The sequence below is a fragment of the Vibrio phycocola genome (assembly GCF_053850235.1).
This window is the reverse complement of record NZ_JBSQDJ010000019.1, coordinates 1-115,343: the sequence shown is the minus strand read 5'-3', so window position 1 is coordinate 115,343 and position 115,343 is coordinate 1. Positions and strand designations below refer to the sequence as shown.

The 115,343-nt window shown below is 41.5% G+C and carries 94 protein-coding genes, 3 tRNA genes and 8 pseudogenes (1 of these 105 running past the window's edge); 63 read left to right on the top strand and 42 right to left on the bottom strand.

Translation table 11 applies throughout. The features are described 5' to 3' along the window. From ACWU4D_RS18200 to ACWU4D_RS18175, 6 genes are all read right to left on the bottom strand, one after another. Positions 1-426, bottom strand: the 5' portion of a protein-coding gene (locus ACWU4D_RS18200) for an XTP/dITP diphosphatase (protein WP_456052877.1). It extends 171 nt beyond the left edge of the window; 426 of the gene's 597 nt are visible here — the first part of the coding sequence; its start codon is at positions 424-426; its stop codon lies off the left edge, out of view. A 26-nt stretch (positions 427-452) separates the two neighbouring features. Further along, the gene (locus tag ACWU4D_RS18195; protein ID WP_456052866.1) at positions 453-896 is read right to left on the bottom strand and encodes a DUF4426 domain-containing protein; all 444 of its coding nucleotides are present in this window, start codon (positions 894-896) and stop codon (positions 453-455) included. Between the two features lie 24 nt (positions 897-920). Next, the gene (gene yggU / locus ACWU4D_RS18190) at positions 921-1,208 is read right to left on the bottom strand and encodes a DUF167 family protein YggU (RefSeq protein ID WP_456052865.1); all 288 of its coding nucleotides are present in this window, start codon (positions 1,206-1,208) and stop codon (positions 921-923) included. Next, positions 1,208-1,765: a YggT family protein gene (locus ACWU4D_RS18185; RefSeq protein ID WP_456052864.1), complete on the bottom strand. Its 558-nt coding sequence runs from the start codon at positions 1,763-1,765 to the stop codon at positions 1,208-1,210. Before ACWU4D_RS18185 ends, yggU begins: the two co-directional genes overlap by 1 nt. Positions 1,766-1,822: 57 nt before the next feature. Then, positions 1,823-2,641, bottom strand: a complete 819-nt coding sequence (gene proC / locus ACWU4D_RS18180; protein WP_456052863.1) for a pyrroline-5-carboxylate reductase — start codon at positions 2,639-2,641, stop codon at positions 1,823-1,825. A gap of 89 nt (positions 2,642-2,730) precedes the next feature. After that, positions 2,731-3,441: a YggS family pyridoxal phosphate-dependent enzyme gene (locus tag ACWU4D_RS18175; RefSeq protein WP_456052862.1), complete on the bottom strand. Its 711-nt coding sequence runs from the start codon at positions 3,439-3,441 to the stop codon at positions 2,731-2,733. 26 nt (positions 3,442-3,467) lie between these two features. On the opposite strand from ACWU4D_RS18175, the gene ACWU4D_RS18170 reads away from it, so the two are divergent. Further along, positions 3,468-4,460: a type IV pilus twitching motility protein PilT gene (locus tag ACWU4D_RS18170; protein ID WP_456052861.1), complete on the top strand. Its 993-nt coding sequence runs from the start codon at positions 3,468-3,470 to the stop codon at positions 4,458-4,460. Between the two features lie 5 nt (positions 4,461-4,465). Here ACWU4D_RS18170 and ruvX read toward each other — a convergent pair whose 3' ends face one another. The 6 genes from ruvX to metK form a co-directional block, all read right to left on the bottom strand. Beyond that, positions 4,466-4,888, bottom strand: a complete 423-nt coding sequence (gene ruvX / locus ACWU4D_RS18165; RefSeq protein WP_456052860.1) for a Holliday junction resolvase RuvX — start codon at positions 4,886-4,888, stop codon at positions 4,466-4,468. Positions 4,889-4,904: 16 nt separating this feature from the next. Then, complete coding sequence (locus ACWU4D_RS18160; RefSeq protein WP_456052859.1) at positions 4,905-5,468, bottom strand: YqgE/AlgH family protein; 564 nt, start codon at positions 5,466-5,468, stop codon at positions 4,905-4,907. A gap of 27 nt (positions 5,469-5,495) precedes the next feature. Continuing rightward, positions 5,496-6,446 (bottom strand): glutathione synthase, encoded by a 951-nt coding sequence (gene gshB, locus ACWU4D_RS18155; protein ID WP_456052858.1) that lies wholly within the window; start codon positions 6,444-6,446, stop codon positions 5,496-5,498. A 14-nt stretch (positions 6,447-6,460) separates the two neighbouring features. Next, complete coding sequence (gene rsmE / locus ACWU4D_RS18150; RefSeq protein WP_456052857.1) at positions 6,461-7,192, bottom strand: 16S rRNA (uracil(1498)-N(3))-methyltransferase; 732 nt, start codon at positions 7,190-7,192, stop codon at positions 6,461-6,463. A 119-nt stretch (positions 7,193-7,311) separates the two neighbouring features. Beyond that, positions 7,312-7,812, bottom strand: coding sequence for a SprT family zinc-dependent metalloprotease (locus ACWU4D_RS18145; RefSeq protein ID WP_456052856.1), 501 nt, complete (start codon positions 7,810-7,812; stop codon positions 7,312-7,314). Positions 7,813-7,902: 90 nt separating this feature from the next. Then, a complete protein-coding gene (gene metK / locus ACWU4D_RS18140; protein ID WP_456052855.1) occupies positions 7,903-9,057 on the bottom strand; it encodes a methionine adenosyltransferase in 1,155 nt (384 codons plus the stop codon). A gap of 306 nt (positions 9,058-9,363) precedes the next feature. Here metK and tkt point away from each other — a divergent pair, with 306 nt between their 5' ends. From tkt to mscS, 5 genes are all read left to right on the top strand, one after another. Continuing rightward, positions 9,364-11,364: a transketolase gene (tkt, locus tag ACWU4D_RS18135; RefSeq protein ID WP_456052854.1), complete on the top strand. Its 2,001-nt coding sequence runs from the start codon at positions 9,364-9,366 to the stop codon at positions 11,362-11,364. A 144-nt stretch (positions 11,365-11,508) separates the two neighbouring features. Further along, the gene (gene epd / locus ACWU4D_RS18130) at positions 11,509-12,534 is read left to right on the top strand and encodes an erythrose-4-phosphate dehydrogenase (protein ID WP_456052853.1); all 1,026 of its coding nucleotides are present in this window, start codon (positions 11,509-11,511) and stop codon (positions 12,532-12,534) included. Between the two features lie 157 nt (positions 12,535-12,691). After that, positions 12,692-13,855: a phosphoglycerate kinase gene (locus ACWU4D_RS18125; RefSeq protein WP_456052852.1), complete on the top strand. Its 1,164-nt coding sequence runs from the start codon at positions 12,692-12,694 to the stop codon at positions 13,853-13,855. Between the two features lie 153 nt (positions 13,856-14,008). Further along, positions 14,009-15,085: a class II fructose-bisphosphate aldolase gene (fbaA, locus tag ACWU4D_RS18120; RefSeq protein WP_456052851.1), complete on the top strand. Its 1,077-nt coding sequence runs from the start codon at positions 14,009-14,011 to the stop codon at positions 15,083-15,085. Between the two features lie 222 nt (positions 15,086-15,307). Next, on the top strand, positions 15,308-16,177 hold the full coding sequence (gene mscS / locus ACWU4D_RS18115; RefSeq protein ID WP_456052850.1) for a small-conductance mechanosensitive channel MscS: 870 nt from the start codon (positions 15,308-15,310) through the stop codon (positions 16,175-16,177). Between the two features lie 104 nt (positions 16,178-16,281). Here the strand turns inward: mscS and ACWU4D_RS18110 are convergent, their stop codons facing one another. After that, a complete protein-coding gene (locus ACWU4D_RS18110; RefSeq protein ID WP_456052849.1) occupies positions 16,282-16,902 on the bottom strand; it encodes a LysE/ArgO family amino acid transporter in 621 nt (206 codons plus the stop codon). 101 nt (positions 16,903-17,003) lie between these two features. Here ACWU4D_RS18110 and ACWU4D_RS18105 point away from each other — a divergent pair, with 101 nt between their 5' ends. Continuing rightward, on the top strand, positions 17,004-17,900 hold the full coding sequence (locus tag ACWU4D_RS18105) for a LysR family transcriptional regulator ArgP (protein WP_456052876.1): 897 nt from the start codon (positions 17,004-17,006) through the stop codon (positions 17,898-17,900). A gap of 111 nt (positions 17,901-18,011) precedes the next feature. Continuing rightward, on the top strand, positions 18,012-18,704 hold the full coding sequence (locus ACWU4D_RS18100) for an SIMPL domain-containing protein (RefSeq protein ID WP_456052848.1): 693 nt from the start codon (positions 18,012-18,014) through the stop codon (positions 18,702-18,704). A gap of 389 nt (positions 18,705-19,093) precedes the next feature. On the opposite strand, the gene pykF is transcribed toward ACWU4D_RS18100, so the two are convergent. Continuing rightward, entirely contained in the window at positions 19,094-20,524 is a 1,431-nt protein-coding gene (gene pykF, locus ACWU4D_RS18095) for a pyruvate kinase PykF (RefSeq protein WP_456052847.1), read from the bottom strand. A 423-nt stretch (positions 20,525-20,947) separates the two neighbouring features. Here pykF and ACWU4D_RS18090 point away from each other — a divergent pair, with 423 nt between their 5' ends. Then, positions 20,948-21,712, top strand: coding sequence for a DeoR/GlpR family DNA-binding transcription regulator (locus tag ACWU4D_RS18090; protein ID WP_456052846.1), 765 nt, complete (start codon positions 20,948-20,950; stop codon positions 21,710-21,712). A 55-nt stretch (positions 21,713-21,767) separates the two neighbouring features. Continuing rightward, positions 21,768-23,600 (top strand): glutamine--fructose-6-phosphate transaminase (isomerizing), encoded by a 1,833-nt coding sequence (gene glmS, locus ACWU4D_RS18085; RefSeq protein WP_456052845.1) that lies wholly within the window; start codon positions 21,768-21,770, stop codon positions 23,598-23,600. Between the two features lie 418 nt (positions 23,601-24,018). Here the strand turns inward: glmS and ACWU4D_RS18080 are convergent. The 6 genes and pseudogenes from ACWU4D_RS18080 to ACWU4D_RS18055 all read right to left on the bottom strand — a co-directional run. Further along, positions 24,019-24,189 (bottom strand): annotated as a pseudogene (locus tag ACWU4D_RS18080) (IS3 family transposase); the annotation flags it as partial. A gap of 29 nt (positions 24,190-24,218) precedes the next feature. Next, positions 24,219-24,575: pseudogene (locus ACWU4D_RS18075) on the bottom strand (transposase); the annotation flags it as partial. Positions 24,576-24,797: 222 nt separating this feature from the next. Then, a pseudogene (locus ACWU4D_RS18070) lies at positions 24,798-25,247 on the bottom strand (IS110 family transposase); the annotation flags it as partial. A gap of 149 nt (positions 25,248-25,396) precedes the next feature. Beyond that, positions 25,397-25,719 (bottom strand): annotated as a pseudogene (locus ACWU4D_RS18065) (DDE-type integrase/transposase/recombinase); the annotation flags it as partial. 68 nt (positions 25,720-25,787) lie between these two features. Further along, positions 25,788-27,296, bottom strand: a complete 1,509-nt coding sequence (gene ltrA, locus ACWU4D_RS18060) for a group II intron reverse transcriptase/maturase (RefSeq protein ID WP_456052875.1) — start codon at positions 27,294-27,296, stop codon at positions 25,788-25,790. A gap of 730 nt (positions 27,297-28,026) precedes the next feature. Then, positions 28,027-28,413: pseudogene (locus ACWU4D_RS18055) on the bottom strand (transposase); the annotation flags it as partial. Between the two features lie 64 nt (positions 28,414-28,477). Between ACWU4D_RS18055 and ACWU4D_RS18050 the strand changes: the two are divergent. Further along, positions 28,478-29,638 (top strand): annotated as a pseudogene (locus ACWU4D_RS18050) (IS30 family transposase). Positions 29,639-29,650: 12 nt separating this feature from the next. Here ACWU4D_RS18050 and ACWU4D_RS18045 read toward each other — a convergent pair. Continuing rightward, positions 29,651-29,850, bottom strand: a pseudogene (locus ACWU4D_RS18045) (IS3 family transposase); the annotation flags it as partial. 130 nt (positions 29,851-29,980) lie between these two features. Here ACWU4D_RS18045 and ACWU4D_RS18040 point away from each other — a divergent pair. Continuing rightward, positions 29,981-30,238, top strand: a complete 258-nt coding sequence (locus ACWU4D_RS18040) for a hypothetical protein (protein ID WP_456052844.1) — start codon at positions 29,981-29,983, stop codon at positions 30,236-30,238. Positions 30,239-30,423: 185 nt separating this feature from the next. Here ACWU4D_RS18040 and aroA read toward each other — a convergent pair whose 3' ends face one another. After that, on the bottom strand, positions 30,424-31,743 hold the full coding sequence (gene aroA, locus ACWU4D_RS18035; protein WP_456052843.1) for a 3-phosphoshikimate 1-carboxyvinyltransferase: 1,320 nt from the start codon (positions 31,741-31,743) through the stop codon (positions 30,424-30,426). A gap of 313 nt (positions 31,744-32,056) precedes the next feature. Next, entirely contained in the window at positions 32,057-32,440 is a 384-nt protein-coding gene (locus ACWU4D_RS18030; protein WP_456052842.1) for a hypothetical protein, read from the bottom strand. 52 nt (positions 32,441-32,492) lie between these two features. On the opposite strand from ACWU4D_RS18030, the gene ACWU4D_RS18025 reads away from it, so the two are divergent. Both ACWU4D_RS18025 and ACWU4D_RS18020 read left to right on the top strand, forming a co-directional pair. Further along, a complete protein-coding gene (locus ACWU4D_RS18025; RefSeq protein ID WP_456052841.1) occupies positions 32,493-33,440 on the top strand; it encodes a hypothetical protein in 948 nt (315 codons plus the stop codon). Positions 33,441-33,574: 134 nt separating this feature from the next. Next, positions 33,575-33,709: pseudogene (locus ACWU4D_RS18020) on the top strand (transposase); the annotation flags it as partial. A gap of 332 nt (positions 33,710-34,041) precedes the next feature. Here ACWU4D_RS18020 and ACWU4D_RS18015 read toward each other — a convergent pair. Both ACWU4D_RS18015 and ACWU4D_RS18010 read right to left on the bottom strand, forming a co-directional pair. Next, positions 34,042-36,222, bottom strand: coding sequence for a S8 family peptidase (locus ACWU4D_RS18015; protein WP_456052840.1), 2,181 nt, complete (start codon positions 36,220-36,222; stop codon positions 34,042-34,044). Further along, a complete protein-coding gene (locus tag ACWU4D_RS18010) occupies positions 36,219-37,343 on the bottom strand; it encodes an AAA family ATPase (protein ID WP_456052839.1) in 1,125 nt (374 codons plus the stop codon). Before ACWU4D_RS18010 ends, ACWU4D_RS18015 begins: the two co-directional genes overlap by 4 nt. Before the next feature lie 216 nt (positions 37,344-37,559). Between ACWU4D_RS18010 and ACWU4D_RS18005 the strand changes: the two genes are divergently transcribed. The 7 genes from ACWU4D_RS18005 (at position 37,560) to ACWU4D_RS17975 (ending at position 47,005) form a co-directional block, all read left to right on the top strand. Continuing rightward, complete coding sequence (locus tag ACWU4D_RS18005; RefSeq protein WP_456052838.1) at positions 37,560-38,390, top strand: TnsA endonuclease N-terminal domain-containing protein; 831 nt, start codon at positions 37,560-37,562, stop codon at positions 38,388-38,390. After that, a complete protein-coding gene (locus tag ACWU4D_RS18000) occupies positions 38,374-40,464 on the top strand; it encodes a Mu transposase C-terminal domain-containing protein (protein ID WP_456052837.1) in 2,091 nt (696 codons plus the stop codon). Before ACWU4D_RS18005 ends, ACWU4D_RS18000 begins: the two co-directional genes overlap by 17 nt. Continuing rightward, a complete protein-coding gene (locus ACWU4D_RS17995; protein WP_456052836.1) occupies positions 40,461-42,098 on the top strand; it encodes an AAA family ATPase in 1,638 nt (545 codons plus the stop codon). Before ACWU4D_RS18000 ends, ACWU4D_RS17995 begins: the two co-directional genes overlap by 4 nt. Then, a complete protein-coding gene (locus ACWU4D_RS17990) occupies positions 42,099-43,643 on the top strand; it encodes a TnsD family Tn7-like transposition protein (protein WP_456052835.1) in 1,545 nt (514 codons plus the stop codon). Further along, complete coding sequence (locus ACWU4D_RS17985) at positions 43,601-45,202, top strand: Tn7-like element transposition protein TnsE (RefSeq protein WP_456052834.1); 1,602 nt, start codon at positions 43,601-43,603, stop codon at positions 45,200-45,202. Before ACWU4D_RS17990 ends, ACWU4D_RS17985 begins: the two co-directional genes overlap by 43 nt. Positions 45,203-45,344: 142 nt before the next feature. Continuing rightward, entirely contained in the window at positions 45,345-45,740 is a 396-nt protein-coding gene (locus ACWU4D_RS17980; protein ID WP_456052833.1) for a hypothetical protein, read from the top strand. Beyond that, complete coding sequence (locus ACWU4D_RS17975; protein WP_456052832.1) at positions 45,737-47,005, top strand: DUF6575 domain-containing protein; 1,269 nt, start codon at positions 45,737-45,739, stop codon at positions 47,003-47,005. The genes ACWU4D_RS17980 and ACWU4D_RS17975 overlap by 4 nt, the downstream gene beginning before the upstream one ends. Here ACWU4D_RS17975 and ACWU4D_RS17970 read toward each other — a convergent pair. Beyond that, the gene (locus ACWU4D_RS17970) at positions 46,989-47,699 is read right to left on the bottom strand and encodes a DNA-methyltransferase (protein ID WP_456052831.1); all 711 of its coding nucleotides are present in this window, start codon (positions 47,697-47,699) and stop codon (positions 46,989-46,991) included. The genes ACWU4D_RS17975 and ACWU4D_RS17970 overlap by 17 nt on opposite strands. A 361-nt stretch (positions 47,700-48,060) precedes the next feature. Between ACWU4D_RS17970 and ACWU4D_RS17965 the strand changes: the two genes are divergently transcribed. The 4 genes from ACWU4D_RS17965 to ACWU4D_RS17950 all read left to right on the top strand — a co-directional run bounded on the left by ACWU4D_RS17965 (position 48,061) and on the right by ACWU4D_RS17950 (position 52,174). Continuing rightward, on the top strand, positions 48,061-48,357 hold the full coding sequence (locus ACWU4D_RS17965) for a hypothetical protein (protein ID WP_456052830.1): 297 nt from the start codon (positions 48,061-48,063) through the stop codon (positions 48,355-48,357). A gap of 9 nt (positions 48,358-48,366) precedes the next feature. Beyond that, complete coding sequence (locus ACWU4D_RS17960; protein ID WP_456052829.1) at positions 48,367-48,576, top strand: hypothetical protein; 210 nt, start codon at positions 48,367-48,369, stop codon at positions 48,574-48,576. Positions 48,577-48,838: 262 nt separating this feature from the next. Further along, positions 48,839-48,982, top strand: coding sequence for a hypothetical protein (locus ACWU4D_RS17955; RefSeq protein WP_456052828.1), 144 nt, complete (start codon positions 48,839-48,841; stop codon positions 48,980-48,982). A 33-nt stretch (positions 48,983-49,015) separates the two neighbouring features. After that, the gene (locus ACWU4D_RS17950) at positions 49,016-52,174 is read left to right on the top strand and encodes an HD domain-containing phosphohydrolase (RefSeq protein WP_456052827.1); all 3,159 of its coding nucleotides are present in this window, start codon (positions 49,016-49,018) and stop codon (positions 52,172-52,174) included. 89 nt (positions 52,175-52,263) lie between these two features. Here the strand turns inward: ACWU4D_RS17950 and ACWU4D_RS17945 are convergent, their stop codons facing one another. After that, positions 52,264-53,187, bottom strand: coding sequence for a helix-turn-helix domain-containing protein (locus ACWU4D_RS17945; protein WP_456052826.1), 924 nt, complete (start codon positions 53,185-53,187; stop codon positions 52,264-52,266). Positions 53,188-53,579: 392 nt separating this feature from the next. Further along, positions 53,580-54,497, bottom strand: coding sequence for a Fe(3+) dicitrate ABC transporter substrate-binding protein (locus ACWU4D_RS17940; RefSeq protein WP_456052825.1), 918 nt, complete (start codon positions 54,495-54,497; stop codon positions 53,580-53,582). Positions 54,498-54,813: 316 nt separating this feature from the next. Here ACWU4D_RS17940 and ACWU4D_RS17935 point away from each other — a divergent pair, with 316 nt between their 5' ends. From ACWU4D_RS17935 to ACWU4D_RS17875, 13 genes are all read left to right on the top strand, one after another. Then, complete coding sequence (locus ACWU4D_RS17935; protein ID WP_456052824.1) at positions 54,814-55,812, top strand: FecCD family ABC transporter permease; 999 nt, start codon at positions 54,814-54,816, stop codon at positions 55,810-55,812. Continuing rightward, positions 55,813-56,784: an iron chelate uptake ABC transporter family permease subunit gene (locus ACWU4D_RS17930; RefSeq protein ID WP_456052823.1), complete on the top strand. Its 972-nt coding sequence runs from the start codon at positions 55,813-55,815 to the stop codon at positions 56,782-56,784. Further along, positions 56,781-57,545 (top strand): Fe(3+) dicitrate ABC transporter ATP-binding protein FecE, encoded by a 765-nt coding sequence (gene fecE, locus ACWU4D_RS17925; protein WP_456052822.1) that lies wholly within the window; start codon positions 56,781-56,783, stop codon positions 57,543-57,545. The genes ACWU4D_RS17930 and fecE overlap by 4 nt, the downstream gene beginning before the upstream one ends. 206 nt (positions 57,546-57,751) lie before the next feature. Further along, entirely contained in the window at positions 57,752-59,872 is a 2,121-nt protein-coding gene (locus ACWU4D_RS17920) for a TonB-dependent siderophore receptor (protein WP_456052821.1), read from the top strand. Positions 59,873-60,488: 616 nt separating this feature from the next. After that, complete coding sequence (locus ACWU4D_RS17915; RefSeq protein WP_456052874.1) at positions 60,489-60,965, top strand: hypothetical protein; 477 nt, start codon at positions 60,489-60,491, stop codon at positions 60,963-60,965. Between the two features lie 4 nt (positions 60,966-60,969). Beyond that, a complete protein-coding gene (locus ACWU4D_RS17910) occupies positions 60,970-62,457 on the top strand; it encodes a diguanylate cyclase domain-containing protein (protein ID WP_456052820.1) in 1,488 nt (495 codons plus the stop codon). Positions 62,458-62,805: 348 nt separating this feature from the next. Then, positions 62,806-63,807: a LacI family DNA-binding transcriptional regulator gene (locus tag ACWU4D_RS17905; RefSeq protein ID WP_456052819.1), complete on the top strand. Its 1,002-nt coding sequence runs from the start codon at positions 62,806-62,808 to the stop codon at positions 63,805-63,807. Between the two features lie 725 nt (positions 63,808-64,532). Further along, on the top strand, positions 64,533-67,853 hold the full coding sequence (locus tag ACWU4D_RS17900; RefSeq protein WP_456052818.1) for a glycoside hydrolase family 3 N-terminal domain-containing protein: 3,321 nt from the start codon (positions 64,533-64,535) through the stop codon (positions 67,851-67,853). A 453-nt stretch (positions 67,854-68,306) separates the two neighbouring features. After that, positions 68,307-69,758, top strand: a complete 1,452-nt coding sequence (locus tag ACWU4D_RS17895; RefSeq protein WP_456052817.1) for an ethanolamine ammonia-lyase reactivating factor EutA — start codon at positions 68,307-68,309, stop codon at positions 69,756-69,758. Between the two features lie 17 nt (positions 69,759-69,775). After that, positions 69,776-71,971 (top strand): ethanolamine ammonia-lyase subunit EutB, encoded by a 2,196-nt coding sequence (gene eutB, locus ACWU4D_RS17890; RefSeq protein WP_456052816.1) that lies wholly within the window; start codon positions 69,776-69,778, stop codon positions 71,969-71,971. 104 nt (positions 71,972-72,075) lie between these two features. Beyond that, positions 72,076-73,083 (top strand): TRAP transporter substrate-binding protein, encoded by a 1,008-nt coding sequence (locus tag ACWU4D_RS17885; RefSeq protein ID WP_456052815.1) that lies wholly within the window; start codon positions 72,076-72,078, stop codon positions 73,081-73,083. A gap of 87 nt (positions 73,084-73,170) precedes the next feature. Then, positions 73,171-73,689, top strand: coding sequence for a TRAP transporter small permease (locus ACWU4D_RS17880; protein WP_456052814.1), 519 nt, complete (start codon positions 73,171-73,173; stop codon positions 73,687-73,689). Beyond that, positions 73,686-74,966, top strand: a complete 1,281-nt coding sequence (locus ACWU4D_RS17875; RefSeq protein WP_456052813.1) for a TRAP transporter large permease — start codon at positions 73,686-73,688, stop codon at positions 74,964-74,966. Before ACWU4D_RS17880 ends, ACWU4D_RS17875 begins: the two co-directional genes overlap by 4 nt. 123 nt (positions 74,967-75,089) lie before the next feature. On the opposite strand, the gene ACWU4D_RS17870 is transcribed toward ACWU4D_RS17875, so the two are convergent. From ACWU4D_RS17870 to kduD, 3 genes are all read right to left on the bottom strand, one after another. After that, positions 75,090-75,938 (bottom strand): aldo/keto reductase, encoded by an 849-nt coding sequence (locus ACWU4D_RS17870; protein ID WP_456052812.1) that lies wholly within the window; start codon positions 75,936-75,938, stop codon positions 75,090-75,092. Between the two features lie 180 nt (positions 75,939-76,118). Further along, positions 76,119-76,757, bottom strand: a complete 639-nt coding sequence (locus ACWU4D_RS17865; RefSeq protein ID WP_456052811.1) for an RpiB/LacA/LacB family sugar-phosphate isomerase — start codon at positions 76,755-76,757, stop codon at positions 76,119-76,121. An 18-nt stretch (positions 76,758-76,775) separates the two neighbouring features. Beyond that, positions 76,776-77,534 carry a 2-dehydro-3-deoxy-D-gluconate 5-dehydrogenase KduD gene (kduD, locus tag ACWU4D_RS17860; protein ID WP_456052810.1) on the bottom strand — a complete coding sequence of 253 codons (759 nt, stop codon included), beginning with the start codon at positions 77,532-77,534 and terminating at the stop codon, positions 76,776-76,778. A gap of 614 nt (positions 77,535-78,148) precedes the next feature. On the opposite strand from kduD, the gene ACWU4D_RS17855 reads away from it, so the two are divergent. Beyond that, positions 78,149-79,081, top strand: coding sequence for an exopolyphosphatase (locus ACWU4D_RS17855; RefSeq protein WP_456052809.1), 933 nt, complete (start codon positions 78,149-78,151; stop codon positions 79,079-79,081). A 311-nt stretch (positions 79,082-79,392) separates the two neighbouring features. Here the strand turns inward: ACWU4D_RS17855 and ACWU4D_RS17850 are convergent, their stop codons facing one another. After that, a complete protein-coding gene (locus tag ACWU4D_RS17850) occupies positions 79,393-80,610 on the bottom strand; it encodes a hypothetical protein (protein WP_456052808.1) in 1,218 nt (405 codons plus the stop codon). Positions 80,611-80,825: 215 nt separating this feature from the next. Then, positions 80,826-82,286, bottom strand: a complete 1,461-nt coding sequence (betB, locus tag ACWU4D_RS17845) for a betaine-aldehyde dehydrogenase (protein WP_456052873.1) — start codon at positions 82,284-82,286, stop codon at positions 80,826-80,828. Between the two features lie 312 nt (positions 82,287-82,598). On the opposite strand from betB, the gene ACWU4D_RS17840 reads away from it, so the two are divergent. From ACWU4D_RS17840 to ACWU4D_RS17825, 4 genes are all read left to right on the top strand, one after another. Then, on the top strand, positions 82,599-83,333 hold the full coding sequence (locus ACWU4D_RS17840; RefSeq protein WP_456052807.1) for a FadR/GntR family transcriptional regulator: 735 nt from the start codon (positions 82,599-82,601) through the stop codon (positions 83,331-83,333). A 65-nt stretch (positions 83,334-83,398) separates the two neighbouring features. Next, positions 83,399-85,090, top strand: a complete 1,692-nt coding sequence (gene betA / locus ACWU4D_RS17835; RefSeq protein ID WP_456052806.1) for a choline dehydrogenase — start codon at positions 83,399-83,401, stop codon at positions 85,088-85,090. 391 nt (positions 85,091-85,481) lie between these two features. Further along, positions 85,482-86,603: an alanine dehydrogenase gene (gene ald, locus ACWU4D_RS17830; protein WP_456052805.1), complete on the top strand. Its 1,122-nt coding sequence runs from the start codon at positions 85,482-85,484 to the stop codon at positions 86,601-86,603. Positions 86,604-86,970: 367 nt separating this feature from the next. Continuing rightward, on the top strand, positions 86,971-88,473 hold the full coding sequence (locus ACWU4D_RS17825) for an alanine/glycine:cation symporter family protein (RefSeq protein ID WP_456052804.1): 1,503 nt from the start codon (positions 86,971-86,973) through the stop codon (positions 88,471-88,473). Between the two features lie 77 nt (positions 88,474-88,550). Here the strand turns inward: ACWU4D_RS17825 and ACWU4D_RS17820 are convergent, their stop codons facing one another. The 6 genes from ACWU4D_RS17820 to rpsU form a co-directional block, all read right to left on the bottom strand. Then, positions 88,551-90,086 carry a glucan biosynthesis protein gene (locus ACWU4D_RS17820; protein ID WP_456052803.1) on the bottom strand — a complete coding sequence of 512 codons (1,536 nt, stop codon included), beginning with the start codon at positions 90,084-90,086 and terminating at the stop codon, positions 88,551-88,553. Between the two features lie 393 nt (positions 90,087-90,479). Then, positions 90,480-90,556: transfer RNA gene (locus ACWU4D_RS17815), tRNA-Ile, on the bottom strand. A gap of 143 nt (positions 90,557-90,699) precedes the next feature. Then, the gene (rpoD, locus tag ACWU4D_RS17810; RefSeq protein ID WP_456052802.1) at positions 90,700-92,562 is read right to left on the bottom strand and encodes an RNA polymerase sigma factor RpoD; all 1,863 of its coding nucleotides are present in this window, start codon (positions 92,560-92,562) and stop codon (positions 90,700-90,702) included. Positions 92,563-92,660: 98 nt separating this feature from the next. Continuing rightward, the gene (dnaG, locus tag ACWU4D_RS17805; RefSeq protein ID WP_456052801.1) at positions 92,661-94,406 is read right to left on the bottom strand and encodes a DNA primase; all 1,746 of its coding nucleotides are present in this window, start codon (positions 94,404-94,406) and stop codon (positions 92,661-92,663) included. 96 nt (positions 94,407-94,502) lie between these two features. Continuing rightward, complete coding sequence (locus ACWU4D_RS17800) at positions 94,503-94,946, bottom strand: GatB/YqeY domain-containing protein (protein WP_456052800.1); 444 nt, start codon at positions 94,944-94,946, stop codon at positions 94,503-94,505. A 27-nt stretch (positions 94,947-94,973) separates the two neighbouring features. Beyond that, on the bottom strand, positions 94,974-95,189 hold the full coding sequence (gene rpsU / locus ACWU4D_RS17795; RefSeq protein ID WP_456052799.1) for a 30S ribosomal protein S21: 216 nt from the start codon (positions 95,187-95,189) through the stop codon (positions 94,974-94,976). A 253-nt stretch (positions 95,190-95,442) separates the two neighbouring features. Here rpsU and tsaD point away from each other — a divergent pair, with 253 nt between their 5' ends. Further along, positions 95,443-96,474 (top strand): tRNA (adenosine(37)-N6)-threonylcarbamoyltransferase complex transferase subunit TsaD, encoded by a 1,032-nt coding sequence (gene tsaD / locus ACWU4D_RS17790; RefSeq protein ID WP_456052798.1) that lies wholly within the window; start codon positions 95,443-95,445, stop codon positions 96,472-96,474. A 2-nt stretch (positions 96,475-96,476) separates the two neighbouring features. Further along, positions 96,477-97,292 (top strand): alpha/beta fold hydrolase, encoded by an 816-nt coding sequence (locus ACWU4D_RS17785; RefSeq protein WP_456052797.1) that lies wholly within the window; start codon positions 96,477-96,479, stop codon positions 97,290-97,292. 22 nt (positions 97,293-97,314) lie between these two features. Here ACWU4D_RS17785 and ACWU4D_RS17780 read toward each other — a convergent pair whose 3' ends face one another. Both ACWU4D_RS17780 and plsY read right to left on the bottom strand, forming a co-directional pair. Continuing rightward, on the bottom strand, positions 97,315-97,962 hold the full coding sequence (locus ACWU4D_RS17780) for a cell wall hydrolase (RefSeq protein WP_456052796.1): 648 nt from the start codon (positions 97,960-97,962) through the stop codon (positions 97,315-97,317). A gap of 55 nt (positions 97,963-98,017) precedes the next feature. Then, positions 98,018-98,614 (bottom strand): glycerol-3-phosphate 1-O-acyltransferase PlsY, encoded by a 597-nt coding sequence (plsY, locus tag ACWU4D_RS17775; protein WP_456052795.1) that lies wholly within the window; start codon positions 98,612-98,614, stop codon positions 98,018-98,020. A gap of 282 nt (positions 98,615-98,896) precedes the next feature. On the opposite strand from plsY, the gene folB reads away from it, so the two are divergent. From folB to rpoS, 11 genes are all read left to right on the top strand, one after another. Continuing rightward, positions 98,897-99,250 carry a bifunctional dihydroneopterin aldolase/7,8-dihydroneopterin epimerase gene (gene folB, locus ACWU4D_RS17770; protein ID WP_456052794.1) on the top strand — a complete coding sequence of 118 codons (354 nt, stop codon included), beginning with the start codon at positions 98,897-98,899 and terminating at the stop codon, positions 99,248-99,250. Further along, positions 99,247-99,735: a 2-amino-4-hydroxy-6-hydroxymethyldihydropteridine diphosphokinase gene (gene folK, locus ACWU4D_RS17765; protein ID WP_456052793.1), complete on the top strand. Its 489-nt coding sequence runs from the start codon at positions 99,247-99,249 to the stop codon at positions 99,733-99,735. Before folB ends, folK begins: the two co-directional genes overlap by 4 nt. Positions 99,736-99,753: 18 nt before the next feature. Then, positions 99,754-100,554, top strand: coding sequence for an undecaprenyl-diphosphate phosphatase (locus tag ACWU4D_RS17760; RefSeq protein WP_456052792.1), 801 nt, complete (start codon positions 99,754-99,756; stop codon positions 100,552-100,554). 141 nt (positions 100,555-100,695) lie between these two features. Beyond that, a complete protein-coding gene (ftsB, locus tag ACWU4D_RS17755; protein WP_456052790.1) occupies positions 100,696-100,986 on the top strand; it encodes a cell division protein FtsB in 291 nt (96 codons plus the stop codon). Then, on the top strand, positions 100,979-101,692 hold the full coding sequence (gene ispD, locus ACWU4D_RS17750; RefSeq protein WP_456052789.1) for a 2-C-methyl-D-erythritol 4-phosphate cytidylyltransferase: 714 nt from the start codon (positions 100,979-100,981) through the stop codon (positions 101,690-101,692). Before ftsB ends, ispD begins: the two co-directional genes overlap by 8 nt. 1 nt (position 101,693) lies before the next feature. Continuing rightward, positions 101,694-102,170, top strand: coding sequence for a 2-C-methyl-D-erythritol 2,4-cyclodiphosphate synthase (gene ispF / locus ACWU4D_RS17745; protein ID WP_456052788.1), 477 nt, complete (start codon positions 101,694-101,696; stop codon positions 102,168-102,170). A gap of 27 nt (positions 102,171-102,197) precedes the next feature. Then, the gene (gene truD, locus ACWU4D_RS17740) at positions 102,198-103,247 is read left to right on the top strand and encodes a tRNA pseudouridine(13) synthase TruD (RefSeq protein ID WP_456052787.1); all 1,050 of its coding nucleotides are present in this window, start codon (positions 102,198-102,200) and stop codon (positions 103,245-103,247) included. Further along, complete coding sequence (gene surE / locus ACWU4D_RS17735; RefSeq protein ID WP_456052786.1) at positions 103,244-103,984, top strand: 5'/3'-nucleotidase SurE; 741 nt, start codon at positions 103,244-103,246, stop codon at positions 103,982-103,984. Before truD ends, surE begins: the two co-directional genes overlap by 4 nt. Positions 103,985-103,990: 6 nt before the next feature. Then, positions 103,991-104,617, top strand: a complete 627-nt coding sequence (locus ACWU4D_RS17730; protein WP_456052785.1) for a protein-L-isoaspartate(D-aspartate) O-methyltransferase — start codon at positions 103,991-103,993, stop codon at positions 104,615-104,617. After that, positions 104,617-105,651, top strand: a complete 1,035-nt coding sequence (locus ACWU4D_RS17725; RefSeq protein WP_456052784.1) for a peptidoglycan DD-metalloendopeptidase family protein — start codon at positions 104,617-104,619, stop codon at positions 105,649-105,651. Before ACWU4D_RS17730 ends, ACWU4D_RS17725 begins: the two co-directional genes overlap by 1 nt. A gap of 74 nt (positions 105,652-105,725) precedes the next feature. Further along, positions 105,726-106,712, top strand: a complete 987-nt coding sequence (gene rpoS / locus ACWU4D_RS17720; protein WP_456052783.1) for an RNA polymerase sigma factor RpoS — start codon at positions 105,726-105,728, stop codon at positions 106,710-106,712. 69 nt (positions 106,713-106,781) lie between these two features. Here rpoS and mutS read toward each other — a convergent pair whose 3' ends face one another. Next, positions 106,782-109,328, bottom strand: coding sequence for a DNA mismatch repair protein MutS (gene mutS / locus ACWU4D_RS17715; protein ID WP_456052872.1), 2,547 nt, complete (start codon positions 109,326-109,328; stop codon positions 106,782-106,784). A 109-nt stretch (positions 109,329-109,437) separates the two neighbouring features. On the opposite strand from mutS, the gene ACWU4D_RS17710 reads away from it, so the two are divergent. From ACWU4D_RS17710 to ACWU4D_RS17680, 7 genes are all read left to right on the top strand, one after another. Beyond that, complete coding sequence (locus ACWU4D_RS17710; RefSeq protein ID WP_456052782.1) at positions 109,438-109,932, top strand: CinA family protein; 495 nt, start codon at positions 109,438-109,440, stop codon at positions 109,930-109,932. 113 nt (positions 109,933-110,045) lie between these two features. After that, positions 110,046-111,092 carry a recombinase RecA gene (gene recA / locus ACWU4D_RS17705; protein WP_456052781.1) on the top strand — a complete coding sequence of 349 codons (1,047 nt, stop codon included), beginning with the start codon at positions 110,046-110,048 and terminating at the stop codon, positions 111,090-111,092. A gap of 69 nt (positions 111,093-111,161) precedes the next feature. Continuing rightward, positions 111,162-111,617 (top strand): recombination regulator RecX, encoded by a 456-nt coding sequence (gene recX, locus ACWU4D_RS17700; RefSeq protein ID WP_456052780.1) that lies wholly within the window; start codon positions 111,162-111,164, stop codon positions 111,615-111,617. 138 nt (positions 111,618-111,755) lie between these two features. Further along, on the top strand, positions 111,756-114,338 hold the full coding sequence (gene alaS / locus ACWU4D_RS17695; protein WP_456052779.1) for an alanine--tRNA ligase: 2,583 nt from the start codon (positions 111,756-111,758) through the stop codon (positions 114,336-114,338). Between the two features lie 420 nt (positions 114,339-114,758). After that, the gene (csrA, locus tag ACWU4D_RS17690) at positions 114,759-114,956 is read left to right on the top strand and encodes a carbon storage regulator CsrA (protein ID WP_456052778.1); all 198 of its coding nucleotides are present in this window, start codon (positions 114,759-114,761) and stop codon (positions 114,954-114,956) included. A 181-nt stretch (positions 114,957-115,137) separates the two neighbouring features. After that, positions 115,138-115,230, top strand: a tRNA-Ser gene (locus tag ACWU4D_RS17685). A 37-nt stretch (positions 115,231-115,267) separates the two neighbouring features. Continuing rightward, positions 115,268-115,341: transfer RNA gene (locus tag ACWU4D_RS17680), tRNA-Arg, on the top strand. The last annotated feature ends 2 nt before the right edge of the window (positions 115,342-115,343 follow it).

Genomic DNA, 115,343 nt, shown 5'->3' with positions numbered 1-115,343 from the left:
ACCTTCCCATTGACCGTGACAGATTAATGGTGTTGGGTCGTTTTCGTGGCGCATAAGGACTAAAACACAGTGAAATCGAGCCGTTCTTTGAGTTTCTGGTGCCGATTTCATTTCGGCTAACAACTTATCGATATTGGTTTGATCGGTAGCGTTTTCCCCTGAATAACGCGCGGAATAAATACCGGGTGCACCGTTAAGGTAATCGACTTCAAGCCCCGAGTCATCGGCAATTGCCGGGAGGCCAGTTTCTTTTGCTGCATGACGAGCTTTAATAATCGCGTTCTCGACAAATGTGGTTCCTGTTTCTTCCACATCAGATACGTTAAATTCACTCTGTGCGACGACATCAAAGCCGAAATCGTTTAATAGATCGGCCATCTCGCGAACCTTACCTTGATTACCAGTGGCAAGAACGATTTTTTTTATTGGATAAGTGATACTCATGAGATTTATTATTCTTCGCTATAGAATTTTTGGTGGAATTTTAAGACGCCACGCCCTTTTAAGCCGGCATCAACGGAAATATTGAAGCGCAATGTGGTTTGGTCTTCGATTTTCAATGGGGCGATGTAATACATTGCGTCCGCTTCTTTAATAAATTGAAATTCAAGTTGCTGGATTTGACCGACCAGATTTGTTGCAGTTCCTGAAATTTTCGCTTCAATCGCAGGCGTACCCAGTTGAGAATTATCGAGTACGGTTAAGTTTAACAGTGCTTGGTAACTGTTGCGCTCTAGGTTATAGGTGCGAGCGACTTCTGGTGTTAGAAACGTCGAATTAAAGGCAGAGTAGTGCACATCAATACTTTTAATTTGCTGCATTTGCTCCGCATTTACGCTTTGGCTGAGTAATAACCCTGACGCGATTAAAGTGGCTAGGATGGTTCTATATAACATCGATATTCTCCAGCTAGAAGGCCTTTAGATAAGGATTTTTATTATATCGGGAAGTGTTGATGGAGTATGGATTCGAACTTGTTTATGTCGTCCGAGTTCGCCTTTTTCGATATTAATTTGGCTTTTGGCGACCTTAAACTGTTTAGATAGAAATTTCGCCAAATAGGCATTGGCTTTCCCATCGACAGGTGGCGCAGTGATCGCCACCTTGATTTCATCACCGTGTGGTCCAACGATTTGATCTCGGCTTGCTTTGGGCTGAATGTACAGCTTTAGCAAAAGATCGTCACCGTCGAACCATACGGGAGTCATTATAGCTGATACCAAAGTTGACCGACGAGATCACCCATTAAGAAGTTTGCGAATTGAAGCAATATAAATACCACTAAAACGCTTAAATCAAACCCACCAGTGTCAGGTAAGATGCGACGCACAGGCGCGAGCAGTGGTTCTGTTATTTGATGGAATAAGTATTCGATAGGGCTACGACCTTGACTCACCCAACTTAAGATAGCTCTGATCAGTAGGACCCAAAAAACTAATCCACCGGCCGCTTTTATTAGTGAAAGCAACCCAAGTAACAAGAAATAGGGCGTGAAAGTCATGGCTCCAGAAGAGGCGACCAACATTAACACAGTGAACTTAAGTACACATAGAACATAAGCAAACAGCAGTGTCGCTAAATCTATGCTGCCGATCGATGGAATAACACGACGCAGTGGCTTAAGTACGGGCTGAGTGGCTTTCACTATGAACTGTGAAAACGGATTATAGAAATCAGCACGTGTTGCTTGGAGCCATATTCTCAGTAGCACTACCATGATGTAGAGATCAAATACGGTAGAGACTAAAAAAGTGATTGAATTCATATCTTGCCCTTTATTGTTCTTTGATTCATTGAACCCGTTGATATCGAATAAAACGAGTTAAAATAAGGTTTCCATCTCTTCAGCTCGAGAGACCGCGGCTTGCATTGCTTTACTTACGATAGCTTCTAAATCGTGTTCTTTAAAGGTACGAATAGCTTCCGCGGTCGTCCCTCCTTTAGATGTTACTCGTTCTCGAAGTGTGGCAATGTCGAGATCTTGATTGGAAATGACCATTTCTGCTGCGCCAAGTGCGGTTTGCTGTACCATAACTCGAGCTGCTTCTTTATCAAATCCTTGAGCAATTGCCTCTGCTTGCATCGCTTCCATAAAGAGGAAAAAATACGCGGGGCCACTGCCAGATCCTGCTGTAACAGTATTGATTCCAGACTCTTGTTCTACCCAGCACACTTCACCCACCGATTGGAGAAATTGTTCAGCGAAGGCCCTATCTGAAGTGGACGCCAATGTGTTTGCGTATAAACCACTCATGCCCTTATTAACGAGAGCTGGTGTATTTGGCATGACGCGAACTAGGCTTAGCTTGCTACCGAGTAACTCCTCAATGCGTTGGCAAGAAACGCCAGCCGCAATTGAGATCACAAGTTTATTTGTCCAATCGATGTTTTGTAATGGTTCACATACCGTTGCCATAAGTTGGGGCTTAACCGAAAGCACAATTACGTCGGCATCTGCTGCCGCGGTATGATTATCATGACTTGTTTGTACGGAAAATTGTTGTGCTAGGTATTCTAGGCGTTCTGGTGTTGGGTCTGCGGCGATGACATTCTCAGCGGGATAACCACTACTGAGTAAACCGGAAATGATCGCTTCAGCCATATTACCTGAACCGATAAAAGCAATTTTGCGTTGTTCCATGTTAATTGGCTCCATATTACTTGGCTAAATATTGTTAGACGAAAGCTATCTCTGCGCTAAGTTTCTAAATCTCGACTACGATTGAGAAGTTAAGGTTGTGTCTTGTAGTCTCGCGCGCCAAATATGGCGGTCCCAATACGAACAATTGTGCTGCCTGCATCTATTGCAGCCTTCATGTCACCGCTCATCCCCATTGAGAGAGTATCGATGGTTGAATAGTGCTGTTTTAGCTTTGATTGTAAGTCTGCGAGCTGCTGAAACGCTCGATATTGAGAATCATAATCAGCCACACTTTCTGGAATTGACATCAACCCTCTTAACGTGAGGTTGGGCAGTGAGGAAATCAACTCTGCCAGAGCAAAAACTTCTTCGTTATTAATTCCTGATTTCGAGTCTTCACCACTGGTATTCACCTGAATAAGTACCTGGATCGGCGCTTTACCTTCTGGGCGTTGGTCGTTTAATCGTTGGGCAATTTTATCTCGACTTACTGTATGTACCCAATCAAAATTTTCAGCGACCGGACGCGTTTTATTCGATTGAATAGGTCCAATAAAGTGCCAAACTAAATTTAGCTCAGGATTATTCTTAGAAAAAAATGAAACCTTATCAACACCTTCCTGAACGTAGTTTTCACCAAATTCCATTTGTCCTGCTTGAATCGCATCTTGAATGGCGTTGACTGGCTTGGTCTTGCTGACGGCTAATAACATGACAGATTTACGAGCGCGACCGCAGTTTTCGGTCATCGAGTCTATTTGTGACGTGATATTTTGGATGTTGGTTTCAATTCTATTCATAGTGACTAATTGGGTTAGGAAATAATATGTCTGTTGAACTGGATGATATTTTGTCCCTCAGTGTAAAGCATAATGCGTCAGATCTACATATTTCTGCGCGACTAAGGCCAAGAATTCGAGTCGATGGGCAATTGGTCGTACTTACGCAAGTCGAATGCCTTTCAAACCAGCAAATTGATCAAATACTTCACGATATTTACCCAGACGCTAAATTGGGGGCATTTCTTCAGGTTGATTTTAGTTATGAGCACTCACATTGGGGACGTTTTCGTGTGAACTGTTTTTATCAAAATACCGGTTTATCGATTGTAATGAGAAGAATTGGAACGACCGTTCCTGAGCTTTCTCAATTGGGTGTGCCGAGCGGGGTTTTAACATTGCCCTCTCTTGAACAAGGCTTAGTACTCGTGACTGGCCCAACTGGTTCAGGTAAATCAACGACTCTAAGTGCTCTAATTGGTCAGATTAACCAACAATACGCAAAACACATTTTGACCATTGAAGACCCGATTGAGTTTATTTATCAGTCGCAACAATCGTTAATTTCTCAGCGAGAAGTCCACTCTCATGTTGAATCATTCACCGATGCGTTAAAAGCGGCTTTGCGCGAAGACCCTGATGTTATCTTGGTTGGTGAGCTTCGAGATTGCGAGACAATTCGTTTAGCACTAACGGCAGCGGAAACGGGCCATTTGGTTTTTGCCACCTTGCATACTCAAAGTGCGGCTCAAACGATATCTAGAGTGGTGGATGTTTTTCCGAGTGAAGAACAACAAAGAGTGCGAACTCAACTCGCAGGCTCTCTTCAAGCAGTTATTGCCCAAAGATTATTGGCAAAGAAAAAAGGCGGTCGAGTAGGCTGTTATGAATTACTTATTGCAACGCCTGCGGTGCGAAATGTGATTCGAGAGAATAAGCTTGCCCAATTAAACTCTTTGATTGAAATGGGCAGTGGGCATGGAATGATCAGTTATCAACAGAGTTTACAAAAGCTTAGCGCGAGTGTGGAGTTAGCATAGTGAGGTTACCCCCATTGCGCTTCAAACCAACTTTCTAAAATAATGACAGCAGATTGGCAATCAACATTTCCTTTGCTCAGAGCTTTATAGCCTCCGAGTTGAAATAATTCTTCTCGAGCTGAGGTGGTGGAAAGGCGTTCATCGTGCAGTTCTACTTTTACGCCAAAGCGGCCAAATAAACGATTAGCGAACTTTTTTGCTCGTGGTGCAATGGTTTCGAGATCTTTGCCATGCAGATCGGTCGGTAATCCAACCACGATTAAATTGGGTTGCCACTCTTTAATTTGTTTCTCAATATCATCCCAATTTGGAATGCCATCGTTAGCTTTGAAGGCTTTTAACGGTGAAGCGGTCCCCGTAATATCTTGACCAATGGCGCTGCCGATACTTTTGGTTCCGTAATCAAAAGCCATGATTGTTCGTGACATTATTATTCCTGTAGTTTTAAGCGTGTCCAGCAAGCACCGATAATTGAGCAGGTTCTATTCCCAACGTCTTAATCGCATGATTCCATTTTTCATGCATGGGGGTTGAGTAAATTAGCTCGGGATCGGCTTCAATGGTAAGCCATGAATTTTGAGAGAGTTCTTGCTCAAGTTGCCCCGCTTCCCAACCAGCGTAACCAAGTGCTACGACGTAGTCACTTGGTTCGGCTTTGGTGCCTAAGACGGCGAGTATATCTTGAGAGGTCGTTACCGCGATATCTTCGGTCATTTTTAGGCTTGAATTATAATGACTATTAGGACGATGGAGAACAAAACCTCGATCTTCGGCAACAGGGCCACCATTGAGAACTGGTTTCTCGAGATTTGACTCATATTCCATTGGATACAAAGGAGTGACCTCGACCTGCTTGAGCATGCCACCGATGGAGATGTCGATAGGGGCGTTGATCATTATCCCCATTGCACCTTCCTCATTATGCTCGCATACGTAAATCACACTGCGTTTGAAGAATGAGTCTTCTAAACTCGGCATGGCCACGAGAAAATGATTGGTTAGGTTCATGATGGTCTCTCTTTGTATTCGTTCTAATTAGTTGAGGTCTAATCGACGTTCAATGGCATCCATAAGCTTTCCAGTAATTGAAACATCAAAAGCAGCTTCAATTTCTACGATACATGTTGGACTGGTGACATTAATTTCCGTCAGCTTATCGCCAATCACATCAAGTCCAACAAAAATCAGTCCTTTTTCTTTCAATGTCGGCCCCACCGCTTTTGCGATGGCGATATCGGTCTCACTTAATGGCCGAGCTTCACCACGACCACCGGCAGCTAAGTTACCACGAGTTTCACCTTTTGCAGGAATACGAGCCAAGCAATATGGCATTGGCTCGCCATCAACAACCAAAATTCTTTTATCCCCATTAGAGATATCAGGTACAAATGTCTGCGCCATGCAGTAATTGTTACCATGGTTAGTTAGGGTTTCGATGATAACCGATACATTCGGATCGTCTTTTTTTACTCGGAAAATGGACGCACCACCCATACCATCTAGTGGTTTTAGAATAACGTCACCGTGTTTTTCTCTGAATGCTTTGAGGGTTTCTGCTTTACGAGTGACAACCGTTGTTGGCGTTAATTCAGGGAACCAGGCGGTGAAGAGCTTTTCATTGCAGTCACGCAAGCTTTGAGGTTTGTTGACAATTAATGTACCGGCGATTTCTGCGCGCTCTAAAATGTAAGTCGCGTATATATATTCAGTATCAAATGGAGGATCTTTACGCATTAAAACCGCATCAAGATCTGACAACTCAATTGTTTTTTGTTCCTCAGCCTCAAACCATGATTGAGGATCGTTTTTAACCGTGATGACTTGAGTATCCGCAAGGGCGATCCCCTGTTCTAAGTGAAGATCGTCCATTTTCATATAATGGATTTCGTAGCCACGGCGTTGTGCTTCAAGCATCATTGCAAATGAAGAGTCTTTTTTAATGTTAATGGATTCAATAGGATCCATTACGATACCAATTTTAATCATGATGTGTTCTCCAGTTATCCAAGATCGCCAAAACGAACTTGAAGTGCAGTGATGGCAGTAAGCGCCGCTGTTTCGGTACGTAATACTCGTGGGCCGAGCAGCGTCTCTTCAAAGTGATAATTTCGCGTCATTGCTATTTCTGTGTCTGACAAGCCTCCTTCCGGGCCAACCAATAATCTTACTTTGTTAACCGGTTGCGGAAGCGTATTAATTGAGTATTGTGCTCGTGGATGAAGATTGAGTTTTAATGCTTCTGTGGTTTCTGAGCACCAATCTTCAAGCGACATAATAGGGCGAATCTGTGGCACTGAATTACGCCCACATTGTTCGCACGCACCAATAATAATTTTTTCCCATTGCTGACGTTTCTTGTCAAAACGTTTTTGATCAAGCTTGACGCCACAACGTTCTGACAACAATGGGGTTATAGTGTTCACGCCGAGTTCGACCGCTTTTTGAATGGTAAAGTCCATTTTATCACCACGAGAAATGACCTGACCCAAGTGTAAGTCTAACGGTGATTCGACATTGCGTTCGTTGATCTGTTCAATTTGAGCAATGATCGACTTCTTGCTTACTTCAACAAGGCTAGCATTGAATTCGCGTCCACTTCCATCGAATAGAGTAATGGCTTGACCAACCCCCATTCGTAACACACGACCGATGTGACCGACCGCATCGTCGCTGAGCGAGACTTGCTGCTGAGAATCAATCAAGCTTGGATGATAAATTCGTGGGATTCGCATGAAACTTTCCTGACTTAGAGGTCTATGAATTAGAGCGTGTATATAGATTGATAAATGGGACTACTGTTGTTGAATTACAAGGGCAAAATAAACAATTAGCGCTATCTAATTGTCTCACCCTATTCTTGGGTTACTCCGGTAAACTGCAACTCTTGCTGGCATCGAACACACAGGTAGTTGGCTTGGCCTCGGACGATTTTATTATGGCGTCGAATTGTCAGGTCGTGTGATTGACAGCCGCAATGATAGGAGTAACGCTTTCCTTGCACAGACGATACATTAAAACGGTGAGTGGTTGTAGGCTCAAGTTGAAATACGTCCCACATGATGGCCTTCCACTCTTTTCCATGAGGGCGAACTCGTCCATAGCGTTTAAAAGCAATTAAATGAGCAATTTCGTGGGGAATCACTTGGTTTAAAAATTCGTTTTGGTTTTCATGGAATAAAATGGGGTTTAATCTTACTTCCCAAAGTTCTAGATAGGCCTTGCCAGCGCATTTACCACGTAGCTTTAAAGAGAGAGTTGGCGTGGTGTAGTTCTCAGAAAAATAGTGATTAGCCTGTTTAATGCAAGATTGAATTTTTTGCTCGGCTTGTTGGGTGACGGCGGCTGAGAGCATGAAAACCTATGAGTTATAAATATCTATCACTGTTATAACAAAAAAAGCCCTCGAATCCGAGGGCTTGAAATTGCAATTATCAACTTGGTTTTACTTGATACCAGCGAAATCTTTTAGAACATCAACTTTGTTGGTTGCTTCCCAAGGGAATTCGTCGCGACCAAAGTGTCCGTAAGCTGCTGTTTTTTTGTACATTGGTTGCAGTAAGTTCAGCATTTCTTGTAAACCGTATGGGCGAAGATCAAAGTTCTGACGTACTGCTTCAACAATGATCTCTTGGGCGACTTTCTCGGTGCCGAAGGTTTCAATCATAATTGATGTAGGATCCGCAACACCGATGGCGTAAGAAAGTTGAATTTCACAACGATCAGCCATACCCGCAGCAACAATATTTTTAGCAACATAACGCGCAGCATAAGCAGCACTGCGGTCAACTTTTGATGGATCTTTACCAGAGAAAGCCCCACCACCGTGACGAGCAGCACCACCATAAGTATCTACGATGATTTTGCGTCCAGTTAATCCACAGTCACCCATTGGACCGCCAATAACAAAACGACCTGTCGGGTTAATGAAGAAGTTGGTGTCTTTACTTAACCATTCGGCAGGTAAAACTGGCTTGATGATCTCTTCCATTACAGCTTCACGAAGATCTGGTGTAGAGATGGTATCGCAATGTTGAGTAGAAAGAACGACGGCATCTATTCCGACAATTTTGCCTTGATCGTACTGAAACGTTACTTGAGACTTCGCATCAGGACGTAACCAAGGTAGTGTGCCATTTTTACGTACTTCTGCTTGGCGTTGAACCAGGCGATGTGAGTAAGTAATCGGGGCTGGCATCAATACTTCAGTTTCATTGGTTGCATAACCAAACATAATACCTTGGTCACCAGCACCTTGCTCTTTAGGGTCGGATTTATCAACGCCTTGATTGATGTCTGGCGATTGCTTACCAATGGTATTAAGCACGGCGCATGACTCAGCATCAAAGCCCATTTCCGAACCGGTATAGCCAATTTCTTTTACGGTATCACGAGTAATTTGCTCGATATCAACCCATGCTGAGGTTGTAACTTCACCACCAACCATGACCATTCCGGTTTTTACATAAGTTTCACAAGCTACGCGAGCTTTCGGGTCTTGTTCTAAGATGGCATCTAATACCGCATCAGAGATTTGATCGGCAATTTTATCTGGATGTCCTTCTGAAACCGATTCAGAAGTAAATAGGTGCTTAGTCATGAGCGCTCCGTTCTACTTATTTAAAAGCAAGTCAATCGCCTGCTTATTGGTATATAAATACATTATAGGAGTATTTACATCTAGACGTCTATTTAATTTTTTTGAGTAAATTATGAACAATTTTATCAGCGTCTTTTCGAGACACAGTTTGACAGATTGTTAAATTTGTACATATTGGTCACAAGGTTCACAGAAAATGCTGAGCTATTGCACTATTTGGGTGGTAAATCGTTTGCACGGCTTAATGGGCTCTGCGACAATATCGCCGCTAATTAATTTGACTTCGCTAAGGATTTAGGAGCTGACATGTCCTCTCAAAAACATCTTGCTAATGCAATTCGTGCTCTAAGCATGGATGGTGTACAACAAGCTAACTCTGGCCACCCTGGGGCCCCTATGGGCATGGCTGATATCGCCGAAGTGTTGTGGCGTGGCCACTTAAATCATAACCCACAGAATCCAAATTGGGCTGATCGCGACCGTTTTGTGTTATCAAATGGTCATGGCTCTATGCTAATTTATTCGCTTCTTCACCTTTCTGGTTATGACCTTTCTATTGATGATTTGAAAAACTTCCGTCAATTGCACTCTAAAACACCAGGTCACCCTGAATATGGTTATGCACCTGGCATTGAAACAACGACTGGACCTCTAGGTCAAGGAATCACTAACGCTGTTGGTATGGCACTGGCAGAAAAAGCGTTGGCGGCTCAGTTTAACCAAGAAGGCCATGACATCGTCGACCACTTTACCTACGCATTTATGGGCGATGGTTGTTTGATGGAAGGTATTTCACATGAAGCTTGTTCTCTTGCTGGGACATTAGGTCTGGGCAAACTGATTGCTTTCTGGGATGACAACGGTATTTCTATCGATGGTCATGTTGAAGGTTGGTTTAGCGATGATACTCCTAAGCGTTTTGAAGCATACGGTTGGCATGTTATTCCAGCGGTCGATGGTCACAACGCAGAAGCAATCAATGCGGCGATCGAAGCTGCAAAAGCAGACTCATCCCGTCCAACTCTAATTTGTACTAAAACCACGATTGGTTTCGGTTCACCAAATAAAGCTGGCACTCATGATTGTCACGGTGCTCCACTAGGTGCTGATGAAATCGCGGCTACTCGCAAAGAGCTTGGCTGGGAGTATGGTCCATTCGAAATTCCTGCTGATATTTATGCTCAATGGGATGCGAAAGAATCTGGCGCAGCAAAACAAGCTAAATGGGAAGCGAAATTTTCCGCTTACCAATCAGCGTATCCAGAACTTGCAGCAGAGTTTACTCGTCGTGTAAACAACGAACTTCCAGCTGACTGGGAAGAAAAAGCTCAAGCTATTATTGCTGATTTACAAGCTAATCCTGCGAACATCGCATCGCGTAAAGCGTCTCAAAATGTATTAGAAGCGTTTGGTAAGATGCTTCCTGAATTTATGGGTGGCTCAGCTGACTTAGCACCATCGAACCTAACTATGTGGTCTGGCTCAAAAGCGGTTACAGCTGATGATGCTTCAGGTAACTATATTCATTATGGTGTTCGTGAATTTGGTATGACTGCGATCATGAATGGTATGGCACTTCACGGTGGGTTTGTTCCTTACGGTGCAACCTTCTTGATGTTTATGGAATACGCACGCAATGCAATGCGCATGGCTGCACTTATGAAGATTCAAAACATTCAAGTTTACACTCATGACTCAATTGGTCTTGGTGAAGATGGTCCAACGCACCAACCTGTAGAACAAGTTGCTTCGTTACGTTTGACTCCAAATATGAGTACTTGGCGCCCATGTGACCAAGTCGAGTCAGCGGTTGCGTGGAAATATGCGATTGAACGTAAAGATGGTCCTACGTCTCTTATTTTCTCGCGTCAAAACCTTGCTCAGCAAGATCGTGATGCAGCACAAGTGGCTAATATCGCAAAAGGTGGCTACATCCTGAAAGATTGTGAAGGCGCACCTGAGCTAATCTTGATTGCGACAGGTTCAGAAGTCGAGCTTGCTGTAGCTGCCGCTGCTGAATTAACAGCCGAAGGTAAGTCGGTTCGCGTTGTTTCTATGCCAGCGACAGACTTATTCGACAAACAAGATGCGGCTTATCAAGAATCGGTTCTTCCTGCTGCAGTAACAGCTCGTGTTGCTGTTGAAGCTGGAATCGCAGATTTCTGGTACAAGTATGTTGGTTTTGGTGGTGCAATAGTTGGTATGACTACGTTTGGTGAGTCTGCACCAGCTGGAGAACTCTTCAAAATGTTTGGTTTCACGACTGAAAATGTAGTGAAAAAAGCAAAAGAAGTATTAGCAAAATAATCGCAAGATTTTATTTGCACTCTTCGTCGAAAGCCGAGCTCTTGCTCGGCTTTTTTATTGCAAATTTAAATGAAGTCGCGGGCTGTTATTTGACACGCTATCGGTTAATATTGCGACAAATAGAATGGGTAGGAGTAAAGGTTGATGCTCAAAATCGCGATCAATGGATTTGGCCGTATAGGCCGAAACGTGCTGCGTGCTGTTTATGAAAGTGGAAAGAATCAACACATCAAAATTGTTGCTGTGAATGAGTTAGCACAGGCTGATGCCATGGCTCACTTGTTGCAATACGATAGTACGCACGGACGTTTTTCACATTCAGTGACACACAGTCAAGAGCACCTATTTATCCATAACCGTGATGATTCTGTAGATGAAATTAGAATTCTACATTTAGGCGAAGTCGAGTTGCTTCCGTGGCGAGACCTTGATGTTGACATCGTTCTTGATTGTACTGGAGTTTATGGAAATCGTGATGATGGGTTAGGCCACTTAGCCGCAGGAGCAAAAAAAGTACTCTTCTCTAATCCGGGCTCTGCTGATTTGGATAATACTGTGATTTATGGCGTTAACCATCAGTCACTTAAAGCCAACGACTTAATCGTCTCAAATGGATCATGCACAACCAATTGTATTGTGCCTATTATTAAAGTGCTCGATGAGGCATTCGGCATTGACTCAGGAACCATTACTACGATTCACTCTTCGATGAATGATCAACAGGTCATTGATGCTTACCATGGTGATTTGCGTCGAACTCGAGCGGCGAGTCAATCTATCATTCCAGTCGATACAAAATTGCATAAAGGTATCGAACGAATATTCCCTAAGTTCTCTAATAAATTCGAAGCTATCTCAGTTCGCGTCCCAACAGTTAATGTTACTGCAATGGATTTAAGTGTCACAATTAACACAAATGTAAAAGTTAATGACGTAAATCAAACCATCGTGGAGGCTTCACGGTGTACATTACGTGACATTGTTGACTATACTGAAGCGCCACTTGTTTCCATCGACTTTAACCATGATCCACACAGTGCGATCGTTGATGGATCACAGACGAGAGTGAGTAATGGGCAGTTAGTTAAGATGCTCGTTTGGTGTGATAACGAGTGGGGATTTGCCAACCGAATGTTGGATACGGCATTGGCAATGCACACCGCGCATTAGTAAGTTTATTGATCGGGGACGGAAAATTTATTTATTTTACATGGTAAAATAAATTATAATGCCCCTTAGAAAATTATTACCATTTTGATATTTGTAGATTCGGCAGGGCCGCCGAGTTAAGAACTTTAATCTTTATAACAATTTGAGAGGACAAACAATGTCTGTAATCAAGATGACTGACCTGGATTTAGCAGGTAAACGTGTATTTATCCGTGCTGATTTAAACGTACCTGTTAAAGAAGGCAAAGTAACTTCTGATGCTCGTATTCTTGCTTCGCTACCGACTATCAAACTTTGTCTTGAAGCTGGTGCAAAAGTAATGGTTACGTCTCACTTAGGTCGTCCAACTGAAGGTGAATATGCAGAAGAGTTCTCTTTGGCTCCTGTTGTTAACTATCTAAATGATGCACTTGATTGCCCAGTTACACTAGCGAAAGACTACCTTGAAGGTCTTGAACTAAATGCTGGTGAGTTGGTTGTTCTAGAAAACGTTCGTTTCAACAAGGGCGAGAAGAAGAACGAAGAAGCGCTTTCTAAGAAGTATGCTGCATTGTGTGACATCTTTGTTATGGACGCATTTGGTACGGCTCACCGTGCTCAAGCGTCTACTCACGGTGTAGGTACTCACGCTCCAGTTGCATGTGCTGGTCCTCTTCTTGCGGCAGAACTTGAAGCATTAGGCAAAGCGATGGACAACCCAGCCCGTCCATTGGTTGCAATTGTTGGTGGTTCTAAAGTTTCTACTAAGCTAACCGTTCTTGAGTCTTTATCTAAAATTGCTGACCAACTTGTTGTTGGTGGCGGCATTGCAAACACCTTCATCGCAGCTGAAGGCCACAACGTCGGTAAGTCTTTGTACGAAGCTGACCTAGTTGAAACGGCTCAAAAGCTAATGAAAGAGTGCTCTATCCCTGTTGCAACTGACGTTGCATGTGCAAAAGCATTCGATGAGAACGCTGAAGCTGAAATTAAAAACGTTTCTGATGTTCAAGACGACGACATGATCTTCGACCTTGGCCCTGATTCAACTGCAGCACTTGCTGAAATTATCGGCAATGCAAAAACAATCCTTTGGAACGGCCCAGTTGGCGTATTCGAATTCAAGAACTTTGAAGCGGGTACAGCAGGTATTTCTAAAGCAATTGCTGATTCTGAAGGCTTCTCTGTTGCAGGTGGTGGTGACACTTTAGCTGCTATCGATAAGTTCGGTATCAAAGCTGATGTTTCTTACATCTCTACCGGTGGCGGTGCTTTCCTTGAGTTTGTTGAAGGCAAAGTTCTACCAGCAGTTGCAATGTTAGAAGAAAGAGCAAAAGCATAATTATTACAAAAGCGGGGAGAAACCCCGCTTTGTTGTTTGCTGCAGCACGTTGTTTTCTTTGCTAGAATGACGCTGGGTGTGAGCAAACGTTTGCAAGAATTTAAACTTAACTGTTTTATTTTTAAAACGACAGAAAACAATAGGATTTAATCCATGTCTAAGATATTTGATTTTGTAAAACCGGGCGTAATTTCTGGTGATGATGTACAGAAAGTATTTGAAGTAGCGAAAGAGAATGGCTTCGCATTACCAGCAGTGAACTGTATCGGTACAGATTCAGTAAACGCGGTACTAGAAGCAGCAGCAAAAGTTAAATCTCCTGTTATCGTTCAATTTTCTAACGGCGGTGCTTCTTTCTTCGCAGGTAAAGGCGTAAAACTTGAAGGTCAAGGTGCAGCTATCCTTGGTGGTATTGCAGGAGCAAAATACGTTCATGCAGTTGCTGAAGCTTATGGCGTTCCAGTTATTCTTCATACTGACCATGCTGCTAAGAAACTTCTTCCTTGGATCGACGGACTACTAGACGCGGGTGAAGAGTTCTTCGCACAAACTGGTAAGCCTCTTTTCTCTTCACACATGTTAGACCTTTCTGAAGAATCTTTAGAAGAAAACATCGACACTTGTGCTAAATATCTAGCTCGCATGGCTAAAATGGACATGACAATCGAGATTGAACTAGGTTGTACTGGTGGTGAAGAAGATGGTGTTGATAACTCTGACATGGACGCATCTGAGCTATATACTTCTCCTGAAGATGTTGCATACGCATACGAAAAACTAAACGCGGTTAGCCCACGTTTCACTATCGCAGCTTCTTTCGGTAACGTACACGGTGTATATAAGCCTGGTAACGTTGTTCTTACTCCAACTATCCTACGTGACTCTCAAGCATACTGTGCAGAGAAATTTGGTATTGCACCAAACGCTCTAAACTTTGTATTCCACGGCGGTTCAGGTTCAACTGAAGCTGAAATCCAAGAGTCAATCGGCTATGGTGTTATCAAAATGAACATCGATACTGATACTCAGTGGGCATGTTGGGATGGTATCCGTTCTTACGAAGAGAAGAACCACGACTTCCTTCAAGGTCAAATTGGTAACCCTACTGGTGATGATGCGCCAAATAAGAAGTACTACGATCCTCGCGTATGGTTACGTGCTGGTCAAACTTCAATGGTTACTCGTCTTGAAAAAGCATTTGCAGATCTAAACTCAGTAGACGTACTATAATTCGTCCTAGGTTAAATCAAGTTTAATAAACCGCTCTTTGGAGCGGTTTTTTTTTTGCGAATTCGTAAGTGAATGATAAGGTTTTTTGTCTTAAATATTGTTCTATTTAGAGTAAATGCTACTAAATTGTGAATTTCGGATATAAAGGCTAGATTTAACCTGCTCTGTTAGAGTATTTTATTCGCGTAAATTTGTTCAATTTCAATGTAAGGGTAAGGCTATATGGCAACTGAAGACAAAATTGTGCCAGATGTATCAGATGTAACCGAGAGTATTTCTCGATTAGAAACTTGGTTAACCAATAACTCAGATCTTTTGATTCAATATGGTGTGAATATTATTTCTGCTATTTTGATTCTGTTTATTGGTAACATTATTGTTAAAGCGATCGCGAGAAGCATTGGTAAGTTGCTGGCTAAGCGTGAAATGGATCAAGCGGTTGTTGATTTTGTTTCGGCCTTGGTTCGTTACCTTCTATTCGTTATTGTCTTAATTGCGGCATTAGGCCGAGTTGGGGTTCAAACGGCATCTGTTGTTGCGGTTATTGGTGCGGCAGGTTTAGCGGTTGGTTTAGCGCTACAAGGTTCGTTATCTAACTTTGCTGCGGGTGTGTTAATCGTTGCATTTCGCCCATTCAAGTCAGGCGATTATGTTGAAATTGGCGGTGTTGCTGGTTCAGTATCTTCAATTCAGATTTTTCAAACTGTGTTGAAAACGCCAGATAACAAGATGATTGTTGTACCAAATGGCGGTGTTATCGGGGGACCAATTGTCAATTATTCTCACCATGCCACTCGTCGTATCGATTTTACTATTGGTGTTTCTTATAGTGCTGACTTACAGAAATCTAAAGAACTCATTACAAAAATCATCGAGGCTGATAGTCGAGTATTGAAAGAGCCAGGTGTGACTGTTGGTGTTGTTGAACTTGCCGATTCTTCAGTGAATTTTGTTGCTCGCCCTTGGGTGAAAACAGAAGACTATTGGGCGGTGTATTTTGATTTGTTGCAAGCGATGAAAGAAGGCTTGGATAAAGAAGGAATCGAAATTCCATTCCCACAAATGGATGTTAACCTGAATAAAGTAGGGTAAAGAATACTTCCATCCTACTCAATTCAAAAAGCGGCCAATTGGCCGCTTTTTTTAGGTTCTTTTCCTTCGTTTTTTCATTGTATTGACTAACCTTAACAAAGGTTTTATAGCGAGAGCCAAAGTGTGAATGCGATATAGAGCATTATCGTACCAACCAAAAAATCGATGCTCATTTGGACTTTGGGCTTGGAAAGCGTTGTAGATAATTTTGATGCTGCTGTCGCCAGTAAAAAGAACCACGAGAAAGATGCGATGATTGTTCCAATAGCAAATGACATACGATCGATGCCCTCAAACTTCCCACCCAACGAACCTAAAATGACAATGGTATCAATATAAACGTGTGGGTTTAGTACTGAAACTGCCAATGCTCCCAATACAACCGTAATTCGTTTTTTTGTTTGATCGGTACTGGCTTCCAAGGGCTCTTGTCTATGGGCTCGCGAGAACATGCTGCGAAATGACAATAGACCATAAACAGATAGGAATAGAATGCCAGAAATTGTGACTATCTCGAGCAATAATGGCGACGATGTGAGTAATGCACCACCACCAAATATACCAATGCAGATGAAGGTAAAATCCATCAATCCACATGTGAAGGCGGTAGTTAGATAGTGCTGGCGTTTGATTCCTTGGTTTAATACATAAGCATTTTGAGCACCAATAGGAATGATCATTCCTAACCCTAATGTTAGCCCTTGAAGTAAAACCCAGATGTTCATTTTGTTCTCGATAAATTTGGTCGTTGATTGACGCGTAGCTTAACGTTATCTTTATGATTAAAGAAATTAATGATTTTAATATTACATTAGAGATTCTTATAATGCGTGGGCTCGACTATAAATGGATAGAAGCATTAGAAGCGGTAATGAGTTATGGCAGTTTTGAACGAGCGGCTGAACAACTCAACATTACCCAATCTGCTGTATCGCAACGGATTAAACAGCTCGAAAAATTTGTCTCGCAACCTGTATTAATTAGAGCAACTCCGTTGTCTTTAACGGCGGTAGGCAGCAAGCTCGTTGAGTTGTATCGCAAGGTTCAAATGCTGGAACAAGAGCTTGTTCCTGAGCTATTGAACCAAGCTACACAAGCGCCAGTATCAATCGCTATTGCCGCGAATTCTGATAGCTTGGCAACTTGGCTTCTTCCTGCTCTTTCGGAGTTACTATTATCGCAACACATCGAATTAACCATTCAAACCGATTTAGAATCAAAGGCCCTTGATAAGTTGAAAAATGGGGAAGTCGCGGGGAGTATCAGTATCTACCCAGAGCCATTAGCCGGTTGTACTTCCGAGTATTTGGGGAAAATGGAGTATCTATGTGTTTGTACACCCAATTATTATCAGCGTTATTTTGCATCTGGGGTAAATCGGGAAACATTATCTCTCGCGCCAATCGTTAAATTTAACCAATACGATACCATGCATGTCGATTTCCTAGTGAAGCACTTTCAGGTTAACCCACGACAGCTGCACCAACATTATGTCGCCAGCTCAGAAGCGTTTGTTAAGTTTGCCTTATGCGGGGCGGCAAGTTGTTTGATTCCTAGAATACAAATCGAAGATGCATTAGAGCAGGGGCTCTTGATTGAAATTATGCCTTCGTTGACTCATACGAACTATATATATTGGCACCATTGGCAGTTAGAAACTGGCGTATTGAAACAATTAACTCAAGCTATTCTGGAATATAGCAAGTCAAATTTAATCCGGTAAAAGGAGGTGTATCGTCAAGGTTGTGTGATTTTTACTTCTAAAAGTGAACGCTCTGTAGTGAGCTAATCTAATATTCTACTGGGATGCAATTACAATCTTGGAGATTGATACATGATTAAAGCCGTTTTTATTGCGATGACACTATTTACCTCGGGAGCTCTTTCTGCTGCAGAGCTCAAAGCAGCTCATATCGCAACCACAGGAATTGGAGAGGTGTCTGTCGCTCCGGACTCTGCACTGTTTAATGTGCAAGTCGAGCAATCAAATTTGAATGCGGAACAAGCTAAAAGTGCTGTCGATGACATCGTGAAAGCGTATATAGAAAAGCTTGTGGAACACGGTGAGTCAACAGAGAAAATTTCGAGTTCTAACCTTTTTCTATCACCACAATATTACTACCCAAAGAATGGCCAACCAGATTTGATTGGTTATAAAGCGGTAAGAAAAATTACGGTTGATGTCGATGATATTTCCAAATTGAACCTTTACTTGGACGTGGCGCTAGAACAAGGGGTAACCAGCGTTAATCGTATTGAACTGAAAGTAAAAGATAGAGAGACTTATCGTTTGAAAGCAACGCAAGCTGCAATCGCGGATGCGAAAAGCAATGCCAAATTACTCGCAGAAGGATTTGGTCGCGAGTTGGGTGACATTTGGGAAATCAATTACCAATCGCCACAAGCTCCACATTCTCCAGGTTTGATGCGTTCGATGTCGTTGGAGCAAAGTAACGTCTTTAAAGATTATCAAGACACCAATATTGTCATCAAAGACAACGTGAACGTCATCTATGAATTGAAGTAATGGTTTTTATTTCCTAACCAAAAGATATACGACCTTAGTTTAATGTTGATTAATTCTTGAGCATTATCACAAAAGTATTATACTGATATAAGTGTCAAGCAAGTATCCCAATAATGGATGTTAGCTCTACTTTTTGTCAGTTATAACGTAAGTAAAGTACTGCTAGCTTCGTGATGTGGGTTGAGGTAGTGGGTATGACTCATTTTTTGGTTAGATTAACCATTGGCTGTTTAGCCATATTAGGCGTTAAGTTAAGTGCACTTTATTTTTTGCCTTTGGTATTACTGCTAAACACTCATAATAAAGAGTTTTTTGGTTGGTAATACAAAGTAGAGAATAAAAAAAATCGGAGCCCTAGGCTCCGATTTTTTGTTTAAGCTCTGTTGTAATTAAAGTACGTGTACAGATGCTGTGTTGGTTGTTCCTGAGGCAACGAGTGCGCCAGATACCATAACAACGATATCGCCTTTCTTACCAAAACCAGCTTCTAAAGCGTAGCTCTTACCGTTTTTGTAGAACTCATCAGTGTTATCGATAGAGTCAACAAGAACTGGACGAACGCCTTTAGTCAAAACAAGTTGAGCAGCCGTTTTAGGGTTGGTTGTTAGTGCAATGATGCTTGCTGTTGGGAAGTACTTACGTACTGAACGTGCAGATTTACCACCTTTAGTTGCAACAATGATGAGTGGTGCCGCTAGTTTTTCAGCTGTGTCTACAGCACCTTTACATACTGCTTCAGTGATGCGTAGGCGTGGGCTATCTAAACGAGAACCTAGCTCAGCTTTAAGAGCGCTATCTGTACGGTTTGCAATTTGAGCCATGATTGTCACAGCTTCAACTGGGTATTTACCTTTCGCAGTTTCACCAGAAAGCATAACAGCATCAGTACCATCCATGATTGCGTTTGCAACATCACCCGCTTCTGCACGAGTTGGACGTGGGTTGCTGATCATTGAGTCAAGCATTTGAGTTGCAGTGATAACCACTTTACGTGCACGGTTACATTTTTCGATCATCATCTTCTGAGCGAAAATTACTTCTTCTGCAGGGATTTCAACACCAAGGTCACCACGAGCAACCATGATACCGTCAGACGCTTCTAGAATCGCATCGAAGTTATCAACGCCTTCTTGGTTTTCAATTTTAGAAATGATGTGGATGTTTTCACCACCGTGAGCATTAAGAAGCTCACGGATTTCTTTAACGTCTTCTTCTTTACGGATGAAAGAAGCTGCAACAAAGTCAACACCTTGCTCACAACCAAACTTAAGGTCAGCTTTATCTTTTTCAGAAAGTGCAGGAAGCTGAACAGAAACACCAGGAAGGTTTACACCTTTGTTTTCGCCAAGTGGGCCGTTGTTCAATACTTTACATTTAACTTCGCTATCAGTTGTCGCGGTAACTTCCATTTCAATCAAACCATCATCAACAAGGATGGTGTTTCCTGCTGAAAGGTCTTTTGCGAAACCAGGGTAAGTAACAGCAACAACATCTTTATTACCAACAACTGAAGTATCAGTCGTAAAAGTAAATTCTTGACCTGCAACGAGATCAACATCATTTCCGCCTTCAAGCTTGATAGTACGGATTTCTGGTCCTTTAGTATCGAGAAGGATTGCTAACTGTTTGCCAACATTTCCCATTACTTCACGGAAGTTTTTGATACGAGTTCCATGTTCTTCAAAGTCACCGTGTGAGAAGTTCAAGCGCATAACGTTCATGCCAGCGTTAACAAGTTGGCCTAGTTTTTCTACTGATTCAGTTTTAGGACCAATTGTACATACAATTTTAGTCTTCTTTACGGTTGTGTTCGTTTTCATGAAAGGTTGTCTCCGGTAAATTTTATTCAATTTTAATTTATTTGATGCCCTAAAGTGCGGTTTGTCGTAACAAGCATTTTGCATTACGAGATAATATTTACACTCACTTTAGTGCTGAAAGTCGTTCAACAATTCGGTCATTTTATAACTACATAAAAACCAGTTTCTGCCTCGGTTTTTACATTATAGCCCGTGATATTGGAAATTTTTGGCTAATTCTAAGTAAGTTATCATTCAATTCTGTAATTTACTTTCGTAAGGCGGGCCAATTCTAACACCTAATGAGAGTAATATCACTGTTTAAGACTTGTCTTAGGACAAGGTTTTTGCATCAATAATTATTTTTTTTATTGAAATAAATAGATAAAACATTTCGACTGAACTATTATTTCTTTTGAAACGAAACCAAATCTAGAGTTTTAAATGTCGAAACGAAACACTCAAGCTCGTCGTCATACGATTGTCTCCCTAGTAAATCAAAAGGGAGAGGTAAGCGTAGAAGAGCTATCAAGTCAATTTGAAACATCGGAAGTCACTATCAGAAAGGACTTATCGACTCTCGATAAGAGTGGGTTGTTACTACGTCGTTATGGCGGTGCGGTGGCATTACCAAAAGACATCATTTCTGAACAAACTATAAAAAAAGTTTCGAATCGAAAGTTATCACTGGCCGTCGCTGCAGCAGAACTCATTCGTGATCATAATAGACTGGTGATCGACAGCGGTACGACAACCGGTGCATTGATTCCACAGCTGAGTGAAAAGCAAGGCTTGGTCGTTATGACCAACTCTCTCTATGTGGCCAATGCACTGAATGAATTAGAAAATGAACCTATTCTACTGATGACCGGTGGAACGTGGGATCCTCATTCAGACTCATTTCAAGGTCAGGTCGCTGAGTCGGTATTACGTTCTTATGATTTTGACCAACTTTTTATTGGCTGTGATGGCATTGATTTAGATCGTGGCACAGTCACATTCAATGAATTAGTGGGTTTAAGTAAAGTGATGGCGAATGTAGCAAGAGAAGTCATCGTCATGGCTGAATCCGACAAAATAGGCCGCAAGATACCCAACCTCGAGCTTGGTTGGGAAATAATTGACGTATTAGTGACCGATAATCGGTTAACTGATGCACAAGTACAAACAATAGAGTCATTCGATGTCCGTGTGATTCGAGCAGATTAATGCGTTATCCGATCAGGTTGGGTAATGTAACACCAAATAATAAGAGGTATTAATTATGTGTGGGATCGTTGGTGCAGTGGCACAGCGTGATGTCGCTGAGATTTTAGTTGAAGGTTTACGTCGTCTTGAGTATCGCGGATATGATTCTGCGGGAATCGCTGTGGTTGATACCAATTGTGAACTCACTCGTGTACGCCGTTTGGGGAAAGTACAAGAGTTGGCCGATGCGGTCAATGAAGCCAATGTTATTGGTGGAACCGGTATTGCTCATACACGTTGGGCGACCCATGGTGAACCTTCTGAAATCAATGCTCACCCTCATATTTCCGGCGACATTGCGGTGGTTCATAATGGCATTATTGAAAACTACGAAGTGTTACGAGAAACTCTCAAAGCACGAGGATATGTATTTACTTCAGAAACCGATACCGAAGTTATTGCTCATTTAGTCGAGTGGGAATACCGCACTTCCGAGACTTTAATTGAAGCACTGCATAAAACTGCCGCGCAGTTAGAAGGCGCTTACGGAACGGTTATTGTGGATAGAAACGATCCTGAGCGTATTGTGGTTGCTCGCTCTGGTAGCCCAATTGTTATTGGTTATGGTGTTGGTGAAAACTTTCTTGCGTCAGACCAGTTAGCACTATTGAATGTGACGCGTCGTTTCTCTTATTTAGAAGAAGGCGATGTGGCTGAAATTACACGTCGTGACGTTAAGGTTCTCGATGTATCTGGAAACCCTGTTGAGCGAGAAATTATTGAATCAACGGTTGAACTCGATGCAGGTACAAAAGCCGGTTACCGTCACTTTATGCAAAAAGAGATCTTCGAGCAGCCAACATCCATGAAGAATGTGATGGAAGGTCGAGTGACGAAAGATTCCGTGATTACAGAAAGTATCGGTATTAATGCGGTTGAGATCTTAAGTAAAGTTGAGCATGTTCAGATCATTGCTTGTGGTACATCGTATAATTCTGGAATGGCCGCTCGCTACTGGTTTGAAAGTCTTGCTGGCGTAAGCTGTGATGTAGAAATTGCCTCTGAATTCCGCTATCGCAACTTTGTTGTTCGTCCAAATAGCTTGTTGATTACCTTGTCTCAGTCGGGAGAAACCGCGGATACACTGGCAGCACTTCGCATCGCAAAAGAGAAAGGTTACATGTCGGCAATGACGATCTGTAACGTCTCTGGCTCTTCAATGGTTCGTGAATCGGACATTGCATTTATGACCCGAGCAGGAACGGAAATCGGTGTTGCCTCAACAAAAGCCTTTACCACTCAGCTTACTGCAATGCTGATGTTGGTGACTGCAATTGGTAAACATCAAGGACGTATTGATCAGGCTAAAGAAGCCGAAATTGTAAAAGAAATCCATAGCTTGCCGGTTTATATGGAAAGTGCACTCTCGTTTGATAAAGAGATTGAAGCGCTAGCCGAAGACTTTGCCGATAAGCAACATGCCATGTTCCTTGGTCGCGGCGAGTATTACCCAATCGCGATGGAAGCAGCACTGAAAATGAAAGAAATTTCATACATTCACGCTGAAGCCTATGCTGCTGGTGAATTAAAACACGGGCCTTTGGCTTTAATTGATGCTGACATGCCTGTTGTTGTGATTGCACCTACTAACGATTTGTTAGAAAAACTTAAGTCGAACGTGGAAGAAGTACGAGCTCGCGGTGGCTTACTATACGTTTTCGCAGGCGAGCAAGCGGGCTTTGAAGGCGATGAGAATATGAAGGTGATTAAAATGCCTCAAGTAAGCGAAATTGTCGCCCCAATTTTCTACACTGTCCCAACACAGCTTTTGGCCTACCATGTTGCTTTAATTAAAGGTACCGATGTGGACCAACCTCGTAACCTCGCAAAAGCAGTGACGGTGGAATAATTCAGCATCGTTTGATGTGAAATTTTGTAGGAGAGTAATAAAGTTCCATACCAAGCAATAAAGATTCATACTAAGTATTAAAGTCTCATACTAAAATTGCAGCGATCGGATCGGGACGCTGCCCTTTCTGCAATAAGTGCTTAACGGTCCAAGGCTTTAACAAAAGCTGGTCTGCCGTAGTTGCCTGTTGGTTTTCTGGACAAGTAGGATGTATTCATTGTGGAAAAATAGTGAACACTGATGATGTATAACAATCTAGGATTGAATAGCCCTAGATGATAGCCACCTTGTAGCAAGACAAAATGACGAATAGATAGGAGCTTATGAGTAGAAATCGTCACTCTGTCGTAACTTGGGAGTCTGTCCAACTTAGAGCTAGCAAGTTCATTGATCTGCTCCAGCCATACTGGACACTTCGTTAAGCGACATTTTGATTTTCGAAGTTAACTGGGCTTAGATACCCAAGAGCGCTGTGCCTTCTTGTCCGATTATAATCAACCTCTTGGTATTCAAAGATCGTTTGGCGTATCTCGTCTCGCGTCATGATCGACTCGTACTGGATCGCTTCAACTTTCATTGAATGGAAAAAGCCTCATAACAAGCATTGACGCTCCTATGTCAAGCCAATCGCGCCAAATCCTTCAGAATTAGTGGAAACAGTTCTCTTACTATATAACGCTTTAAGTTGCGAGCAATTTCCTTGGTTGATAATCCTTCAGCCGTTCTCCGTGCAACATAATCTTTCGTTCTGGGATCACTTCGCATCCTTACCATAGCTACAGTCCATAGAGCATTATTAGCACTTCGGCAGCCACCTCGATTTAATCTATGGCGAGTAGTCTTACCTGACGAAGCTGGAATTGGGTTAACACCGCATAGTACAGCAAACTAAGATTCCTTCCTTAATCGGGTAGCGTTATCACTCGCTGCAATAAGAAGAGTTGCAGCTACATTTGTACCGACGCCAAATCTTGATTCTAGACTCTTGCCTACACTCAAAGTTAACTTTTTCAACGCCCGAACAAGAGTTTTAACCTGCTCATTCAGGAAATTCCATCGTTGTGCTAACAGTACAAGTGAAACCATTAACGGCTCGCTACTATCTGAGCATTGGGCTAGACATGCCGTTGCACACGACCCTGGCTTTGGCAAATAAAGGGACTGTTTTAGCTCATCAGGGCCAGATACGAGAAGTGATCGAATTTGGTTTATTGCCTGAGTTCTTGCCTTTACCGCACTATTTCGAGTCATCAACAGGCTTCGCAATGATTCAACTGGTCCTGCATGAGTTTTAGGAATGACCTTCGCCTCACCAGATAACACGCTCCTAGCCGCATTCTCTGAGTCTATATCTTTTAGTCGCCTCTTCATTCGGTTCGGTCGCATAACTACATACACGTTAATACCATTCTTGAACAGGTATTTTGCCAGTTCAGCACCATAACTTCCTGTACCTTCGATACCAGATTTTTGAAGAAATCCATAGGATTTACACCATGTGAAGAGTTCACGATAACCTGAAAGGTTAGCACTAAACGCTTTGTTTTTAACAACTTGCCCAAGCTCGTTGATAAGTGTTGCGACATGAAGTTCCAAATAGGTATCTACACCCAGATACAATTTATAGCGAGGATCATTGCTGTTCATGAGCCATTCTCCTGTGTGAATCGCTCAACCGGACTGGACACTGGAGGTGCAATATACAAAGCTCCTATTAGGTCACAACTGAGTCGATAGAATTGAACAGACTCTCTGAACGACAGGTCAACACAAAGACATTTCAGTCAATCCCAGCACGGTTCTGTACAAACAGTCTGTATTTTAATTCTAACCCCAGTGTCCCAACAGTTTCCTTTCCTATTCGTACTTTGTTTTAGATTATAAGCAGTTATGATGTCTCGATAATCTTTTGAGCAGTACTGACTACCTCGGTCACTATAACCTATAACCTGCTCAGGGAACCCTTGACGGAACAAGGTCATTGATAATGAATCGCAGACCAGAGTTGCCGTCATTCTGGTATCCATCAAGCGACTACTTGCCTTGAATAAAGGTCAATGATTACCGCCAAATACAGCCAGCTTTCGCTTGTCGTAAGTAGAGTAAGAGACAGAGCGTAGTCGAACTATTTCTCTGCCTCTCCTCTCCGAACCGTACGTGCACCTTTCAGCGCATACGGCTCTCCACTTAATCAAGGCCAACGGCCATAGCAACATCTGAGTATCTTGAAGTAACTGTGTTTCTGCCTTCCGTCAGAAGATAGGGGTTGGTTGCTGGAAGACGCCACTTGAACGGCATCTTATGACTACTCACAAGCCGGAACAGGGAGATACCACACAGATACCCCTGATTCGTTTTGCCGAAGAGCACCCATGTTTTGGCCTTCTTCGGCTCCGGACGCTTACACCATTTCTTCAACAGTGCTTTGATACGACACTTATACTTGCGTGCCAACCAGAGTGCCAGTTTCCAGAACACAACCCTGTCTATCCGACCATAAGTCATTGCAGTAAAGTCAGTGTGGCGGTAGAACTGCGACCACCCACTGAGCTTCTGGTTTATCTTCTCAGCCTTGTCTATCATGCTGCAACTAAAGTCCCCTGAAAGCTCTTTTACTAACGCATGAGTGAATGCTTTCGCTTTAACCTTTGGTATCGTGGTAACCACTCGCATGTTTCCTCTAGGGCCACGTTTCCGGATAACCCGATGCCCCAAAAAGACGAAGCCATCGTTCACATGCGTGATATGGGTTTTCTCCATATTTAGAGTGAGCTTTAACTTCCCTTCAAGGAACTGTCGACATTCGTCACGGATACATTCAGCATCTTGTTTTGTCCCTTTGATTATGAGAACAAAGTCATCAGCATAACGACAGTAGGCAACCGCTGGTTGCCACTGCCAGTTATTCTCAATTGCTGAACGGCGTCCTATTTTTATGCTGTTGTTTAGATACCATCGATCTTTGCGAGCTTTCTTACTCAGATAGCGTTGATGAAGATACTGATTGAACTCATTAAGCATGATACTCGACAATAATGGAGAGATGACGCCGCCCTGAGGTACACCCTGATGCGTTGCACAGAACAGGTTTCTCTCAACATGCCCTGACTTGATAAAACGCCAGAGTAAATCAAGAAGACCATTGCAGCTTATCCGCTTACGCACACACTTCATCAACAGTCGATGATGCACGGTATCGAAGTAACTGGATAGTTCACCTTCGATTACCCATCGACCACGAGTGTCTGTACTGTCAGTGAGCTGTAATCTGACTGTGCGGATCGCATGGTGGACGCTGCGCTCTGGTCTAAAGCCATAAGATAATGAGTGGAGATCATTTTCCCATATCGGCTCCATTGCCATTAGCATCGCCCGTTGGACTATGCGGTCACGCAGGGTTGGAATGCCCAGCGGGCGTTGTTTCCCATTTGCTTTAGGTATATAGATGCGTCTGGCGGGCATAGGCTGGTAGTTACCGGATTGTAGTTCCAGCCTGAGCTCGCGTAGATAGTCGCCCAATTTCCCTTGCAGATGATGTTTCGTCACACCATCCACTCCCGGTGTTCTGGCTCCTTTGGAAGAGAGTGCTTTCTCTGCCGCATGGTATAGCCAGTCAGGATGAGAGATTAGCCGAAGCAGACGGTCGACCCTGCGGGTTTTATCGTCTGCTGTCCATGTTGCTAGCTTGTGCTGCATTTCACTGATTATCAAAGGTCTTCACCTTATTGCAGTCAGCTAGTTCGCTGACACAAGTTAATTAAGTTGTTCCCCTTCGCCATGTAATGGGCTTTCCCCATCCCAGACTACTACGAGAACTCCGTCAGCCTGTTTGTCATTGGGGGCGTGCTCCCTTTGCATTCAAACAGACCTTCCCCGGTTTACCTATCTGAACTCAGCCATATTGGGGTGGATGCTGATCGCAGTCTTTTGCCTTGTCGTTCTGCAAGGTGATGATGCTAAGAAGTTGACCTGTGATAACACTTCTTTCCATTTCAGAGGCTTACGTTTCCTCTTTAAATCGACGTGTATTGACCTTACCTATATCAATCGCACAGCATCATACCGCCTGATAACTCGTGTAGGCGGTGGCGACATTTCAGCCCATAGATGCGGGTTAATCAGTTCATGTTCTTCATCCGTCCAATATTCAGTCTGGAAGAGCATCTTGGCTTAACGAGTTCGCCTCACTCACCTTTGTCAGCGGGTTACATCACCTTACCAACATCGGTAAGTTACTACCGCTCAGACTCATACGCTGTCACAACCCAGCGTAGCCACAGCCTCTCGACTTCATATCTCGAAGTCTGTGGATTTAAGATAGACTCGTGGTTCAATTTAAGCATCCATGCTAGCCCTGAACTCCGGGCACACCATAGGTGATGTCTCCCGCCCATTTTTGATTCGGAGCCTCTACGTTAAAATCCTAAGTCAGCAGGTTCGGAGCAACTGGCATTTTATGTTTGCTACCCGTAGTACACTTAAACTTACGTGCCGCTTTCGACGTTAAATCCTGACGCTTCATACTTGCGGCAATGGTTGTAACATTATGGCTATCACCATTCTCTGCCAACTCTTTCCGGATGCGTCTTGAACCATCGCGGCCTTTGCTATTGTCAAAAGCCTCTTTGACCTTCGTATCAAGCTCTTAGGGAGTTACCTAGCTCTGAATGGACTTGTGGCGATGCTTAATCCAGTAATAAAACCCACTTAGTAAAACCCCGAATACCTTAGCCATGCGAACAGCACTGAAGTACAGCAGGTGTTCGAGCATAAATTCATAGCAATTTACTTTAGATTTTTCGCGAAGTAGGTGGCTGTAGTTTCAATTGGTCATTGCAACTGTTTTACTAAAATACTGATTTGCACAGGCACTAATGATGAAGCTAGCAAAACGTACATTTACTCAGGACGAAAAAGATCTAATATTCAGATTATGGAAACAGGGTACAGGTTTTAGTGATATTGGCCGTGTCTTGAACGCCGCTTCTGGGACAATATTTACAGCCTTACGCGAAACTGGCGGTATTAAACCTAATCCTCGTAAAAGGAATAAACAACATCTAACGCTCGAAGAACGAGAGGAAATTAGAGTAGCGTTATCAGCCAAAATGTCTTTAAGAGCCATAGATCCTATGCTAAATCGCTTCCCCTCATCGATTTCAAGAGAAGTAGCTCGCAATCGAGGTAGTCGTTATTACAAAGCTGTTGATGCTGACAACCGTGCAAAGCGTATGGCTAAGCGCCCAAAGCTTGGGGTCTTAGAACGCAATCCTGAACTCAGAAAAATCATCCTGGCGAAACTCGAGTTTAAGTGGCCTCCAGAACAAATATCTGGGTGGCTTAGTGTAGAGTATTCGCTTAGAAAGCACATGCAGGTATCGCACGAGACAATATATAAATCCATTTATGTTCGAGCTAAAAGTATCATTCATCGCTCGTTAACTCAGCATTTACGTCGAAGCAGGCCAATGCGCCGCTGTTGATATCATCTTCGGAGTGGTGACCGAAGCTTCACGAACATTGTAAATGGAATTTCAATACACGAGCGCTCTAAGAACATTGATAACCGTAGATCGGTTGGCCACTGGGAGGGAGAACTTGTCTCAGGTTCAAGAAATACACACATTGCTACTCTTGTAGATCGAAAATCTCGCCTTACTATCATCCTTAAGTTGGCGGGTAAAGACGCTGAATCTGTGCTTGTTGCGCTATTAGAGGCGTTTAAACAAATGCCTGCTGAATATCGAAAATCGTTAACATGGGATAGAGGTATGGAGTTAGCGAAACATGCGGAGCTGACTAAAGAAATAGGAATCCCTGTCTATTTTTGTGATCCTCAGTGCCCATGGCAAAGAGGTACTAACAAAAATACCAACAGCTAACTTCGACAATACTTCCCTCGAAAAACAGATTTATTACTTCACTCACAAGAAAAGCTCAATGAATTAGCCGCTCAACTTAATGAACGTCCAAGGAAAATATTGAAATATAAAACACCATCACACATTATTGAAAAGGGGGTAGCGATGATCTCTTGAATCTACAGCGGCCTTTTTTACTATATCTAGTTTTTCAGCTTGCTCAGCCAATTGCCTTTTGAGCTTGGCGACTTCAGCGGCTAGATCTTTTCCCTGTGACTGGTGCTGGTGTCTTTCTTGGCTGCCGCAGTTACTCCCACTTTCTCTGCTAGCTTCAGGGCTTCTGCTTTAAATTCAGGAGAATGGATAATACGTTTTTTCTTGCTTGTAATGGTTCGCCTCGTTAGTGATTGTACTCACTTAACTCGGTGTCCAAAACTACTGGCGCGGATCAGTCGAGGCCGCATCTAAAAAACGAGGTCGACGGCTATCAACGTGGCACCGCCAAGAAGACACATCCGAATGACTGCAACACTGATGCAGGCTTACGCTTCAGTGATGAAGTACTGGTTGGAAAAATTGATGTCGTGCTTGTTGAGCTTACGGGCTCCCGAAGCTGACCAATACCAGGTTATCGACACCAAATTCACTCCTAAGCTCGCTCAACACCCAGTCAGCTTTGTGGTATTGGAATATCATTTACCCGTCCTCAAAAAGAAAGACGTAGCCAAGCTCGATGACACCCCAGAGCTGATAACCACCGCCAAACTGAGCAACTGACCCACAACGGCATCTCCGTCGCGCGATCCAGCTTAACCAACTGAGCCAAACGCGGCATTGAGCTACTCCGACCGTTCGTGGAAGCCCAATTACTGACGAGGCTGTGGAAAGAGACGTCCTCAGATAACCCAATGAGATCTGTCATTTATAAACCGGTCAACCGCGTGGCGGAATGAACGGTTACATTATTGCTTCTGCACCAGATGGAAACCGGCACCCTGTGCTAGCTCTACAAAATTGGGAAAAGAAGTCGCGACATTGTCACAGTCGTTGATCTCAATATCCTCACTGGCCCGCAGCGCGGCCACCGCAAAAGCCATCGCGATGCGATGGTCGTGGTGGCTCTCTACACTACCACCCCGCATTACAGGGCCGTCCCTATTCTCCTTGCCTACAATTACGATACCGTCATCGGTAGGCGTTGCATCCACTCCTAGCGTCAGCAAGCCATTGACCATCACTTGGATCCGATCACTTTCCTTTACGCGTAATTCTTTGGCGCCGGTAAGCACGGTTGTACCCTGGGCACAGGCCGCAGCAATAAATAGTACGGGGAACTCATCGATTGCTAGTGGCACCTGATCCTCAGGTATCCTAATACCCGACAGCTGAGCCGAGCGTACCCGGACATCTCCTACCGGCTCTCCTCCCACTTCTCGCCTATTCAATACCGTAATATCGGCCCCCATTAGACGCAGGATATTAATAATGCCTACCCGAGTGGGGTTCATACCGACGTGTTGCAAGGTAATATTCGATCCCGGCACTATACTTGCCGCTACCATGAAAAACGCCGCCGATGAAATATCGGCAGGTACATCAATAGAACCGGCTGTCAGCGTGCCGCCACCGCAGAGTTTTGCCATGTCGCCATCGACCGCGACCTGATAGCCAAATCCGTTTAACATCCGCTCGGTGTGATCACGAGTAGGAGCAGGCTCTTTCGTTGATGTCTCTCCCGCGGCGTAAAGACCAGCGAGTAATATACAAGACTTCACTTGCGCACTGGCCATTGGAAGATCGTAAGAAATTGCCTTCAACTGTCCGCCACCATTAACTGTTATTGGTGGACGTCCGCCTTCCTGGGTTTTAACCTCCGCTCCCATTAAGCGTAAAGGCTTTGCAACTCGCTCCATCGGGCGGTTAGATAGAGACACATCACCGGTCAAAGTCACCGGAAACGCCTGTCCTGCCGCGATACCGGCTAGCAGCCGCATGGATGTGCCAGAGTTCCCCACATCAAGGGCAGCTGCCGGCGCAGTCAAACCGTTCAAGCCAACGCCATGAACCGTCACGCAGCCGTTTTGGGGACCTTGGATCTCAACTCCCATAGCGCGGAACGCATTAAGTGTGGCGAGCGCATCCTCACCCTCCAAAAAACCACTGATCTCGGTCGTACCCACTGCCAGCGAGCCCAGCATAATCGAGCGATGAGAAATTGATTTGTCGCCCGGGACGCGAATATTACCGGAGAGTCGACCGCCAGGGCTTGCAATAAATTTCATTTAGTAAATCCTGTAATGTTTGAATCGATTTAGTATTTGGTATTTGGTATTTAGTATATAGTATTTAGTGTGTAGGCGGTCCCCATTTTGCCAACAACTCGGCAAAGTGTTCCCGAATTCGTTAACGTGCTTACGTAATTTCGGAATCTTTCAATCGCGATTCCAACATACGCATAGACACCTTTTTCATAAGCAAATCAAAGCGCTTAAATTTTTCACGAAAACCCTAACGACTTTAAAGGGATAAAATAATTTCTCTTGTTTTCTGAAAAAGTATCATAATCGGCAATATAGGTGCCGCTGGTTTCCCTCTTTAGCTGCGATATACCCCCATCTTTTTTAGCTGGGATATTTGTGATTCGAAACTAAAACCAATATTTTCCCTTAGCCAGATTTCAAACTCTTCTGGCATGGGCACGGTTAATCCTTCATTGTGCTTAATCCTAACATCAAAGTATGCATTCCAATCATCAACTCCTTCTTCCCCCAAAATGCCTAAAATCGAATTAAGTAGTTGGGTAGGATGGTCTTTGATATCAGAATAATTAAATACATGAAAATTTTCTACTCCTACGAGCGGGGCCCAAATTTCAGCAGTTCGAATGTAATCGTTTCGTAAATTCGTCTTTTTACGATTTGCTTGTTCTTTTAGCCAATCGAAACTCACTGTATTTGGATCTAAATCAAACTTGATCATTCTTTTTCTTCCGATAGAATTTTTTAGTCTCCCATTATTATTGACTATCGCATTGGCTTTTTTAATCGGAAATGAATTTTTACAAAATTCAGTTGCATCCAGTTTGATCAATGAAATCACTTCAAAATCTGACCGCGGCCTATTTTTGGGTCGTTTCCGTACAGTGAAAATGATTCCAGCATTCGGGTTTACATTGTTCGGTATTTTATATATTGGAGATGAAATGACTCGTGAAGAACACCGAATTATGTTGATCGCAGCTCTACTACTTAGTGTCTTTTCACTTAACTTTATGAGAAAAATACCAGCAACCCCTCCGCCTAAAGCAGTAAGTGATAGCGTTGGTCGTGGTAGATTTCTTAAGATTGTCACTACGTCACCTCTACTTAAATTGCCTTTACTTTTAGAAGGGATAAAAAAGGTTCTTAATTGGCCAATTTTTGGATTATTTTTGATTGGGTATCTGAATCTTCCTGCAAATATTTTCTTTTTATATTTACTATCACAAATGTCAGGTCCCTTTTTAAGTGTTTTTTTCTGGGGAAAGCGAGCTGATATAACTGGTTTTAAAAGTATCTATCTCACAGTTTTTTTGGCTACAATTGCATTAACTCCGCTAATTTTTCTTATTCCTGATTTCGATGCTATCCCTTATATGGGGCCACAGTGGATTGTAGGTGTCAGCGCATTAATTATTTTTGGTTTCCTCCAAAATACATTAAAATCGGGGCATGGTATTGCGTCATCTATGTACCACACGCAGTTCCTAAATAAGGCAGATAGTTTCCACGCAGTAAATATATTAACTATGTTCGGGGCTTTCATGCAATCAGCTATAACAGCCCTCGGAGGATACTTCCTTATTATAACTACCAACAATAATGTAAATATTATTTCAAATGAGGGCTTTATATGGATAGATAGCTTCAGGATATTCTCTATTGGAATTATCATAATAGCTTGCCTGTTAGGGATTTTCCTATCCCGTAGAATAAATTAGAGCACTAATCAACGTGGTCTATTAGTAAGCGATGACGACAAAATAAACGCTACTGTAGCTTGATCGATTTTCAAAAGTTAGGTGAAAAGTACTCGCAGATAAACCGAAGTTCGTGAACGCCTTGGAAGAATTTATATACATTTTCTAATTATTCAAACGATACCAGAGAAGCTATTCATACGACTAATGCGATAGAATCGATGAGTTCGATGATCCGTAAGGCAACTAACAATAGGAAGCTCTTTCCGACGGATCGTTCGGACAAATGATATGTGCTTTTTTAACAGCTATGAGCACTTCTAAGGGGTACAAGCGAATTAACCCACCGATGATTCCCATTAGATATTTTTATAGAAGGCTGTTGTGAATTAGAAACTTTGGTTGGTATACTTTAAGTAATGTAAAAAGATAGAGTGTTGCTAGATCGTAACTCAGAAATGTCCAGTTGTGAGTTGCGTCCCAGTAGGCGAACTGCATTGTCGGTTGCTTGCTTACCAACTGTAGGGTATGAGTTAGTCATGCTAGCGCTGCTGTAAAAAAGTCATTAACATCTTTTTTGGCGATTGAATAATGGTTTTTTATACAGCAGTGTAGTGTAGAGTTACACGTGAATTTTTTGGTCAATAACTAGATCTGAAACTTCCCAGTTATATTCATTCATTAGCTTAACCATCTCGTTATATACCGGTTGCTCTTTATCTATGTCTCTGATGGTCAAAAGCAACGTAAATGGGACTTGTACGCCGCTCGCTTCATAGCCATCTCTGTCCAAGACTTTGACCCTTAATCGCCAATTTTCTATATTCACTCCTCTAGGGAAGCTTTTCTGGTATACCTTGACTGGAGACCATTTGTCTCCATTTTTGACCAGATCTTCTTCGTATAGGTGGGCATCATTTTTAGGTGGAACTTTGGACGTGAATTTACCATCTTCATCAATTTCACCAAAACCGACTTTTACATCTAACTGGCAGTATTCAAACGCTTGGTTTGGGTCAAGTTCCGGCTGATATACTAGAGTCATAAAAAACTCGCCTCTAACCTTTCCATCCTCAGTTCTTAAACAATCAGGTATAGGGAAAGGCAGTTTTTCAACTTCGAAACTTTTTTGAGCATGACCTTCAAAAGCAAGTGTTGTTTCATAATCTTGTACATCTAATATTTCAGGTATATCTTGGGGAAGCCCCCAACCATAGTATGGACGGTGCTCATCGCATACTATCTGTCCAAATGCTTTGTTGGCGTTGTGTATAAGTAGGGCTTTAACAAGGTTAGGAGTTGCTCGTTCTCCGAGTTCTTGGAATAGATTTGCCGCCAATGTAGATATAATTGGAGTAGCGTAACTCGTACCGATATCGTTTCTCTTGTTACCATTTGGGCAAATAGAGTTAACACCGATTGGGATTGCATTTCCGCCTACATTTAGTTGGTTGCCCCCGAAGTGCACTAAGTCTGGTTTTTGTACGTAATTAGATACTGGGCCTTTTCGAGAAAAAGGTGAAGGTTCTTCGTTTTTTACTGCACCATCAATGTGAGCGATTGAGCCTACAGTCAGCCCTCTCACTGAATCACCAGGGCTAGATACTCCATCATTGAGCTTTTCCTCTGGAGGCCAGCTTCTTAATGAGCCACTATAGTTACCTGCCGCAATAACACACAGGCAGTTATACTTATCCTGAAATTCATCTAACATCAATGCCATGGCTGAGATTTCACTTTGGGATACAGGCTCACTTGTACCTAATGATAAGTTCCAAACCTTGATCTCTGGATGTTCTTCTGCCGTTTCATACATCGAGTTTACGATGTTATAGATATCACCCACATTGTTTCCAAGAACTTCGACACTGACTACTTTGGATTGGCATTTGGGAAACCTGGTGTCCTGATTGTATAGGTAACTGTTGGTCACCATGCCACTAACAAAAGTGCCATGATTTAAGTCTCGAAAGGGGTCTGGGACAGTTCTTTTTTGACCGATGAGCCAGTTGTTTAGGGGAGCACAACTTTGACTTACGCCACTGTCAACGACCCCCACAATAGGGTAAATGACAGATGGGTTAGGTGCATGAATATCAGCAGGGGTTGGTGTAACACCTGAGCTATCCATAGGTTTAATAACAATACTGTTAGAGACAATGGCGCTTTGGACCGTTGCAATGTCTGGTAGTTCTTCTAGCAGGTTCTTTATATTTGAGCTAACTTTATATAGTCTTACAGACTCAGAGCGGTGTTTTTCCCATTTGCAATTAAGGCGCTTGAGAGTTGATTCAAAATCGATGTCAACTTTTCTATTTAGAGTCTCAGTCGAATATCTAAAAAGGCGGACAATAATTCCACTTTCTTCGCCTTCAGGGATAGAGATCGACGGTGAGTATGGTGCAATGGCTTTGACGGCAGAGAGTGCCTTAATGCCGAGTTTGCTCTTAACTGTGTGTATCTTTTGCTCAAGCTTGTTCAAGCCAGAACTATGAACCTCAACCAACATTTTTCCATAGCCAGCATCTCCAAAAAATGGGCAGGTTTGTTCATTGAATATAGCTGTTGGTCGATGAGATTTGGCAATAGCGTTATCTTCCAGCTCAACTACTGCAGTGCATACATCTAGTTCGTTTGTAGTTAAATTTTCTTTTATATGGTTTAGCGAACTAATTAGTTCTTCTCTAAAGTCATCACTGACATTTTTCAAAGGTGCGTTGCTACCACCAGTATGAACATCTGGTTGATAGTAATCTTCGGCAGAAAACTCAACGTGCTTTATAGGATTTCTTTCTTGTTTCATAATTTGCTTTCCTTGAGTAATTTGCTGATATAGCTAGGAGACACGCCCCATAGTTCAGCTAGTAGCTTCCCAGTGAATAAGCTTGTATTTATATCTTTTAGTCTTGGTATTAACTCCTGCTTCGACTCTAAGTCGCTGAAGCTCAACCATGGGTGAGAAACCATCAAGAGCTCTTTTAGTAACCCGATATATGAAGGAGACTGATCATTGACAACTGAGTGTCTTAGATACTCAAATGCCGCAATTTCTATCTCAGCCCCAGTCATACCTTTTGATGCAGCCACGCAGACATCGAAGCCTTCCATATCAACATCAAAGTTACGAAAAATTGAGTCTATTAACCTTTCTCGCTCCCTTTTCTTTGGAGGCATTAGTTCCAGTTTGTAATGGAAGCGCCTACCTACAGCAGGATCTAACAAATGAACATGGTTTGTTGCCGCTACTAAAATGGTATCACCTAAGTTATCGATGTTCTGAAGTAGACTCACTACTACACGTTTCAACTCGCCAATTTCATTTTTATCATCTCTAGCCTTTGCTATAGCATCAAATTCATCAAGAAATAGTACGCACGGTTCACTCTGAGCATATTCCAATAATGAACGTATATTTTTTGATGTTGAGCCCAAATAAGATGAAATTAAAGCATCAGCTCTAGCAGTTACTAATGGCAGATTTAACTTTGCAGCTAGAAAATTGGCCAGCTTACTTTTGCCTGTTCCTGGTTGACCATGGAGTAACAATGTTGGATTGATTGGGATGCCAACAGCACTGAGCTTATCTTTTTTTTGTAAGTACGCTAGGAAAGCATCAACAGTACTTTCATTTTCGTGAGACAAGAACACATTCGATTCTTCGATGCTAGGTATCGTCTTGTCCGCGAGAGAAAATCGATTATCTTTTTCGACAGGTACAGGCCTACTCAATGAGTAAGACGCTGATGAGGCGGAAGCTGTTTTGGTTGCTTGATTTGAAATGTTTTCTTTGAGTCCTTTCGCCGCTAGTTTTTCTCCATCTTTCGAAAGCTTGTCAATCAATTGCTGGGCATAAGCTGTAACCATCAGCTTATCTTCACTCATCGCACCTTGGATGATGTAGGAAATTTCATTAAAGTACTTCATAGTTAACTAATTTGGAGTTAAGATGAACCTATTGTAGATTAAAGTTCACCTAGTGTCTTTATAAATAAACTGGATTTGTGGTGTGCTATAGGTTTTTTTGTGAAGTAGCCTAGGGAGCTACATGTCACTTATCATCAACAATAATTTATTGATAGTAACGTTGCATATTAAACTTTCTATATTTGCACTCATTTCATGAGCAAAGGGGTGAGCAATTTGGCAAAAAGTAAATATTCTCCCTCAGAGACTAAATACAAGCGCTGGATAAAGGAAGGTCGTGGTAATGGCTGCGGTTCTGATTATCTACCTTGGTTAACAGTTCGAGATGTGCCATCTGACGGTCGCTCTCACCGTGTTTTTGGTCATAAAAGCCAGCGAACTCACCATTTGCTTTCAGATTTAGAACTTGCTGTTTTTTTAACTCTTGAGTGGAGTTCTCAGACCATAGATATTCGAGAGCAGTTTCCTCTTAAACGTGAGGAGACTCTTGATATTGCTGCTGACAATGGCATAAGACACCCAGCGGAAGCCGGTGTTAAGCTGTATATGTCATCCGATCTTTTGGTTGATGGCTTAGATCTCCAACTTCCACAGTATGTCATTCAAGCCAAGTACAATAATGCTTTAAAAGATCCCCGTGTTATTGAGAAACTGGAAATTGAACGCCGTTATTGGTTATTGAAAAAAGTTCCTTGGTTTCTGGTCACGGAAAACGATGTATCCCCAACGCTTGTCCAGAATATTAGCTGGATATACCCGGCTGAGAAGGATGAGATTGATGATGAAGTCTTGTTAGACAGGACTGCGTACTACAGTGACCTTTTTCAGCAAAATCCCAATAAAACGGTTACTGATATCTGTAAGTTGACTGACCGTATTTACAATCAAACTGATGGTTCTTCTATTTATGAAATCAGGCAATTGCTGGCTAATCGCTGTTTTTACTTTGATATGTTGTCCCAACCATTCTATTTGCAAAAAGGTAAGGATTTCGTTGTTGAGAACATGGGGAACTTAATAGGAGCTCGTCATGTTTCGAATCAATGAGGTCCTGGAGTATGAGAACGAGAGATTCCGGATTTTGAGCCAATTCGGAAACAATTTTGTTTGGATATCGATCGATAATAAAAGCGCCTTCCCCAGCATTATTGACTTATATTCGCTGGATTTGGCGATTCAAGATGAATTGTTACACCGAGTCGAAGATCCCTATTCTTATTTGATCATGCTCTCGCCCGAAGATGGCAGCACGGCTCAAGTAAAAAGAGACAAAAATTATGAGTTGATAAGCCCTATAATCCATCTTGAAGAATACTATCAGCCGAAACAACGAGCTAAAGCCATTGACCTAGTCATGGGTAATCACAAAACGACCAAGCAAACATTGTATCGCTTAATCCGCCAATACTGGCAGCGGGGGCAGATTGTTAACGCGCTTCTTCCTGATTACAAAAATTCTGGCGCAAAAGGCAAAAAGCGAATACCGGGAGAGGTAAAATTGGGGCGACCCAGAAAGTATGAGCCAGGTACAGGGGTGAATGTTGACGAATTTATAGAGAAGCTATTCAGGATAGCCATTCAGAAGTATTTGTTAACTGAAAAAGGTTATTCATTTCCCTACGCACACCGGCGTTTTAAAGATATATATGAGACCTATTTCCCTGATGTGCCAGAGACAGAAATTCCAACCAATTGGCAGATGAAGCACTTCTATGAACGTGAATACACCCAGGTAGAAAAAATCAAAAGCCGGTCAAGCCAAAATGCCTATAACAAAGATATTCGACCTTTGACCGGAACGGCGACTATGCATGCTTTGGGGCCGGGCTCCCGTTTTGAAATTGACGCGACCATCGCGGATATTTACGTAGTTTCCGATGTAAACAGAAGCTGGATTGTTGGACGTCCGGTTGTTTACATCGTTATCGACGTCTTCAGCCGCCTGATAGTTGGGTGTTACATCGGTTTTGAAAACCCCTCTTATGTAGCCGCTATGCAGGCTTTACAAGTTGCTATGACTGATAAGGTCGAGCTATGTCATCAATATGGGATAGAGATCGAATCTCAAGAGTGGCCTGCTATCGGATTTCCAGATGCCATTTTGGCAGATAGAGGTGAATTACTGGGTTATCAGATAGAAAATCTAGAAAAAAGCTTTTCGGTGCGAATTGAAAATACACCACCGTATCGAGGCGATGCTAAAGGTATCGTAGAACGAAATTTTAAAACATTGCAAGCTGACTTTACTCCATTTGCTCCAGGTGTAGTAACGGGAACCATCGTTAAAAAGCGTGGTGGTAAGGATTATCGTCTTGATGCTAAGTTATCTATTTCGGATTTTAAAGAAATCATCCTGTCCTCAATTCTTTATCATAATCTTTATCATGTGATGAAGACCTATGACAGATCTGCCGATATGCCGGTTGATTTGCCTTCTGTGCCATTAGAATTGTGGAACTGGGGGATTCAGCACCGTACTGGCCGGTTGCGCTCAGCTTCTGAAGAAGCAGTAAGATTAAGTTTACTTCCCAGAACAGATGCAACGATCTCTGATTTGGGGATATGCATTTTTGGTATTTACTATACCTGCCAAGAGGCTATTGTCGAAGGGTGGATGCATCGAGCCCAAGAAGTGACTCGTCCGCAAAAAGTTTTGGTGGCATATGATCCCAGTCTAGTCGATGAAATTTATCTTTTTCCTAGCCGAAACAGTGCTGAACACTGGGTTTGCAAACTCTCCGGACGCTCCAGAGAGTTTGCCAATTGCACTTTCTGGGAAGTGTGGCAGCGACAAGAACAGAAAAAATTCACTGCTGCTGAAAGTCAAGTAAGAGCTGATAAGCAAAAACGAAAGCATGAACAGCGAGTGATTGACAAAATTAGACAAGCAGAGAAATTAAGCCCTGATACTTCAAGCATCCCGAATACTGAACGCATCGGTGATATTCGGTCGAACCGAAAGGCTGAGCTACAAAATGAACGCGACAGTAGAAAAACGAAAATACAAACAGATGTAAAAGACACAGCAGATATCATTCCTTTACATGGTGTTCCGGAGGAAGATTATGACTACCCGAGTTATGTCGATGAGTTATTCGATGATGAGGATGATAACGAATGAGTTTGCCAAGTGAATATGTTAACGCCATATATAAAGATACTGGTAACCCAGCCTATAAAGGAAACCCATTTATCGAGGCTTTGACACCAATCATGGAGCTTAAGCAACTAAAAGAAGGATTAGAAGGTAAAGTCGATTTTTCTTTGAATGATCTTCAGGATAAGCCTCGACAACGGGCTCATATGGTTGCAGCTTTACTTGATGATTTTTTCCAACCCTTATCCCAGCATGTTCTCTTGGAAGAGCGCATATCGATTATGATCCGGCGTGGTTATGTGAGCCGAAATTTACTGGATGGTTCATTGAATAAGCATTTACAAAATGGCTACGAACGGGTGATGTCCGGTGATTTGCAGAGTTATAAATTCAGAAATGTGCTAACGACAGCAACTTGTTTATCTCTTATCGGATGTTCCGGTAGTGGTAAAAGTTCAACCCTTGAGCGTATTCTTGCCACCTACCCTCAGGTTGTTTATCACGAACAACATAACTTTTTTCAACTCAGCTATCTGAAAATTGAGTGCCCAAATAATGGATCACAGCAAAGTTTGTGTCTGAATTTCTTCCGAGAAGTAGATAAGCGGTTAGGTACGAATTATGAAAATACGCATGGTCGCAGGCGTCTTGGGGTACCAACATTACTGGCTTTAATGAGTCAGGTAGCGAATGAACGCGCTATTGGTGTTCTGGTTATCGATGAAATTCAACGCTTGAAAATTCGCAAGGCGGTTGGACGAGAGCAAATGTTGGAATTTTTCGTCGAACTTGTTAACACAGTCGGGATTCCGGTGATATTAGTTGGTACTCCGAAAGCCCGCCCATTGTTTGAGGTTGAATTACAATCAGCAAGACGTACCACGGGCATTGGTTCTCTTTATTGGCAGCCCATGCCGCAATATCCAGAAAATCCGAATACAAAAAGTGAATGGCTTGCTTTTACTAATAAGCTCTGGAAATACCAGTGGCTTAATCGACGTGATGAAGTTCTTACCGATGAAGTCAGAGATTGTTGGTATGAGTTATCACAAGGCGTATTGGATATCGTGGTTAAGTTATTTGTTCTGGCTCAGCTACGGGCTATTGCCTCTAAGCTCGAACGAATTACCGTGAAGGTCTTACGGTCAGTTTATAACGATGAACTTAAACCGGTACACCCTATGCTGGATGCTATTCGCCGGGGTAACCCAACCTTGATAGCTAAATACTCTGATCTACGAGTAGAAGATATCGACAAGCGACTGCTTAGCCTTTACCAAAAAATAAATGAGATCCCAGATGAGCCTGAATTACCTTTCAGTTGTAACGAACAAGCAATGCGGCTTTACAGTTTGCTCGTACAAACCGGTTGCCAGTCTGAAATACTTATTCCGCTCGTTGAGAAAGTTTTCCGCGAACAGCCTAAGTTGACATTGCGCGAGATGATGCCGGTCATACTTGATTGGTATGACGAAAGTAAGCAGTTTGTAGATCAGCAACCGAAAGAACCAAAAGCGACCGTAGTTAAACGTGTAGATTGGTCAAGCCTTGAAACTTGCGATTTACGATTTGTGTATTCACAACTGACTAAGAAAGAAGATATGTACAGTGCGATCAAGGCAAATAAACTTATTTTGGATTTGAAAAAGGTCAGTTGAGTGCTCGGTTTCCCTATTCCCTATCCAAATGAGTTAATTTACAGCTTAGTTGCCAGGGCAGGGGTTCATAGCGGAACCATATCGCCTAAGCAGCTATTGGATGAGGTTTATGGAGATCGCAAGGTTATCGCTACGGTTGACCTACCGAGTCATCTGGCTCAAATTTCCGGGCAATATCCATCGGTTTTAAATATTACGACGGCTTCACTGATATACCAGCACACGCTTTTCCCTATTTACGCGCCTTTTATTGAAGAAAGAAAAAGACTGGCTGGCATGCGCTGGATGGTAAATCAATCCAAAGGGCTTATACACTTGGTTTTCGGAATTGCTGCTTCAATTGTTAAGCAGCCGAAGCTACTCAGATATTGTCCTCAGTGTTTTGAGGAGCAATTAGGCAAATATGGTGAGAGGTATTGGATGCGTAGCTGGCAAGTGCCAGGAGCCACATGGTGCAAAAAACACGAAACCCCTTTGTGTGAATTTTCTATTCAACCACATTACGAACATCGTCATGAATTTTATGCGGCAGACACAACACTGGATGACAGACCAATACGGTATCATAAAAGGGAATCTTTACGCATTAGCCATGTTGTCGAACAACTTCTGCAAGTGGAAGTACAAACATCGCCAACTTTTCATCAATGGAACTGCTATTACCATGATTTGGTCGTGCTAGCCGGTTGCAACCGAGGGGCTAATGTAAAACATGATGAAGTTCGGGAACGTATCCATTCCTTTTGGAGTAGAGGTTGGTTGGCGGATAACCAACTCACACTGGCGAGGCGAGATACCGGCTGGGTCAGAACTATTTTACGAAAGCACCGAAAATCCTTCAGTTTTATGCAGCACCTAATCATTCAGTCCAGTTTACTAGACCGAGATATTTCACCATCTGACATGTTGACTAACGTAAAGCATTACCCGAAAAAGCAAAGAATTGTCCATTCAGTGGTTTTGCCGAAGCAGATTAATCGAGATAAAAGAATTCAATGGCTGAAGCTGTTGAAAGAGTGCGGGTGCAAATACGCTCGATTACATGGTTCGCAAGGTTTGTACATGTGGTTGTACCGACATGATTACGAATGGCTGATGAAAATTAACCGACGCTATGAGCATCCGATCATGTATGAAAATAGGCGGGTCGATTGGCCTAAGCGAGATCGTTCGCTTGTTCGTCGATTATGTCAGTTGCGACAGCAGTGTGAACAAGATGATTATTCTCCCCGTATGACGAGTACTTTCTTGCTGTCAAAACTAAAGATTGGGGCGATACCGGAGAGGAAATTTCGGTATTTACCTTTAACTAAGCAATTTCTTGCCAAGTACTCGGAGTCGGTTGCTCAATACCAAATTCGGCGATTGGAAAATCAGTACATCTCACTCTATTTACAAAATATTCAGGCTGAGCGGTGGCGTTTACTGCGAGGCTCGGGGCTGAGTGAAGAGCGTTTAACTCCACTGGCTCGATGTTTTTTAACAGGAATAACGGAAGGTATATGGGCGAGTACAGATTTAAGCACATCCCAGAAGATGCGTTAGTGTTGGGTATTGGTTCGCTGTTTAAGAAAAATTGCAACGTGTTTTGGGGAATTAACGTCAGCTTTTCAAAAAAGCTTGATCGTCCATCAATACCCATTGCTGGTGTTCCATTGATTCGACGTTACAAATCATTAAGTGCCAATCAGTCTAATCAGTTAAAAGGAAGACAGTTAACTTTTACCATTATGAATGCTCAGCTGTGGGGCAAAAAGCGTTTAAGGGACTGCCTTGCTTTTCGTTCAATGGGGAATGGGCACAATTCTGAACAGTGGTGCTTTGAATTTGATGTGCCTGATGGTCCAACTGTTTTCCTACCTCAGCTTGAATTAGCACGTGTTCTTTTTCTGCATGATAACTATATGTCCAGAATCTGTTTGGAACACGGAAAGCTGTCATCAGACTTCAATATCACCAATATAAACGGGCATTGGCAGATTGATGTGATGCCAAATTCTAGCTATCCGATTGCCGCTTTTAATGATGAACGTTCACGACGATTCTTAAGTTGGATATTGATGGACCCTGAGGCTCGAACTTCATTTGAAAGTATTCACCAGACAATGATGAGAGAGCATACATCCAGTGGGCAGTATAAATTTTGGGATTTCTCTTTTACACCTCCTTGCTTAAATAGAACAAAACTAGATGTGTCAGGGTGGCACGATTGGAGCAGTAACAGCTTTTTTGCCTGGGAAATTAGAAGAGTGGAAGACTTGCCATCGAGTATGCCTGATGAACTAGATTTTTATCACCCTGATTTCAAAAGGCAGGTAACAGGTCAAGGTGGCGGAGCTAATTCAGGTAGACCTAAACGTCCAGAAGAGCACGAACTTGATGATGAGGAAGAGGCTGACTCTGATAAAGCACGTGTTGTTTTAGATACAGAATCAGTTGGCTTGTCATTTCGTAAGCCATTCAAGACTAATCGAGTAACTGATAAAACTCGGAAGGCTAATAGCGGTAAGCCCGATGATAGTGAACCTAATGAACAACTTCCCAATAAGTTATCTCCGAATGGTGATAATGTTACAGGCACAATTGCCGGTGCTGATTATGATGTTTTGAATGACGAAAGTGATGATGCTCATCTGTATGCAAGTAAATTTGAGATTTTCTCTCAGGTTATTGATCGTTTGGAAACTAATCACGGATGTCAAACGTACCGCTATCCGCTTAGAAAATTACCTAAATTGGCACGTTGTACCAAACACATGATGGGGGATGATGCTAATCCAAGGTGTTTGGCTGTAGTCGAAGTTACTTATCATGGGCAGGTGTATCATTTTGTTGAAGTCGATACATCTGATGCGAAAAATTCGATATCGACCATGGTCCTAAAGTTAAAAGATAACAGTACATTACTTGATCAAATAGCAGCCTTAGAAATCCGGCTACTTAAGAAGTCTCTAGCTTGGCCGCGTGATTACATCTCGTCAATTTGTGGAGACGGTAACTTCAAGGGAATCTCTCATCCTCCATGTAAACACAAAGGTTGTCTTGACCCTGCTGATATTGATAAATGGGCAGGATGGTTCACAGGGTGGCTAGATCAACAGTAAATAGACACCATCTCATTGGATTTTTTTGTAGTTATTTGAAGTAACTCATTGTTAAAACAATATCTATGTCAAATCGATTGAGTATGCAACTTGTGTTGTTTAAACTATGCTTAAACTTCAATATGCAGTATGGCTAGATATTATGGATGATAGAAAGTGGCCTCAGGACTATCCAGCAGACATCCTCGTACCGCCCGACGGTGCTGTCGAGATAGATGCTAATTTATATAGATTAGTGTATAAAGATATCCCTGACGCTGATGACTTTTTAGCTAGTTATAAAGATCCGAAGCAGTGTCATTTATCAAGAAGAGCTAATATTAGGAAAAAATCAGGATTCTATGGGACATCGTTCTTTGATACTCACGATAGTATCAAAGATCTAGTTGAAGGTAGCCCTGAAAGATTTTCAGGCCAACTGATTGCCGCAGGACGAGTTAAACCTGAGCACGGCAAAGGGGAGCTTCCCCTTAAAAGTCATCATGTATCGGTGTGGTTTTACGATGGGGTATATCCAAAAGGTTTCAAAGTAGTATGAGTGCTAAAGATGATTTGCTGTTTTTAACGAGCAGCAGATGTGGATCGTTATATTATCATAACGTTTATAGTTATTATGACGAGCCCCTTATTTTTACAGCATTAAATGAATACGATCAGTTATTTTTTTGTTATAGCTTAGGCTGCGACGAACTACACGATCGTTGGATCATCGTGCCTGCTTCTCAAGAAAAAGTTAACCGACTTGAACAAAAAGATATACCAATCGTCCATATGATCAAGCCATCAGTGTCAGCAAAAGTACTTTTGACCAAGATTGATCTAGATACTAACGAGGTATCTGAAGAGTTTGCGGTAGCCAAAAAACTGCCATATAAAATGCCAAAATATAATGTTTTTATTAGAGAAAATATTAACTATGATGGCAGAAGAAAACATTCTCATCGAATTAGAATTGCAAAGAAATCAAATAAAGACATTATTTCTGAAACGCTGAACCAAGTATCTGAAGTTTTTGGTGAGTTTTGCCGACATTACCTTAAAAAACATGAGATATCAGTTTCTTTTTATCCAAGGGATGCAGTTGAAGGTTCTTTTGTTTATCGAGTTAAAACAGCAACAAAAGACGAAATTAACTTTAGGTCAAAAGGTTATGAACTGTTGTCTAAAGTATCTTCGCATGAAGATTTTTTATCGAGTTTAGAAGCTCAAGAAATTGATTTAAGGATAGTTCGAAAACTGTTTGATTTGATTGGTTCTAATGATATAGAAATTCAGTTAATCGACGAAGATTCCACTCAAACGATATTAGGCCTAGAGCCAAATTATGTAGAAGAACTCCTTCCTGATATTAATGATAAGCTGGGTTCCTATTTGGATAGTACTATGGTTCCTCAAGCTGATAGTTTGGAAAGAATTAGATTATATCTAAACATTGTTGATCGGAACCGTGTAGTTACTGCTAAAGAGTTAGGTGTTAAGCCAAGGCAAGTCAGTTATTATCGAGATGCATGTAAATTACTATCTTTAATTCATGATTACTCGTCGCTAACTCCTTTAGGGCTGAAAGTTGCGGCATCACAAAATGATGAAGAATGGGTGAAGATCATTCAGCGACAGTTTGAAGAATCTGATTGCGGGCATATATGGATGCTCAATCAGGATGTTAGCTCGATACTTGATATTCATGAGAATTCTGCAGCGGAGTTTCTTATCGAAAACTGCAACGGCTTAAGTGACAATACAAGCCGTCGCAGAGCACAGACTTTAAAATCCTGGGTTCGAAAATTTAAAGAGTTTGCCTAATATTATTTATCCTAGTTTTTGTTAATTTTACTGCTTCAATATTTAAATCATTGCCTCTGAAATTACGATTTAGTAACTCAGTGGCTTGACCAACAAACCCTGAACCACAAAATGGGTCAATTACCAAGTCTTGCTCATTTGAACTCTGTTCTATTAATGTTTTGGCTAAGTTTACTGGTTTCTCTGTGGGATACCCTTTCCAGACTCTTTTCTCAACAAGAATATCTGGGATAGATAGGTTATTTAGCTTACGTTTCCCCTTCTCGAAAAAAAGAATGAATTCATATCTCGCTCTATAATGATATCCCATACCAATAGACACTTTGTCCCAGACAATAGGCTTCCAAAATTTAAATCCCATGCTTTCAGCAATAGGTTTGATAACAAACATAGTTTCTTGGTCACAGAATAAATAAAAATGACAGTTCTTTTTCATTACCCGGTAGATCTCAGAGACTAACTCTTCAAATCTTTCATTTGGAAAGATATCAAACCATTGATTGCTGGATGATTTACTATTCTTGAGTCGGGTAGTCGTGCCAATTTTTCTATGCTTTTCGAGAGACTCGTATGGAGGATCTGTGATTACAAGATCCACAGAATTTGATTCTATGGTTCTTAACCATGTTATGGCATCTAAGTTAGATACATCTATTTCTTTAAAGTTATTTTTCTCTGGCCGTGGATGTGTCATCTTTGCTACTTACATGGATTTTTATACAGTAAATTATGACATCTATTGTTGATTAAATCATCTCGATTCTAGATTATTGCTAGCAAGTCGGGGTTTATTGAATACATTGATTTAGATGTCTGGGTATTAAGTATGAGACTTTATTACTTTAAATTTTGAGGTTGATAGGTGAGATAGCGGATTTAGTATGATACTTTATTTTTTATCCTAAGATTAAGCCCCTTGTATACTGGGGATTAAGAGTACTTTTAGTATGATACTTTATTCTTCTCTCACAAATTTGTGGTCGGATAATTAAGTCTGATTGAACCTCCTGCTAAGTTTAGTCGGAGGTTTTTTATATTCATGGTGGGGGCTATTAATGCTTTCAGATACAATAATTTCTATATTTATTGCATATTTAGTGGGACTTGGTCTTTATGGTTGTAATGAGTTGAATAAGTATTTTTTTAGTCCAAGAGATGGATGGCAACCTCAACGAGTAAATGTTATGAAAGCGATAACCAATGTATTACTTCAAATTCTTCTAGTTATTGGTGGTTTGGCTTTGATAGCTTTTATTCATCGTTGGGTTAATATTCCACCAGGAGGGGCTGTGTCGGTAATGAGTATGGGGTGTGGATTTGCGACATGTCAATTGTTGGAAAAGAACAGTTGACCTATTAGGATGTGGTATTTATACCGACATGAGAATGCTGTCTACAATCAAAGTGTTCAAAAAGTAGAAAGCCATCAGTATTCACTTTACGGCACGGCCAGTGGTGATGAATTCTCACTGCAACCGTTCGGTTTTTCCACCAAGCGCAGTGACTTTGCCTCTGGGTTGGTTTACTTTGGTTATCGCTTCTACGTTCCTCATTTTCAGTCGTTGGTTTAATCGTGATCCCACTTCAGGCAGAGGGCGGGATTAATCTTTATGCTTATGTGAATGGCGACCCGGTGGGGGAATCCGGATAGGCGTGAAGCTATACTACTGCCAATAATCCCTTCTTGTTTTCTGAACACCATGAAATGATCACGCCCAAAATTAATGCTTTAATATGAGTTTTTAGCGGACAATCCATTTGACGGAAAGTCGAGAAAAGCGTTAACTATAGTGAATAATTCTAGTCGTGAATGCATGACTATTCATGTTGATAATGAAATTGAATTTATCAATAGAAGATGCACGAGACAAAATTGGCAGTTGGGAATCGAATACAACCCGTTTTTTTTCACTCATCGCCGGAAAATTTAACGTCGATCCTGTTTCTCGAACGGCGTCGGAAAGCCGAAGTTTCTAGTGTTAAGTGCTACGGTTTTAGGAAGGGAATCATATGGTAAGTTTTCTTGAGAATAAAACGTTCAGTCTTAGGGTGACGGTCACGGCTGTCTTTTTGATTCTGACCACTATCTGTGTTTCCGTTGCTCTCTCTCTGCATTATTATTTTAGCCAGGGGTTAGCCCGTGATGCTGCGTCCAATTTGTTTGAGAGTGTGGCGGACAAATACAGCGAACGGTTCCATTCTATCGATGGTCAAAGTACGAGTATTGTACGTTTATTATCCTTCCTGCCTGATATTGAAAAGCCTTTTTCACTTAATGAGTTACACCCAGCGACACACTTAATGTTAGAGGTGATGCGCGAACAGCCATATTTACAGTCGATTTACGTGGGCTATGAAAATGATAACCTCTATCAGCTTATTAACTTAGAAAGTGAAGAGGAACTTCGTCAAGAATACGATGCAGCGAAGAGCGATCGTTGGCTAGTCATCAAGGATTTCTCGCGAAATAATCAACGAAAACGTCTATTTCAGTTTTACGATACTGATTTGAATATGACTTGGCAATATAGTGCTGATAGTGATTATTTTGCAACCGATAGAGCATGGTATCAAGAAGCGTTAGCAAGTAAAGAGAGTATTCGTACGGACCCTTACCTATTTGCTCATTTGCAAATACCGGGCGTTACTTATGCTAAGACAATAAAAACAAGCAAGTCTGTCATTGCTGTTGATATCACTTACCAAACACTGTCGAGTTTTTTAAGTGATCATCGCGTGTTCAATAGTGGCTCGGCGATGGTTTTTAATGAAAATGGGCAGATTTCTGCGCACTCATTTGCAAATACTCATCACTCTGTTTTGAATAATGTTCAATCGATTTCTCTACCCAATGAGGACAAAAGTTATCTTAAGGCTTTAGGACCGTTAACAGCTTCAAATCAGCTAAACTGGCCACCTTTTGACTTTTCCTATAGTGGTCACCCTCAAGGATACTCTGTTGATCTTTTAAATTTGGTTGCAGCAAAACTAGGAATGAAAGTTCGCTATACCAATGGCTATAATTGGAGTGGCATTATTGATTTATACCAAAATAATAAAGTCGATATTATACATTCAATTTTTCCAACGGAAGGTCGTAAAAATTGGGGGCATTTCACACAACCTTATCTCAGTTTAAGCACAAGTTTAGTTACGAATAATGAGCTTCCTCGGGTAAGAAATCTGTCTCAGTTATCAGGTAAAACGGTGGCTATACCGAAAGAGTGGTCATTAATTGAGCTTTTGAATCAAGAACATCCCGATATTAAATTGTTAGAAGTGGAAGACAGTCTAGAGGCGCTCAAAGCTGTGCAGCACCACCAGGTTGATGCAGCTCTCGAAACGACGCAAGTGGCTCAGTACTTAATCGAAACATATTGGTTGAATGAACTAACCGTTTCCCCTGCGATAGAAGAGCTTAATGCCTTTGCTCATCAGGATTTAACGATGTTGGTGCACAGTGAAAATTCTCGGTTACAAGCTTTATTGAATCTTGCCATTGAATCGATGACTGAGGAAGAGAGCCTGGCGTTGAAAACAAAATGGATGGGGCAGGGTTCAAGTACTAATTTTTCCCGTTCAATTAAAGCCGGTGTTGTACCGTTTGAGCAGTTAGTCAATATGGCGAAAAAGTCCGACGTCGACGAACGAGTGATGGAAACGTTCCACTTTTCGGGCCGAGAATACGTGTTATATGTTCAGCGTGTTGAGGATAATCATTATATTGGCTTCTATGTTGATACGGAGACTATTGATGAACCGTATATGCAGCAGGTCAATGCCTCGACGGTTATTTCATTAATCGTGATGCTGCTTCTCATTCCTATATTGTTGATTTTTGTTAATGTCATTCTTTCTCCAATTAAGGCATTACAGTCGCAAAGCGCCAAAATAAAACAGCGTGATTTCAAGTCAGTTATTTGTATTCACAGTCGTATCGTTGAAATTAATGATCTCTCCGAATCGATGTATGCCATGTCGGTGTCATTGGATCAATTTCAAGATAATCAAAAACGATTGATGGATTCATTTATTAAACTTATTGCTCAAGCGATCGATGATAAGTCTCCTCATACCGCGAATCACTGTGAACGTGTGCCAGCATTAGCTACGATGTTGGCTGAACAAGCAAATAACAGCCAAGAAGAAGGTCTAAAATCATTTAAATTGACCACCGATGAAGAGTGGCGTGAATTTGAAATAGCAGCTTGGCTGCATGATTGTGGAAAAATCACAACACCAGAGCACATTGTTGATAAAGGTACGAAATTAGAAGCGATTTATAACCGAATTCATCAAATAAGAATGCGCTTTGAAGTGTTATTGCGTGATATTGAAATTGATTATTGGAAAAAACGTCATGAGGGAGGAGATCCTACAGAGCTGAACCAGATACTTTCAGAGCAGCGTAAACAGGTCATTGATGATTTCGAGTTTATTGCTCGATGTAATATTGGTGGTGAATCAATGAGTGACTCCGATGTTCAAAGAGTTCGAAGTATCGCGACGCAAACCTGGGTTAGAAATTTAGATGATCGCTTGGGTTTATCTCCTGAAGAGTTGAAACGCATTAGTCATATGCCACCTCAAACCACTCCAAGAGTCGAACAATTATTGGCTGATAAGCAAGAGCACCTTTATATTTGGCCGCATCATCCAAAAGAGAGAAATTCATCGGATATTAAAATCTACGTACCTGATTATCAAGCGAACTTGGGTGAGGTTTACAATTTATGTATTACCCGTGGAACGCTCACAGAAGAAGACCGATATCGAATCCGAGAGCATGTTATTTCATCTATTCGAATGCTCGAAGCATTGCCACTAACGGACGACTTGAAACGTGTCCCCCAAATTGCGGGCGGTCACCATGAAACACTCGATGGCAAAGGGTATCCTAAAAAACTGGAGAAAAAAGACCTGTGCGTAGCGACACGTATTTTGGCTTTAGCCGACGTGTTTGAAGCATTAACTGCTTCCGATCGCCCATATAAAGACGCCAAAAAACTCAGCGAAGCCATCGGTATTTTACACTCAATGGTAGAGCGACAGTGTTTAGACCGAGACCTATTTGAGATGATGCTCAAGAACGATATTCATATTCGATATGCAGAGAAATACATGCCAGACATTCAAATTGATGAGGTTGATATTAGCCAGTATGTGTAACTGGGCGTTTTTTGAAGCAACATTGGTGACTTTATTGTCACCGCTTTGGCTTAGTCATTCATATTCATGCTTAGAGAGTCTTCACCAACTCACAATTCAAAAGTTCCTTTCTCTCCGTTTCTAAAATGCTTCGGATACACTCCATAATGCCGGTGGAACTGATTTGAAAATTCAAATGGGGAAGCATAGCCGAGCTCGGATGCGATTAATGCTATTTGTTTTGAAGTGGAACGTAGGAGTTGGCAGGCGACTTCCATACGTTTACGCACTAAATACTCGCTTGGTGATGTTCCCATTTCTTTTTTGAATCGCTTTCTGAAGTTGTCATATCCCCAACCTTGTTGAGCGCAATACTCCCGAAGTTGCAAACGTGTCGCGTAGAAATTTTCAAAGTCTCGACAGGCTTGGTCGACCATTTTATCCGTCGCAAGAATTCGCTTTCTGGATCTCGAACTTGAAAATAGAAGTCTTAGAATGGTTAAGTAATCCAAATACACGTCGGGCAATTCAGAGTATTGAGCGTCCGATAATCGCACAAGAAGCGCTTCAATTTTCTCAAGCAATGACGCGTCAATGTCCATAGAAAAGACTCGCTGCATCGGATCAATAACGCCCAAAGACACGAGGTGTTCATATAGGTGTTTGTCACAATCGAGATAATACTCTCGCCATCCTGTACCTTCGTCGACGTAAGAAGAATGGACTTCTTCAGGAAGCCTTTGAAAGATGGAATTGCTCGCCAATTTATATGACTTACCTTTGAGATCAACAAACGCTCCAGAACCTTCGACAACGATGACCAGAGAATAAAAAGGAAAGCGTATATTTTCATGTTTTAAATGATTGTGCGACTTAGTTAAGTATCCACAACCAATCCAGCTTTTAGAATTGGCAAGTGTTCTGGAAAAGTTCATTTGGCTTGCCGAATTTGTCGACGAACAAGGCTCAGGAAAATCTGCTTTTCCGACTAAATGGTGAGTATTATCTTCGACAATAAAGCATGGCTTTTTCATAACACTATTCCCAATTAACATATTTTTTATCTCATTCGTATCATTCCATCTTTTCCGGCGATCGTCAAAGCTATAGCTGGGAATAACATGGAGCGCACGCTATGAGAGTCACTATCACAAAATTTGATGTTCACAGCTGTAAGGTAATAAACAAAAAATTGGAACTTTTTAATAAGTCTCAAAAGACATATCAACAACAGATTGGGGTGAAAATATCGAAACTATGGAAATCAACATGTGACAGAGGTATTGAGCTATACCTCTGTCTCCCGCTGATATTTTTGCTTTTATTGTGGCTGTGATCGGTAAAGGGGAATCAACGCCATACACCCCTTTATTGTCCCTCCTGCTGAGTTGAGTTCGAGTAGGAGGTGTTGCTTCAAAGCACCAATCTATTGTTGGTGATCGCTAATAAGGTAGTGTTCTAATTCCGCAGCAATTTCTTCAGCGGCTAACATACCTCGATTTAGAGACCATAGTTCAGATGAGACAGGATAAGCTTGTTTTGTTTTACTGATCTTAAGCAGATTAAATAATGGATTTTGTTGCCACGAGTCCCACAGGGTTACCGATTTTTTCTTTGTATAAAATAGCCAGTCAGGATTGGCTTGAAGAAAGAGTTCCAAGTTTGCCTGTAGAATATGGCTATCTTGTAAATTTGGAATCGCGGTTTTTAAGCCGAGGTGTTCAATAAGACTCCCCGTGAACGAAAGTGGGCCGTGCATCCACATACCTCTATCATTGACGGTTGCAAACTGAACGGATCCGACATCCTTAAATTTTGATTTATATTCCTGAATGCGCTTTTTATGCCGTTCAATACGTGCTCTCATTTCCTTTTCTTTGTCGACAGCAATGCCAATGAGTAGGGCTGAATCTAAGCTATCTTGATAAGTCTCACCGCGGCTTTTCAGCAACATCGTTGGTGCTATTTTGGATAAATCCCCGTAGCTAATTTTATGTCGATGAAGATCGGCAATAATTAAGTCGGGTTTGAGGCCAGCGATGACTTCTAAGTTAGGTTGAGATCGCAGACCTACTGATGTCCACGGTTGAATGAGCGCTTTCACTTGAGAAATCACTCTGTTTTCTTGTTTATCATCAGCAATGCCGACGGGGGAGATTCTTATCGCAGCTAACGCATCGATAAATGAGTATTCAAGTACGACGATTCGTGTCGGCGTTTTCTCCAATGTAAGATCACCAAGTTCGTGCTTAACCACCCGGTTTTCTGCTCGTGCTGAAGCAATGCATAAAGTTAGAACGAGAGGCCATAGGTTAAGAAATGCAGGAGATTTGAATTTTTTCATAATATTGAGCCAGAAAGAGTGTGGTGTTTGATTCGCGTAAAAAAGGGGTGTTGTTGATATGGCGAATATCATTTTATTAATCGCACAAGCCGATCTTCGATCCTAATACTAAAACTCCATACAAGCAAATAATAATGATTATCATATCTATTATCATGTAAAAGTTAAGTGGTAGTTTTGTTAACTATTTGATAATTAATAAATTTAATTGTCTTTCATTCTTTTAAAAAATACCACTCACCTTTATTGATAATCATTATCAAGAAGAGTAGTATTTTTCCCAAGTTTTCCATGCGTTGAGATCAACGACTTTCTCATGACACTCCCAGTTAAACATTCGGTGATTTGGCTCACTCTAGGCTTGTTAGTGGGTGTTGGTTTTTGTTGTTCATTAATCGGATATTCAAGCTTTCCCTTACATATAGGGCATGTTGTGGATTACTTTTTAATGGCGCCAGATTCCAGTGTCGAGTTACAAATTATAGAATCGATTCGGATGCCTAGAGCGTTAGCCGGCATATTAATTGGGTCTGGGTTAGCGATAGCGGGTGTTGTTATGCAGGGGTTAAGTCAAAATGCTCTGGCTTCTCCTTCTATTTTGGGTATTAACTCTGGGGCTGCATGTGTGATGGCGTTGGCGAGCATTGGGTTTGCTGGGCTTGATCAACTCCCTAGTTTGATGGTTGCGGCGATAGGCGGGATAGTGAGTGGCGGGCTAGTGATGCTCCTTGGCGGAGTGTTAGATGATAAGCCTCACCCGATAAAACTCGTTTTGGCCGGTGTTGCAATCAATGCGCTGTTGGTTGGGATCACCCGAGCCTCGGTTATCATTGCCGATGATAAGGCATTTAGCGTTATTAATTGGCTTGCAGGATCCCTTGCAAGCGTGACTTGGCATGAGTGGAATGCAATGTGGCCTGCATCCGTATTAGGGCATGTTATTGCGTTTTTGATTGCACGTCAGCTCAACCTCCTTTCTTTAGGAAATGAGAAAGCGGTAAGTTTGGGTTTAAATTTATCTCGAACTCGATTTCTGTCTTGTGTTGCGATTATTTTGCTCACTGCGTCGAGTGTCTCGGTCGCCGGCCCAATCGGGTTTGTTGGGTTATTGGTGCCGCATATTGCTAGAAGAGTAGTTGGAAATAATTACGTGGTGCTGATTCCTGCATGTGCATTTGCCGGTGCCGCTCTAATCACCTTCTCCGATGCCTTATCTCGGTCGATCTCTTTTCCAACTGAGACTCCGGTTGGGGTATTAACGGCTCTCATCGGTACGCCGGTATTTGTCATCCTCGCTGTTCGAGGAGTGCGATAGATGAGTTCAGTAAAGATGACAGCGTTGTTTGGTGTTTTATTGGCAACATCTGTTTTTGCGCTTTTGGTTGGTGCATCGAATTTATCGTTCGAAAAAGTGTATCAAACCCTTCTTTTTGGGGGGGAGTTTGACTTTATTATCAATCAATATCGACTGCCTCGAATCGTTTTAGCATTGGGTGTGGGAGCGGGTCTTGGTATTGCGGGGGTGTTGGTTCAAGGTGTGATTCGAAACCCGTTAGCGTCACCGGACCTTATGGGGGTCAGTGCTGGCGCAGGGTTGGCAGCTACCACTTTGCTCGTGTTGAAGCCCGACTCCTCACTATTTGTTTTATCTCTTAGTAGTATGGGTGGCGGAATCATGACCGCTATTATCATCGCCTTCATAGCAAAGTTGAGTAATCCGACACCATCACGTTTGGCCTTGATCGGTATATCGATTAGCGCGTTTCTTGCAAGTTGTATCGACTATCTCCTGATCGTCCATCCTATTGAGATCAATACCGCGATGGTATGGCTTACTGGGAGTTTATGGGGAAGAAATTGGTCACAAGTGCCATTTTTGTGGGCATCATTGGTTGTGATATTGCCGGTTGCGTTTTGGTTAGCGTGGCGGTTAGATATCCTTGGGCTCGGGGAATCATCGGCAAAAACATTGGGAACTAACCCGGAAAAAGTTCAAGTGTATGCGCTTGTCCTTGCAGTATTGTTAACCGCCATAAGTGTTTCTATTTGCGGAACCATTAGCTTTGTTGGGCTTTTAGCGCCGCATTTATCTCGATTTCTGTTTGGTCACTTTCATAAAATGATCATCCCTGGCGCAGCGGCGATTGGTGCACTGATGATATTGGCAGCAGATACGGTGGCAAGAGGCATTCAACCACCACTAGAGCTTCCTGCTGGTGTACTGACTTCTTTGATCGGCGCGCCTTATTTTATTTTTCTGTTGCGCCGATATAGGGGCTGGCAATGATCACGACAAAAAACCTCTCAGTGTCTTATGGGAAAACAACAATTATTCACGATCTCTCTTTTAGCATTCCGGCTGGGAAAATTACGGCATTAATTGGACCCAATGGATGCGGTAAGTCGACTTTATTAAAAGCATTATCACGTATAAAAAAGCCCACTTCTGGCGACATTATGTTGTATGAGAAGCCATTATCATCTTATGGAGATAAGGCTTTAGCTCGTGAAGTCTCAATGTTATCGCAAATTTTGACAACACCTGAAGGGGTATCGGTTCGAAGATTAGTGGAATATGGCCGCTCTCCCTATGTTTCACATTGGGGAAGATTGGGGGAAAAAGATAAGGAAGTAGTTGAGTCATCGATGCGAGAAGCGGGCGTGATTGAGCTTGCTGATGTGAACGTTGATTTGCTTTCTGGAGGGCAGAGGCAGCGAGCTTGGATAGCAATGGTGCTCGCACAAGACACTCCGATTGTCTTACTGGATGAACCGACGACCTATTTGGATTTATCTCATCAGGTTGAATTGATGGATATCATGCAACAGCTTAATGATAAAGGAAAAACAGTCGTTGTTGTTTTACATGACTTAAACCAAGCGTGTCGATATTGTCATCATTTAGTGGTGCTAAAAGGTGGAAACTTAATTCAACAAGGTGACCCGAATACGGTTTTTACAGAAGCGCTTTTATCTGAGGTTTTTTCCTTAAAGGCCAAAGTTATTACGGACCCTGTCAGCGGATCGCCAATGTGTATCGCGCTTTGATAGTTGAGTATGAGTGTGAAATCATCTCTCATGCTCTCTGGCGTTTTTATCACAATGAATAGCTCAGAACTACTCAAATTATGACCAACAAAACCTCCCTGTAAATGACACCATATTTTATTAATACAAATGATAATAATATTGAAAACTATTATCATTTGAGTGTATTATTGACCAAAATTTGTCTTCAATGGTGACGTAATATAATGCGGTTAAAAAAATCGATAATTGCAATGCAATTCTTAGGTGTAATCTCTTTTTCTCCTATGGTTTTCGCGGAGGAAGCGGGTAGTGAAATAAAAGAAACACCATCAACGGATGATACTGAAACTCTAGTGGTAACCGGCAGGGCGTTGACGCTTTATCAGGCCGAGGAAGGGTCTTTGAGTACTCGCTCTGAGACTCCGGTTGATAAATCACCTCAGTCAATGCAAATTCTGACTCACGATTTGATAGCCGACCAAGCTGCTAATGAAGTAACGGATCTTTTCCGTTCTTTATCGGGCGTATCCTATTTCAATTATGGGGTTATGAAGGTACGAGGCTTCGAACAAGAGAGCCAAGTGCTTTACGATGGTGTTAAGGGTGACCCGTTCAGAACCTTTACAGTTCCTCAGTTGTTTAATATCGACCAGGTTCAAGTGCTAAAAGGGCCATCTGGTGCGTTATATGGTGCTGGTGAGGCTGGTGGTGTTGTTAACTATGTGACTAAAAAACCAAGCTTTGAGCAACAAACCACCGTTGAGCTTACGGCTGGAAATAAAGATTTTCTAAGCGGGAGTGTTGAAACGTCGGGGCCAGCAAATGCCGATGCGTCACAACGTTATCGAGTCGGTATTTATTCAAGTGGTGAAGATTCGTATCGGAATAACGTTGAAGAAGATAACCTTATTATCGACCTTGGGTATGCGTGGGATCTTAATGATCTTTCAACATTAACACTGCAGTACACACACTTTTATCAACTTGGAGAGCGCTTAAGAGGAGTACCGATCGACTCTGATGGGAACTTTTTAGCGGATACATCTTGGAGCAGCAATGAGCCTTCTGATTATCAAAAGTTTCAATCTGATATTATCCAAGCGAATCTCGAGCATTCCATCAATGACTGGCTAGACGGTAATTTTTCAATTCGTATGTACGATACGAAAGAGGTGATTAAATTTCATCAAGCAAGAAGTTTAGTTTACTCCGATGACGCGGATGATTCTAATGACTATGTGACGCGTCGTTATCAAGACCAAGTTCGATATTACAAGGGTCTAGACCTTGCTTCATCTTTTGTCGCCGAGCGTGGTGACCACACGGTTGTGATCGGAGCAGATTATCATTTCGCCAATGAAGATGAGGTTTTCTATTATTCTGGAAACAGTGATGGTACCGCTTCTACACCTTCTAACTTATTCCTTTCTGACCCGACTTACGGTGATGATATCAGTGCGTACTCTATGTCATTAAACCGAGATCGTTCGACCGATCTTAATCAAGTGGGTATTTATATCCAAGACCAATGGCAAACGACAGACAGGCTTAATATTGTTGCGGGCGGTCGAGTTGATTATGTTGATGAAAATGTTGTTGATAACGATGATGGAAGTGATAACGCATCCTATCACGATGTAGGGTACTCTGCTCGAATTGGGGCAACGTATGAAGTCAGTCATCAATTTAAACCTTATGCTTCCTACTCTACAGGCCTTACACCGCAAAGCGCATCTGATCAGCTTGATTCACAAGATGGCAGCTTATTTGACCCTGAAGAGAATAGACAATTTGAGATAGGCGCTCGCTCTTATTTATTTAATCATCGCTTAAGCTTGAACACAGCGGTTTATCACATCGTAAAAAACAACATCGTAACCGAAGATCCGATTGATGATGATTACAATGTGGCAATTGGAGAAATACGCAGCCAGGGATTTGAGTTAGATGCTTTGGCACAAATCACACCGGTTTGGGTCGCGAATATAAGTTATGCATATAATGATTTAGAAGTTTCAGATAGTGATGACTCATTGCGTGCACTTTCAAACTCGCCACACAACCAATTAGGTGTATGGACTCGCTATGAATTACCAAGTCTTAATTCTTCAATCGCGTTTGGTGCGGATTATGTCAGTGAGCAAACTGATCGTAATGAGAATACAATTAAGCCTTACACCATTTATGATATGTCTTGGCAGACCAATTGGAATCAGTGGAAGTTTCAAGCAAACGTTAAAAACCTGTTTGACGAGGAGTATGCGATTGCTGGGTTTAACTCAACCTCTGGCGCTATTATCGGTGAACGACGTCGCCTTTACTTAAAAGCGGCGTATCAGTTTTAAATCGTTGTAGGTTGGTAGGTTAAAGCTTGGTTATTCAATGTGACAGAATGAGTGTAAAAAGCTCTTTGGTTGGATGAATCATCTTAAACTATCAACGTGTAAATACTCTCTAGAAAAATATAAATGAAAAAATTAAATCCGCCGATGATCTTGGCGGATTTTTTATGCTATCGAATTTCTTAATAGAGTAGATGTAGTAATGAAATAAACTGTATTTGCTTATTGTCTTGATCTATTGCACTGACTTTCTGGGAGATAGGGATGAAGATGCATTGGTTCCTTGGTTGATGATAAATATCAACCCCATATGCATTCTCCAAATTTAGATATAGATAAACAAAATTTAAGTAATAACTAAATTATCTATAGGATAGTTTGCACATTCCTGCTTATCTGGCTTATTTTTTTGGAAAATGTACTACATTTAATAACATCGTGAGACTTATATGCCAAAAATATAACGGAAACTTACGAGTTAAATCATTTATTAATATGATGTTTTATTATTTTACTTTTTCATATTTGTTTGTGAAAAAGTTCGACACAATCCCAAATGGATTTAAGGGTTAATATGAAAGGTATTTCCGAGCTGATCTTCATTTGCTCATTATTGATAATGGCCAATAAAACTTTTGCTGAATCGAACGCAAGCTATCCAGAAGGATGGGAAAAATGGCCAGTAGTGAAAGAGTCGATGAATCTTCCTGCCGATACTGTCCTGCCGCCAAATACATCATTATTTATTCAAGAGTCGGTTCGAGCTTATGCGTGGATTAATAATGGACAGGGCTCTCCTCTGACGATTCGAGTGAATCCAGAAAAACTAGAACAATATAAAACACATGGTCCTTATAGTGATGGCCCTACTGTTGTTGCTGTTTCCGAAGCGCAAGGGATCATCTGGGTGACTGAGCATCTTGGTGGCATGCCTTTGTACGGAAGTTATGATCGTAATGGTCACGATACAAGCTCAATGCATCCTTCCCTAGAACCTAGTTTCTGCGAAAGTTGTCATTCAACGTATAAAGATATTTGTATCAATGGTACGTGTACAGAGCCTGTTTTAAGTTCTTATATTGATATAAAAGACTAAAGCTATGAGTGATAGGCTGTTTGGTTGGTTGACAATAAACCAAATGCTATTTGTTTCGCATTTAGTGCTTGTGATGTCTATTATTCTGGGGATGTCGTACTCTCGATATCAAAGTGACTGGGAGACAAAAGTTGAATATCTAGCAGACATGTCAGCCAGTCATTTATCTGCGTATAATACATTTTTCTCTGGTTCGGTTGCTGGGCGAAATTATGCGAATTTATTGATGCAATCAACACTCGATAACTTGAAAGCTATTCCCAATCTGAAATTCGCTGAAATCTCCGGAACCAGCGACTATTTAGATAGTAAAGTCAAAGTTAGATATTCGATTGAGAAAAGTAAAGGTTGGCGATTAGACTTGACTCAACAAGATGCTATTCAACTTTCTACCCAGTTAGAGCAATTAGAACGTTCGCTTGATAAAACATCAGAAACCAATACCGTTCATATAAAAAAACTTCACCACCTCATCAATAAAATAAAGCAGGATCTCAAAGGAACAATTGAGAGCATTGAATTACAATCCCTGTTAATCCCCAAAGCACCAGAGTCTATGGGAACAAATTCGTATTATCTCGATGAAAGCAATGCTTTGTTGTATGTACAAATAAAACTGCGTAATCAAAATGGTGGGCTTTTTAAGGCTACTATTGATGCCACTGAACTGAAGACAATCAAAACCAACTTGCTAATAAATGTCGTAAAAGAAGCGACTATTGCGATACTTGCTTCATTCATTCTCATCTATATCATCACATTTTGGCTTGTGAGCCCGCTAAAAGTATTGGCGATATCAATGAAGCAAGACATTGAAACTATCGACCAGTCTAAAATTCCTGAAATTAGACGAGCAGACGAAATTGGTGACTTAGCTCGTTCTTATTCAAGCTTGATTACTAAAATTAAAAATCAGTTACGAATTCTTCACAATCAAACAGAAACGGATCCTTTAACCGGTATCGGCTCTCGTTTTAAATATCAGAAATATGGTGCCAAGCGAGTCCAAGATACATTGTCGAACGGTAATCTTGTTTACGTTGTGATATGTGATATCGATAATTTTAAGCGCTTTAATGATACTTATGGGCATACTGAGGGTGATAATGCTCTCACTGACGTTGCAAACAGTATGTACAGTTTACTGAAACCAAATGAGCTTGGGTGCCGTCTGGGAGGAGAGGAGTTTGTTTTTCTATTATCAGGAAAGGAGAAAGAAGCACTGAAGCAAAGAGTGATCGAGTTGAGGTTAGCAGTGCTGGAGCTTGGTATTCCTCATACAAGTAATGATCCATATGGAATAGTCACTGTATCTATTGGTGCTGTTCCTATTATTTCTCAGCAGCGTTCTGTGACCCTTTCTCAATCAGAACAAGCACTAACACAAGCTCTTTCTGAAGCAGATAAGCAGTTATATCAAGGGAAAGCTCTAGGGCGAAATACGGTAATGGTGAGTTCATCTCTGTCTATAGATGGCAAGAGCCAGTGCTAGAGCATTGTCGTTGTTGTTCTGGTTAAATAAGAATATATCAGTAGGAGTGTAAAAAGCTCTTTGGTTGGATGAATCATATTAAAACCATCAATGTGTAAATACTCTTTAGAAAAATAAATGAAAAAAATAAATCCGCCGATAATCTCGGCGGATTTTTTATGCTGCCGTCGCTATCGAATCGTTGAATAGAGTAAGCGTAGTAATTAATCAAACTGTATTTACTTATTGTCTTAGTCTATTGTAAGGGCTTTCGGGTAGTAAGCCGATTACTCGAATGAGTTACTAGTTATCTTAAGTTGCTATATTATTATATGGATTAAGAAAACTAATATTTACGGAGAATTTCGTTTGTCGTCTATTAAAGAAGTGTGTGAGCTTGCCAAAGTATCAAAATCAACGGTTTCACGCGTTTTAAATAATCATCCTAGTGTTTCAGAAGAGACGAGAGAAAAGGTTCTCAAGGTGATTACACAGTTGGACTATCGACCAAACGCTTCCGCTCAAGCCCTAGCTTCTAATCGCTCAAATTGCATCGGAATGCTAGTTGAAACTATTGCTGGCCCATTTTATTCATATCTTGTGAGTACGGCGGAACAAATCGTTCGTCAGGAGAAGTTATATCTTATTGCGACAAGCGGGCAGGAGTCATGGGACAGAGAAGTCGACTCCATTATGTTTTTTAAGTCGAAACAAGTAGATGGTCTTATTCTTCATTCTGGAGAGTTATCGGATTATGACATATTAGAAATCGTAAAAGAGATACCAGCGACGGTTCTACTTAATCACTCTATTCCTGAAATCGCTGAAAATTGTATTTGTTTGGATGATGAATTGGGAGGGTATCTTGCTACTCAACATCTACTTGAAAATGGTCATACAAGGATAGGCTGCATTACAGGGCCTTTGCGTTCACGTGATAGTAGAGAACGGCTACTAGGATATCGTAAAGCACTGGCTGAATATGACATTGAGTATGATGCTAAGTTAGTTGTTGAGGGGAACTTCTGCATGGCTAATAACGATATCGCGCCTAATCGGTTACTCGATCGAAATACAGATATGACAGCTATTTTTTGCCAGAATGATCATATAGCTCTTGGGGTTTATGATGTGTTAAAACAAAGGGGGATAACCATTGGTGATGATATTTCTGTTGTAGGCTTCGACAATAGTATATTTAGTGCTCATACTGATCCCAAATTAACCACGATTAATTTTCCAGTCAAAGAAATGGGTATTGAAGCAGCAAAAAAAGTCCTTTCTCTAATTAAGAATATGGATTATTCGATGCCACAGAAGTTAATTCCAGAGTTAGTTATTAGAGACTCCGTAAGAAAAGTTAATCGTTAAGGCTGAGGTATTTTGAGCTTTTCGCTCTAAGCAAACTACTTTCAATTTTCCTACCTTTACTAGGTTCACCACCTTACTACCCAATATTTTTACACTAGTGCTTTCCGTCACAAAATTAGCATTTTAATCATGATCAGTGAACCTATCCAACGGTAATAGCTACAAGTAGATGAATGCTATCTATTAACTTCAATTCGTTTTGAGTGCAATATCACAGCCACTGTAACTTAGTGTAACGCTGAGGTGTGTTAGTGTAATTTCGAGATTTTCGTGGGAGCGGTTTCTTTTGTTTTTATATAAATATAGCCAAAAAATAGAGTTTTTCATGTTTTTAAGATGATATTTTAATTTTTCATTTAGGATCGGTTCCATTTAATTGTGATGTTTATCACTTGTTTTAATCCTATGTCGACTATATTATTTTTCAAGATTTATTATTTAATGTTTGTTATATAAGGAGTTTATTGCTGAATTGTTGTGTGTTTTTACCTTGGTTAACACTTTTCCTATTTGTTGTTTTTATTTTATTTTTTTGGGAGCGGTTTCATTTCTGGAGCTGTTAAATCTTTTATTTCTAGCTGAGTTTTTGTGTGGGAATGACTGATGTGGTGTTACTAATTTGTAAGCTAACGCGTTCAAAGATATTCGACTTTTTATCAAGATAAGCAGAGGGGATCTGTTTATTACCTTCACGTTAATTAGCATATTAAACTTCGGTGGATGTTATGAATTACAAAAGAACAACACTATCATGCCTTATATCTTTGGCATTGTTATCTGGTTGTAACCTCGATAATGGCTCAGATAACGCCTCATCTAACTCTTCGTCTGAGAATTCGGTTGTATCTAAAGTTCCCTATTATGATGATTGGCCTAGTATTTCTAGTGCTATCCCACAGGACGAAGATATAGAAGCGTTTATCGCTGATATCCTCAGTCAAATGACTCTCGAAGAAAAAGTAGGACAAATGATCCAACCAGATCTACGTGAAGTTACACCAGAAGAAGCGAAAGAGTATAAGTTAGGTTCGCTCTTAAATGGTGGCGGTGGTTGGCCTAACGATGATAAATACGCAACAGCACAAGATTGGGCTGATATGGCGGATCAATACTACGATGCAGTAGATGAAGCATATGAAGAACGTGGGTTTAGAATTCCTTTTATGTGGGCAACGGATGCCGTTCATGGTCATAACAATGTATATCGTGCAACGGTTTTTCCTCACAATATTGGATTAGGTGCTGCAAATAACCCGGATTTAATTGAGCGTATTGGTGAGGCTACAGCAGAAGAGATTGTTGCGACCGGTCTTGACTGGACGTTTGCACCAACGGTTGCTTCTCCACGAGATTATCGTTGGGGCCGAGTTTATGAAGGCTACTCTGAAGATCCTGAAATTATTTATCAATACGCTGGAAGAATGGTGGAAGGTTTACAAGGCGGCGCTCAAGGGCTTAAAGGAGAGCGCAATGTTATCTCCAACGTTAAGCACTGGGTTGGTGATGGTGGTACGTTCAATGGCGAAGACCGTGGTGAAAATCACTATACCGAAGAATACCTGAGAAATATTATGGCAACAGGATATTTCTCAGGCTTAGAGGCAGGTGCACAGGTGGTGATGAGTTCGTTTAACTCATGGCACAACGATGCGAACTATGACCAGACTGGCACGGGTGAATACAACTACAAGCTCCATGGCAGCAAGTATATGCTCAACGATATACTTAAAGATAAAATGGGTTTTGATGGGTTAATTGTTACCGACTGGAATGGCCAATCGGAGATTAATGGTTGTACTTCTGCTAATTGTCCGGAGGCTGTGAACGCGGGTAATGACGTGTTTATGGTCACTTCAAATAGCGATTGGAAAGCTTTCTACCAGAATGTTATTGATCAAGTTGATGATGGCACTATTTCCATAGATCGTATTGATGATGCGGTTACCCGCATCCTGCGTGTGAAGATGCGTGCAAATCTTTGGGAGAAACCTAAACCTTCTCAGCGAGAATTGGCAGGGGATGAAAGTGTTTTAGGATCAGACGAGCATAGAGCGATTGCACGACAAGCAGTCAGTGAGTCATTGGTTTTATTAAAAAATGAAGGCTCTGTTCTTCCGTTAAGTAAAAACGCTTCTTATATTATTGCCGGAAGCGCTGCCAATGATATCCAAAAGCAAACTGGAGGCTGGAGCATAACTTGGCAAGGTACTGAAAACACTCTTGAGGACGACTTCCCTGGTGCAACAACTATGTTGATGGCATTACAGGATGTTGTTGGTACAGAAAATGTTTATACCAGCGAATCAGAGGCTCCGGAAGATGCCATTGCAATTGTTGTTATTGGAGAGGATCCCTATGCTGAAATGTACGGGGATATTGACGCCAACCAAACACTCGAATTTTCGTCACTTGACTCGACTTACGCCGCCGATTTAGCAACAGTTCAAGAAATGAAAGACGCTGGGCATAAAGTGGTTACTGTTTTCTACTCAGGACGTCCGCTCTATGTAAACGAAGAGATTAACGCGTCCGATGCATTTGTCGCTGCTTGGTTACCTGGTACAGAAGCAGGTGGTATTACAGATGTTTTATTTGCCGAAGATGGAGCTGATTTTAAAGGTCGTCTATCTTATTCGTGGCCAATGAATGTATGTTCTACAACCATTAACCGTCACGCTCCAAATATCGAAGATTACACCACTCCGGTAGACGGAATGACAGGAGAGCTAATCGAACAAGATATTGAAAGAGAGAATAAGCCTTTATTCCCATATGGTTACGGCTTAGGTTATGCCTCCAGTACCACACAAGGGGTTGAAACGGATCTTAATGATATCCCTCTTGATTATCGTGATTACGGTTGTGGTCAATCAGAACCAGATTCAACAACGGCGACGAGTGTATTAGAACTCTACAATGCCAAAGCAAGTGGTGATTACACAGCCCGCATGGCTGGAGAGACCAATGGTTGGTCTTCAGTTAATGTTTCGAATGGAACTGAAACATCGATAGGTACACTGACGACAACACCAATCAATTACTTATTCCAACAAGATGCTCTAAAGCTTGAATTTAGTGGTGTGACAGATGATTACCCCGATAGTTCTGCAGAGATATTTATCGAACTATCTAACGGTGACGAATACACTGATCTCAATTCTTATATCAATGCTGAAGCCACACTTCAATTTGATGTACAGATGTTATCAGAAGCACCAGAATCTATGATTTTGGCAACTGACTGTGGATATCCTTGTCGTGGTAGCGTTGACATTTGGCGTGTCTTACCAGACGTTCGTGTAGACGGGGATGCTGAGTGGGATACCGTTAAAATACCGTTAACGTGCTTTGAAGACGAAGGAATGAGTTTTAGCCTCACAGATAAACCGTTCTTACTACAAAGTGGAGATGCTGTGAGCATGAACCTCGGTAACATTCGCTATGTACCTCTTTCGGAAGATGCCGCTGAAGATGCGGTTTCTTGTGAGGAACTTGTTGGAGAAGGGTTGACCCCTTTAGATTTAGATGAAGTAAATGTTTTTGATACGTGGACAGGCTTAAGTGATTATCAAGCGACGACAGACGACTGGTCTAGTATTGATGGGCACGTAACATATAGTACTGAAATGATTGATGGTGAAACAATCTTATCTGTTGCTTATGATTCTACAAGTCCCGAAAGCTACAAAGGCATTGTTTATATAGATGGTAATACGCAAAACTTAAGTAACTATGTTGATGGAACGCTTAACTTCGATTTATTGATTGAAACTTACGGAACGCCTGCAAATGACGGTGAAAATGAAACAACAGGTTTAACCATTAAACTCGAGTCGGAAGATGGCGGAACCGGAGATGACTATCTGCTCTCTCGGGAGAACTATCCGACCGGAACATTGCATAACATCTCAATCAATGTTAGCGAACTTAATGATGGAACGTTGGACATTGAGGCGGTAAACAGAGCTCTTGCGATATTACCTTCTTGGGGGCAATCTCAGGCTGGTGTTGAATTTAAAGTTAAAAACCTTACTTTAATAAAATAACAACTTAGACGAGCATAAAGCCATAATCGCTTGATGAACAATGAACCACTGGTTAAACCTGGTGGTTCATTTTTATTTGTCATTTCTTACTGTAACTCTAGTAGGAAGTGATTAGATTGCGAGCAATTAGTTTGTATCGAATGTAACTGAAATAGTGCAATACACCGTCGATAATTGTGCATTTTAACAAGTTAAGTAAAAAGCGCTTACTTATAAGGAAAACATCAGGTTAGTTTTATATTTAGTACACATCAAAATAAACCTACATTTAGTAAGTACTTATTTTTATACATTCATTGATGTAAACGTATACAATTTGGAGGTTCAAGCATCGATACCATCACTAACAATCTGATTTAGCGACTATTAGTTCTCATTCTTTAATTATAAATTAATCTCTATGGCACGATTAATGCTTTTATCACGTTATATAGCATTAATCACTGGTTGTTTATGGAGCAAGATAGTCTGGTTCAACATAAGAAAGATCAGGTAAAAATGATTGGTATGGACTTTGGTTCTACTACTAGCAGCGCAATGGTAGCTGTTGCTGGTGTTGGATTGAATTCAATTACTGGTCGTATGGCCTTTTCTGATCCGGAAGTTGTTTATCGTTCACAAGTGGAATTTACTCCTTTTAAGGACGGTGAGATAGATGCTACAGCCATTGCTAAACTTTTAGATAGTTGGTTAGAACAAGACCAAAACCTATTTTCGGGTGGTGTCATTATCACGGGACTTGCTGCATTGCGAAGTAACGCTGATCATATTGCTAAACTCGTCAAGGAACGAATTGGAGAGGCGGTGATTGCGACCGTTGATGATCCTAATCTAGAGTCCTGGCTTGCATTTATGGGGTGCTCCACACTTCTTTCTCGTCATTATAGCGACCGTACTTTAGTTAATCTTGATATTGGCGGGGGAACAACGAACCCTGCCGCTGGAGTAAATGGTCATGTTAAAACGACAGGGTGCTTCTATATTGGAGCACGACATTTCCAGTTTAAGCCAGGTACATACTGTTTAATTAATATCTCTGATTATGGGCGAGCAATTTTAAATCAGTTGGGCAGTGATGCTCTACTGGGTGAGGAGTTAGAGCCAACTACGGTTGATCAAATATTAGATATTTATGTCGAAGCTTTAAAAGCCATTGCTAATGGTCAGCAAGCTTATTTTTCTAACTTTCTTGGTGAACAACTTTGCCAGACTCCATTCATTCTTCCTGAGAATAACCAAACACCATTGATTACATTTTCTGGTGGTGTTGGAGAGTTGATTTATCAAATAACAGCAGGTGAAGTTGTACCTAATACAACTTATTATGGTGATCTTGGGGTTGATTTAGCTCTTCGTTTAATAGCTGACCCTTTCTTTTCTAGTCACATCAATAGCTTACGACCTGAGAATATGGGGAGAGCAACCGTTTACGGGCTTACTCTACATAATACCGAAATCTCAGGTTCGACCTTATTCATACCCGATTACACTGCGTTACCTTTAAACGATGTTCCGATTGTCGCTCGCCTAAGTATGACTTGTGATATGGAGGAAATTTTGAATGCTATTTCCGTGGTTGGAGCTAGAAGTGGTAAAGCATGTATTCAAATGGTTTCGTCAAAAACTCAAGAAAATGAGTCGCCAATTCCTGCAACTCTTGAAGAGATTAAAACACTAGGTTTGAGAATAGGGGATGCATTAAACACCCTGACCTCGGATCTACCGTTGGTTATTTTGGTTCCTGGAAATTTTGGTAAAGCGCTTGGTAACTATGCAACCGGTTGGGGGAAGTCAATGCATAAGTTAATGATTATTGATGAAATTCCAGATCGTAATGCTCAGTTTGTCAATGTTGGCAGTTCTTATCGTGGTGTTGTTCCCGTTTCATTTTACGGTATATATTAGAAATTAAGGTTTGTTTCATGAAGCATCTCATTCCTCTTAACAATATTAATGTCCCTGTTCCTGGCCCAGAAGAAACCTATTCTTTCCAGATATTAAATGAAACTTTTAGTTTTACGGGGTTGAAGAAACTCCTCGGTGCTGCTGACATCAGTAAGGCGGGCGATCGAACAACTGGGTTGGCTCCGGAAAATGCTATGGCACGAGAAGCCGCCAGAGCTATTATTTCATCGCTTACTCTTCAACATATTTATGATAACCCGTTGACCGGACCCGATGGTCGTGTTGATTCCGTAATGAAAGCAGGTTACGAAATAGATTTGGATATCTTCCATACTATAGCCAGTATGACAATGGGAGAGTTAAAGGATCACTTGTTGGCGAGTAATGGTACTCGTATTGGTACAGTGGGCTTGGCATTAACTCCGGTGATGGCATCTGCTCTGACTAAGCTACTGGACGTTCATGAATTGGTATTTTTGCCTGCTAAAATCGTGAGACAAACCAAAGCTCGAACTCTTATTGGCTTACCGAAAACACTCTCTTTTCGTCTGCAACCTAATCACCCGAAGGACAACCTTGATGCCATCTCGATGATGGTTTACAACGATCTTGCAATGGGGATGGGAGATTGCATGATTGGGGTGAATCCTTCAGATGGTTCTGTAGATAATGTTTCGGCGATCCTTTGGCATTTAGATAAGTTGCGCCGTGAAACAGGAGCGCCATCGCAGATTTGTGTTCTAGGGCATATCAAAAGTCAATTGACCGCATTAAAGCAAGGAGCACCCGTAGAGATCCTATTTCAAAGTTTTGCTGGAACCGAACAGACATTAACGGAAGAGTTTGACGTTACCGTCGAGTTTATGGATCACGCCTATGAAACGATGAAAAAGGAAGGACCTCTTAAAGATATCGCTGATCAGTTTATGTATTTCGAAACGGGTCAAGGTAGTGAAATGACCTACCGTAAACACAATGATATGGATATGACGACGTGTGAAGCTCTCTGTTATGGGCTGTGTCGTCGATATGATCCGTTTATGGTGAATAATGCGACCGGTTTTATTGGCCCAGAAACTCACCTTAATGATTTTGAATTAATGGTATCGACACTTCAAGATCACTTCATGGGTAAGCTATTGGGATTACCTATGGGGATTAGTCCGAGTTATACCTTGCATTCAAATTCACATATCGAAGGTCAGCAAATGGCGGTTCAATTGGCTACTGCGGCTGGCGCTAATTTCTTTATGGATATCTATCTAGGTGCCGATCGAATGTTGGCGCACTTTGTTAACTCGGGTCACGATGATCAAACCCTAAGGGAAGTTTATCACCGAAACCCTGCTCCAGAATTTTTACAATGGGCTGTAACGAAGGGAATTTACATTCAAAACACTGATGGCAGTGTGGAGCGCGGACCTAATTGGGGTAACCCTAGGTTATTCATAAAGAGCGATATGGAATTTCAGCGTTTACATGAATCGCTACCAAACGCACCTGGTTTTGAAAATGCAGGCCCGCGTCCTGCCAATAAAGTACAAGAAGCGATCAGAATTAATCAGTCAGTAGGACGAGAAGCCGTTCATTCGGAACTTAGAGTGGAAGAATTTAGCGGTTTCAAATTTAGAGAGTTCAAATCGACAGCACTTGATCATTCTGAACATCTTAAAAACCCTGAGTTGGGATCAAAACTATCTCAGGAAGATCTAAATACACTCACAAAAGAGAGCAATGATGTGCAGATTATCATTACTGACGGGCTCTCTGCTGAGGCAATACATCACAATGTTCCAGAGTTGATTCCTGTGCTTATGGATGGACTAAAAAGCCGGAATTACACATTAGGTGAGCCGATAGTAACTCACTTTGGTCGAGTTAAACTCGCTGAGTGTATCGCCGATGTTTTAGATTGCAATATTGCTATTTTACTCGCAGGCGAAAGACCGGGAGGGGATGCTCTTTCTTCTAAAAGCATGTCGGCTTATCTAGTGCTAAAGCTTAAGGATGCAGATGCTCAGAAGAATGCAGCCAAATATAGTGAGCTTGAAAATATTCGCTACGAATACACTTTAATAACCAACATATATCAAGGTGGCTTGCCTCCAGTTGAGGGGGGGAGTGTCGTAGCCGAAAAAGTGATGGAAATTTTGGAACATCAAGCGGCAGGCAATCGTTTAGAGGATTTATTAAAAGAAAAGATCAGTGCTTAGCTATGAGTTTCTAATCTGTACATTAGCTAATCGGTACACTAGCAAGATTTTATTTATACACACCTTAAACAAGGATAGGAAAGATGATGGTAAAAAATAAAATTATGAAAAAGACAACGCTCGCGTTGAGTTGTCTTATGTTGTTTTCAGCTCAAGGACTTCACGCTGAGACAATGAAGCTTAAATTTGCGCACCAAAACAATGTGTTTGATGCCGATCAGTTACTCGCGGAAACGTTTAAATCGTTACTCGAAGCAAAAACGGAAGGTGATTTAGCCGTTTCTATATTCCCCGGAACATTAAGTAGTTCGGAAGAAGAAGCTCTGGAATTTGCAAAAGCGGGCACCGTCGATATCGCGGCCAGCAGTGCCGGACATATTGCGGGTTATTATGATGATATTCAGTTTCTCCAATTACCCTATCTATTTAAAAGTGCAGAGCATTACAAAGTGGCGCGAAGTTCAGGAGTTGTGAAAGAAGTGCTTCAAGGGGTTGGTGATGCAACTGGAATGATTCCGCTTGGGGTTTATTCCGACTGTAACGGGTTTGCAGTAGCGAGTACGAAACCAATCAATAACATTGCAGATGCGAAAGGTATTAAGCTTCGTGCAATGCAAAATCCGTTGTTTATCGATATCTACGAAGCGTTTGGTTTTACCGTTACACCAACAGACTGGGGTGAGCTATATACCTCACTACAGACTGGTATGGTTGAAGCTGACGACCTAGGCGTATACTGCAACAATATCTTTAAAATGAGCGAAGTTGTGAATAGCTATGCGATTCTTAACCAGATGTGGACTCAGAAAATTCTTTTTATCTCGCCAAAAACGTGGGGCAAGCTTAACGATGAACAAAAAGAAATCGTTCAAACCGTGGCTGCTGAAGCAATTGAGCTAACGGATGCTTGGCAATATACCCGAGAAGCGGAATACATTGAAAAAATGAAAGCCGATGGAATCACGGTTACTTACCCAGACACTCAGGAATTTAAAGCAGCCTCTGAAGCGGTTTATACGAAATGGTTTGATGATAAGCCAAATTGGCAAGCGTGGTATGAGCATATTCAATATTTAGATCCGAATGCTCGTCTTCCAGAAGCATTTAAATAGTAATAAACCTTTAAGTTTATGTTCTGCTCATCGCTAGATGAGCAGGCATAAGCTAAACAATATGAGCAACGGGGTCAGCTGCTAATTATGGCTAAAACAGACACAGGTAAATATGATATCGGCCGTTGGGTTGACGTAATAATGAACCGAGTAAAAAGCGCCAGTGGTTCGGTTCTGTTTTTGCTAATGGTTGGGCTAATTGCGCTACTCGGAACCAATATTGTATTAAGGTATTGGTTCGATTCTCCTATTTCCTGGTCCAATACTATCTCTCGCTACATTTATATTGTTATTGTTTTAGTCGGTAGCGCTATTGCATATATTGATGATGGACATGCAAGAGTTGATATTCTTTACGACCGTGTTAGTCCTAAAGCTCGCAAGGTGTTCGATTTCATCCATTGCCTTATTATGATAGCGCTTTGTCTGATTTTTATGGTTATTGGGACTGAACATGCCATTTCTATGTGGTCAGTGCATCCACCGATTATTTCTTGGTTTCCGATCGGCAGCGTTTACTTATCCATACCACTATTTGCTTTTTTAATTTTTCTTTATCTATTAAGAAAATTAATCTCCCTTTTTAGTCCCCGGAGCATCTCATGACTTTTGTTCTGTTAATGATCTTAGTTTTTATATTGTTAATGGCCATTAGAATCCCAATTCCTTTTGCCCTGATTGCGTCGACATTAGTTTACTTCATTGGTTCTGAGGTTCCGCTCAGTATCATGATTGTTAGATTACTACGCTCATTCGATTCATTTGTTTTGTTAGCAATACCGTTTTTTATCCTCGCGGGTAAAATTATGTCTGAGTCGGGAATTAGCGACCGAATTATTCGTTTAGCCGACCTTATGGTAGGGAGAGTTAAAGGTAATTTGGCATACGTTAATATTGTAGTCAGTATGTTTTTTGGTGGGATCACTGGCACGGCTATTTCTGATACGACGGCAATTGGCTCTGTGATGATTCCATCGATGACTAAAGCAGGATATAAAAAAAGCTTTAGCGCAGCGGTGACTGCTGCATCATCTACCATGGGTCCAATCATACCGCCAAGTATCATGTTTATTATTTATGGCTCTATTGCTCAGGTTTCTATTCGAGATATGTTTCTTGCTGGAGCACTTCCTGGAATCATGGTTGGTGTTTCACAGATGTTGGTGGTTTGGTTATATGGACGAAAAAATGATCTTCCTAAACGAGAAGAAAAATATAATGTAAAACAGGGGTTTAATATCGTCGGTAGTGCTTTTTACGCTCTGCTTTTGCCGATAATTATTCTGGGCGGAATTCTCATGGGAATCGTCAGTCCAACCGAAGCAGCGGTGATAGCGACATTTTACGCCATGTTTATCGCCATGTTTGTATACCGTTCATTATCTTGGACAAAATTAATGGGGATTATTCGAGAATCTACCGTTGAAACCGGAAGTGTATCGATCATTATCGCTGCCGCAGCGATTTTTGGGTGGGCATTATCTAATGAGCAACTGCCTATGATGTTTGCGGAATACTTGATGGAAAATGTTGAATCGCCTTGGTTGATTTTGCTGCTTATCAACGTGCTGTTGTTTTTCTTAGGTATGTTCATGGACTCAATTCCTGCATTGATGATAGTTACACCTGTATTTTTGCCGCTATTTAATATGATGGGAATCGACCCTATTCATGCGGGATTATTTATGTGTGTAAACTTGATTACAGGACTCGCGACCCCGCCTGTCGGCTGTTGTTTATTTGCTGCATCCATTATTTCAGGGGAATCGATGGAAAAAATTAGCCGTGCGATAATGCCGTTTATCGTGGCCAATATTATTATTGTTCTGTTGATCACTTATATTCCAGCGTTAACCTTATTTATCCCATCGCTGTTTGATTAACCTAAGGTGACATTATGCTTAAAACGCACAAGACGAAGCATTAGTGTCGAGTTTGAAGTCGCTCGGTGGGTGTAGAGAAAGCGGAGGCTGACAGCTATAGAGCTGTCAGCCTACCTTGTTCGCTTAAAATGGCACCGAGTCGGGATCTTTTGATTCACCGCATCGACCCGTGAGATTGGTTAGCATGGTAAGATCTTCATCATTAAGCTGAAAATCAAAAATATCAGTATTCGCTTGAATTCTTTCTAGTGTTACACTTTTTGGCAGCGGTAAGAAGCCCATCTGCAAACTCCATCTCAAAGAGACTTGTGCGATGGTTTTATTATGTTTCTCAGCGAGTGCTGTGATTTCTGGTGTGTCAAAAATCGCGCCTTGTCCTAGTGGGCTATAAGCCTCAAGCAGCATGTTGTGTTGACGACAAAAATTGACAGTTTCAACATCCACATCACCAGGGCATAAGCGAATTTGATTTATCGCTGGAACCACGGTTGCGGTTTTTAATAGTTCGTTAATATGGTGAGTTTTAAAATTACTCACACCAATAGCTTTTATTTTTCCCTGCTTATAATACGTTTCCAAGGCTCTCCAAGTTTCGCTATTCCGTGATTGCCATTGATCTCGAAACCTTTTAGGGCTCGGCCAATGAATAAGCACGAGATCAATCGTTTCTATGCCGAGTTTGTTAAGGGATTCATCTAAAGATTTTATTGTATTTTCATAACCGTTGACTGAGTTTGCTATTTTGGTGGTAATGAATAATTGCTCGCGAGGAATATCGGATAATTTAATGGCTTCTCCCACACAGCCTTCATTTTTATAGCTTTGGGCTGTATCAATGTGTCGATATCCTACTTTTAGTGCATTTACGATGGCTTCAATACCCGACTGGTCATCCGGAGTTTGAAATGTTCCATAGCCTAATTTAGGAATTTCGATGCCATTATTCAGTTTATATGTCGCGCTCAAATTCATTGTATTTCCTCTATATTCACATTTTTGCAAAACGTTATTCGATTGAGAAATTAGTGCATTCGTTGTCAAGGCATTGGTTGTGGTGACCTATCAGTCTTACGATTTTTTAAGATAAATAAAAGCAGCAGTATTTATCACTCTGCTGCCTTTATATGCGATGGGTATTAAGTTTGTACTAGGTTAAAGCAATGATCGTACGTAAGCTTCAATATCCTTATCTTGGCAATTATCAAAGAAGCATTGCTGGAAGCGCTCGCCAGTCACTGCAGTTTTCACTAGCTCCTGATCAATGGCTTTCATACCCTCAAGGAAATCGTTTTTAGCAAGAGCGGCTTTTACATCGTTAAGTAGGCCAGCATTTTTCTGTTGCGGTTCTGCTCTTTCAAGTGGGTAACCTAAACCTCGCTCTCCGGTAGTGAATGCTTTCTCAAACATATAACGCACGTTGAGTTCCGCTCCCCAACCAAAACCTTTAGCAAAAGCCAGCGCTAGGGCATTACCATTGTTGATTTGATTAAAGAGGAATGCATCGGCAGGATCGAGGCAGTAGCCACAAACAACACCAGGGTGAATATTCAGTGACATCATTGCCCCTTGTCCCGTCCCACAGCCTGTAACGACAAAATCAACAGCTTTTGAATTAATAAGTAAGCTGGCCATGATACCCAGGTGAACATAGGTAATTGAATGATCATTCTCATCACTCATACCTACGTTGTAGACAGGGTAATTGAGATCATCAACAACGTGGTGCAACTCTTTTAGTATTGCCGCATTTTTCGTTGCTTGGCTGTTTTCCATCATAAGAGCGATTTTCATTTAAAACTCCATTTGTTATTAGCGAGCTAGCCAACCACCGTCGACTGCTATAGTAAAGCCATTGATATAGTCTGAAGCACTCGATGCGAGGAAAACACATGGGCCAGCAAGGTCATCAGCATTTCCCCACCTTCCGGCTGGGATTCGATTTAGGATCTCTTGGTTTCTAACTTCGTCTGCTCTGAGTGCTTCAGTATTATTCGTTGCCATGTAGCCCGGCGCGATCGCGTTAACATTGATATTGTGCTGAGCCCACTCATTGGCCATAAGGCGCGTTAATCCAAGGATGCCACTTTTTGAGGTTGTGTAAGAAGGGACTCGAATACCTCCTTGGTACGATAGCATCGAGGCGATATTGATAATTTTCCCGCCTTCACCTTGGGCGATGAACTGCTTGGCAACGGCTTGAGAGAGGAAAAAAAGAGACTTAGAATTGACGTCCATGACATCATCCCAATCTTGTTCAGTAAAATCGATGGCGTCGTTGCGACGAATAATGCCCGCATTGTTGACGAGAATGTCGATTCTACTCAATTGGCTTAACGTTGTTTCAATAATGGTTGGGATACAGTCGAGTGATGAGATATCAACGCGAATATCGATAAACTGTTGCCCTAATTCTTCAACCTTTTGACGAGTTTCAGTCGGTTCACTGCGGTTCACCCCTGCAATATGACAGCCTGCTTTGGCTAACGCGACAGCCATTCCTTGCCCTAGTCCAGTATTACAACCGGTCACTATTGCAACTTTTCCTTGTAGATTGAATGATTCAAGCATTTGTAGGTTCCTTGAAATGTTTACGCTAAATAATGATGACTGTGAGTGACTTTGAGTAAAGTCGTCTCTACTGAAGAAACCTTCTAGTGGAGGAACTTGAAAGCTCATTCATCAACATGTGCAGGTGAATTTTAATAATCATACAAATATAGCGTTAATGATTTGCGTTTACTACGACCTGAATAACACTTCTACTGCTTAGCTTCATGTTTATTGAATGTTATAGCGAGCCTATGTTTCATATAAATTTCATTTGGAAAGGGATAATGTGCCAATATCAGCTTAGTTAATTATGAATATTGAGCCTCGATTTAGGCGGTTAATATTTCGAAAAGAAAAGCGTAACCTTCTGTGGGTAAAACCTTTTTTTATAAAGGAGCATGGTCTTTTTTACTCGTAAAAAAAGAATCCAAATTTTTTGTTCGGAGAGTCGTTGTCTCGGCTGGAAAGTTTTCTATCTTTGTCTAATATTAAGGCATAGTAATATTAAATCTTTGGCTGCTACCTGTAGAGGGTTCATGCCACATCATCTGTGTAACTTCTATACCTGAGAAAATAGCATTTCATGCTAATGAAGTTGCGCATAATATTTGAAGTAGATTAGGTGAATCAGTATGTCAGAACAAAAGTATAGGCTTGTCACGCGCAGTGACTTTGATGGGTTGGTGTGCGCAGTACTGTTGAAGCAACAAGGGCTTATTGATGATATTAAGTTCGTCCATCCAAAAGATATGCAGGATGGGATCGTTGAAATAACACCGAATGATATTGTGACTAACCTTCCTTATGTTGAAGATTGCCACCTAACGTTTGATCACCACCTTTCTGAAACGATTCGAAATAAAGGTGCAAAGGATAACCATATTATTGATCCTGATGCACCTTCTGCTGCTCGAGTTGTTTGGCGCTATTACGGGGGCCTTGATACGTTTCCTGTCGAATGGGTGGAAATGATGGAAGCCGTCGATAAAGGTGACTCAGCCCAATTCAATCGTGATGAAGTATTAAACCCACAAGATTGGAATTTATTAAACTTTCTTATGGATGCGAGAACTGGCTTGGGACGTTTCCGTGAGTTCAGAATCTCAAACTATGCATTGATGATGGATTTGATTGATTACTGTAAGAACCATAGTATTGAGGAAATACTCGCATTACCAGATGTGAAAGAGCGCATTGAGTTGTACCGTGAACACGAAATGTTATTTCAACAGCAAATTTTGAACTGTTCAACGGTTCACAACAACTTAGTTCTTCTTGATTTAACCAACGAAGAAACGATTTACGCAGGTAACCGCTTTACTATTTACGCGCTATTCCCCGATTGTAATATTTCTATTCATAAAATGTGGGGCTTCCAAAAACAAAATATTGTATTCGCGACAGGTAAATCGATCTTTGATCGCGGGTGTAAGACCAATGTTGGTGAATTAATGCTCGGTTACGGTGGTGGTGGTCATGTGGCTGCCGGTACTTGCCAAATTGCTATTGAGAAAGCAGATACTGTACAGCAAGAGTTAATCGATACGATTACTAGCGCGGGCTAATTATACTTTAAATTATAAAGCATACGAATCGGGACTTTTTACATGGAAGTTCCGATTTTTTATGTCTTATTAATGGTTCTCCACAGTAGTTTGAGAATCCGATAAGGCAAGACCTACATTCGGGTCCTTGTTCGCGTTATGGTGCATTGTCGACGTTTATCGCAGATCTAAACCGACAGAAGTTACCATTTATTGAAAGAGAACGAGTTAAATTTTGGAAGGGAGTGACCCGAAATGGATAGATATAAAGTTTAACTTTAAATTTGTGAATAAACATTGAAGGAGGCGTTTTAGCCTCCTTCTTTTTTGGTTTAGTTACTGAGTTCGATTTTCTTAAAATCAACAACGTCATTTTGAGTGGAGCGGTCGATCTTGGCTACTTTCCGATAATTGGTTGCCAAAATATAAACAAAACACCCTAGTATAAGGGCAATCGCTAACGCACCAACCCATTGTATTTGTAAGAAATCCAGTTTAAACAAAAGGGTTAATCCTGATAATAAAACTAAATTACCCACAAAGTAGAGTGGTTTACCAAAGCGTTTAACAGTTAGGTTCAAGTTATCTGTATATAAGCGAACTAACGAATCGAGAGAGTTAACAACAAACGTGATACCAACAAAAATCATCGCTATATTGAAAATGCCATCAACAGGAATCGCTTTTAGATTGTAGTAATAAAGAACGGTAAACCATATCGCAATTGGGATAGATGGGAATATCATCATTGATGCGAGAACTTGGTACGTTTTCAGGCCACCGACAAAGCGAGAGGTAAACTGTCCAATCATAATGCTCCATGAGAACCACCAGAACAGGTAGAATTCATGATAATCATTAAGCGGCAAAACAAATTTATGCAGGTTTGTGAAGTAACTTCCAAGTAAGGAGAACGTCGTAAAGAATTCACCAACACTAGAATTTTCGCCTAAGAAAGCATTTGTCCACATAAGTGCGATTAACCCAAGAAATAACCAGCTACTGCCTAAACTTAATATTCTGACATATCGAATATTAGTGCTTGAATATACGGCAATTGCGATGACCACAAAGACAATTAAATAGAAGCTACCAATCACGGTTTCCCCGTCACCTAATTGCGGGATATACCAAGGTAAATTAATCAATAATAAGTACGCGGTGAAGGCACAAGTGCTTACGATTACGACATTATTTATAAACTTAATGATTGGAATGTCGAAGAATTTTACTTTTGGTTCGATGACGCAAAAGTAGAAGCAAGTTAGAAAGTAGAATGTCCAAATGAAAAATGCCCAATATCCAAACTCGATAGCGAGTGGATTACTGAATGCATATTCGGGGCTTGTCGCGACGTCTGCATATCCAGCAAACTCAGTAAGCGGGAACATTATTAACCCGACATCTAACCCAGATGTAAAAAGGATTGCAATAAAGGTAAAGTTTCGTACTGGTGTAACACCAATGCATTTTAAGTTGCCCCAACGATATAAGACAAATGCGATGGAGATGAAGGTAAATAAAATACCGATAGATATCCAAGCTGTCATTACTTAGTACCTCCGGTTGTTTGCTTAGCACACATATAAGATTCCTTGTGTATGATTATGCAACACTTCAAATCATCCATATCAAATCTTAAGTATCGTGTTAACGATAATTAAAACCTGATTTGCGATATGAAAATGATGCTTGAAATATCGTCATACTCTGAGTCCGTTAGAATATGACGATACGTGTTCGATTGGCTCAGTTATAAAAACCTCTATTCGTATGGCGACTCCAGATCACCTAAAGTGATCAATACGCTCTTAGTTTGTGTATAACTGTGCAGTGTCTCAGGGCCATTTTCACGACCAATACCAGAAAGCTTATACCCACCAACTGGCATTTCAGCGGGAGAGTCACCCCAGGTGTTTATCCAGCAGATACCCGCTTCAAGTTGTGCTATAACTCGGTGAGCTCGAGAAAGATTTTGCGTAAACAAACCAGCTGCGAGACCATACTCGGTATCATTGGCGCGGCGAATGACTTCGTCTTCATCTTTAAAACGCAAGACTGACATCACAGGGCCGAAAATTTCGTTTTTCACGTGCGGCATAGTCTCGTCGCAATCTGCAAATATCGTTGGTTGAACAAAGCAGCCTTTATCCATCGGTGGCGTAACTTCGCGTTCTCCACCGCAAACTAAGCGAGCTCCAGAAGCTTTCCCTTGTTCAATAAAATCAAGTACTTTGCTCATGTGATCTTTCGAAATCAGAGAACCAACTTGCGTCTTTTGATCAAGAGGATCCCCAAGGATTAATTTTTGGGTTCGTTGAGTTAAGGTGTCTAAAAACTCGTCGTAAATAGCATCATGAACGTATACTCGAGTGCCGTTGGTACAGACTTCTCCCTGGGTATAAAAGTTCGCTAACATGGCACCAGTGATGGCATTATCCATATTGGCATCATCGAATACGATAAGAGGAGACTTACCGCCCAGCTCCATTGTAACTTGCTTTAGAGTTTGAGCTGCAGCGGTCATTACTTTGATACCTGTTGAACTCTCTCCAGTAAAGGAAACTTTGGCGATGTCTGGATGACCCGTTAACATCTCCCCAACTCGGTAATCGCCTTGGACGACGTTAAAAACACCATCTGGTACACCTGCTTCAGTGTATATTTTCGCTAATTCAATAGCAGTAAGAGGAGTCTCTTCAGAGGGTTTGAAGATCATCGCATTGCCCGCAGCGAGAGCTGGAGCTGATTTCCACATTGCGATCTGTATCGGGTAGTTCCAAGCACCTATACCTGCACATATTCCCAAAGGCTCTCGGCGAGTGTAAAAGAACTGTTCAGTATTTAAGGTTTGCTGCTGTCCTTGCAAACCAGCCGCTAAACCTGCGAAGTATTCGATAACATCGGCACCCGTAGTAATATCGACTTCAAGCGCTTCTTGAAGTGGCTTTCCGGTGTCTTTCACTTCTAATTCAGCGAGTTCATCGTTGCGTTCTCGTAGAATCGCAACCGCACGCATCATAATTCGTCCTCTCTCCGCACCAGAAAGGGCTGACCATTGTTGAAAACCTTTTCGAGCAGACTCAACCGCGGCGTCAACATCTTGTTTTGAAGCTTGGTCTACTTCAGCAAGTTGTTCACCATTTGCAGGATTGAATGTAGGAAAGGTTTCGCCTGATGTCGCTTTGAAGGCTTTTCCGTGGATATAAAGTGAGGTCATATAGATGTGGACTCTTTGTTCAATAAAATATCAATGTTACCGACTCTACTTTGTAATATCAAACAGCTGTCAATGGAAGTGTACGAGTTTATAGTTAATTGGTTGTTAGTTAAGTTATTGAATTTTATTCATTTAATGGGTTTGTTATGTTTACTTTATTAGCGATTCCCTCACAAGGGAAATATGTTATTTTTATTTAGGTAGTACCAATGTGTTTACTTTTGTTTGAGTTTTGCTCTATTTTACCATTTTATTTATAAATGATACTATATTGGTAGTACCATTGTGATTTGATAATGTAGAGAGAGTAAATTCATCATGGATAAGCAAAGTAGACCCGCTCTATTTATGCCCGCTCAAGCTGGACGCGCTAGTGAAGACATTACCCTTCAGATTGAATCCGCCATATTAAATGAAACGCTGCAACATGGTGATAGCCTTCCTAGTGAAAGGGAGCTTCAGCAGCAATTTGGTACCGGGCGTGGCGTTATTAGAGAAGCGATTAGTGCTTTAAAACAAAAAGGATTGGTTGAAATACGTAAAGGGCCGAAAGGTGGCACGTTTATCAAACAAGTAGAAGTTTCAAATATCAGTGAATCCTTAGCCTTGTTCCTTAAGCAAAAGCATATCAACCCCAATGAAATATCTGAGTTTAGAGAGAGCATTGACCAGAGCGTAGCGTTATTGGCAATGACTCGAGCGACTGAAGAGCAGAAATCTAAAATGCTGTCTTTGGTTGAACATATGGAACATATCGCAAAGCAAACTCCAGTGGATTTTTTTGAATTGGCCGAAACGGATCGCAAGTTAAATTTGATGCTGGCTGAAATGGCGAGAAATGCGGTGTTTGAATGGGTGATGCATGCGATGCAACAAGGTTTTGGTTCCTACGACAACAACCTGTACGACGATCCATATTTCTTATTAAAAACAGTAGAGAACTGGCGCTATACCGCAGAACAAATTATTCATCAAGAGCCCATTAAGCTACAAGGTTCCATTAGTAGGCACTACTTACTGTTACATGAATGTCTGCAACGACGTTCATCATAAATTTATTACGCAAAGAATTACATTTTTATATTTTTTAAAAGATTAAGTTGAGGAGTTAATATTTCATGGCGGAACAGAATTACGATTACATCATCGTAGGTGGTGGTTCGGCGGGCTGTGTACTGGCTAACCGGTTAAGTGCAAACCCAGAAAATAAAGTCTTGGTATTAGAAGCTGGGCGTCCCGATTATCGATTTGATTTTCGTATTCACATGCCGGCAGCACTGACTTACCTACTTACCGATGGTACGTATAATTGGTTGTATGAATCGGCACCTGAACCTCATATGCATAACCGAAAAATAGCCCATCCTAGAGGGAAAGTTCTCGGCGGTAGTAGCTGTATTAATGGCATGATTTATATCCGCGGCAACGCAATGGATTATGAAAAGTGGGGCGGCCATGAAGGCTTAGATAATTGGGACTATAAGCACTGTTTGCCTTATTTCCGTAAATTTGAAACGCGTTTAAAAGGTGCGAATAAATACCACGGAGATAATGGTCCACTCTCAATTTCTACTGCTGCTTGCGATAACCCTCTATTTGAAGCGTTTTTTAAAGCTACGCAAGAAGCGGGATATCCTTTAACCGATGATGTTAATGGTTATCAACAGGAAGGTTTCGGTGCGTTTGACCAAAATATCTACCGAGGTCGTCGTTTAAGCGCTGCACGTGCGTATTTACATCCGGTTAAAAACCGTAAGAACTTGACGGTATTAACGGGTGCTACAGCAAGTCGTGTTATTTTTGATGATAAAACGGCTATTGGTGTTGAGTTTAAACGTCGCAATAAAACAAATACGGTTTATGGTGGTGAAATTATTTCATGTGGCGGCGCTATTAACTCTCCTAAACTCCTGCAATTGTCGGGTATTGGTAATAAAGAAGAGTTGAAGGCATTGGGTATTGATCCAGTTCACCATTTACCCGGTGTTGGTGAGAACCTTCAGGATCACTTAGAGCTTTATGTTCAATATACGTGTAAGCAACCTGTTAGCCTTTACCCAGCGCTCAAATGGTACAACCAACCAAAAATTGGCTTCGATTGGCTATTTCATCGTAAAGGGAATGCGGCAACCAACCATTTTGAAGCGGGCGGTTTTATTCGCGGAAATGATGAAGTTGCGTATCCTAACCTTCAGTACCATTTCTTACCGTTAGCAATTCGCTACGATGGTAGTGCACCACGTGATGGACATGGCTTCCAGTTGCACGTTGGCCCTATGAATACCGATGTTCGTGGTCACGTGAAGATTAAATCGAGTGATCCAGATGAAAAACCTGAAATCCTATTTAACTATCTTTCGACTGAGCAAGAGCGTAAAGAGTGGGTAGAAGCGATTCGTTGTACTCGTAATATCATTGAACAGCCTGCATTTGATGACTTACGTGGTGAAGAACTTGCACCAGGACCGAATGTACAGACTGATGAAGAGATTCTTGATTTTGTCGCTCGTGATGGTGAAAGTGCTTATCACCCAAGTTGTACCTGTAAAATGGGGTACGATGAGATGGCCGTGGTTGATGGTGAGTTGAAAGTTCACGGGGTTAAAAACCTACGAGTTGTCGATGCGTCTATCTTCCCAGTCATCACCAATGGTAACTTATATGCACCAACGATGATGGTTGCAGAAAAAGCGGCTGATATTATTCTGGGTAACTATATTGAGCCTGCGCAAGATGTTGAATATTATCAACATAATCCAGCAAAAAATACTGGCGTTGAAGAGAAAGAAGAAAGTACAGAGCAAGCTTAAACGCACTCTTTCTTCTTCGTTATGATAGTTAGGCACTCTTGCAATGGAGTGCCTATTTTTTTGGATCGACACCTTAAAACTCGCATTCCTTTCCTACTTTTTTAGCTACTCACTTTTCCTTTTTCTAACTCATTCTACAGTGCACTAGAATCGTGCGTATTGATAAATGTACAAATAAAGAGCATCTTTTTTTTGCCCCATAATTAGTAATAGACACTTAAATTTAAATTTTAAGTGGTGTTTTTGTTCATATTTTTTTAATTTTTAGGTTTGTTACACTGCTTGCACCAAAAATACCCAGTTCATATCACTATGTTAGTGTTGATTTTGTGGTTTATTTATCTTTTAATTGCGTTGGTTTTATTAATCACACCTTATTTTGGAGATAGCAATGCTAATTGGCGTACCTAAAGAAATTAAAAATCACGAATACCGTGTTGGAATGACACCTGCGAGTGTTAAAGAATTGAGTGGCCGTGGTCACCGTATTTTGATCGAAACATCTGCTGGAATAGGAATTGGTTTTAGCGACCAAGATTACCTTGATGCTGGTGCGGACATTGCTCCAGATGCTGCAACTGTCTTTGCAGAAAGTGAAATGATCGTAAAAGTAAAAGAGCCACAAGCCGTTGAGCGTGCGATGTTACGTGAAGATCAAATTTTATTTACCTATTTACACCTTGCCCCTGATGCAGAACAAACCGAAGACTTAATTAAAAGCAAAGCCGTATGTATTGCTTACGAAACAGTAACAAGCGATAAGAAAACTCTTCCTTTGCTCGCTCCTATGTCTGAAGTTGCTGGACGTATGGCGATTCAAGCGGCAATGGCATCATTAGAAAAATCTCATGGTGGTTGCGGCATGTTACTTGGTGGTGTTCCGGGAGTTGAGCCTGCTAAAGTAACGATAATTGGTGCTGGTGTTGTTGGACGTAACGCAGCACAAATGGCCGTTGGTGTTGGTGCTGAGGTCGTCATTCTAGATAGAAATACTGATGCATTACGTGAAGTGGATGCTATTTATCAAGGTCGTATTAAAACGGTTTATTCGACAGCGGATAGTATTGAAAAACATGCGACGACGTCAGAAGTTGTTGTTGGTTCAGTACTTCTTCCTGGTGCTTCTGCGCCTAAACTGATTACTCGTGAATTGATCAAAAAAATGAAACCGGGTTCGGTAATCGTCGATGTTGCTATCGATCAGGGCGGCTGTGCAGAAACATCAAAAGCAACAACCCACCAAGATCCAATTTATATCGTTGATGACGTTGTCCATTACTGTGTCGCTAACATGCCAGGTGGCGTTGCTCGAACTTCTACATTTGCTCTAAATAACGCAACGTTGCCATATATTGTCGCGTTAGCAGACAAAGGTTATAAAGATGCATTGCTGAATGATCAGCACTTGTTGAATGGCTTAAACGTATTCCGTGGTCAAATCACGAATCAGTCTGTTGCTGAAAGCCGTAATCTTGAATATGTAGCACCTAAAGAAGCACTATTGAGTAACTAAGCTTTCTATCTCCTTCCGTCTTTTTAGATAAGAAGATTAATAAAACCCAAGACCCAGCCATTTGATATTCGTGGCTGGGTTTTTTCATTTCTGAATATTAAACGAACCTAATGTGATCATGATTAATAATGGTGCAAAAATAAAAATCTTCATGTTTTTGCTTTGAATTGGTGCATTTAATTAGGAAGCTTAGTTTCGTTGTAGAAGATTATTATCCAATCCTTAAGTTTGAATTTTTATAGTTATATAAACTTCTTTTTATGTCGTTATTGGTGGTATTTGATGTTGTTTTGAATTATGGCGCTATTTTTGCAGTGTTTATATTAACTATATCGATATAAAAAACTACTTTAAGGTAACAAGAAAAATGGAAAGCGTAATAGGATTTTTAAATGGAATAATTTGGAGCCCAGCTCTGATCTATTTATGTTTGGGAGCTGGATTGTATTTTTCAATCAGAACTCGATTCATGCAGGTTCGTGGATTTAAAGAGATGCTTCATCTGATGTTTAAAGGAGAGAAGTCTCCAGCAGGTATCTCTTCTTTTCAAGCATTAGCTATGTCACTCTCGGGGCGAGTTGGAACTGGTAATATTGCGGGTGTGGCAACTGCAATCGCATTTGGTGGTCCAGGAGCTGTCTTTTGGATGTGGATGGTTGCTTTTCTTGGAGCATCTACCGCCTATGTTGAATCGACGCTCGGTCAGATTTACAAAGAGAAAGATGATAATGGTCAGTATCGTGGTGGCCCTGCATTTTATATAGAAAAAGCAATGGGACTGAAATGGTATGCATGGGTATTTGCGGTAGCGACTGCAATCGCGACTGGATTATTTTTACCGGGTGTTCAGGCCAATAGTATTGCTTCAGGTATGGAAAATGCGTGGGGGATTTCTCCAGTTATTACCGCCGCGGTAATTGTTATTGGTCTTGCGTTTATTATCTTTGGTGGTGTACGACGTATTGCAGCGTTTGCCGAAGTCGTTGTGCCATTTATGGCGCTTGTTTACATCTTCATCGCGGTAGTTATTGTTGCTATGAATGCTTCGAAGATTCCGGAAATGATCATGCTGATCTTAAATAGTGCTTTCGGGTTTGATGCTGGTTTTGGCGCTATGATTGGTATGGCTATTCAATGGGGTGTTAAGCGTGGAGTGTATTCCAACGAAGCAGGTCAGGGTACCGGTCCTCACCCAGCAGCGGCAGCAGAAGTATCGCACCCAGCAAAACAAGGATATGTACAAGCTTTCTCTGTCTATATTGATACTCTGTTTGTGTGTACTGCAACGGCATTTATGCTGCTAGCAACCAATAGCTACAATGTGCATGCGGCTGATGGAACAATGTTAGTTGAAGGGCTGGCTGGCGTAAGTGCTGGTCCTGGTTTTACTCAAGCTGCCGTTGAGTCTGCTCTACCGGGGTTTGGCGCAAGCTTCGTTGCGTTAGCTCTATTATTCTTTTCATTTACGACCATGCTTGCTTATTACTACATGGCGGATTCTAATATCTCTTATATAAACCGTACGACGAAACGCCCTTGGCTGACGTTACTGATGAAGTTGATGTTTCTAGCATCGGTTGGTTATGGAACTGTACATAGTGCTGGTGTCGCATGGGGATTAGGCGATGTTGGTGTTGGTCTGATGGCTTGGTTAAATATTGTCGCCATTCTTATCTTACAGAAGCCAGCATTAGTTTGTTTGAAAGACTACGAAGCTCAGAAAAAAGCAGGTCTAAATCCAATTTTTGACCCTGATAAGCTTGGTATCAAAAATGCGGATCTTTGGAAAGAAATTAAAGAACGCAATGAGGCGATGGCTGAACAAGAAAAGCCGGAACTGGATGGGAAGCCATTAGAGAGTACGCACTAAATAACTTTCCGTACCTATCAATAAAATAGCCTACTGAAAAGTAGGCTATTTTTGTTTTATATACTGCACATATTGGCTTAATCAATAGTTACAGTTACATCACTAACCCAAGTTTCAGATATAACCTCGTCTTCATGCATCAAATACGCTTGGATGTTAGCTGGGTCGCTATTTTCTTGCTTGTAGTCGAAGGCCAATCGCCATTTGTTTGTTCCTACGATAGGGTAAGCTCCGATAGGTTCTAATATTTCACCGTTGCTCGCTTTTACTACGGGTTTAACGCCACTTTCGCGATTGAGCCCTTTCAATCTAGGTCCTTCAAAATCAATGACCATTTTGTTGACACCTTCAGGAATCGGTTGACCGGGAATTCCGCCTAACCCTTGTCTGGTATCAGAAACACTGGCTAACTGTTTTGATTTCGGATCAACAGGGCGCCATTCGATGTCATAAGAAAAGGAAAACTCTTCTCCTTTACGGGCTTGTTTTTCTGGTACCCAGTAGGCAACGATATTATCGAAAGTTTCATCTTTTGTTGGAATTTCTACGAGCTGTACAACACCTCTTCCCCAATCGCCATTAGGTTTAATCCACGCAGAAGAGCGCTTGTTGTAAAATACGCCATCATCTTGGTAGTTGTCGAAGTTACGATCTCGCTGAATCAGTCCAAATCCCTTTGGGTTTTCATCAGTAAAGCTGTTGGTTGAAACCGAGTGAGGATTATTCAGTGGCCGCCAAATGTGTTGGCCAGTCCCTGTATGGATAGCGAGACCATCACTATCGTGAATTTCTGGGCGCCAGTCTTTAGCGATTGTTTTGTCTCTTTGTGAGTACCAATACATGCTGGTTAGCGGTGCTATCCCTAATCGTTCAACATCGGCACGCATATATAAATGAGCCGAAACAGACGTAACATGTCCTTTGGCTTTTTTGTTGTCTTTGGCTAAACCAAAGCGATATGCGCCAGTTATTGATGGCCCTTCAAGCAGTGCCCACACTGTCAAGCTCTCTCCTCTATGCTCTGCTGGACCAAGCCAAAACGCAGAAAACCGAGGGAACTCTTCAGGCTGATTCATACCTGTATTTATGGCAATACCTCGTGCTGATAGCCCATATTGTCCCTCTGGCCCATCGGTACGAAAATAGGATGCACCCAAAAAAGAAACCCAATCAGGCTTCATATTTGGTCGCATAATTCTAAAACCTGCAAATCCGAATCCTTCAGGTAAATCATGAGCAGGACTATCGGATGGCATATCAAAAAATTCGTTACTGAAAGGGACTTCATCGGCGATATTCTTATCGTCTCTGATATAGATTTTTACCGGTTCTGGGAAGTAGCGGCCAGGGTAAAATAACTGTATGGGTGCCTTTTTCCCACTAGCATACAAGCTTTCATCTTCTTTAAAGCGTATTTTCCAGTGTTGGTCGTAATCAATTTTTTCTATTAATTCCCTCGAGGGAACAACCGGTGCAGAGTATGGCTTTTCCGCCGAAGCTTTTGCGAGTGCTTTTAAATCTTCGAAAGTAAATTCAGTTTGATGTAACTCTTCTGCTGCCTGAGATGATATCGAGATAGAAAACAGAATCGCGATAAATGACTTTAATTTCATAAAGAGAATTTCCGATTAATTAAATCTGAGCTCGCTCCAGTCGACTGGTGCCGTTCTGGTGACGTTGAGCTTCGGTATGACTTCGATAAATATTCACTAACTTTACCGTTCTATTTCAATGTTATCTTTAAATAACCTTGCTAAGTTAAATTTTGGTAAAGCTCATGATAAAAGTTTCTCTTGTCTCATTTTTTCGCAATTCTTGAACATAGAAACGACGATTTATAGATAGTTTTTAGTGGATCTGTCGAATAGAGTTTTATCGTTTATCTTTGACATCGTGTGTTGATACATATGTTGTTTAGTTAGCAAAGTTGATATGGCTTATGTGGGCAAGGAAAGTAGGAAAGAAAAAAGGTTAGTAGCCATATTGGATACTAACCTTTTAAAATTTGGTGGGCCTTCCGGGACTCGAACCCAGGACCTGCCGATTATGAGTCGGACGCTCTAACCAACTGAGCTAAAGGCCCCAAATAGGTCAACGATTATAGGTGAACCCGAGTTGGGTGTCTAGAGAGAATATGGGTTAAATCTGTTTAGATTTTATTCACTTAGAACAATTCGATACAAAAAAGGTGAGCGGAGCTCACCTTTTGTTCAGATTGATGGTTATTTACTCGTCTAAGAAGCTGCGCAGAGTTTCTGAGCGGCTAGGGTGACGCAGTTTACGTAACGCTTTTGCTTCAATCTGACGGATACGTTCACGTGTAACATCAAACTGTTTACCCACTTCTTCAAGTGTGTGGTCAGTGTTCATGTCGATACCGAAACGCATACGCAGAACTTTAGCTTCACGTGGCGTTAAACCTGAAAGAACATCACGTGTCGCGACATGTAGACTGGTTGCTGTTGCTGAGTCTAATGGAAGCTCTAACGTAGTATCTTCGATAAAGTCACCTAGATGAGAATCTTCATCATCGCCTATCGGTGTTTCCATCGAGATTGGCTCTTTCGCAATCTTAAGGACCTTGCGAATTTTGTCTTCTGGCATTTGCATGCGTTCTGCTAGCTCTTCTGGCAGAGGCTCGCGGCCCATCTCTTGCAACATCTGACGAGAAATACGATTCAGTTTATTGATTGTTTCAATCATGTGAACTGGAATACGAATTGTTCGTGCTTGGTCTGCAATGGAGCGAGTAATCGCCTGACGAATCCACCAAGTGGCGTAAGTCGAGAACTTGTAACCACGACGGTATTCAAATTTATCAACCGCTTTCATCAAACCAATGTTGCCTTCTTGGATTAAATCTAAGAATTGCAAGCCGCGGTTAGTGTATTTTTTCGCGATTGAAATAACCAGACGTAAGTTCGCTTCAACCATCTCTTTTTTCGCACGACGAGCTTTTGCCTCACCGATTGACATGCGACGGCTGATGTCTTTAATACGTACGACTTTTAAAGAAGTTTCTTCTTCGATTGATTTTAGCTTCTGGATCGAACGACGAATATCATCCTCATTGAGGCGAATTTTTTCAGCGTAAGGTTTATCAGAAGCTAAAACAGTATCTAACCATTCTTCGCTTGATTCATTACCTGTAAAAGCTTGAACAAATGCTTTTTTCGGCATTTTTGCGTATTCAACCACAGAACGCATAATTAAGCGTTCTTGGGTACGAACACGATCCATTGACGTACGAAGGTTTCGAACTAAATGATCAAACTGCTTGGGTGTTAAACGGAATTCACGGAATGCGTCCAATACCAATTCAGAAGCTTCTTTCGATGGCTTACTTCCATCACCATGCTCATTGAGAGCTAGTTGGTAATTTTGGAAGCGAGAACGAAGGTCATTAAACTTCTCTGCGGCGAATTCAGGATCGATACCAGTATCTTCTTCCTCATCGTCCTCATCATCCGTATCATCTTTGTCTTTATCTTCTTCAGTGTCATCTTCATCAGCAAGATTTGAACCTGTCAGCTCCGAACCGATATGTGTGGCGGTTGGTGCTGCAGTCTCATCTGCATCAGGGTCGACAAAGCCTGAAATCAAATCGGTAAGACGAAGCTCTTCAGCTTGCACTCTATCGAATTGTTCAAGAATGTAAGGAATGGTTCCTGGGTATTCAGCGACAGAACGTTGAACTTGGTTGATCCCTTCTTCGATACGTTTTGCTATATCGATTTCGCCTTCGCGAGTAAGAAGTTCAACAGTACCCATTTCACGCATATACATGCGGACGGGATCGGTCGTTCGGCCAATTTCACTTTCAACGCTTGAAAGTGCAGCAGCAGCAGCTTCAGCTACGTCTTCATCAGTAACTGCAGTGTCGTCATTAAGAGCAAGATCATCGGCATCAGGAGCAGTTTCAACTACTTTTATGCCCATGTCATTGATCATCTGAATAATATCTTCTACCTGTTCAGAATCTACGATCTCTGCAGGTAAGTGGTCATTTACTTCGGCGTATGTCAGATAGCCTTGTTCCTTGCCTTTAATAACAAGTAATTTTAGCTGTGACTGCGGATTTTGATCCATAGACGGTATCCAACTTCATATCTGGTGACGGAATAAGTATGCGAAATGCAAACCACGTATGATAACAAATTTCTAAATTGCTGACTATAAGATAAGGGTTACGCTTTTAAATCTAGCATTAGAGCTAACAGCTCCCTTTTCTCATCGGATGATAAACCGACACTTCGCTCTCTAGCCTGCAAATCTTCAATTTGTTTTTCTATGCACTGTGCAAGTATTTTATCTAGTGAGTCTAAAAACAGCTCTTCTTGGTTTTCTTCATTAATATGTATCTCCCAGCTTGCTAGCCGAGATACCAAAGGCTCGTTTTTATTTCCTCGCCAGTACTCAAGTAACTGGCCTGTTGTTATATGGGGATAATTTCGACAATTTTCAACTACCTCAATTAATAAAGTGAGACCTGGAATAGGTAATGTTCTTACGCTGCTTAGATCCGGTACCCTTTGAGCATAGCTCGGATTTTGCAGAAGCAAAGCAATCACTTCTCTCATTGGTGTCCGCTTTATTTCTCTATGTGGTTGAGGTGTTCGGTTATCCTCTTTATTTACAACAGGTTTTTTATAAACTCCCGTTTTTTGTTCGAGCAATTTCAAAAGTTGAGATTGCAAATATTCATCGGGAATCTTAAAAATAAGAGGCAATGCAAGCGCTTCTAATGCTGCTTTACCTTCATTATTACCAACATCGACTTGTTGAAGGAGATGATTAAATAAGTATACAGAGAGTGGTTGTGCTTCCTGAACTTGTTGTTCAAATGCTTCTTGCCCATATTGGCGAATGTAACTATCTGGATCTTCCCCATCAGGCAAAAATAAAAATTTGAGAATATTGCCACTCTTGAGGTAACTCAACGCATTTTCTAATGCTCTCCAAGCTGCTTCACGTCCAGCTCGGTCCCCATCATAACAACATACGACAGTATTGGTTTGACGAAAGAGTAACTGAAGATGATCGCCGGTTGTTGACGTACCCAATGAAGCAACGGCGTAATCGACATCGAATTGTGCCAATGCGACGACATCCATATACCCTTCTACGACCAAAATCTGCTTTGGTTCACGATAGGTTTGCAACACTTCATACAAACCGTAGAGCTCTTTGCCTTTATGGAAAATTGGAGTTTCAGGTGAGTTTAAATATTTAGGCGTTCCATCTCCTAATACTCGACCTCCAAACCCAATCACGCGGCCGCGACGATCTCGAATTGGAAACATAACCCGACCACGAAAACGGTCGTATCGATTACCACGATCATTTTCAATCAACAAACCGCCATCAAGCAACATATCTTCGCTTTGTTTAGAAGTGGCAAATTGTTGGCGAATAGAATCCCACTCATCTGGGACGTATCCAATTCCAAATTTTTGAGCTATTTCTCCGGAAACCCCGCGAGCTTTCAAGTAATCAATAGCTTGTTTCGCTGCCGGTTTTTTTAATTGTTGACGATAAAACTGAGCTGCACTTTCAAGTAGATCATAAAGTGATCGCTTGGTATCACTACTCACTCTTGGTGTGTTGTCATTTGCTCGAGTTCCAGGGCGTTGTTCTCGAGGAACTTCTATACCCAATACACCCGCAAGTTCATCAATTGCTTCAACAAAATCGAGTCGTTCAAACTCCATAATAAAGTCGATAGCATTACCGTGTACACCACAGCCAAAACAGTGATAAAACTGCTTTTCCTGACTAACGCTAAATGAAGGGGTTTTTTCGTTATGGAATGGACAACACGCAGAGTAGTTTTTTCCTTTCTTTTTAAGTTTCACCCGCGCGTCTACGATGTCGACAATATCAAGTCGAGCTAGGAGATCATCAATAAAAGTACGAGGAATATGTCCGGCCATAAAACCTAAAAAGAAACATCCAATTTGATTGAGTTAAATGCAAACAAGCCGTGCATTCGTAAGAATAACACGGCTTATTAATCTTTGTGATGGATATTAAGCTAGATTAGACTTAACCAGTCCGCTAACTTTACCCATATCTGCACGTCCCTGTATTTGCGGTTTAAGCACAGCCATTACTTTACCCATATCTTGCATGCTAGAAGCGCCAGACGTTTCAATTGCCGCTTTGATTAGCTCAGCAACTTCATTGTCATTTAACGCTTGAGGCATGAAATCTTCAAGTATTGCAATTTCAGCACTTTCTGCTTCAGCAAGATCACTACGACCTGCGTTTTCATACTGAGCGACAGAATCGCGACGTTGTTTAACCATTTTTGTCAGTATTGCAACAATATCATCGTCAGTGAGCGTTATACGTTCATCAACTTCACGTTGTTTAATTGCTGACAGGGCTAAACGAATAGTGCCAAGGCGCAATTTGTCCTTGGCTTTCATCGCTAATTTTTGCTCTTCTTTGAGTCGTTCAATCAGAGCCATAACTAAATCCTTAGTTGGAATCAGTTATTAGTACAGGCGAACGCGACGAGCGTTTTCGCGAGCTAGCTTCTTAGCATGACGCTTTTGAGCAGCTGCTTTAGCGCGTTTACGAACTGTAGTAGGCTTTTCATAGTGCTCACGGTTGCGCACTTCAGAAAGAATTCCTGCTTTTTCGCAAGAGCGTTTGAAACGACGTAATGCAACGTCGAACGGTTCGTTTTCACGTACTTTAACTATTGGCATATGCCTTTCACCTCAGGGGTTATTCGTTAATTCTGGTTTCTTCTAGTCTAGATACAGAGAAATACGGTATCGCTTGACTCGTATCGGACCTTTAACCAGCTAGATCAAAAATGGTGCGGAATTTTAATCTGAACGAATGGGCTTTGTAAAGCACTTTGTCTAATTTTAACGAAGACAAAATTTGTCTGTCGACACAAGCCAAGGTAACATGTCGCCAATTTCTATCTGATGAGAAAAGTGTAGCGAATTAATTATGCGCATTATTGGTATTGAGACCTCGTGTGACGAGACTGGAATCGCTATTTATGATGATGAAAAAGGGTTGTTATCTCATCAGCTATATAGCCAAGTAAAACTGCACGCAGATTATGGTGGGGTAGTGCCTGAACTTGCCTCTCGTGATCATGTAAAAAAAACTATCCCTCTTATTAATGCTGCTTTAGAGGAAGCCGGTTGTACCAAAAAAGATATTGATGGTATTGCCTACACGGCTGGACCTGGTCTTGTTGGGGCACTATTGGTTGGTGCGACCATTGGACGTAGTTTGGCCTACGCATGGAATGTTCCTGCTGTCGCGGTTCACCATATGGAAGGGCATTTACTTGCCCCAATGTTAGAAGATACACCGCCAGAGTTTCCGTTTGTCGCGGTTTTGGTTTCCGGTGGTCATAGTATGATCGTTCAAGTCGATGGTATTGGTGCGTACACAATTCTTGGCGAGTCAGTTGATGATGCTGCTGGTGAGGCTTTCGATAAAACGGCGAAATTAATGGGGCTTGATTATCCAGGTGGACCATTACTCGCTAAATTGGCAACAAATGGAACGCCCGGCCGCTTTAAATTTCCACGCCCGATGACTGACCGACCAGGTCTTGATATGAGTTTCTCAGGTCTAAAAACCTTCACTGCAAACACGATTGCTTCTAATGATAACGATGATCAAACTCGAGCGGATATTGCGTATGCATTCCAAGAAGCAGTGTGTGAGACTCTTGTGATTAAGTGTCGTCGCGCCCTAGAACAAACAGGTATGAAAAGAATCGTTATCGCTGGCGGCGTGAGTGCCAATGTTCAATTGCGAGAGTCACTAGGCCAACTTGCAAAGAAGATTGGAGGAGAGGTGTTTTATCCTCGAACTGAATTTTGTACCGATAATGGTGCCATGATTGCGTTTGCAGGCATGCAGAGATTGAAAAATAACGAGACCAATGATTTGGAAGTCAAAGCGGTTCCTCGCTGGCCAATAGATCAACTCAGCCCCGTAAGTTCTGCTCAAAAGGATTAGATATGCCGGTTTTTGTCGTTAATGGTCAAAGTATGCATTACCAAGACATTGGTCAGGGAGACGTGATCGTATTTGGCCACGATTATCTTTGGGATTGTGAGATGTGGCGAGAGCAGGTCGCTGAGCTTAGCCAATCTTACCGCTGTATTATTCCCGATTTTTTTGGGCATGGTTTATCCGACCCTCTTCCTTATTCTGGTTTCGACTTAACCGACTATGCAAAACATGTTTTAGCATTGCTTGATTCATTGGATATTGAAGACTTTTCACTTGCAGGCATGTCACTAGGCGGAATGTGGAGCGTGGAGCTAACCATGTTGGTTCCACAGCGGGTTAAAAGTTTGGTTTTACTGAATACATTTGTTGGCTTCGAACCTGAGGTCAATTGCACCAAATATAACGATTGGTTTCACCGTATGAAGCAAGAGAGTCAGATTTCCGATGAGGTTATTACGCCATTGCTTCCACTCTATTTTTCAACATATGCACTAGAACAGTCAGAAGGTTATGTGGCTGAATTCGAGAATAAGTTGAAAAATGCAACCGAGCTTGAGATCCATTCATGGGTTGATGTTGGCAAGGTAATGTATTCTCGTCCCGAGCGCTTTGAAGATATTGAGAAATTTGCATTACCGGTATTGATTATATCTGGATCGGAAGATCGAGCACGCCCACCGTTGGAATCGTACTTAATGAATGATGCGATCACGGGCAGTGAACTAAAAGTACTTGCGAATACTGGGCACATGAGTGTACTTGAATCGAGCGCAGAGGTGACGTCTCATCTCAATGCTTTCTTTGCTCATAATCTTGGGTAAGGTTTTAAGCGGTAGAGAGGCGTTATTTCGAATTGTTACTGCCTCTTAGCTGTTTGACACCATTGCTCAGAGGGCTTTTCAGTAAAGGAAAAGAGGTTAAGCTTTTAGAGGTTGAAGGCGTTTCTTCCGCTTCTGAGAGGCACATAATCGAATAAAAGGTATGATCAGCAATACTGGCTGAAATTGGGGCATTACCAAAATGTTCAAGGTGCCCCGATACCGACCCTTCCTCAACTCTTTTTGCGACGATCTGGGTATTTTGAAAATACAATGCCGCATGAGTAGGATCGGACATATATCCACTTTGAGCTAATTCAATTATCGTTTCGATACGAGCACGTTGCTCTAATGTTGGCTGTGGTAATTTTTCCCAACCACCGGCTACAGTGACGGGTTCAAACTGATTATTACTGTTAATAATGCTTTTTATTGAATCTGAAAACTTGCCACTGATTTTGCGATTTAAAATCGTAAACACAACACCAGAAAGACCTAATGAACCTTGGTTGGCGGCTTCGGCGTAAGCGGTTCGGGTGATTGCATCGATGTCCGTCGTGGTCAGCTCTAGTTGTGATAGTTCTTGAATATAGGTTTGGTGAACAGAATCACAATCAATATCAATTGAAGCATTTGCCGAAGCACAAAGTGCCAGCATAGAAAACCAAGTCATAGTGCCAGTCTCAAGGAATGTGGTCGTTTAATCAGTAAGTCTAATCTCTTTTGGATCAAATAGCGGATCTTTTCCCAATTTTTGGTTCGTTTCCCGCGAGCAAGCGTTTCATGTTGTCTTGATGGCGAAATAGAATTAAGCAGCAGAGCATTGCGACAGGCAAGGTATATTGAGGATTGACTAGCCACGTATAAAGTGGAGCGAGAATCGCACTAGTGATCGAGGCTAATGATGAATAGCGGAATATAAAGGCAACACTTAACCAAGTTGCAACGATCATAGAAGTGAGAGAAAACCCAATTGGAGCAATGGCACCTAAGGCGGTCGCGACACCTTTTCCACCTTGAAAGTTAAAGAATATCGGGTAGATATGCCCCAAACATGCGGCTATGGCAATAACACCAAGTAGTACAGGGCTGATACCTAAATAATAGCTGCCCCATACTGGAATCATACCTTTTAGTACATCACAAAAAAGTACGAATGCAGCGATACGGCTCCCACCTAGTCGGAGAACATTTGTGGCTCCAGGGTTTTTTGAACCTTGTTGTCGAGGGTCTGGTAGATGTTTGATGCGAGAGATCAAGACCGCGCTAGATACCGAACCGATCAAATAAGAAGCAACAATAATCAACAAGATAAAAGGCGACATCTAAGGCTAGACTCTCTATTATTGAGATGACTCACTATGACTTTATCGTCACTATTCTTCACTAAAATTAGCTGATAAATTGTAATGGAATTCACAATTTTACCTCTTTTTCGACTATTATATCTTGTCGCTTTTGTTTACGTATCCAATTGCGATATTTATGAAGTGTCGAGTAAGCCAATTTGAATGATTATAGTACGCTTAATTGTAGGATAAGGGTATCCGACCTGTCGTCGTGATACTGGTGCTCGTGGGAAATGTGTTGTTTGGAAAAAGGGTATTATGGATAAGGTATTTATTGAGCAACTGACAGTCATCACGACAATTGGAGTGTATGACTGGGAACAACAGATTAAACAAAAATTAGTGCTTGATATTGAGATGGCTCATGATAATCGTCTCGCAGGTAAAAGTGATGATGTTCAAGATGCTTTGGATTATTCGGTTGTTAGCCAAACGGTCATTGATCACATCGAACAAGGGCGTTTTTTATTGGTTGAAAGAGTCGCTGAAGAGATCGCTGAGATCATCATGACTAAGTTTAACGTTCCTTGGGTTAAAATCCGCTTAACAAAACCCGATGCTATAGCACAAGCCAGCGGTGTTGGTGTTGTGATCGAACGAGGCAATGTGTGACGATTACTTATGTTGGTATTGGGTCGAATATTGAAAAGCATCAACATATAGAGAAAGCCATTCGAGCTATGATCGCCTTAGATCCGGCGGCACGTTGGTCCACAATCTATGAATCACTAGCGTTTGGATTTGATGGTGATAGCTTTTTTAATCTTGTTGTAGAAGTCACGACGAAGCACACATTAGAACAATTTTCTGATGAATTGAGAAAGATAGAATGGCAATTAGGTCGACCGCAAGATGCTCAAAAGAAGCAGTCTAGAACGATAGATTTAGATATCCTTCTATTCGGTGATTGTATCTGTAACGAAACGGTTAAGGTTCCACGACAGGATATCTATCAATTCCCTTTTGTTATCCAGCCGCTTTATGAGCTTTGTCCCGAACGTGTTATTCCCGGAGATGGACGTTCGGTTAAGGATATCTGGGTAGAGTTTAATAATTTAGAGATTTTATCGGCGATTAAGCCGTGGTTTAAAATTTAATATAAAAAGAGAATAACAATGAACTATTTTGAAGCGTTTATACTGGCGTTAATTCAAGGCTTAACTGAATTCTTACCTATTTCGAGCTCTGCTCATTTAATTCTGCCTTCGGCAATTCTTGGTTGGGAAGATCAAGGCTTATCGTTTGATGTTGCTGTTCATGTCGGAACACTTGCCGCGGTTGTGATTTACTTCCGCAAAGAAGTGGTCAGTTTATTGAGTGCCTTTATTGGTTCTATTTTTAAAGGTGATCGAAGTAAAGAAGCGAAATTGGCATGGCTTATTATTTTAGCGACGATTCCTGCTTGTGTATTTGGCCTATTAGCGAAAGATCTCATTGAAGTTTATGCCAGAAGCGCCACTGTTATTGCGACGACCACGATTGTTTTCGGGTTACTACTTTGGTACGTCGATAAAACCGCTAAGCAAAATTTAGATGAATACCAAGGAACATGGAAAAGTGCCCTTGTTATCGGTATTGCACAAGCTGTTGCTATGATTCCGGGAACGTCTCGTTCAGGTGCAACTATTACCGCTGCGTTATATCTTGGTTTTACACGTGAAGCTGCTGCACGATTCTCTTTCTTAATGTCGATTCCAATTATTGTTTTAGCAGGAAGTTACTTAGGGTTGAAGTTAGCGGTAAGTGGTGAGCCTGTTCATGTCGGTTTTTTAGTAACAGGGATAATTACTTCATTTGTTAGTGCTTATTTGTGTATTCACCTGTTCCTTAAAGCCATTTCTCGTATGGGTATGATGCCATTTGTGATTTATCGCTTATTGCTTGGTTTTGGTTTGTTTGCTTATATATTGCTCTAGATACTAAATTAGCATGGTTTCTTGTATCACGTTGACGCACACGGCGGCGACGTTGATACAAGGTGTCGTATTCCTCCTTAATTTTGATCCTTCCTTTATGACATCAGGAAAGGTATTGAACAACGATATAGTGTCAAGATTATGCGTATTTTTTCGATGGTTTTATTTTTGCTGCTGGTTGTTCTGCAATATACCTTATGGCAAGGCAAAAATGGGATCTCAGATTATCAAACGTTATCGAGTGAGATAGACAGTCAAACGCAAGTGAATGACAAGCTTTTCGAGCGGAATCAAGAGATGTTCGCTGAGATAGACGATCTTCGCCAAGGATTAGATGCAATAGAAGAGCGTGCTCGAAATGAATTGGGAATGATTAAAGAAGAAGAAACATTCTATCGAATTTTAGGTGAGGAAAAATTTGGTGATGAATAGTTCTTCGATTCCACATAATTCTATCGTCGCAATCGTTCCTGCTGCTGGCGTTGGAAGTCGGATGCAAGCAGATCGACCAAAACAGTATTTGCCTTTATTGGATAAAACGGTGTTGGAGTATACAGTAAATAAACTTCTTGCCCTTCCAAGCATCAATTCTGTGGTTATCGCACTTGGTGCCAAAGACCCATACTTTTCAGCATTGTCCATTGCAACAGACCCGCGAGTAATACGTGTTAATGGTGGGAAAGAACGAGCGGACTCAGTCCTAAATGGTTTGAACTATGCATTAGAGCATCAACTAGCGGAATGGGCATTGGTGCATGATGCCGCTCGTCCATGCTTTGATACTGATGATATTGAAGAGCTTATTGAGCAGGCTCAAGGTCATCATGTTGGAGCGATTTTAGCGTCTCCAGTCAGAGATACGATGAAGCGTAGTGATAAAGGTTGCTTAATTCAGCATACGGTTGAGAGAGAGCAGCTTTGGCATGCTCTAACTCCTCAACTTTTTAGAGCCGCCTCTTTAAAACAAGCACTTGAAACCGCAATGACTTCTGGAGAAAAAGTTACCGATGAAGCATCTGCATTTGAATATATAGGGCAAACACCTTTAATCGTCGCTGGAAAGGCGAGCAATATAAAAATTACTCAACCAGAAGATCTCGCTTTAGCAGAGTTCTATCTGAGTAGAACAAGGAAATGAGATGTTTAGAATTGGACATGGTTTTGATGTACATAAATTTGGTGGTGAAGGTCCAGTAATTATAGGTGGTGTTGCTGTTCCTTATGAACAAGGGTTACTTGCTCACTCCGATGGTGACGTCGCCTTGCATGCCTTGTGTGATGCATTATTAGGTGCGATCGCAGAAGGGGATATTGGTCGTCACTTTCCGGATACCGATGACAAATGGAAAGGCGCAAATAGCCGAGAATTGCTTAAGGATGTGTATCGCCGAGTTCAGGAGAAAGGTTACCGCCTTGGGAATGCGGATGTGACGATCATTGCGCAAGCACCTAAGATGGCCCCTTTTATTGATGCGATGTGTCAGACAATCGCTAATGACTTACAGTGTGACATTTCTCAGATCAATGTTAAGGCGACGACAACCGAACGTCTTGGTTTTACTGGACGTAAAGAAGGTATTGCTAGCGAAGCCGTTGTGCTTCTATTGCGGGTATAATTTTTTTCAATTTTGGAACCATTCATCATGAGCGATATTCTTTCTTCATTCTCTTATTTATTGGGAGCTCCGAACGCAAAAGCAAAACTGAAAGTCGTGGCGGAGGATTTTAAGGTGGTCGAACAATTGGGTTTCGATCTTACTGGCTCTGGTGAGCATTTAATGCTTCGTGTGCGTAAGCGTGGTGAAAATACCAGTTTTGTCGCCAATGAATTAGCCAAAGTATGCGGGGTTAAATCTCGTGATATAGGGTGGGCTGGTTTGAAAGATCGTCATGCGGTAACCGAGCAGTGGCTTAGTGTCTATTTACCAAAATCAGAGTCACCTGATTTTACCGGTTTTCTAACGCAGTATCCTCATGTTGAAATCTTAGAACAAACACGACATAACAAAAAACTAAAAGCTGGCGACTTGGCTGGAAATGCATTTGAAATACGTTTAACTGAAGTGAGCGATATTGAATCTGTTATCGCTAGGTTAACGGCAATCACAACATCAGGCGTTCCGAATTATTATGGTACGCAGCGTTTTGGGCGAAATGGCAATAACTTAACGGAAGCGCGCCGCTGGGGGAAAGATAACGTACGGTCTCGAAACCAAAATCAGCGCAGCATGTTGTTGTCGGCTGCGCGCTCGTGGATTTTTAATCGTATTGTATCGGAACGTATTGACCAAGGTTGTTTTGAACATGTTGTTTCTGGTGATATCGTTGAGCAAAAGGATTCACATTTAACAGTAAATGCCGACAACCAATCAGAGCTTGACCAAGCGATCGTAAACGGAGAGGCTTCTATCACAGCCGCCCTTGCGGGAGATAATGAGCTTCCAACAACCGAAGCGTGTTTGGCGTTAGAGCAATCTCACCTCGATAGTGAAGAGGACTTGATGTCTCTAATTCGTGGGAATCGTATGCGCCATGATCGAAGACCAATTCGACTACTCCCAAAAAACATGACATGGCAGGTTGATAAAAATGTCGTTATAGTAAGTTTTTCACTTCCTGCTGGAGCGTATGCAACATCAGTATTGCGTGAAGTGGTAGAAGAAATACCTCATGAGCGAGTATTTGATCAATGAGAATTTTATTGAGTAATGATGATGGTGTTTATGCGACAGGAATAAGGACACTTGCTGCGGCGTTGAGTGAATTCGCAGAGGTTATTATTGTGGCACCGGATCGTAATCGCTCAGCGGCCTCAAATTCATTGACTTTAGAACAGGCACTTCGTGTCGAGCAGATCGAACCAAATGTGTATTCTGTACAAGGTACACCGACAGATTGCGTTCATTTTGGTTTGAATGAATTGTTGAAAGATCAATTACCGGACTTGGTGCTTTCAGGAATAAATCATGGTGCAAATTTAGGTGATGATGTGCTTTATTCAGGCACGGTGGCAGCGGCGATGGAAGGGCATTTTCTTGGAATTCAATCAATGGCATTTTCATTGGTTGGGCAAACAAACTTCGAGTCGGCAGCAAGAGTTGCCTGTAAGTTGGTAAAACGACATATAGCTCAACCGGTAAAAATTCGTCGCTTAATTAACGTTAATATACCCGATGTACCGTACGAAGAACTCGGTGATATTGCAGTGACACGTTTGGGGGCTCGTCATCACGCTGAAAATATGATTAAGCAAAAAGATCCTCGAGGACAAGACATATATTGGCTAGGGCCTCCAGGAAAAGAGCAAGACGCAGGTGAAGGGACAGATTTTTATGCGGTTGAACAACGGCATGTATCCTTAACGCCGATGCAGGTAGATCTCACCGCCCACAACTCAATACTCGATATGAAAGATTGGTTAAAAGGATAGATGTCGATGCCAAATCCACAAGCAGATAAATTGATCGAATTTCTTGTTCGGAATGGTATTACTGATCAAAGTGTTTTAAATGCGATCCATGCATTACCGAGAGAGATTTTTGTTTCTCAGGCGATGTTTCATCAGGCGTATGACAACAATGCATTACCCATTGGTGCTGGGCAAACCATTTCGCAGCCATATACGGTTGCGAAGATGACTCAGTTATTAGAGCTGCAACGCGAAAGCCGTGTACTGGAAGTGGGTACGGGCTCTGGCTATCAGACAGCGGTATTGTCTCAATTGGTCGATCATGTTTGTACAATAGAACGAATCAAGTCATTGCAATGGGATGCAAAAAGGCGTTTACGTAAGCTTGATATTTATAATATTTCCAGTAAGCACGGAGATGGGTGGCAGGGATGGCATTCTAAAGCGCCGTTCGATGCGATTATCGTCACCGCAGCCGCCGCGACAATACCTAAAGCGCTATTAGAACAGTTAGCAGAAGGTGGTAGGTTAGTTATTCCCGTTGGTGAAAATGAACAACAATTAATGCGCGTTGTCAGAGTTGGAGATTTATTTGAAACGGAAATTATTGAGATGGTCAGATTTGTTCCTTTAGTTTCAGGCGATCTAGCTTGATGAGAAAACACTTTTTTAGATTGATCTTTTTCGCGATCTCTTTTGCTGTTCTTGTTGGGTGCGCAAGTTATATTCCTGCCTCTGTATCCGATGTTAGTGGGCAATCCAATAACGGGCGCGGTGAATATAGAGGGAGTTATTACAAAGTCAAAAAAGGCGATACGCTTTATTTTATCTCTTACCTCACCGATAAAAATGTTAATGATCTTATTGCTTATAATGCACTAACCCCACCATATACTATATATCCAGGGCAAAAACTCAGTCTTTGGAGTCGATCCTATCAAGCTCCACAATACGGAAAACGATCTTATTCAGTAGATAATCCTGAATTGAGATCCAATGGCAGCTCTCGGTCCCAATCGAATATATCAATTAAAACAGCAAGTAAACCCAGTGTTGGCAAGGCTTCAGAGGCTACATCGGTTGTTGGATCAGCTGTTTCCCAAAGAAAACCATTAACAGAGAACGCATTAAAAAATTCTAAAAATGAGCGGAATTCAAACATATCAGCAAATAAAAGTGATGTGGTTAAAAAAGATCCAGTTAATAGTATTGAATCTAAACAAATAAAAAGGTATGGTAGTTTTGAAAGTCAGGAAACTGTTAATAATAATAAAGATTCCAACTTTCGAGACAGGCAATCAAAAATAAGAAATAACAATGAGGTCAAAGATTGGCTTTGGCCGACAAAAGGGAGGGTAATAGCTAAATTTTCCACTGGTGATCAAGGAAACAAAGGAATTGATATTGCTGGTCAGCGAGGTCAAGCCATTGTTGCTACCGCCGATGGGTCTGTTGTTTATTCAGGCGATGCACTCAGAGGGTACGGTAATTTAGTCATCATTAAACATAACGATAATTATTTAAGTGCTTACGCACACAATGACAGGTTACTCGTGAAAGAAGGTCAAAATATAACTGCAGGACAAAAGATTGCCACAATGGGCAGCACAGGAACCAGCAGTGTTAGATTACATTTTGAAATTCGTTATCAAGGAAAATCGATGAATCCAATTCGATACTTGAAATAACGTCACGAAACAAATAATAAGCCATAACGACATATTAAGTTGTAATGTCTTGCTAACTCGCCGGGGGAGGCTATATGAGTAAAAGCAATTCAGTCACTAAAGTCGAGCAATTTTCGTTTGATATCGAAGAAAATCAAGCGGGGCTCGAGTCTGTTGATTCACATACAGAAGAACAACAAACTGCCGTTCGTGAGGATGTTGATACTTCAACTAAAAGCCTAGATGCAACTCAGATCTACTTGAGTGAAATCGGTTTTTCTCCATTATTAACTGCCGAAGAAGAAATCTTGTACGCTCGTCGAGCCCTTAGAGGTGATGAAGCAGCACGTAAGCGCATGATTGAAAGTAACTTGCGTTTAGTTGTGAAGATTTCACGTCGCTATTCAAATCGAGGCTTAGCGTTACTCGACCTTATTGAAGAAGGTAACCTAGGTTTGATCCGCGCGGTAGAGAAGTTTGATCCTGAGCGTGGCTTCCGTTTTTCTACCTACGCTACTTGGTGGATTCGTCAAACTATCGAACGTGCATTGATGAACCAAACCCGCACAATTCGCTTACCTATCCATGTAGTTAAAGAGCTTAATATTTATCTCCGAACTGCTCGTGAATTATCACAAAAACTAGATCATGAGCCTACCGCTGAAGATATTGCATTTGAATTAGATAAGCCTGTCGATGATGTTAGCAAGATGTTAAAGCTAAACGAGCGTATTAGCTCAGTCGATATTCCTATCGGTGGTGAAGGTGATAAATCACTTGTTGATATTATCCCTGATTCGAATAACTACAATCCTGAGTATGCACTAGAAGATAACAACATTAAGAAATCATTAGTTGATTGGCTTGATGAACTTAATCCAAAGCAGAAAGAAGTTCTTGCTCGTCGTTTTGGTCTTTTAGGCTACGAACCATCAACACTTGAAGATGTTGGTCGTGAGATTAGTCTTACCCGCGAACGTGTTCGTCAAATTCAAGTTGAAGGACTGCGTCGTTTAAGAGATATTTTACTTAAACAAGGTCTGAGCATGGAATCGTTGTTTGATTTTGCTAACGATCATTAATGGTTAACTTGTTTTATATAAAAGGCGCTGATTCAGCGCCTTTTTTGATCCTTTACTTTATATCCACAGCTATAACTGTTTTTTTAATAGATACAGCATATCGAGCGCCTGTTTTGGCGTAAGATCATCAGGGTTAATATTACTTAGTTGCTTCTCAACGTCGCTCAGTTCAGGGATCAAGCTTAGCTGATCTTCTCGATGATCATGATCTTGGCTTGCGCTTTTTGCGTGAGGTTGAGTCGAAATATGGTTTTTTTCCAACTGAGTTAATTTATTTCTCGCATTTTTTATGACGTTTTTGGGCACTCCTGCGAGCGCTGCAACAGCAAGGCCGTAAGATTTACTGGCAGCTCCTTCCTGCACGGAATGCATAAACGCAATATTGTCACCATGCTCAACCGCATCAAGGTGAACATTGGAAAGGTTAGGAATTAGATTTGGTAATTCAGTTAGTTCGAAATAGTGCGTAGCAAACAACGTCAACGAATTGATTTTTTTAGCTAACCATTCAGCACTTGCCCACGCTAGAGACAGACCATCATAAGTACTGGTTCCACGGCCAATTTCATCCATTAACACCAAACTTCGGTTAGTTGCATTGTGGAGTATATTGGCGGTCTCGGTCATTTCGACCATAAAAGTAGAACGGCCAGAAGCGAGATCATCAGAGGCTCCAATTCGAGTAAATATGCGATCCAATGTCCCGATAGTCGCCGTCTGTGCTGGTACATAACTTCCGATATGAGCCATTAACGCAATCAATGCCGTTTGGCGCATATAGGTGGATTTTCCTCCCATGTTAGGACCAGTAATGATTAGCATTTTGCGTTTAGTATTGAGCAAAACAGGGTTGGCGATGAACGGGTCTTTCATTACGTGCTCTACTACGGGGTGACGACCTTGTGTGATATCGATACCAGGCAGCTTGTCCATAGTCGGACGGCAATAATTTAACGTGTCAGCACGTTCGGCCAAGTTTTGTAGTACATCTAATTCAGCGACTGCATTAGACAAGCACTGTAAGCTCTCCAACTGAGGGAGTAACTTATCAAACAGTTCGTCCCATAGCTGTTTTTCAATTGCTAAAGCTTTTGATTTAGAATTCAGAACTTTATCTTCATGTTCTTTAAGCTCAGGAATTATATAACGCTCGGCATTCTTTAAGGTTTGACGACGGATATAATGAGAAGGGACCAAATGGCTTTGGCCTCGGCTTACCTGGATGTAAAAGCCATGAACATTGTTGTAGCCGACTTTTAATGTATCAATATCATGGCGTTCGCGCTCATCCGCTTCTAAGCGTTCTAAATACTCTGTTGCCCCATTGGCGAGATCACGCCATTCATCCAATTTTTCGTCGTAGCAGGGAGCGATAACGCCACCATCGCGAATAATAACAGGTGGATTTTCAATGATGGCTGATTCGAGTAAACCACAAAGTTCATCCATTGGTTGGCATGAGGCAGCGATTTCTTTTAATTGAATACTCGAAAAAATCGACAATGATGTGGATAATTCAGGGAGTTGTTGAAGTGCAAGGCGTAATCGAGCTAAATCTCTTGGACGTGCACTTCTGATCGCCAAACGGGCAATGATTCTTTCAATATCCCCGATTTGCTTAAGTATTGGTTGCAGCTCTAGAAAGGCACTGTGCTGTAATATTTCGCTAATAACATCTAAACGCTGATTTATCGTATCGTGATCGCAGGTTGGTTGATGTATCCAACGCTTTAACATTCGGCTCCCCATAGCGGTTGCACTTCGATCCAAAACATCAGCAAGTGTGTTGTCGCTGCCGCCTGATAAGTTTGTCGTGAGCTCTAGGTTACGCCGAGTCGCCGCATCGAGAATGACATTATCGTCTTGACGGTTAAATGTTAGCGCTCGAATATGAGGTAATGTCGTTCGCTGTGTATCTTTAACATATTGAATCAAGCATCCCGCTGCACATAAGCCTAATTCGGCCGATTCAATACCGAAACCGACTAAATCTTTAGTGCCGAACTGTTGAGTTAATTGTTGTCGAGCTGTACCAATTTCAAATTCCCATATCGGACGGCGGCGTGCGCCTTTGCAAGATTCGATCAAATCGATTGCAGTAAAATTTTCTGGGTATAGCAATTCTCGAGGTGAAGTTCGTTGGAGCTCAGCCAACATTGCCTCTTCATTTTTTAGTTCGCTTAATTGAAAACGTCCGCTGGTTACGTCGAGAGTTGAATATCCAAACATCTCATTATGTTGATAAATTGCAGCGATTAAATTGTCGAAACGCTCAGGTAGTAATGCTTCGTCAGTCACGGTACCGGGGGTAATAATCCGCACGACTTTACGTTCGACTGGTCCTTTGCTTGTTGCCGGGTTACCAATTTGCTCGCAGATAGCAACTGATTCACCAAGTTGAACAAGCTTTGCAAGGTAACCTTCTGCTGCGTGATAAGGAATACCAGCCATCGGAATGGGCTCACCCGCCGACGAACCTCGCTTAGTTAGCGATATATCCATTAACTGCGATGCGCGTTTTGCATCTTCGTAAAACAGTTCGTAGAAGTCACCCATACGATAAAAGAGCAATATATCGGGATTTTCAGCTTTGAGTTTTAAATATTGCTGCATCATGGGGGTATGATTATTGGCGTCTTTCACGGTAACATCTTTCGTTTGTTTTCATTGCGGCTTAGGATACGTTAATCAAGCGTGAGCTTAAAGAGTTCTAAAAGGAATAAGCATGGAATTAGATGAAAATCTTAGTGAGAACCTTGGTCACCTTTTATTGCAAAATGGTTGGGTGTTAACCACGGCCGAATCGTGTACTGGTGGTGGCATCGCATCTGAAATAACTGAGGTCGCGGGAAGTTCTCAATGGTTTGACCGAGCTTTTATTACATACAGTAATGAGGCGAAAATAGAGATGCTGGGAGTAAATCAAGATACGCTTGATGAGTTTGGAGCAGTAAGTGAAAATACTGTTATCGAAATGGCTAGTGGGGCTTTGCTTCGCTCAAATGCATCTATTGCGGTGTCGGTTAGTGGTATTGCTGGGCCTGGAGGTGGTAGTGAAGATAAACCAGTGGGTACTGTTTGTTTTGCTTGGCAATCGAAATGGGGCTGGAGCAGAGTAGAAACGCATTACTTTTCTGGAGATAGAGCTCAAGTTAGGCTACAAGCGGTTCAACAAGCGTTAACAACATTGCATGATTACTGTATTAGCGAAGAAAAGTAAATTTACACTAGACACTGTATGAATCCACAGTATAATGAATTTATACTTAGAAAATATTAATAGCACTCAAGTTTTCCCCTTCATAAGTTAAGAGTGCCAGTTTGGAGAATGTAATGGACCAAAATAAGCAAAAAGCACTCGCTGCTGCTCTAGGGCAGATTGAAAAGCAATTTGGTAAAGGCTCAATTATGCGTCTTGGTGATAATACCACCATGGACGTAGAAACAATCTCAACAGGATCACTTGCGCTTGATATTGCGTTAGGGGCAGGCGGTTTGCCTATGGGACGTATTGTTGAGATTTATGGTCCAGAGGCTTCTGGTAAAACAACGCTAACTCTCGAAACAATTGCTGCGGCACAACGTCAAGGTAAAACATGTGCCTTTATTGATGCAGAGCACGCACTTGATCCAATTTATGCAAGAAAGCTAGGCGTTGATATCGATGCGTTACTTGTTTCTCAACCAGACACTGGTGAACAAGCGTTAGAAATTTGTGATGCTCTAGCTCGCTCTGGCGCTATTGATGTACTTGTAGTCGATTCCGTTGCTGCCTTAACTCCGAAAGCTGAAATTGAAGGTGAAATGGGCGATAGTCATATGGGGCTTCAGGCTCGTATGTTGTCTCAAGCGATGCGTAAATTAACGGGTAACTTAAAGCAATCAAATTGTATGTGTATCTTCATCAACCAGATTCGAATGAAAATTGGTGTGATGTTTGGTAACCCTGAAACAACAACAGGTGGTAATGCACTTAAGTTTTATGCTTCAGTTCGTCTCGACATTCGCCGCACAGGTGCAATTAAAGATGGCGATGAAGTGGTTGGTAATGAAACTCGAATTAAAGTGGTAAAAAACAAAATTGCTGCGCCGTTTAAAGAAGCTCATACCCAAATACTTTATGGCCAAGGCTTTAACCGTGAAGGTGAGTTGGTAGACCTTGGAGTTAAGAATAAATTAATTGAAAAAGCAGGTGCTTGGTATAGCTATAATGGCGATAAAATTGGCCAAGGAAAGGCAAATGCTTGTAAGTACTTACGTGAAAATAAAGAAGCGTTTGATATTATTGACCGTACGTTACGCGATTCACTTTTAAATGCGAATGCAATTGTTGAAGAAGAACCTGTCGCAAAGGATATCGAAGCAGAACAAGACTTTTAATTTAAAGTTTCGTTTCTAAGTGATTAAAATTAGCCTCGCTTATGCGGGGCTAATTATTTTGGAGAACTCATGACTCGTTTCTATACTAACACCTTATCTTGTAAAGAAAGCGCACTGAGGTTGTTGAGTCGCAGAGATCATGGCCGTCAAGAATTAGCGGGTAAACTAAAAATTAAGGGGTACGAGCTTAACGAGATCGATGAAACAATCGATTACTGCGATGGCTTAGGTTATCTCGATGATGTAAGTTTCGCTGAGAGTGTTTTGCGACAACATATTAATCGATGTCACGGGTTACTGCGGATTCGCCAAGAGCTAAAACAGAAAAAAATTGATAACGATATTATTGATCAGGTACTTCAAGAGTGTCAGCACGATTGGTTCGAACTTGCCAAACAAGCGGCAGAAAAAAAGACAGCAAACCGTCTCCAATTAGATCAAAAAGAGAAAGCTAAGCTTATTCGATATTTGCAATACAGAGGGTTTTCATTTGATCAAATTAAGTACGCATTAAGTGGTGATTAAGGTAACATAAGATCTATTTCCCTGATAACCCTATCTATACCTCTTCAACAACCCCTTTTCTATAAGAACACTAGTCGAACAGTTATCCTTGCTTTACAATATGGCAAAAATATAACTCGATCATTCCAGGAAAAGCACATGTTTATGAGCACTGATGAGGTACGCCGATCGTTCCTCTCGTTCTTTGAATCAAAAGGACACCAAATTGTTGATAGTTCGTCATTAGTTCCCGCAGATGACCCAACTTTGCTATTTACTAATGCAGGGATGAATCAATTTAAAGACTGCTTTCTCGGTTTAGAAAAACGTAGTTATACTCGAGCAGTAACATCACAACGTTGTGTTCGAGCGGGCGGTAAACACAATGACCTAGAAAACGTAGGCTTCACAGCGCGTCACCATACTTTCTTTGAAATGTTAGGTAACTTTAGTTTTGGTGATTACTTCAAAGAAGAGGCGATTAAGTTTGCGTGGGAATTTCTAACCGAAGTACTTCAATTACCAAAAGAGCGTTTGTTGGTAACGGTATATCAAACTGATGATGAAGCTTTCGCCATTTGGAATGAAAAAATGGGTGTGCCCGCGGAGCGAATTATACGTATCGGCGATAAAAAAGGCGGCAAAGCTTACGAATCAGATAACTTCTGGCAGATGGGCGATACTGGTCCGTGTGGTCCATGTTCTGAAATTTTCTACGATCACGGTGAACATATTTGGGGTGGGCCTCCGGGATCACCAGAAGAAGATGGTGATCGTTTTATTGAAATTTGGAACAATGTTTTCATGCAATTTAACCGTCATGCAGATGGCACAATGGAGCCATTGCCAAAACCATCTGTCGATACGGGAATGGGTATAGAGCGTATTTCTGCCATTATGCAAGGGGTACACTCGAACTACGAAATTGACGTTTTCCAATCGTTAATCAAAGAAACGGCGACAATCACAGGCCATCAAGATCTTACGAATCAATCGTTACGAGTGGTCGCAGATCATATTCGTTCGTGTGCTTACTTAATTGTTGATGGAGTCATGCCTTCCAATGAAGGGCGTGGTTATGTCTTACGCCGCATTATTCGTCGTGCTGTCCGTCATGGCAATAAACTGGGAGCACAAGATACTTTCTTCCATAAACTAGTTGGTCCATTAGCGGAAATTATGGGCAGTGCTGGTGTTGAACTTAAAAATCAGCAAGCAATCGTTGAAAAAATTCTACGTATTGAAGAAGAAAACTTTAGTCGTACGTTAGAGCGAGGTATGGCGATACTTAATGACGCCTTAAACCAAGTTGAAGGAAAAGTGCTCGACGGTGAAACTGTATTTAAGCTTTATGATACCTATGGCTTCCCAGCAGATTTAACCAATGATGTCGCTCGTGAACGTGGCTTTAGTATTGATGAAACTGGCTTTGAAAAAGCGATGGACGTTCAACGCAATCGTGCTCGTGAAGCTGGGCAGTTTGGCACCGACTATAATGCGCAGGTTAAGAGTGATGCGACAAGTGAGTTTTGTGGGTACACCTCAACTCAAGGTCAAAGTCAAATTGTAGAGATATTTGTCGAAGGTGAAGCAGTACAATCTCTTTCGGCGGGTACTAAAGCAATGGTTATTCTGAATGAAACGCCATTTTATGCAGAATCTGGTGGTCAAAGTGGTGAGAGTGGGGTCATAAGATCCAAATCTGGCCTCTTCAATGTTGAAGATACCCAAAAACTAGGACAAGCAGTTGTCCATTATGGTGAAGTTGTAGAAGGCGTTTTTGCTCAGGATGACGAAGTTATGACATCTGTCGATGAAGAACGCCGCCTATCTAGTGCTTTAAACCACTCAGCTACTCACTTGATGCACGCTGCATTACGCCGCGTATTGGGAGAGCATGTTTCTCAGAAAGGTTCGCTTGTTAAACCCGAAGGGCTGCGTTTCGATTTTTCTCATTTAGAAGCGGTAAAAGCGAGCGAACTAAAAGAGATTGAACGGCTTGTGAATGCTCAAATTCGTAATAACGACTCTGTAGATACTGAAATTATGGATCTAGAGTCTGCGAAAGAAAAAGGAGCAATGGCATTATTCGGTGAAAAATACGATAGCCAAGTTCGAGTACTTTCAATGGGAGACTTCTCAACAGAATTGTGTGGTGGTATTCATGCTAAGCAAACAGGTGATATTGGTTTGTTTAAAATTGTATCCGAAGGTGGTATTGCTGCGGGTATTCGCCGAATTGAAGCAGTTACCGGTGATGCCGCTCTCGATCTTATTGAATCACAAGCCAATGCTTACGAAGTCAAATTGAATGATTCAGCATTGAAAGCTAAACAGCTTGAAAAAGAGATTCAACAGTTAAAAGATAAGCTTGCTTCTCAAGCCAGTGCTAACCTTATCGATCAAGTTAAAGAAATCAAAGGTGTCAAAGTTCTGATCGCTCAACTGGATGGCGCTGAAAATAAAGCGCTGCGTGGTATGGTTGATGAGTTGAAGAACCAAATTGGTAGTGGCATCATCATGCTTGGAAACGCTTCCGATGGTAAAGTTGGCTTGATTGCTGGCGTTACAAAAGATCTTACTGCAAAAATAAAAGCAGGAGATCTTGTGAATAGCGTCGCCGTGCAAGTTGGCGGTAAAGGTGGTGGGCGTCCAGATATGGCTCAAGCAGGGGGAAGTGATGTTGATGCTCTTCCTAATGCCTTGAATTCAGTTTCGGAGTGGATCGAAGCTCGTTTATAATGTCGGCAAAATAACTAATGAGCCTAAATTTATCTAATGAAGAATAATTAGGCTCTTTATTTATGATTCTAAATTCAGATAAATCGTTTCCTGAGGTAAGAAGGTGATCCTAAACACAAAACTTAGTGTTTATGTCTATATCCTCATCAATGTAATGTTTTTTTCTGGAGTTAGAATTGAAAATCCGTAATAGTAACGAACAATTTTAGCACCCTCTATCTATCTAGGTGCTAATTCGCATATTGAAGAACTAAAACTAGCGAATTTTCATCATGTTGACTAAGCTTCTAACGATGAAAGTACTATTTAATGATTAAATATGTGCAAAGAAATTTACGCTAATAGCTATGCTGTTGGCCAATAAAATACGTAGTGATAGCTTAATTACAGGCAATATAGAGAATACTCAAGGAGCCAATAATGCTAATTTTGACTCGCCGTGTTGGCGAAACGCTGATGATAGGTGATGAAGTAACCGTTACAGTTCTTGGTGTAAAGGGAAACCAAGTTCGCATTGGTGTAAACGCACCTAAAGATGTTTCTGTTCATCGTGAAGAGATTTATATGCGAATACAGCAAGAAAAGGGTAGTGGCACACCAAACCCTAACGGATATTGATGTAATTTAGACTAGCGAAATCGCTAGTCTTTTTATATGGTTGAAATTTATACCGCCCACAAAAGTTGCTTATCCAAGCAGTTTGATTAAATAGCCAACGGTTAGTTATCTTTTTTCTCTTATTTACCAAGAAAGTGTTTGACATATTTTTGGTAAATCGTAATATGTGCCTCCGCAAGATGGTGAGGTGGCCGAGAGGCCGAAGGCGCTCCCCTGCTAAGGGAGTATGTGGTTTGTAGCCGCATCGAGGGTTCGAATCCCTCCCTCACCGCCATTTCTTGCGAGTTTATCTTTAGCATGATAGACAAAGTGCGTCCTTAGCTCAGCTGGATAGAGTACCTGGCTACGAACCAGGCGGTCGGAGGTTCGAATCCTCCAGGACGCGCC

Coding starts and splice junctions, on each gene's coding strand:
- ACWU4D_RS18195 (WP_456052866.1), bottom strand. CDS start 896: ATGTTATATAGAACCATCCTAGCCACTTTAATCGCGTCAGGGTTATTA.
- yggU (WP_456052865.1), bottom strand. CDS start 1,208: ATGACTCCCGTATGGTTCGACGGTGACGATCTTTTGCTAAAGCTGTAC.
- ACWU4D_RS18185 (WP_456052864.1), bottom strand. CDS start 1,765: ATGAATTCAATCACTTTTTTAGTCTCTACCGTATTTGATCTCTACATC.
- proC (WP_456052863.1), bottom strand. CDS start 2,641: ATGGAACAACGCAAAATTGCTTTTATCGGTTCAGGTAATATGGCTGAA.
- ACWU4D_RS18175 (WP_456052862.1), bottom strand. CDS start 3,441: ATGAATAGAATTGAAACCAACATCCAAAATATCACGTCACAAATAGAC.
- ACWU4D_RS18170 (WP_456052861.1), top strand. CDS start 3,468: ATGTCTGTTGAACTGGATGATATTTTGTCCCTCAGTGTAAAGCATAAT.
- ruvX (WP_456052860.1), bottom strand. CDS start 4,888: ATGTCACGAACAATCATGGCTTTTGATTACGGAACCAAAAGTATCGGC.
- ACWU4D_RS18160 (WP_456052859.1), bottom strand. CDS start 5,468: ATGAACCTAACCAATCATTTTCTCGTGGCCATGCCGAGTTTAGAAGAC.
- gshB (WP_456052858.1), bottom strand. CDS start 6,446: ATGATTAAAATTGGTATCGTAATGGATCCTATTGAATCCATTAACATT.
- rsmE (WP_456052857.1), bottom strand. CDS start 7,192: ATGCGAATCCCACGAATTTATCATCCAAGCTTGATTGATTCTCAGCAG.
- ACWU4D_RS18145 (WP_456052856.1), bottom strand. CDS start 7,812: ATGCTCTCAGCCGCCGTCACCCAACAAGCCGAGCAAAAAATTCAATCT.
- metK (WP_456052855.1), bottom strand. CDS start 9,057: ATGACTAAGCACCTATTTACTTCTGAATCGGTTTCAGAAGGACATCCA.
- tkt (WP_456052854.1), top strand. CDS start 9,364: ATGTCCTCTCAAAAACATCTTGCTAATGCAATTCGTGCTCTAAGCATG.
- epd (WP_456052853.1), top strand. CDS start 11,509: ATGCTCAAAATCGCGATCAATGGATTTGGCCGTATAGGCCGAAACGTG.
- ACWU4D_RS18125 (WP_456052852.1), top strand. CDS start 12,692: ATGTCTGTAATCAAGATGACTGACCTGGATTTAGCAGGTAAACGTGTA.
- fbaA (WP_456052851.1), top strand. CDS start 14,009: ATGTCTAAGATATTTGATTTTGTAAAACCGGGCGTAATTTCTGGTGAT.
- mscS (WP_456052850.1), top strand. CDS start 15,308: ATGGCAACTGAAGACAAAATTGTGCCAGATGTATCAGATGTAACCGAG.
- ACWU4D_RS18110 (WP_456052849.1), bottom strand. CDS start 16,902: ATGAACATCTGGGTTTTACTTCAAGGGCTAACATTAGGGTTAGGAATG.
- ACWU4D_RS18105 (WP_456052876.1), top strand. CDS start 17,004: ATGCGTGGGCTCGACTATAAATGGATAGAAGCATTAGAAGCGGTAATG.
- ACWU4D_RS18100 (WP_456052848.1), top strand. CDS start 18,012: ATGATTAAAGCCGTTTTTATTGCGATGACACTATTTACCTCGGGAGCT.
- pykF (WP_456052847.1), bottom strand. CDS start 20,524: ATGAAAACGAACACAACCGTAAAGAAGACTAAAATTGTATGTACAATT.
- ACWU4D_RS18090 (WP_456052846.1), top strand. CDS start 20,948: ATGTCGAAACGAAACACTCAAGCTCGTCGTCATACGATTGTCTCCCTA.
- glmS (WP_456052845.1), top strand. CDS start 21,768: ATGTGTGGGATCGTTGGTGCAGTGGCACAGCGTGATGTCGCTGAGATT.
- ltrA (WP_456052875.1), bottom strand. CDS start 27,296: ATGCAGCACAAGCTAGCAACATGGACAGCAGACGATAAAACCCGCAGG.
- ACWU4D_RS18040 (WP_456052844.1), top strand. CDS start 29,981: ATGACTGCAACACTGATGCAGGCTTACGCTTCAGTGATGAAGTACTGG.
- aroA (WP_456052843.1), bottom strand. CDS start 31,743: ATGAAATTTATTGCAAGCCCTGGCGGTCGACTCTCCGGTAATATTCGC.
- ACWU4D_RS18030 (WP_456052842.1), bottom strand. CDS start 32,440: ATGATCAAGTTTGATTTAGATCCAAATACAGTGAGTTTCGATTGGCTA.
- ACWU4D_RS18015 (WP_456052840.1), bottom strand. CDS start 36,222: ATGAAACAAGAAAGAAATCCTATAAAGCACGTTGAGTTTTCTGCCGAA.
- ACWU4D_RS18010 (WP_456052839.1), bottom strand. CDS start 37,343: ATGAAGTACTTTAATGAAATTTCCTACATCATCCAAGGTGCGATGAGT.
- ACWU4D_RS18000 (WP_456052837.1), top strand. CDS start 38,374: ATGTTTCGAATCAATGAGGTCCTGGAGTATGAGAACGAGAGATTCCGG.
- ACWU4D_RS17995 (WP_456052836.1), top strand. CDS start 40,461: ATGAGTTTGCCAAGTGAATATGTTAACGCCATATATAAAGATACTGGT.
- ACWU4D_RS17985 (WP_456052834.1), top strand. CDS start 43,601: ATGGGCGAGTACAGATTTAAGCACATCCCAGAAGATGCGTTAGTGTTG.
- ACWU4D_RS17980 (WP_456052833.1), top strand. CDS start 45,345: ATGGATGATAGAAAGTGGCCTCAGGACTATCCAGCAGACATCCTCGTA.
- ACWU4D_RS17975 (WP_456052832.1), top strand. CDS start 45,737: ATGAGTGCTAAAGATGATTTGCTGTTTTTAACGAGCAGCAGATGTGGA.
- ACWU4D_RS17970 (WP_456052831.1), bottom strand. CDS start 47,699: ATGACACATCCACGGCCAGAGAAAAATAACTTTAAAGAAATAGATGTA.
- ACWU4D_RS17965 (WP_456052830.1), top strand. CDS start 48,061: ATGCTTTCAGATACAATAATTTCTATATTTATTGCATATTTAGTGGGA.
- ACWU4D_RS17960 (WP_456052829.1), top strand. CDS start 48,367: ATGTGGTATTTATACCGACATGAGAATGCTGTCTACAATCAAAGTGTT.
- ACWU4D_RS17955 (WP_456052828.1), top strand. CDS start 48,839: ATGAAATTGAATTTATCAATAGAAGATGCACGAGACAAAATTGGCAGT.
- ACWU4D_RS17950 (WP_456052827.1), top strand. CDS start 49,016: ATGGTAAGTTTTCTTGAGAATAAAACGTTCAGTCTTAGGGTGACGGTC.
- ACWU4D_RS17945 (WP_456052826.1), bottom strand. CDS start 53,187: ATGAAAAAGCCATGCTTTATTGTCGAAGATAATACTCACCATTTAGTC.
- ACWU4D_RS17940 (WP_456052825.1), bottom strand. CDS start 54,497: ATGAAAAAATTCAAATCTCCTGCATTTCTTAACCTATGGCCTCTCGTT.
- ACWU4D_RS17935 (WP_456052824.1), top strand. CDS start 54,814: ATGACACTCCCAGTTAAACATTCGGTGATTTGGCTCACTCTAGGCTTG.
- ACWU4D_RS17930 (WP_456052823.1), top strand. CDS start 55,813: ATGAGTTCAGTAAAGATGACAGCGTTGTTTGGTGTTTTATTGGCAACA.
- fecE (WP_456052822.1), top strand. CDS start 56,781: ATGATCACGACAAAAAACCTCTCAGTGTCTTATGGGAAAACAACAATT.
- ACWU4D_RS17920 (WP_456052821.1), top strand. CDS start 57,752: ATGCGGTTAAAAAAATCGATAATTGCAATGCAATTCTTAGGTGTAATC.
- ACWU4D_RS17915 (WP_456052874.1), top strand. CDS start 60,489: ATGGCCAATAAAACTTTTGCTGAATCGAACGCAAGCTATCCAGAAGGA.
- ACWU4D_RS17910 (WP_456052820.1), top strand. CDS start 60,970: ATGAGTGATAGGCTGTTTGGTTGGTTGACAATAAACCAAATGCTATTT.
- ACWU4D_RS17900 (WP_456052818.1), top strand. CDS start 64,533: ATGAATTACAAAAGAACAACACTATCATGCCTTATATCTTTGGCATTG.
- ACWU4D_RS17895 (WP_456052817.1), top strand. CDS start 68,307: ATGGAGCAAGATAGTCTGGTTCAACATAAGAAAGATCAGGTAAAAATG.
- eutB (WP_456052816.1), top strand. CDS start 69,776: ATGAAGCATCTCATTCCTCTTAACAATATTAATGTCCCTGTTCCTGGC.
- ACWU4D_RS17885 (WP_456052815.1), top strand. CDS start 72,076: ATGAAAAAGACAACGCTCGCGTTGAGTTGTCTTATGTTGTTTTCAGCT.
- ACWU4D_RS17880 (WP_456052814.1), top strand. CDS start 73,171: ATGGCTAAAACAGACACAGGTAAATATGATATCGGCCGTTGGGTTGAC.
- ACWU4D_RS17875 (WP_456052813.1), top strand. CDS start 73,686: ATGACTTTTGTTCTGTTAATGATCTTAGTTTTTATATTGTTAATGGCC.
- ACWU4D_RS17870 (WP_456052812.1), bottom strand. CDS start 75,938: ATGAATTTGAGCGCGACATATAAACTGAATAATGGCATCGAAATTCCT.
- ACWU4D_RS17865 (WP_456052811.1), bottom strand. CDS start 76,757: ATGAAAATCGCTCTTATGATGGAAAACAGCCAAGCAACGAAAAATGCG.
- kduD (WP_456052810.1), bottom strand. CDS start 77,534: ATGCTTGAATCATTCAATCTACAAGGAAAAGTTGCAATAGTGACCGGT.
- ACWU4D_RS17855 (WP_456052809.1), top strand. CDS start 78,149: ATGTCAGAACAAAAGTATAGGCTTGTCACGCGCAGTGACTTTGATGGG.
- ACWU4D_RS17850 (WP_456052808.1), bottom strand. CDS start 80,610: ATGACAGCTTGGATATCTATCGGTATTTTATTTACCTTCATCTCCATC.
- ACWU4D_RS17840 (WP_456052807.1), top strand. CDS start 82,599: ATGGATAAGCAAAGTAGACCCGCTCTATTTATGCCCGCTCAAGCTGGA.
- betA (WP_456052806.1), top strand. CDS start 83,399: ATGGCGGAACAGAATTACGATTACATCATCGTAGGTGGTGGTTCGGCG.
- ald (WP_456052805.1), top strand. CDS start 85,482: ATGCTAATTGGCGTACCTAAAGAAATTAAAAATCACGAATACCGTGTT.
- ACWU4D_RS17825 (WP_456052804.1), top strand. CDS start 86,971: ATGGAAAGCGTAATAGGATTTTTAAATGGAATAATTTGGAGCCCAGCT.
- ACWU4D_RS17820 (WP_456052803.1), bottom strand. CDS start 90,086: ATGAAATTAAAGTCATTTATCGCGATTCTGTTTTCTATCTCGATATCA.
- rpoD (WP_456052802.1), bottom strand. CDS start 92,562: ATGGATCAAAATCCGCAGTCACAGCTAAAATTACTTGTTATTAAAGGC.
- dnaG (WP_456052801.1), bottom strand. CDS start 94,406: ATGGCCGGACATATTCCTCGTACTTTTATTGATGATCTCCTAGCTCGA.
- ACWU4D_RS17800 (WP_456052800.1), bottom strand. CDS start 94,946: ATGGCTCTGATTGAACGACTCAAAGAAGAGCAAAAATTAGCGATGAAA.
- rpsU (WP_456052799.1), bottom strand. CDS start 95,189: ATGCCAATAGTTAAAGTACGTGAAAACGAACCGTTCGACGTTGCATTA.
- tsaD (WP_456052798.1), top strand. CDS start 95,443: ATGCGCATTATTGGTATTGAGACCTCGTGTGACGAGACTGGAATCGCT.
- ACWU4D_RS17785 (WP_456052797.1), top strand. CDS start 96,477: ATGCCGGTTTTTGTCGTTAATGGTCAAAGTATGCATTACCAAGACATT.
- ACWU4D_RS17780 (WP_456052796.1), bottom strand. CDS start 97,962: ATGACTTGGTTTTCTATGCTGGCACTTTGTGCTTCGGCAAATGCTTCA.
- plsY (WP_456052795.1), bottom strand. CDS start 98,614: ATGTCGCCTTTTATCTTGTTGATTATTGTTGCTTCTTATTTGATCGGT.
- folB (WP_456052794.1), top strand. CDS start 98,897: ATGGATAAGGTATTTATTGAGCAACTGACAGTCATCACGACAATTGGA.
- ACWU4D_RS17760 (WP_456052792.1), top strand. CDS start 99,754: ATGAACTATTTTGAAGCGTTTATACTGGCGTTAATTCAAGGCTTAACT.
- ftsB (WP_456052790.1), top strand. CDS start 100,696: ATGCGTATTTTTTCGATGGTTTTATTTTTGCTGCTGGTTGTTCTGCAA.
- ispD (WP_456052789.1), top strand. CDS start 100,979: ATGAATAGTTCTTCGATTCCACATAATTCTATCGTCGCAATCGTTCCT.
- ispF (WP_456052788.1), top strand. CDS start 101,694: ATGTTTAGAATTGGACATGGTTTTGATGTACATAAATTTGGTGGTGAA.
- truD (WP_456052787.1), top strand. CDS start 102,198: ATGAGCGATATTCTTTCTTCATTCTCTTATTTATTGGGAGCTCCGAAC.
- surE (WP_456052786.1), top strand. CDS start 103,244: ATGAGAATTTTATTGAGTAATGATGATGGTGTTTATGCGACAGGAATA.
- ACWU4D_RS17730 (WP_456052785.1), top strand. CDS start 103,991: ATGCCAAATCCACAAGCAGATAAATTGATCGAATTTCTTGTTCGGAAT.
- ACWU4D_RS17725 (WP_456052784.1), top strand. CDS start 104,617: ATGAGAAAACACTTTTTTAGATTGATCTTTTTCGCGATCTCTTTTGCT.
- rpoS (WP_456052783.1), top strand. CDS start 105,726: ATGAGTAAAAGCAATTCAGTCACTAAAGTCGAGCAATTTTCGTTTGAT.
- mutS (WP_456052872.1), bottom strand. CDS start 109,328: ATGATGCAGCAATATTTAAAACTCAAAGCTGAAAATCCCGATATATTG.
- ACWU4D_RS17710 (WP_456052782.1), top strand. CDS start 109,438: ATGGAATTAGATGAAAATCTTAGTGAGAACCTTGGTCACCTTTTATTG.
- recA (WP_456052781.1), top strand. CDS start 110,046: ATGGACCAAAATAAGCAAAAAGCACTCGCTGCTGCTCTAGGGCAGATT.
- recX (WP_456052780.1), top strand. CDS start 111,162: ATGACTCGTTTCTATACTAACACCTTATCTTGTAAAGAAAGCGCACTG.
- alaS (WP_456052779.1), top strand. CDS start 111,756: ATGTTTATGAGCACTGATGAGGTACGCCGATCGTTCCTCTCGTTCTTT.
- csrA (WP_456052778.1), top strand. CDS start 114,759: ATGCTAATTTTGACTCGCCGTGTTGGCGAAACGCTGATGATAGGTGAT.